The following is a 115343-nucleotide window of genomic DNA, read 5'->3' on the forward strand; positions in this document are numbered from 1 at the left end:
GTGCGGATCCGGGCGGTGCTGGGGGCGGAGGTCAATATCAGGGAGTTGTTCGGGGCGCCTACCGTCGCGGGGCTGGCTCGGCTGGTCGAAGGCGGTGGGGGCGGGGCGGTGCGGGCCGGGGTCGTGGTGCGTGAGAGGCCCGAGGTCTTGCCGCTGTCGTTCGGGCAGCGGCGGATGTGGTTCCTCAATCGGCTGGAGGAGCAGGGGGCGGGGGCGGCGTACAACGTCTCGTTCTCGGTGCGGCTGCGGGGGGAGCTGGACGTCGCCGCGCTGGAGGTCGCGCTGGGGGACGTCGCCGAGCGGCACGAGACGCTGCGGACCGTTTTCCCGGAGACCGGTGGGGTGCCGCGCCAGCACATTCTGCACGGGGCGGACGCCCGGCCCGCGCTGCGGGTGCGGACGGCGGGTGAGGCCGAGGTGCCCGCGCTGCTGGCCGCCGCCGGCGAGGAGGGGTTCGATCTGGGGGCCGACCTGCCGTGGCGGGTCCACCTGTTCGTCCTCTCCGGCACCGAGCACGTGCTGGCGCTGGTGGCGCATCACATCGCGGTGGACGGGTGGTCCATGGGGGTGCTCGCCCGCGACCTGTGGTCCGCCTACAAGGCCCGTCACCAGGGCGCCGTCCCGGGCTGGGCGCCGCTGCCGGTGCAGTACGCCGACTACGCGCTCTGGCAGCGGGACGTGCTGGGCGATCCGGGCGACCCGGGCAGCCTGATCGGCGGGCAGCTCGGCTACTGGCGCGACGCGCTCGCGGGGCTGCCCGAGGAGCTGGCGCTGCCGGTGGACCGGCCGCGTGCGGCGGTCGCCTCCCACCGGGGGCGTTCGGTGCCGGTCGAGCTGGACGCCGCCGCGCACGCCGCTCTCGCCGAGGTGGCCGAACGTGGCTCGGCCACGATGTTCATGGTGGTGCAGGCCGCGCTCGCGGTGCTGCTGAATCGGCTCGGCGCGGGTGCCGACATCCCGATCGGGACGGCCGTCGCGGGGCGCGGGGACAGCGCGCTGGACGACCTGGCCGGGTTCTTCATCAACACGCTGGTGCTGCGCACCGACACCGGCGGCGACCCGACGTTCACCGAGCTCCTGGCCCGGGTCAGGGAGACCGACCTCGCCGCGTACGCGCACCAGGACGTGCCGTTCGAGCGGCTGGTGGAGGAGCTCAACCCGGCGCGGTCGCTTTCCCGGCACCCGCTGTTCCAGACCATGCTGATCCTGCAGAACGTCCCGAGGGCGCAGACCCCCTGGGACGTGCCGGGCCTCGCCGTCGAGCCCATGCCGGTGGACGAGAACGTCGCCGCCCGGTTCGACCTGTCGGTGAACCTGTCGGAGTTCCGCGACGAGCACGGCGCCCCGGCGGGGCTCGCCGGGACCCTTCAGTACGCCACCGACCTGTTCGACGAGCCGTCCGCGCTGACCCTGGCCACCCGGCTGATCCGCGTGCTGGAGCAGGTCGCGGCCGATCCCGGCCTGCGGATCGCCCGGGTCGACGTGCTCGGGGACGCCGAACGCCTGCTGCTGGAGGAGGCGAGCGGCGCCCCCCGGGCGATCGCTCCCGCCACGCTGCCCGGCCTGTTCCGGGCCCAGGTGGCGCGGACCCCCGGCGAGATCGCGCTGGTCGGGGCCGAGACGCTCACCTACGCCGAGCTGGACCGGCGGACCGACCGGGTGGCGCGCTGGCTCGTCTCCCAGGGGGTCGGCCCCGAGGACCGGGTCGGGGTGCTGATGGAACGCGGCGCCGAGCTGGTCGTGGTGCTGCTCGGCATCCTCAAGGCCGGGGCCGCCTATGTGCCGGTCGACCCGAACTACCCCGCCGAGCGGATCGCCTTCGTCATGGGTGACGCCGCGCCCGCCCTGGTGGTGTGCACGAGCGCGACCGAGGACCTGCTCACCGGGGCCGCCGACAGGGTGGTGTGGGACGATCCGGCGGTCGCCGCCGGGGTCGCCCGCCAACCCGCCACCGGCCCCGCCGTGCCGCTGAGCCCGGCGCACCCCGCGTACGTCATCTACACCTCGGGCTCCACCGGCGTCCCCAAGGGTGTCGTCGTCTCGCACCGCGGTCTCGCCTCCCTCTCCGCCTGCCAGATCGACCGCTTCGGTCTCGGCGTCGGCTCCCGGGTCCTGCAGTTCGCCGCGCTGGGGTTCGACGCCTCCGTCTGGGAGCTGGTCATGGCCCTGACGTCCGGCGCCGCCCTGGTCGTGGCCCCCGCCGACCGCATGCCTCCCTTCGGCCGCGTCGAGGACCTGCTCGCCGACCACGCCGTCACCCACGTGACCCTGCCGCCCTCGGTCCTCGCGGGCGCGACCTGGCTTCCGTCCTGCGTCCGCACGGTCATCGTCGCCGGTGAGGCCTGCCCACCCGCCCTGGTCACCGAGTGGTCCGGCCGCGTCTCCCTGATCAACGCCTACGGCCCCACCGAGACGACGGTCTGCGCGACCATGACCGGCTCGTTGTCCCTCCTCCAGGGCTCGTCCACGGTGCCGATCGGCGGCCCCGTCTGGAACTCCCGCGTCCACGTCCTGGACGAGTACCTCCAGCCGGTCCCGCCCGGCGTGGTCGGCGAGCTGTACGTCGAGGGCGCGGGCCTGGCCCGCGGCTACGCCGGCCGCCCCGCCCTCACCGCCGAGCGCTTCGTCGCCTGCCCCGGCGGCCGGATGTACCGCACCGGCGACCTCGTGCGCCGGACACCCGGCGGCGACCTGGTCTTCGCCGGCCGCGCCGACGACCAGGTGAAGATCCGCGGCTTCCGCGTGGAGCCCGCCGAGATCGAGGCGGCGCTGGCCGCACACCCGTCCGTCGCCCAGGTCGCGGTACTCGCCCGCGAGGACCAGCCCGGCGTGAAACGCCTGGTGGCGTACGTGGTCCCGGTGGACCGCCGCGGGGTTGACGCGGCCGAGTTGCGGGAGTTCTCGGGGGAGAGCCTGCCGGACTACATGGTGCCGGCCTCGGTGGTGGTGCTGGACGCGTTGCCGATGACGGTCAACGGGAAGCTCGACAAAGCCGCGTTGCCGGTGCCGGACTTCGCGGGGAGCGGGGGCCGGGGGGCGGAGACCGCCGCCGAGGTGGCGTTGGCTGCGCTGTTCGGGGAGGTGCTGGGGCTTTCCGAGGTGGGGGTGGAGGAGTCGTTCTTCGACATCGGTGGGGATTCGTTGCTGGCCATGCGGCTGATCGCGCGGATTCGCGAGGAGCTGGGGGTCGAGGTCGGGATCAGGGAGCTCTTCGGCGCGCCGACCGTGGCGGGGCTGGCGCCGTCGGTGGGGGCGGAGGCGGCCGCGCTGGTGCGGCCGGGGGTGGTGGTCAGGAGGCGGCCGGATGAGGTGCCGTTGTCGTACGGGCAGCAGCGGATGTGGTTCCTCAACCGGCTGGAGGAGGCCGGGGGAGGGGCCGCCTACAACGTGCCGCTGGCGCTGCGGCTGACCGGGGAACTGGACGTGGCGGCGCTGGAGGCCGCGCTGGGGGACGTCGCGGAGCGGCACGAGGTGCTGCGGACGGTCTTCCCGCAGACCGGCGGGGTGCCCCGGCAGGTGACCCTGGAGGAGGAGCGGGGACGTCCCGGTCTGCCGGTGCGGGCCGTCACCGCCGCGGAGCTGTCCCCGGCCATGGCGGACATCGCCAACCGGGGGTTCGACCTGACGTGCGACCTGCCCTGGCGGGCCGAGCTGCTCGCGCTGTCCGCCACCGAGCATGTACTGATGATCGTCGCGCACCACATCGCCGTGGACGGCTGGTCGATGGGCGTGCTCGCCGGGGACCTGCGCGCCGCGTACGGCGCCCGGCTGCGCGGTGAGCCGGGCCAGGACGCCCTGCCGGTGCAGTACGCCGACTACGCGCTGTGGCAGCGCGAGGTGCTCGGCGAGCTGGACGACCCGGGCAGCCTCATCACCGAGCAGCTCGGCTACTGGCGCGACGCCCTCGCGGCCCTGCCGGAGGAGCTGACCCTCCCGGCGGACCGCACCCGCCCCGCCGTCGCGTCCTACCAGGGCGCGTCCGTCCCCGTCGAGGTCGGCCCGCAGGCACACGCCGCGCTGGTGGAGACCGCCCAGCACGGCTCGGCGACGATGTTCATGGTCGTGCAGGCCGCCCTCGCGATGCTGCTGGCCCGCCTCGGCGCGGGCACCGACATCCCCGTCGGCACCGTCGTCGCCGGGCGCGGAGACAGCGCCCTGGAGAACCTGGTCGGGTTCTTCGTCAACACGCTGGTGCTGCGCACCGACACGGCGGGCGACCCGACGTTCACCGAGCTGCTGGCCCGCGTGCGGGACACCGACCTGGCCGCGTACGCCCACCAGGACCTGCCGTTCGAACGCCTGGTGGACGACCTCAACCCCGAGCGTTCCCTGGCCAGGCACCCCCTGTTCCAGATCATGCTGGTCCTGCAGAACCTGCCCCGGACGGGCGCGGCCTGGGACCTGCCCGGCCTGGACGTGCGCCCCATGCCCGCCGACGAGAACCTCGCCGCCCGCTTCGACCTGTCCCTGACCCTCGCCGAGCACCGCGACGAGCGGGGAGAGCCCGCGGGGATCCACGGCGGCCTGCTCTACGCCACCGACCTGTTCGACGAGCCCACCGCCACCGCCCTCGCCGCCCGACTCGCCCGCGTGCTCACCCAGATCGCGGCCGACCCCCAGGTGCGCGTCAGCGGCCTGGACGTGCTCGACGACATGGAGCGGCGCCGGGTCGTGGAGACCTGGAACGCCACCGCGCGACCGCGGGCGGCCACGTCGCTGGCCGCGCTGTTCGAGGCGCAGGCGGACCGCACCCCGGACGCCGTCGCCGTGACCGGGGACGGGACGCGGCTCACCTACGCCGAGCTGGACGAGCGGGCCGACCGCGTGGCGAACTGGCTGGCCGGCCGGGGTGTCGGCCCGGAGAGCCGCGTCGGCGTGGTGATGGACCGCTCGGTGGACCTGGTGGTGCTGCTGCTCGGCGTGGTGAAGGCGGGCGCGGCGTACGTGCCGGTGGACCCGGCGTACCCGGCCGAGCGGATCGCCTACATCCTCGCCGACGCCGGCCCCGAGGTCGTCGTCTGCACCCGGGACACCGCGTCCCTGCTCACCGAGGTCGCCGTGGTCACGGCGGGTGCGCCCCGTGTGCTCGCGGGCGGCGGAGGGTTCGGGCTGGAATGGCTGCTGTGGGATGACCCGGCGGTGGTCGAAGAGGTGGCCGAGTCGCCCACCTGGCCGGTCGGCGCCGAGGTGCCGGCGCACTCCTCGGTGTACGTGATGTTCACCTCGGGCTCGACCGGCACGCCCAAGGGCATCGTGGCCACCCACGGCGGTGTCTGCGGCCTGGTGACCGACGGCGGCTGGTCGGTCGGCGCCGGGGACCGGGTGCTGATGCACGCGCCGCACGCCTTCGACGCCTCCACCTACGAGCTGTGGGTGCCGCTGGTGCACGGCGGCACGGTCGTGGTCGCGCCCGCCGGGGTGGTGGACGCGGCGGCCCTCGGCGAGCTGATCGAGGCGCACGAGCTGTCGGTGGTGCACGTCACGGCGGGCCTGTTCGGCGTGCTGGCCGAGCAGGCGCCCGGGTCGCTGCGGCGCCTCACCGAGGTGCTGACCGGCGGCGACGTCGTCCCGGCCGGGTCGGTGGGCCGGGTCCTCGATGCGTGCCCGGGGCTGCGGATCCGGCACCTGTACGGGCCGACCGAGTCGACGCTGTGCGCCACGACGTACGTGGTCCGGCCCGGCGAGGCGCCCCCGGCCGTGCTGCCGATCGGCGGGCCGCGGGAGAACACCCGCGCCTTCGTCCTGGACGAGTTCCTGCACCCGGTGCCGCCGGGGGTGACCGGCGAGCTGTACGTTGCCGGGTCCGGCCTCGCCCGGGGGTACGACGGGCGGGCCGGGCTGACCGCGGAACGGTTCGTCGCCTGCCCGTTCCCGCCGGCGTCCGGCGGCCGGATGTACCGCACCGGGGACCTGGCGCGGTGGACGTCCGAGGGGAACCTCGTGTTCGGCGGGCGGGCCGACGACCAGGTGAAGATCCGCGGCTTCCGCGTCGAGCCCGGCGAGATCGAGACGATCCTCGCCAGGCACGAACGGGTCGGCCAGGCGGCGGTGATCGCCCGCGAGGACCAGCCCGGCGTCAAGCGCCTGGTCGCCTACGTCGTGCCCGCCGAACCGGGCGGCGTCGTGGACGGCGCCGAGCTGCGCCGCTTCCTCGGCGAGTTGCTGCCGGACTACATGGTGCCCGCCGCCGTGGTGCCGCTGGCGGAGCTGCCGGTGACCGTGCACGGCAAGCTGGACCGGGCCGCGCTGCCCGCGCCGGAGTTCGGGGCCGGCGATGCCCGTGGCCCGGCGACCCCGATGGAGGAGGTGCTGGCCGGGCTGTTCGCCGAGGTGCTCGGCGCCGACCGGGTGGCCGCCGAGGTGTCGTTCTTCGAGCTCGGCGGGGACTCGCTGCTTGCGATGCGGCTGATCGCCCGGATCCGCGCCGTGCTGGACGCCGAGGTCAACATCCGTGAGGTGTTCGGCGCGCCGACCGTCGCGGGCCTCGCCCGGCTGGTCGAGGGCGAGCGGGGCGTCGCCCGCGCCGGGCTGGTCGCCAGGGAACGCCCCGACGTGGTGCCCTTGTCGTTCGGCCAGCAGCGCATGTGGTTCCTCAACCGCATGGAGGAGGCCGGCGCGGGCGCCGCGTACAACATGCCCCTCGCCCTCCGCCTCACCGGCACCCTGGACGTCACCGCCCTGGAGGCCGCCCTCGGCGACGTCGCCGACCGCCACGAGACCCTCCGCACGATCTTCCCCGAGACGGCGGGAGTCCCCCGGCAGGAGATCCTGACCGGCCCGGACAGCAGGCCCGCCCTGACCGTACGGAAGGTCACGCCCGGGGAACTGCCCGCCGCGCTGGCGGACACGGCGGGCCGCGGCTTCGACCTCGCCCGCGAACTGCCGTGGCGCACCGAACTACTGGTCCTGCCGTCCGGCTCCGGCATGGGGTCCGCGGACGACATCGAACCGGGCGGTACGTCCGGCACCGAGTCAGGCGGCGAGTACGTGCTGCTGATTGTGGCCCACCACATCGCGCTGGACGGCTGGTCGGTGGGGGTGCTCGCCCGGGACCTGCGGACCGCCTTCGCCGCACGCCAGGCAGGGGCCGTCCCGGACTGGCGGCCCCTGCCGGTGCAGTACGCCGACTACGCGCTCTGGCAGCGCGAGGTGCTCGGCGACCTGTCCGACTCGGACAGCCTGATCGGCGCTCAGCTCGACCATTGGCGCACCGCGCTGGACGGCCTGCCCGAGGAGCTCGTGCTGCCCGCCGACCGCGGCCGCCCGGCGGTGGCGTCCTTCCGGGGCGGCGCGGTCCCGGTGCGGCTGTCCCCGGAGGCGCACGCCGCGCTGGCCGAGGTGGCGCGGCGGGAGTCGGCCACGATGTTCATGGCCGTGCAGGCCGCCCTGGTCATGCTGCTGACCCGCCTCGGCGCGGGCACCGACATCCCCGTCGGCACCGCCGTCGCTGGCCGCGGGGACGCCGCCCTGGACGACCTGGCCGGGTTCTTCGTCAACACGCTGGTCCTGCGCACGGACGCGAGCGGCGACCCCACGTTCGCCGAACTGCTGGGCCGGGTCCGCGAGACCGACCTCGCCGCGTACGCCAACCAGGACGTTCCCTTCGAACGGCTCGTCGAGGAACTCAACCCCGCCCGCTCGCTCGCCCGGCACCCGCTGTTCCAGGTCATGCTGGCCCTGCACGGCGACGGCCCCGCCGAGGGCGGCTGGGACCTCCCCGGCCTGAGCGTGGAACCCGTCCGGGCCGACGACGCGGTGGCCGCCCGCTTCGACCTGTCGGTCACACTCGGCGAGCACCGCGACGCCGGCGGCGCGCCGGACGGCATCGGCGGCACCATCGAGTACGCCACCGACCTGTTCGACGAGGCGACGGCCCTCTCGCTGTCCGCCCGCCTGGTCCGCGTCCTCGAACAGGTCGGCGCCGACCCCGCCGTGCGCGTCGGCGGCCTCGACCTGCTGGACGCCGCCGAGCGACAGGCCGTCCTCACCGAGTCGAACGGCGAGGTGACGCCGCTCCCGGTCCGCACCCTGCCCGAGCTGTTCCGCCGCCAGGTCGACCGCACCCCGGACGCGGTGGCCGTCACCGCGCCCGGCGTCTCCCTGACCTACGCCCAGGCCGACGGCCTGGCCAACCGCGTCGCGCACTGGCTGATCGGCAGGGGCGTCGGGCCGGACGACCGGGTCGGCGTCGTCATGGACCGCTCGGCCGACCTGCTGGTGGTGCTGCTCGGCATCGTCAAGGCGGGCGCCGCTTACGTACCGGTGGACCCCGGCTACCCCGCCGACCGGATCGCGTTCATGCTGGCCGACGCCGCCCCCGCCCTGGTCGTGTGCGGCCGGGCCACCGCGGGCGTGCTGCCGCACGGCGTGGAAGGCGTGGTGTGGGAGGACTCCGTCACCGAGATGGCCCTGTGCCCGCCTTCCCCGCCCGAGCGGGTGGCCCTGCGGCCCGGCCACCTGGCGTACGTCATGTACACCTCCGGCTCCACCGGCACCCCCAAGGGCGTCGCGGTGACCCACGAGAACGTCGTGGGCTTCGTGCTGGACCGCAGCTGGAGCGGGGACGTGGTGGAACGGGTGCTGGTACAGGCCAACCACGCCTTCGACGCCTCCACGTACGAGATCTGGGTGCCGTTCGCGCACGGCGGCAGCCTGGTCGTGATGCCCGCGGGCCACGCCGGCGCCGCCGAGCGCGGCCGGCTGATCGCCGAGCACGGCGTGACCAACGTCCACATGACGGCCGGGCTGTTCGGCGTGCTCGCCGAGGAGTCCCCGCAGATCTTCGCCGGCGTCCGCGAGGTGTCCACCGGCGGCGACGTGGTCCCCGCGTCCGCGGTCCGCGCGCTGCTGGACGCGCACCCGGGGCTGGTGGTCCGCACCACGTACGGGCCGACCGAGACGACCGCGTTCACCACCCAGCTGCCCTTCACCGACGGCGGCGCGGTCCCGGCCAACGTGCCGCTCGGCCGCCCGATGGACAACAGCGCCACCTACGTGCTGGACGAGTACCTGCACCCGCTGCCGTCCGGCGTCATCGGCGAGCTGTACATCTCCGGCGCCGGGCTGGCCCGCGGCTACGCCGGCCGGGCGGGCCTCACGGCCGAGCGCTTCGTGGCGTGCCCGATGGCGCCGGGGGAGCGGATGTACCGCACCGGCGACCTGGCGCGCTGGTCGCCCGACGGCGAGCTGGTGTTCGCCGGGCGGGCCGACGGCCAGGTGAAGATCCGCGGCTTCCGCATCGAGCCGGGCGAGGTTGAGGCCGTACTGGCCGCGCACGAGAGCGTCGGCCAGGTCGCGGTGGTGGCCAGGGAGGACCGGCCGGGGGCCAGGCGGCTGGTCGCCTACGTCGTCCCCGCGCGCGACACGGTGGACGCCGGCGCGCTGCGCGAGTTCGCCGCCGCGCGGCTGCCCGACTACCTGGTGCCGTCCGCGGTGGTGCCGCTCGCGTCCCTGCCCATCACGGTGAACGGCAAGCTGGACCGCGCGGCGCTGCCCGCGCCCGACCAGCGGCGGCACAGCCGGGGCCCTGACAACGCGATCGAGGCCGTGCTGTGCGACCTGTTCGCCGAGGCGCTCGGCCTGGACCACGTGGGCGCGGAGGACTCGTTCTTCGAGCTCGGCGGGGACTCGCTGCTGGCGATGCGGCTGATCGAGCGCGTCAGGTCGGTGCTCGGCACCGGGGTCACCATCAGGCAGCTGTTCGCCGGGCCGACCGTCGCCGCCGTCGCCCTCGCGCTGGGCGACGCCGCCGACGCGGTGGAGGAGTACGCGAGGATCCTGCGGCTGCGTGACGGCGAGGACGCGCCGCTGTTCTGCATGCACTCCGGCGGCGGGCTGAGCTGGCACTACGCGGGCCTGGTGAACCACCTGCCGTCCGGGCGCGCCCTCTACGGCGTGCAGGCGGCCGGGCTCACGGGCGACGAGCCGCTGCCGGACAGCATCGAGCAGATGGCGGGCGAGTACCTGGAGCTGATCCGCTCGGTGCGGCCCGAGGGGCCGTACCACCTGGTCGGCTGGTCGCTCGGCGGGGTGATCGCCCATGCCGTCGCGACCCGGATCCGGCGCGAGGGCGGCACCGTCGCCATGCTCGCCGTCCTGGACGGCTACCCCACCCGGGAGATCACCAGGACCGAGGACGCGGCTCCCCAGGCCGGATCGGACGCGGGCGCCGAGGCGGCGTTCGGCGCGCTGACGCCGGGCGACGACATGGTGCTGCACATCCAGGGCGACGGCCCGGAACCCCCCGGCGCGGCCGGCGAGACCATGTCCGCCGTCCAGCGGGTGGTGGAGAACAACATGCGGCTGCTCCAGGACTACACACCCGACGTCTTCGACGGCGACCTGCTGCTGTTCGTGGCGCTGCGCGGACGCCCCGAGCTGCTGTCCGCGCAGGACGCGCCGCGGGCCTGGGAGCCGTACGTGCGAGGCGTCGTCGAGACCCACTCGGTCGACTGCGACCACCGCCGGATGATGACGGCCGAACCGCTCGCGCAGGTCGCGCACGTTATTTCGGAGAAGCTCGAAATCGCGGGTTGACGCGCTATTGGTGATACCTCTGCGAAACCCCCTGCGCCGTAGCTTCGTATCCAGCGGCCCGGCAGTGAGAAACAACCGCGGTCGTAATGAACCGAATAAAGAAGATCTCGATGAGAGGCGGCGAAGGACATGCACGGAATTTCTGGTCACGGCCGTGGCGGGGGAGGCGTCGCTCGGCTTTGGCGCACCCGGTCGCTGGCCAGTTCCCTGGTGGGGCTCGCCGCTGTGGTGATGCTGGCGAGTGGGTGTGGCGGGTCTCCGGACAGCGGCAAGAAGGTGGCCGCCGCGCCGAACAACGCGCCCGCCGCGTCCTCCGCGCCCCCCGCGGGCCCTCCTGGTGGCGGCAGCACGCTGGCCTATGCCAAGTGCATGCGTGAGAAGGGAATCACCAACTTCCCCGACCCGAACGCGCAGGGCAAGCTGGATCTCAACGGCAACGAGTTGAACAGCAACTCGGCGCAGTACAAGGCGGCGGACGACGCGTGCAAGCCGTTGCTGCCCCAGGGTGGCGCGCCGCCGCCCAACGCGGCCGCCGTCGGCGCCGCGCAGGTGAAGTACGCCAAGTGCATGCGGGAGAACGGCGTGCCGAAGTTCCCGGACCCCAACCCGGACGGCGGCATCGACATCAACGGCGACACCCTCGGCGTGGACCCGATGGGCCCGGTCTTCAAGGCCGCCGACCAGAAGTGCCAGCCCATCCTGGCCGAGGTCGCCGGTGGCCCGCGGATCGAGAAGCGCCCGTAGACCGCCTGCGCAGCGGAACGCCCGCCGTGCCCGGCCTCCCCAGGCCGGCACGGCGTTCGTTCGCTCCGGCGGCGGGTCGGGCAGACTGATGACGGACCCCTTTGTTCGATGAGCCATCGGACGTGGAGAGGAGCGGGGCGGTGCGGGTGCTGGTCGTCGAGGACGACGAGGAGATGGCACGGGCGGTCGGGGTCGGGCTGCGGCGGGCGCAGATGGCGGTCGACATCGCGCTGGACGGGCCGAGCGGGCTCGAACGGGCCCTGATCAACGACTACGACGTGATCGTCCTGGACCGGGACCTGCCCGGGATGCACGGTGACGACGTCTGCACCGAGCTGATCAAGGCCGGCTGCCGCAGCCGCGTGCTGATGCTCACCGCCGCCTCCACCACCGAGGACATGGTCGGCGGCCTCGGTCTGGGCGCCGACGACTACCTGGCCAAGCCGTTCGACTTCCCCGTCCTGGTGGCCCGCATCAGTGCCCTGGCCCGCCGCACCCAGCCCGCCCACCCTCCCGTGCTGCGCCGCGGCGACCTGGTGCTCGACGCCTCCCAGCGGGTGGTCCACCGCGCCGGCCGCAAGCTCCAGCTGGCCCACAAGGAGTTCGGCGTCCTCGAACTACTGCTCGCCGCCCAGGGCCGCGCCGTCTCCGCCGAAGAACTGCTCGAACGGGTGTGGGACGAGAACGCGGACCCCTTCACCAACGCCGTGAAAATCACCGTCAGCAGGTTGCGCACAAAACTGGGCGACCCCCCGCTGATCCAGACCGTCGCCAAGTCGGGCTACCGCATCTGAGGAGGCGTCATGACCGGCGCGACCGCCCCCAACGCCCCCGGCGACCAGAACCGCCCGACCGGCCCCGGCGCGACGGCCACCGGTGTCCCGCGGCGGCCGGCGAGCGGGTTACGCATGCCCCGCCGCACGGTGCGGCTCCGGCTGACGATGCTTTTCGGCGGCCTGTTCCTGATCTCCGGCGCCGGCCTGCTCACCCTGAACTACGCTCTGGTCAGCCACGCCACCCAGGGCGCCGTCTCCTACCAGGGCGCCAACGGCCTCAGCGGCAGCATCGACGGCCTCCCCCCGGGCCAGCGCCCCGAGCACCCCACGCAGGGCGGACCCCAGCTCTCCGCGTCCCAGCTGGACAAGCAGATCCAGCTCCTCCAGTCCCGCGCCCTCCAGCAACGCGCCGACAACATGAACGCACTGCTGGCCCAGTCCGGCATCGCCCTGGCCGTCATGGCCGTGGTCTCGGTCGCCCTCGGCTGGGTCATCGCCGGCCGCGTCCTCGGCCGCCTGCGCACCGTCACCTCCGCCGCCCGCGACATCTCCGCCACCGACCTCCACCGCCGCCTGGCCCTCCCCGGCCCCGACGACGAACTCAAGGAACTGGGCGACACCTTCGACGAACTCCTGGCCCGCCTCGAATCCTCCTTCCAGGCCCACCGCCAGTTCATCGCCAACGTCTCCCACGAACTCCGCACCCCCCTGGCCCGCCAGCGCGTCCTCTCCCAACTGGCCGTCTCCGACCCCGACGCCACCCTGGACTCCCTCCGCGAGGCCCACCACCGCGTCCTGGTCGCCGGCTCCCAGCAGGAACGCGTGATCGAGGCCCTCCTCACCCTGGCCCGCAGCCAAGGCGGCTTCGAAACCCGCGAACCCTTCGACCTCGCCGCCCTAACCGCCCAGGTCCTCACCACCCGCTCCCCCGAAGCCGAATCCCGAGGCCTGACCCTCCACACCCACCTGACCCCCGCCCCCACCTCCGGCGACCCCCGCCTGGCCGAACGCCTGATAACCAACCTCATAGACAACGCCCTCCGCCACAACACCCCCCAAGGCACCCTGGAAATAAGAACAACGATGAACGGCCCATGCCCCGTCATCAGTGTCGCGAACACCGGCCCCAAACTCCCCCCCGCCGCCCTGGAACGACTTTTCAAACCCTTCCAACGCCTGGAATCCGAACGTACCAGCCGCGAAGAAGGCCTAGGCCTCGGCCTTTCCATAGTCCAAGCGATAGCCGAAGCCCACCACGCCACCATAGAAGCCCGCACCCAACCAGCCGGTGGCCTCTTCATTCAGGTTATCTTCCCCGCCTGCGTTTCCCCCCGGATGCAACGCCTGCCAGTACACAGCGCCTGACCGGGCCGCGGGAGTCAGGAATTAATGGTTCCCAGAAATCAAGTCGGCGCAATGAAAGTCGTCACGCGTGGAAGGGAGTGCGGGTAGATGCGTTGGTCGGCGGCGCGCGGCGGCGCGGCGCCGATTGGTCGTTACTGTGACGTCTGTCCACTTATAGGGCATACATCGCCTTTTGACCGATAGGGACTGACGGCGACACGCCGACCAGTTCATCGGTGAGTGGCTCCATGGGCCATCCGCCTAGCTGGCCCTGGGCTGATCCCACCGATATCGGTAGTGAAAGCCAACCTCGCGGATGCTTCATCGAAAACCGCAGAACCGGTCAAACGGGCACATTTTATATTTGAAGGTCTGTTGCTAGAGGGGAGGTTGAGGCTGACCTCAAGAGAGCTGGTATGGCCTGCGCAATGAGGGGGGCATGGCACATCAAGCAGGGTGGTCATCCGGGTGGTCTATGCCCTACGCTAGGGTCTCGCATCGTAGTTGGTGGCGAAACGCGGCGCAAGCACCATTGACCGCAATCATTCGGCACCGACCGACTTCCTTTCTATCCAGCACTCCAGAACGGTTGACGTTTATGCCCATCGACCAGAATGTATTGACGCTAGTGGCGGATGAAATTCCGGAGCCGTTCGGGGGGGGCAAGCCGTCCGAGGTCTCCTTCAATTCGTCTATATGATGTGATCAATCCGCTATGAATGGCACCATTCGGCCGTTCCGTGAGTTCGTTATCAAGGTCGCGAGCAGATGTGATCTGGCCTGCGACCATTGTTACGTTTACGAGCACGCTGATCAAGGGTGGCGTAAGCAGCCCCGGTTCATGTCCGACCGGACGGTCGCCCACATAGCGGAGAGGATCGCGGACCACGCCAGAGAGCATCGCCTGGAAGTCGTTCATGTAATCATGCACGGAGGTGAACCTCTTCTGGCAGGTCCGTCCCGTCTGAAACGCTTCGCCGAGGAGCTCGAACTGGCTCTCGACGGAGTCTCGGTGCTGGACCTCCGGATTCACACCAACGGCGTTCTGCTCAGCGAAGAGTTCTGCGAGGTGTTCGACGCCGCGAACGTCAAGGTGGGCATTTCGCTGGACGGCGACCGAGTCGCCAACGATCGGCACCGGTTGTACGCGAACGGGCGCAGCAGCTATGACCACGTCCTCAAAGCGATCAATCTGCTACGTGAGCGGTATCCGCAGTTGTACGCCGGCGTGCTGTGTACGGTGGACATACTGAACGACCCGGTGGCGGTGTACACGGCGCTTCTCGCGCTCGAGCCGCCGCGCATCGATTTCCTGCTGCCCCACGCGACATGGGACCGGCCGCCACCGCACTGGGTGGCGGGTGGCACGGCCTACGCGGACTGGTTGATCAAAATTTATGACCAATGGGTCTCGGACGGCAGGCCCATCGCGATCAGGCTGTTCGACTCGATTGCCTCGGTGGCCATGGGGACCGGCAGCAAGACGGAGTCCTTAGGGCTGAAACCCAGCGATCTAGTGGTGATCGAGGCAGACGGCACCTACGAGCAAGCCGACTCGCTCAAGATTGCTTACGACGGCGCCCCCGCGATGGGGATGAATGTCTTCGACCAATCTCTGAACGAGGCCGCACGGTATCCGGGTGTGGGGGGCCGTCTGGGCGATGCGAGCATGCTGGCCCGGGAATGTCAGGAATGCCCGTTGGTTACCAGCTGCGGTGGCGGGTTGTACGCGCATCGGTATCGGACCGGAACGGACTTCGCCAATCCTTCCGTCTACTGCTCTGACCTGTTCAAACTGATTCCTCACGTGGAACAGGAGACGATCGGCCGTCCCCATATGTTCCCGCTCTCTGCCCTGCGTGTCCTCGCGGGTGCCGAGGGGGGCTCGCAGGAGGCCGAGAGACTTCGTGCCCCGCAACTCAGCCTGACCCGGCGTGCGGTGCACACCAAGGTCCAGGCGACCGGTGACAGCGCGTCCTGGGAGATCTTCGCTCGCTTGCGGCGTGAACACCAGAAGATCGCCGACGAGGTTCTGGAGCATCCCTACGTCCGGTCCTGGGCGTCGGCTTGGGCAGAGCTTGACCGGCCGCTCCATGCGGGACCCGGGCAACTCGCAGGCGTGGCCGCGGCTATAGCCATCCACGCCGGCGAACCGCTGACGATCGCGGTTCCGGTCTCCGGCGGCCTGGTGCATCTACCCACCCTCGGGCGGATGCGTGTGGGCGATGTGACCTCAGCCCTCGTCGAGACCGCGGACGGGGTCTTCGAAGTGGGCGCGGCCGGGCGCCGTCACAGTCAGGCGAGTGCGAACTGGGAGCCCCTGCGGGTGCTGGTCGCCGATGGGATCTCACTGCCTCTCGACGATGTCGACCCTCATCGGGCGTGCTACGAGGCCCCGGTCAGCGACCGGCTTACAGAAGACGAATTCGCCCGGTGGCAGTGGCTCTTCGGTGTGGCCTGGGAGTTGCTGCGCAACAAGTACCCTGATCAGGCCGCCGCCGTTCGCGCCGGGCTTCGCGTCATGACTCCGCTTGCCGACAAAGCGGTACGCGTCGTGACCAGCCGGGACGCCTACGGTGCGATCGCCGTGCCGGAGCCGCCGGACGCGGAAACCATGGCGATGCTCATGGTCGGCGGATTGAGATCCGGCCAGTTGAGGGCCCTGCAGGCGATGTTCGACCTCACAGGCCGGGACGCGCGTGTCACGGAAAGGCTCCAGCAGGCACATGGCCGCCTCGCGGTGGTGGACTTCCTGGGCCAATCGGTTGCGGACACTGCGCTCCGGGATGTGCAGGATACTTTGCGGGAACTCGCCGAGCAGCCATTGCCCGACATCGGCCGGGAATTCCTCCATGGCATGTGCGCCGCGGCAGCAGCCCGTTTGGAGAGGAACGGCCTGTCAGGCTCGGCGGCTCCGATACGCGAATCAGGCTGACCCGTGGTCCAGCGTGGTCCAACACCTCCAGCCACGCCGCCGGGCCGATACGGAGAGGCCCGTACGGCGCTTACCAGAGAGTCTCTGGTGGCCGAACTGCGCGCGATGGACATCCACAGTGGGGACGTCGTGCTCGTGCATGCGTCGCTGCGACGTCTCGGCCGGGTCGTAGATGGTGTGGGGACGGTTCTGGCGTCGTTGCGAGAGGTTATCGGACCCGAAGGCACGCTGGTCGTGCCTACCTTCACCTCGTCGAACTCGGACACCTCCAGGGTACATGCCAACCGTACCCGGGGGATGACACCGAGTGACCTGCTGGAGTATCGCGCGTGTCTTCCTCCCTTCGACGCGGAGACGACCCCGTCGATCGAATGCGGGTTGCTCACCGAGCGGGTGCGCAGTCAGCCGGGCGCCGTGCGGAGCAGACACCCACAGACATCCTTTGCCGCACTCGGGCCGGCGGCTCGGCTGCTGATGTCGGATCATGATCCAGCGGATCATTTAGGAGAGAGTTCGCCACTTGCCAAGCTTTATATGAAGAAGGCTCAAGTTTTGCTGCTGGGGGTCGCTTACGAGAGTTGTACGGCTTTTCACCTGGCCGAATACCGTTACAGTCCGTCACCTCCGCGTACTGTATATGGCTGTATGATCGAAACGCATAGTGGGCCTCGTTGGTGGCAGTACGAGGATGTCGTGCTTGATGATCGCGATTTCGGCGAGTGTGGCCTGGAGATGGAAGGTTCTGTACCCGTTGTCAAGGGAAGGGTCGGAGACGCCGACAGTCGCTGTTTCTCCCTTGTGGAGGCTGTGGACTTCGCCGAGTCGTGGCTTCGGCGGAACCGGCTCAACGTAGGTGCCTCGATATCATCATATGATGGGATACGGTGAGGCTGGTGTGATCTCATAGGGAAGACGGTTGCCCAGTGGTATGGGAGGTGCGGTGGGCGGTACCTCCGACAACGAGGAATACGCACCATATTTTTTTCTGAGCTATGCGCGTACGCCACGCAGTGATCAGCGCAGGGACCCGAACGACGGGGTGAAACGGTTCTACAAGGATCTTTGTCACGAGATTCTGCAGCGCACGTCTCTACCGCATGGTGTCCCGCCGGGATTCATGGATATCGACCTGCGGACCGGCGTTGAGTGGGACAGGCGGCTGGCCAAGGAGCTGGCGACGTGCAAGGTGTTCGTGCCGCTGTACTCCAGGCGATACTTCCGCAGCGTGCAGTGCGGGAAGGAGTGGGCCGCCTTCGACCTGCGGCGGCGGCAGCACACAGAAGGTAAGCGTAGCGATCCAGAGGTCATCATCCCCGCGTATTGGGTGCCTGTCCCGCTTTACGAATTGCCGGAAATGACCAGATCCATCCAGTTTGCTCATGCTGATTTAGGCCCCCACTATCTTGATCGGGGTCTATACAGCCTGATGCAGATAGGGCAATCTCGTGATCACTATCGGCGATCCGTTCAGGGCCTGGCGACGCGGATCATCGAAGTCGCCGAGCGAGTGAACTTGCCGGCGGGAGAGCCGTGCGACTACGAATCGATCAGGAGCGCGTTCACCGGCGATCCCGAGCGCCGATTCCAGATAACGGTGGTGGCAGCCACGTCCACCACCCTGCCCAACGGGCGCGACAAGCAGTACTACGGGAAGATGGCCGCCGACTGGAACCCCTATCACCCGCACGGCGTTCGCCCTATCGCGCAGGTCGCCGCGGACATCGTCCGTGAGATGGGGTTCGAGCCCGAGATCGGGTCATTACATGATCAACGCGAGGACCTGCTCAGCAGGAGAGCGCCTTCGTCGCCCGGCTTGATTCTCCTGGACCCGTGGGCCGTCGCCGATCCTCGATTTGAGGGATTGCTCCGTGAGCTGGATCGGGCCGACAACCCATGGATCGGCCTGTTGATTCCGTGGAGCCGCATCGACACGCAGATCGCCGATCACGCCGCTCATCTCCGCGAACACCTAAACGCCGTGCTGTCGGCGAAGATCGCGCAAGGTCGGCCCGCCACGCGGAACGCGGTGCAGGGCATCGCCTCGATCGAGGAATTCATGGCGACACTCCGGCCTGTGGTCCAGACACTCGGCAGTTCCTACCTGCGTAATGTGCAGACGTTTCCCCCGAAGGTACCCGGCACGGGACGGCCACGACTGTGGTCGTCCAACGACGAACCGCCACAAGAGGAAGGGATGTCATGAGTGAGTCGCGTGACGGCCAGATCATCACCTTCTACTCATTCAAGGGTGGAACCGGACGGACCATGGCCCTCGCGAACGTGGCCTGGATCCTAGCCGCCAACGGCTTCCGGGTCCTGGTGATCGACTGGGATCTCGAGTCGCCGGGCCTGCACAAGTTTTTCCGCCCTTTCCTGAACGGCGAAGTGATCGCGGAGACGCCGGGGGTGATCGACCTGCTCACGGAGTACTCCTGGGCGGCCACCCGGGACACCCCCCGGCCGGCGGATTGGCATCTGGAGTACGCCAAGGTGAAGCCGCATGCGATTCCGGTCAACTGGGATCACTTCCCCTCGGGAGGTGGTCTGGACTTTCTGTCGGCGGGACTGCAGAACCGTGATTACTCGTCCCTCGTGTCGAGCTTCGACTGGGACAATCTCTATGAGCGCCTCGGTGGTGGGCCGTTCTTCGACGCGCTGCGTGACGACATGCGCGCCAACTACGACTACGTGCTCATCGACAGCCGCACCGGGCTCAGCGACATCGCCGATATATGCACGGTGCACTTCCCCGACGTTCTCATCACCTGCTTCACTCTGAATGACCAGAGCATCGAAGGAGCCGCGTCCGTGGCGGGGCGCATCGCCGATCGCTATCCGGAGCGCATCAGGGTGCTCCCGGTGCCCATGCGTGTAGACGACGCCGAGAAGGAGAAGCTGGACGCCGGGCGGGTGTTCGCGCGAAGCCAGTTCGAGCGGTTCCCTCTGCGGCTGAGTCCCGACGAGACCGTCACCTACTGGGGGGCGGTGGAAGTTCCCTACAAGCCGTTCTACGCCTACGAGGAGACGCTGGCGACCTTCGGCGACGAGCCGGGATCCCCCACGTCTTTGCTGGCCGCCTACGAGCGACTGGTGGACGTGATAACCGCTGGGCGCGTTCGCTCGCTACCGGCGCTTCGCGAGGATCTGCGGCTGCGCTATCGGGAGCTCTTCATGCGCCGGCGGCCGGTCGCCGCGAGTGACGTCTACATCAACTACGTCGCCGAGGATCGTCTGTGGGTCGACTGGATCACCGCCCTGCTCACCCAGGCAGGACTCCGGGTCCATCCGCAGCGCATGACCAGTGAGGCGGATGTTACCGGGAACCAGCCCGTCGTGGAGCCCTTGGCACGTGCCGTCACGCTGCTGTCGTCGGCCTATCTCCGCTCCTCACGTGCGCGGGAAGCCTGGCGGCTGACGTCTTCGGGGGAGTTCGCCGGCCTGGGCGGCAGTCATATTCCTGTCCGCGTGGCCGAAGTGCAGGTTCCGCACCTTTATGCCGACTCTGCGCTGATCGATCTCGTGCAGATGAGTGAGACGCAGGCAGCCGCTGCGTTCTTCCGCGCGCTCGATCCTCCTATGAGGGTGTCCGAATCTGACTTACTCACCGCTCTCCCACGTTATCCGGGAATGCAGCCGGCCGTGCTCAACCTCCCGACCAGGAATGCCACGTTCACCGGCCGTATCGAGATCCTTGAGCGGCTGCGGGACCAGCTCGTCGGCGGAAGCCAGGCGGTGGTGACCCAGGAACTGCCACAGGCGGCGCTGTTCGGCCTGGGCGGTATCGGCAAGACCCAGCTCGCCCTTGAGTACGCTCACCGCTTCATGACCGACTACGACGTCGTCTGGTGGGTCTCCGCCGAACAGGCCGAGTTGCTCAACGTCGCCATGGCGGACCTGGCGGAGAAACTGGACATCCGCATGGGGGACAACGTCGCCGAGGCAGCACAGGCGGCGAAGGAGGCGTTGCGCAGGGGCCACCCGCACAGCCGCTGGCTACTGATCTTCGACAACGCCGACGATCCCAAGGAGCTGATGAACTACCTGCCCGGTGGATCCGGACATGTCGTGATCACTTCACGGAACCCGACATGGTCGGAGATCGCGACACCTCTTGAGATCACTGTCTTCACGCGGGAAGAGAGCAAGGAGCATCTACGACGCCGTGTTCCCAAGCTCACCGCCGTGGACGCCGATCGCGTGGCCGACCAGTTGGGGGACTTGCCACTGGCGATCGAACAGGCTGGCGCGTGGCTGCACGAGACAGGGATGGCGGTGGACGAGTACCTTGAGAGGCTCACCCATCAGCCGACCCAGACCCTGGCGCTGGGAGACACACCGCTCAGCTATCCCTGGCAGGTGGCGGCGGCCTGGAATGTCTCGTTCGAGCGGCTGAGCCAACGATCGAGAGCGGCGGCCCGCCTGCTGCAACTCCTGGCGTTCTTCGCGGCCGACCCGGTGTCCTTATCGATGCTTTACGGCGATGAGACCGTGCGCTGCCTGGTGTCCTACGACGAATCGCTGGCAGAGAAGATCATGATCGGTCGGCTCATCCGCGAACTGAATCGCTTCGCGCTCGCCAAGGTGGACCAGCGTGACAGGTCCGTGCAGGTGCATCGGCTGGTCCAGGCGGTGCTGCGCGATCAGATGAACGAGGACGAACGTGAAGACACCATGCATGACGTACACCGCATCCTTCTTGGCGCGCGTCCGCGGGAAGGGGACACCGACGACCCGGAGAACTGGGCCCGCTACGACGAGATCTGGCCGCACCTCCTCCCGTCTCAGGCCGAGACCTGCGACGAGGAGCCGACGCGGCAACTCCTCATCGACCGCGTCCGCTACTTCTGGAAGCGTGGCGAATTCGAACGCGCGCTGGAGTTCGGCCGCCGCCTCGAACGCATCTGGATCACGAAGCTCGGCGATTTCGACCGGCAGACGCTCTACCTCCGTTTCCAGATGGCCAACGTGCTGCGGTCGCAAGGCCGATATCAGGACGCATGTGATCTCGACCGGGCCGTCATGGCGGATCAACAGCGGGTGCTGGACGATTCGCACCCGCATACGTTGATGACGGCGGGCGGTCTCGCCGCGGATCTCCGAGCGCTGGGGGAGCTTGAAGAGTCCCTTCGCCTGGAGCAGGAGACCTATGCCCGCACCAAGGAGTTCTTCGGTGAAGGGCACCATCGCACCCTGATGGCCGGCAATAATCTCGCTGTCTCGCTCCGGCACATGGGTGGCTTCCCCGCCGCGCGGGATCTCGACCAGGAGACTCTGTATCTGCGCAGGGAAGTGCTCAGCAGCAACCATCCCTATACGCTCTTCTCGCAAAACAACCTGGCGCTTGACATGCGGGAGACCGGTGAGTACGCGCAGTCCGTGGAATTGCTCCGCAGCACGCTGGAGAGCTACGAGCGAGTCCTAGGTCCGGATCTGGTCGACACCTTGCGTACCGCACGCAGCCTCGCGGTCTCGCTCCGCAGGGCCGGCTGGCTCGCGGAGGCCAGGCAAATGACAGAAAAGGCCTACCAGCGCTATCTGGAGCGGTACGGCCCGGCGTCACCGGAGACCATCGCCTGCAAGCTGAATCTGGCAGGAGACAAGGCGGTGACCGGCGATGAGGCGGACGCGCTGGTGCTGATCTCCGAGGTCCTGCTCAGCTACGAACGTGACTTGGGGGAAAGCAACCCCTACACCTTGGTCGCGGCCAACAACAAGACGATCTATCTGCGTCTGAACCGTGATCCCGGGCGGGCCAGAGAACTCGGCGAGCGAACACTAAGCCTCTTCACCGGCAAGCTGGGTGTGGACCACCCCTTCACCCTGTGCTGTGCGGTCAATCTAGCGAACGTGCTGGGCGATCTCAGGGACCACGCCTCGGAAGAACGGCTGCTGCGTGAGACGCTGGAGCGCCTTACGAGGGTTCAGGGTCAGCGCCATCCGAACACCCTTGTGTGCAGAGCCAACCTCGCGGTAGCGGAGCGGGCTCTGGGACGCGAGGACAAGGCTCATGGTGCTCGCGAGGAGGTGCTGGACGAACTTCGGCACATCCTCGGGGAGAAGCATCCCGTGGTCACGGCGTTGCTGGAATGGCGGCGGGTCGACCGTGACCTCGAGCCGATGCCTTGGTGAGTTCTTATGGTTCTGTGGCGTCCTTCGCACCGATGAGCCATGGCAGGAGATCAGGGAGGAGACGTAGCGCGTGGAAGTGCGCGACTCCTCTCTGTATGGTCATCTTCGCCGTCGGAATGCGTTCTGCGAGCCAACGGGAGTGACTGACCGGGGAGAAGACATCGTCTTCGCCGTGCCACAGGTAGGTCGGCACCGTGATGTCCGCGGGGTCGAAGCCCCACGGGGAGCAGAACGCGACGGCGTCGTCGATCCAGCCACCCGGTGAGGTCCGCAACGCCTCGGCATAGTTGTTCACCAGCATCTTGCGGATTCCCGTGTCGGCCACCACGCGCCGGTCGTCGCTCGTCAGCGCGTCGTAGAGAGCTTCGACGAGGTGGTTTGGGTCGTCCTTGATCTTGTGGGCGGTCGGCTCCAGGTGCGCGGCCAGCCAGCTCCGCCCCTGCATCGCGATCATGTACTCCGCGATGTTGCTCTCGGTCATGCCGTCGAACCAGTTGAGCCCGTCGGCCTCGCACGGGGCCAGACCGACGAGGACCGCGGTCCTGGTCACCAGTTCGGGTAGCAGAGCCGCGCAGGCCAGGGCGTGGGGGCCTCCACCTGAACGGCCGACGACCGCGAATCTCTCCAGCTCGAGATGTTCGGCGATCGCCCGCACGTCCGCCGCGACGTCGCCGACACGGCGGCCGATGTGCCGGTCTGATCCGCCATAACCTGGACGGTCATAAGTGATGAGTCGTACGCCGAGCCGATAGAGCAGTCCCTGCCGGGGCAGGGGGCCGACCCGGCTTCCGGGAGTGCCGTGCAGCAGGAAAACAGGTTCGCCACCGTCGATCTTCCCCCACTGTGCGACCGTGAGCCATCGCCCACGATCGGTCGTCCGTATTTGATGCGTCAACCTTTGCCTCCCCTGGCGATACGTCAACGATCGAATCCAGCATCCCTGTAACCCGGACTGCAGGAAAGAGCGCAAGGCCCCCTGTTTCCCGGTCATCGACCATGATCAGGGCGGATGTTCGGGACGCGCCAGGAAAAGCAACCCTAGATCATGCATCTTTTTCGGGTTACTTTCAAGAGGACATCTTTCCAGCGACAGGGGCTGCCCAGCGAAGGAAGTGATGAATGCGGATTTCTGCGACATCTGGGATTCGTGTCGTATTCGGGATACTCGCTCTAGCGGCCTTGATCACGGGATACGTCGGCCTGGAAACCTATTCGCTGAGTCAGTCCGGGTCGGCGGCAAGGGCTACAAGCCTCGATCTGCTTTATTGGGATTTGCAGCTATTTGTCCTAGACTCGGTGATCGATGATCGGGGCCGGCTGCCGCTTACACTGGAGTTCGCGCGCTTCGCCGCGCCCGCCGCGACTGTCTTCACCCTGGTGGACGGCGCGCGTCTGCTTCTCGCGTCGGAACTACGCCGCATCCGAGCCCGTGAATCCAAAGAGCATGTGGTGGTCTGCGGATCCGGCGCGGTGACGATCGCTCTCGTGGAGCGGTTGCGGGAGAGGGCCCAGAGGATCGTGGTGATCAGCTCACGGCCTGACACGGCCTGGGACGACCATCGGGTGCTGTATGTGTCGGGAGACGCTCGCAATCCCGCGACCCTGCGGGCGGCGGGAGTGCAACGGGCGGCCGTGCTCTACGCGTGCGAGTCGGACAGCTCCACAAATACGGCGATCGCGCTGGCCGCGCACAACCTGGCGCGCCACGGCACCGGCAACACGCTGTCCGCGTACGCGTACATCCCGGATCCCGACTTCTGCGCGGCCCTTCGCGCTCGCAGGCTCAGTCTCCCGGGGTGGTCTCGATTGCGACTGGACTTCTTCAATCTGGACGAACTCGCCGCGCGCGTCCTCCTGGACCGTCATCCTGTCCTGAACGACCGGCCCATCGTGGTGATGGGACTCGACAGTTTCGGCAGCGCTCTCCTTGTGGAGATCGCCAAGCGGCGGCGTCTGGGTCCCCCCTCGGCGCATCGGCTTCCGATCACCGTCATCGACGCCAAGGCCACTCAGACGGGCGCGGCGTTGTGCCGTCGGTTCGAGTTCCTGTCCGATTCCTGTGAAGTCGATTTTCGGGATGCCGGTCCGGACGATCCTGCGCTGACGGATCTGCTTCCCGGCGGGACGCCGCAGAGGGTGTTCATCTGTTACGCCGACCAGGATCTCGCGTTGAAGACGGCACTAACCTCGCTTCGCCTGTGGTGTTGCGGCCCAGGCTCCTTGGTCGTGCGCGTCGAGCAGGCGGCGACCTTCGGCCAGGCGTTCCAGGATGTACGTCTGCTGGAGGGGATAGCCGGAGCCCTTCACATCTTTGCGATCAACGAGGAGGCGGGAGATCCTCACCTGATCGCTGAAGATCTGGTCGAGACACTTGCCCGCGCCATCCACGACCGTTATCTGTTCGACGCCGTGACACGTAATGAGACCGAGCACACCAACCCTTCGATGACTCCGTGGACGCGGCTTCCCGAACTGCTCAAGGCGGCCAATCGGCGGCAGGCCGAGGATATCGGCAGAAAGCTGGCCAGCATCGGCTGCGCGCTCGCACCACGCGTCGAACCTGAACTCGCGTTCACCTACAAGGAGTACGAAGTGGAGCGACTGGCGGTCATGGAACACGATCGGTGGCTCAGGGAGTTGGCCGGTCACGGGTGGTCGAGAGGGCCGGTACGCGACCCGGTGCACCGGAGACACCCCGATCTGGACAGCTGGGAGAACCTCTCCGAAGTGGCAAAGGAGAAGGATCGCGACACGGTTCGCAACCTGCCGTGTGTACTTTCCGACGCTGGATTCCAGATAGTCCGGATCACCTGATCAGGAAATATACGGCCTTTTTGCAAACCCACAATGGAGAGGATGTTCATGCCCAAGATCGCTGTCACCGGTCATCGCGATCTGACAGACGCGACGACGGAATCGGTACGGACGGCGATGCGTGAGGCGCTCACCACCCGGGGGGACAGGCTGATCGGCCTGTCGTGCCTTGCGGAGGGGGCTGACCAACTCTTCGCGCATGAGGTCGTCAGAGCTGGCGGGAAGCTCCATGCGGTCATTCCGGCCGCTGATTACCGCGATTTTCTGCCGGTCGGTGCGCGGGATGCTTATGATGATCTCAAGGACAGGGCCGCCCGCGTGCATAAAATGCCCGCACGGAGTTGCGCTCCGGAGTCCTTCATGGCCGCATCGGAATTCATGCTCCGGGGCGCGGACGAACTTTTCGCCGTATGGGACGGGCGTCCGGCTCTCGGTTTGGGGGGAACGGGGGACGTCGTCACCTATGCTCGGCGCAAGGGCATAAAAGTGCACGTGATCTGGCCTGACGGTGCGCGGCGGTCGTGATGTTCGGCCAGGCCGTGAGGAAACGGACACGACCGCGGACACGACTCTTGTTCTCGGGAGGATATGAGGGCTGGCGCCCCAGCGCTGTCGGTGACGACGGCTGGGAGCCTGGTGGTGCACCAAGGACTCCGGCCCGTGCGTACTCGAAGGCGTGGCCGCTGCCGTTCGACTGGCGGCTTATTCGAGGTGTTCTGTCGAGTTACGTCTTCGGGCCCTGTTGATCAGCCGCCGTCGGAGAGCCGATGAGCAGGGTCATGGCGCTTTTGTCTGGCTTGCCGGCGATGGTCAGGGGGATCCGGTCGAGGATGGTGATCGAGCGGGGGAGGTGGGCCAGGCTCAGCGAGGCGCGGACCAGTGTGAGCAGGGACGGGCGGTCGATCACCTGAGCGGGGGCGGGGACGACGAAGGCGTGGAAGGCTTCGCCGGTTTCCTCGTCGGGGGCGCCGACGACGTACACCTCGCTCACCGAGGGGTGGCCGGCCAGTACCAGTTCCACCGCGCCCGCGTGGCACACCTCGGCGTTCACCATGATGACGTCCCGGCTGCGGCCGGTCAGGTGCAGCAGGCCCGTCGGTCCCAGCCGTCCGAGGTCGCGGGTGTGCAGCCAACCGTCTCGCAGCACCTCGGCGGTACGCTCCGGCTCGTCCCAGTAGCCGGTCATCATGTGCGGACTCCGCACCCAGATCTCCCCGACCTCACCTGGCTCGACCTCGGCGCCGTCGCGGCGCACACTGACCTCGACGGCGGGTAACGGACGCCCCACCGAGGTGAACGCGTCGTCCTCGGCGGCGAGATGCTGCGGCGTGAGCATGGAGATCACGCCGGTCTCCGCCTGCCCGTATCCCTGCCAGACGATCGGGCCGAGCGTTCTCATCGCCTCGGCCAGCAGGCCCGGACCCGCCGGGGACCCCCCGAGCAGCAGTGCCCGCAGCGCGCTCAGATCCGCCGGTCGCTCCCGCAGCAGGGCCAGCATCCGGTGCAGTCGCGGGGGCGGCATCATCACCGCCGTGATCGCGTGCCGTTCCAGTGCGTACGGCAGTAACGGCTCCGGATCCCCGTCCGCCGGGAACACGACGGTCCCCCCGGCGATGAGGCACCGCCCGAGATAGGTCATCATCACCGGACTGGCCAGGCTCTGATGGATCAGGCACCGATCGAACGCCGCCATCAACGCCACCAACGGCTCCGGCCATCGCTCCACCCGATAAGCCATCGTGAACGCCCGATACGTCTGCGCGCACGCCTTGGGCATCCCCGTACTCCCGCTGGTGAACGTCAGCCGCGCCACCGCCTCCGGATCCCCCCGGGCGACAAGCTCCCCACCCCCCGCCCCCGCCAGAAGATCGACGGCCCCCACCCGAGGCCCGAGCGAGAACACCGGCACCCCCGGGTCCGCCGCCACCTCCGGCACCCCCGGCCCCACCCGAACCGACACATCACCCCCATCCACCACAATCGCCTCCACCCCGAACCCAAGCCCGTACCCCGTCTGCCGAGGACTCCACCCAGGCCGAAACGCCCCCACCCGGCACCCCAGCGCATGCACCGCCAAATGCACCGCATAAGCCTCCGCCGACAACCCGGTGACCACCGCGACACCACTCCCCGCCCCGATCCCCCCATCCCGCAACCCCTCCATCACCCGCCCCGCCAACGCGAGCAACTCTCCAGCGGACACAGTCCGCTCTCCCTGCACGAAGACGACCTGAGCAGGCGCCTCCCGCAACACACGAAGCACAGGCTCAGGAAATATGTCCATCGCGCTCCTCCTCGACAGGTCGCGGTCTCACTTCTTCATGATCGGATGCTCCGGAGAGTCCAGCCAGACGTAGTCCCCTTCCGGCGTCACCGTAAGCCCGAGACGCTCCCTACCCGGTGCCCCCCACGAGACCCACCGCAGATAAGCCCCCGCCATCTCATCCCACAGATCGCGCGAACCCCGTTGCAGGACCGCCACGCGCTTGTAGTCCGGTGCGTAGTGCACCTGGGCGTCGGATTCCTCCGACCACAGGGACAAATGGAATTCGCCCCCCGCCTGGTCGGCGTGTGCGCCGTACACATCCGGTACCAGGCCGGCGACGGCGATGTGCGCTCCGGAGGGGGAACGGACCACCCTGCGCGGATCGAGGTACGTCGACGACCTGCGGTAATCTCCTTCGAGTCGGGGAAGGTCTCGCCGCTGCGATCGCAGGAGCATGAAGTCGACGCCGCCGTGGAATCTCCCGGTGGCCGTGCCGTCACCTACCGCGATGAGCACGGTCAGGTGACCGCCCTGCCATCGAGGCGTCCAGGGAACGACGATCACCCCACCGGGACGGGTCTGCCGCACCCAGGAGTGCGGCATGTCACGGACACCACAGGTCACGTGCACCCGGTCGTACGGAGCGCCGTCCGCCCATCCCACGGCCCCGTCCCCCACGACCAGCCGAGGAGAGTGCCCGGCGCTCTTCAGGTTCGTCGCCGCCGCGGCGGACACGGCCGCATCGATCTCGACACTGGTCACGTTCTCGTCCCCGAGCCGATGCGCCAGCAACCCGGCCGTCCAACCTGTGCCCGTGCCGATCTCCAGAATCTCGTCCCCGTCATAGGGGTCGAGCAACCCCAACGCCTTCGCCACGACACCTGGCGCCGACGAGGAAGAGGTGAAGTCCCCTTTTCCCTCCGCGATATCGGTAGTCCCGTCGTCCAGTTGCGTGACGATGGCCGCATCGGAATACACGGCATCCAGCCACGCCTCAGGATCGGCCTCCCGATCGATCAAACGACCGGGCCCGTGGTCCGCGTCGCACCACGCCCTGTCGGGAATGAACAGGTGACGCGGCACGGCGTGCCAGGCATCCCGCCACCTGTCGGCCAGGCCCACCAGTTGATCAGCAAGGGCGGTGATGCGCTGATCAGCACTCACTTCTTCCCTGGCTTCTCATGCTTGCCAGGATCATCGGGCCGTGCTCCGTCAGAGCTGGGCTTTGGTTTGTCCACCGGCTTGTCCGATGGCTTGTCGCCCGTCGTGCTTTCCCATTTCCCCTCCCCGATCTTGGTCGCCTTTATGCTAACCCGATTAACCCGAGGCGGCGAGACCTAAAACAATTAAGTGGTGCCAAAGTCGGGAAAAATGCGATTAGTTCGGCAAATAATGTATCAATACAACAGTAGGCCAAAGGTTCAGTAGTACTCCGGGAGTTCGCCGACCAGGTCGGGCTCGGTGTCCTCGGCCGGGTGGCTGAGGCCGGTGATGAGTTGGGCGAGTTCGTGGGCTTTGTCCAGGTCGCTTTCCTCTTCCATTTGGAGGGTGCGCATCTGGGGGAGGAGGGCGTCCCCGTCGGAGCCGGAGCGGTCTTCGGGCTGGTCGGGCTCGAACTGGGTGATGATGGTGCCGTCGGCGGCGTAGAGGAACTGCTGGTCCAGGTTGACGTTGAAGAAGACGGTCGCGACTACGGTGCCTTTGGAGAGTTTGGTGATGATGTCGTCGAGGGTGGTGGCGAAGCCGTTGGGTTCGGCGAGGACCACGCCGCCGGGGACGGTGAAGGCGGCGATGGTGTACTCGTCGAGGTTCTCGTCGTCGGTGGGGGTGGCGTTCAGGCGCTGGAAGGCCTCCTCGGGGGTCAGGTCGCGGACGTAGGTGACGCATACGGCGGTGTCGTCGAACCAATAGCTCATGGCGGATGCCTTTCTTGGGGGAGCGCGTCCGATCATGGCAGGGGGAACCGACAAACGAGGTCCTGGGACGCACAAGGAGGAGTACGGGGATACCTCGGTGTGCCCTCACCTTTGACCTTTGTCAGGAACCTCACACAATCGCTGTATGGAGTCAGCGTGAACGCCAGACGGAGCCGCCATGCGGAGCTGCTGATCGAGTTGGTGATCTCGCTGGTCAGCGGGATCATTCTGGCGGTGGGCGCACAGGTGCTCGCTGCGGCGGCTCTGCCGGGGCTGGGCAGGTCGCCGCTGGCTTGGGTGCTCGTGGGCGCCACGCCCGCTGTGGCGTTGCTGGCCTTCTTTGTGGCCCGTCGCTTCTACCGCAGGCCGGCACAGGCGTTTGTGATGATCTCCGCGTACACACATACACGCTGGCTCGCTGATCTGCTGGAGAACTTGGCGCGGTCACTGGACCATCAGGGCATCGACTTGGTGGTGAAACTTCCCCCTTACGACGGCAGTGCCCGAGGGCAGCTTCTGCAATTGGAGTCGATACTCAGGAAGCGGCGCTCCTACGCGGGAGGTTTCTTCGTCGTCGCGCATCCGGAGCGGATAAGGCCTGAGCTGGCGGATTTCTGCGCGTCTATCGGCCTGCCGGTGGTGTTCGTGGACGTGCCCCCTTTCCGTGCGTCGGAGGAGTATCCCGAGCGGGTGGTGTTCGTCGGTTGCGACGCGGACGAGATCGGGGAGCGGGCAGCGCGATGGGTAGCCGGTGAGCTGCTCGACCGCGCGGACGGGACGCCGGTCGTGCTGGCTGTCGGGGGCGACGCACAGGCGGCACGGCACGAGCGGTTCGCCGAGGTGCTGCGGGAGAAGGTGCCCTCAGTGGCACTGGAGGTCAATCCGCGCGGTCAGTTCGCCCGGGATCGGGCAAGGCGGATCGTCGACTGGTACCTGACCGACCGGCAACGACACGGGGACCGCGTCGACGCCATCTTCTGCACGAACGACGAGATGGCGCTTGGCGCGGTGGACGCGGTCCAGATGCACACGGCGGCAGGGAAGCGGCATGACGACCTGGTGATTATCGGCGTGGACGGCATCAGCGAGGCTGTCGCGGCCATCGATGCCGGTGCCACCCCTCTGCGGGCGACGATCGTGCAGAGCCCCCGGCGCATCGCGGAGGAGGCCGTCGACGCGCTGCTCCGTATGCGTGCCGGTGAGCGTGTCGCCACCGAGATCCTCGTTCCCACGACGATTCACCCGCTCCAGTGACCCGCGCTACGGCATTGGTCCCCCGCGCGCGGGACGGGGGAGCCGACGGGGGACGCCGAGGGGGGCCCGCGGGAGGGGACGTAGTGCCGGGTGGGGTGGGTCAGCGGGGGAGGGGGCCGCGGTCTTCGGAGCGGGGGACTATCAGGCCGGATTCGTAGGCGGTTACCACTGCTTGGACGCGGTCGCGTAGGCCTAGTTTGCGGAGGACGCGGCTTACGTGGGTTTTTACGGTTTCTTCGCTTACTACCAGGCGGGGGGCGATTTCGGCGTTTGTGAGGCCTTCGGCTACTAGGCGTAGGACGTCGATTTCTCGGGGGGTGAGTTCGGCCAGGAGGGGGGAGGCCATGCGGGGGCGTAGGCGGGCGAACTCGCTGATGAGGCGGCGGGTCACGCCGGGGGCCAGTAACGCGCCGCCGGAGGCCACTACGCGGACGGCGTCGAAGAGGTGTTCGGCGGTCACGTCCTTGAGGAGGAAGCCGCTGGCGCCGGCCACCAGGGCGTCGTAGACGTGTTCGTCGAGGTCGAAGGTGGTGAGGATGAGGATGCGGGGGGGTTCGCCTCGGGTGGTGTCGGAGGTGATGCGGCGGGTGGCCTCGATGCCGTCCATGGTGGGCATGCGGACGTCCATCAGGACCACGTCGGGGTGGTGTTCGCGGCACAGGGCCACGGCTTCGGCGCCGTCGGCGGCGGTGCCGACCACGGTGAGGTCGGGCTGGATGTTGAGCAGGGCGGCGAAGCCGGCGCGGACCACCTCCTGGTCGTCGGCCACCACCACGCGTACCGATCGTTGGGTGGTCACGGGCACGCTCCGCTGGGTCGCGTGCGCGGTGCCATGTTCACTAGGTGTCCCCCTGGGTGGTTCATTCGTGGCCGCCCACCGGGCGGGTCGCGGGCAGGGCGGCTTCGACGAGGAAGCCGGAGCCGGGCGCGGGGCCGGTGCGCAACCGGCCGCCGACGGCGGCGACGCGTTCGCGCATGCCGAGCAGGCCGTAGCCGCCGTTCTTGGTCCTGCCCACCGGGCCGGGGCCGAGGTCGCGGACGCGTACGTGGAGCCAGTCGTCGGTGTAGCGGATCTCCACGTCGATGGCGGCGCCGGGGGCGTGTTTGCGCGCGTTGGTCAGGGCCTCCTGGACGATGCGGTACGCGGTGAGTTCCACACCCGGATCCAGCAGGACGATCTCGCCGCGCACGATCAGGCGGGTGCTCACCTTGGTGGACGCGCGGGTCTCGTCGATGAGGTCCAGCAACTGCTGAAGGCCGGGCTGGGGCTGCCGGGTGGGGGGCTCGGTCTCGGTGTCCTCGCGCAGGACGCCGAGGAGCCGGCGCATCTCGGTGAGCGCGGTGCGGGCGGTGTCGCCGATGGCGCGCAGGCGCATCGCGCCCTCTTCGGGCATGCCGGGAGAGGTGAGCCGCGCGGCCTCGGCCTGTACCGAGATCATCGAGATGTGGTGGGCCACCACGTCGTGCAGCTCGCGGGCGATGCGGGCCCGTTCGCTGCGCGCGGTCAGCTCCAGCAGCCGGTGTTCCATCTCCTCCCGGGCGGTGTCCCGTTCCGCGGCCTCGGCGCGGCGGCGCCTGGCCCGCTGGTGCACGAGGGGGAGCCACAGCGCGAGCAGCGCCACCACGCCCGTCACGGTCGGGCCCCAGCGGTAGACCAGGGCGGTCAGGAACGTCGCCGTGGTGATGGTGGCCGCCGCGGGCACGACGAAACGGGTGGCGAAGGCCAGCGGCAGGGTGGCGGCCAGGCCGAGCACCATGGCGATCGGCCGGATCACCATTGAGCCGTCCGTGCGGATGACGGTCTCGATGGTCGAGAGCAGGCCGAGCGCGATGCCGGCCACCAGCGGCCGGTCCGACTCGTCGGCGAGACCGCGGCCGATCAGGTAGAGCCGCCTGGGACCGGCCGTGAGGATACGGCTGGTCGGCTTCACGCGACCCATTCTCACCACTACGGCGGCGGCTTGGCATCCCCCGCGCGAAGACGGCGGGAATCCCCCGCCAGGGGGACGCGCCGCGCCGAGGTCCCCTGAGGCCGGGACGCGGAAGACGGTCACCGGGCGGGACGACGTGGACACCCCCGGCTCCGTAGCCTTCGGCAGCATGGAGGCAACCATCGAGATCAACGGGCTGCGGAAGCGCTACGGTGGCACCGTGGCCGTAGACGGCCTGTCATTCACCGTGCGGCCGGGTCAGGTCACCGGGTTCGTCGGGCCGAACGGCGCCGGCAAGTCCACCACCATCCGCCTGCTCCTCGGCCTCGACCACCCCGACGAGGGCACGGCGCTGGTCGGCGGCAAGAACTACCGCGAGCTGCGCACCCCGCTGTGCCAGGTCGGCGCCCTGCTCGACGCGTCCGCCCTGCACCCGGGCCGCAACGCCCGCGACCACCTGCTGTGGCAGGCGCACTCCAACGGCCTGCCCGCGCGCCGGGTGGACGAGGTGCTCGAACTGGTCGGGCTGGCGGCGGTCGCCAAGCGGCCGGCCGGCGGCTTCTCGCTCGGCATGCGCCAGCGGCTCGGCATCGCGGGCGCCCTGCTCGGCGACCCGCCCGTGCTCATCTTCGACGAGCCGGTCAACGGCCTGGACCCCGAAGGGGTCATCTGGATCCGCAACCTGCTGCGCAAGCTGGGTGAGCAGGGCCGGGCCGTGCTGGTGTCCAGCCATCTGATGGGCGAGCTGGAGGGCAGCGCCGACCACCTGGTGGTCATCGGCCGGGGACGGCTCATCGCCGACACCAGCGTGCGGGAGCTGCTCGCCAAGGCCTCCGACGGCCGGGTGACGCTGCGCACCGGCCAGGTCCGCGAGGCGATCACCGTGCTGAACGGCGCGGGCGCGACGGTCGCGGCCACCGAGCACGACGAGGTCACCGTCACCGGGATGCCGGTCGGGAAGATCGTGACCATGCTCACCGAGAACGGTGTGTCCTTCTCCGGGATCGCCGAGCGCAGGGCGACGCTGGAGGAGGCGTACCTGGAGCTCACCCACGGTTCGGTCGAGTTCCAGGCCACTCCGGCCGGCCAGGGGGTGCCGTCGTGGTGACGATGACGCCGTACCGCAGCACGGTGCAGAGCTCGCGGGACGGCTTCCCGCAGTTGCTGCGCGCGGAGTGGACCAAACTGCGGTCGGTGCCCCGCTGGGGCCTGACGATGCTGGCCGCGGCGGCGGCGACCATCCTGGTCGGCATGCTGCTCGCGGCCGGGGCGGGGGCGCAGAGCGCGGGCGGCGACGGCTCGACCGCGGGCATCTCACCGCAGTTCCGTGACGCGGGCAGCTACGTGCACCGCCCGCTGACCGGCGACGGCAGCCTCGTCGCGCGGGTGACCACGCAGGAGCGCAACGACCCGTGGGCCAAGGCGGGCCTGATGATGCGGGTCAGCGCGCAGCCGGGCGCCGCGTACGCCGCGCTGATGATCACGCCGGGCAACGGCGTGCGGTTGCAGTCCAACTTCGTCACCGACCTGCCGGGCAGCATGAGCGGTGCCCCGCGCTGGCTCAAGCTCACCCGTACGGGGGACTCGGTCACCGGGTTCGAGTCGGCGGACGGCAGGTCCTGGAGCAAGGTGGGCACCGTCCGGCTCGAAGGCATGGGCCCGACCGTCGAGACCGGTGTGTTCGTCGCGTCGCCCGACGCGCTGAAGCTGTTCCGGCAGTTCGGCGGCGAGGACATCAGCGAGACCACCAACCTCGGCAAGGCGTCTTTCGACAACGTGAAGGTGGAGCCGGCCCGGCCGCAGCAGCTGGCGCCGTGGAAGAGCAACAGCGAGAACGCGACGGTCGCGCCGGACGCCACGTCGTTCTCCCTGGTCGGCGCGGGTGACATCGGCTTCTACCAGTTCGCCACCGACCAGACCAAGACGATCCTGTCCGGCGCGATGATCGGCATCATGGCGCTGGTGGCGCTCGGCGTGCTGTTCATCACCACCGAGTACCAGCAGGGCCTGATCTGGACGACGTTCACCGCGAGCCCGCGGCGCGGCCGGGTGCTCGCCGCCCGGGCGGTCGTGCTCGGCGGGGCCACGTTCGTGGTCGGGCTGGTCGCCTCGTTCGTCGTGTTCGTGGTGGGTTCGCCGATGATCGCCAAGGGCAAGGCGGCGCCCGCGACGCTGTCCGACCCGCAGGTGCTGCGCGCGGTCATCGGCACCGCCGCGCTGATGGCGGTCGTCGCGGTGTTCAGCCTGGCGGTGGCCGCCATCGTGCGCCGCAGCACGGCCGCGATCACCACCGTCCTGCTGCTCCTGCTGGTGCCGCTTGTGGCGAGCACCGCGCTGCCGCTGACCGTGGCCAAGTGGCTGGAGGCCGTCACCCCGGCCGCCGGCTTCGCGATCCAGCAGACCCTGACGCGGTACGACACCGCGATCGGCCCGTGGCCCGGGTTCGCGGTGCTGTGCGCGTACGCGGCGGTGGCGCTGGGCGTGGCGATCTGGCGGGTCCAGCGGCAGGAAGCATGAGAAACGCTCTGCGCGCCGAGTGGACGAAGGCCCGCACGCTGCGCGGCAACACGTGGCTGGCCGTCGCGATCGCCGTGGGTACGGTGGTCGCGACGGCGGGCGCGACGGCCGCCGTCACCACCGCCCAGTGCCCGACGGTCACCACGTGCTTCGAGGACACCGCTCGGCTGAGCCTGCGCGGCGTGTGGCTGAGCCAGGCGGTGGTGGTGGTGCTCGCCGTGCTCCTCATGAGCAACGAGTACGGCAACGGCATGATCCGCACGACGCTCGCGGCGATGCCGCGGCGGGTCATGGTGCTGTTCACCAAGGCGGCCGTGGTGGTGGGGATCGTGTTCGCGACCGGCGTGGCCGGTGTCGCGGGGTCGTTGCTGGTCGGCGGGGTGATCATGCCTCGTAACGGGTTCACCCCCGAGAACGGGTACCCGCCGCTGTCGCTGGCGGACGGCCCGACGCTGCGCGCCGTCGTGGGCTCGGTGCTCTACCTGGCGCTGATCGCGCTGCTCTCGCTCGGCGTGTCGACCGTGCTCCGGGACACGGCGGTGAGCATCACCGCCGTGCTGACCCTGTTGTACGTGATCCCGGTGATCAGCACGTTCGTGACCGACCCGCAGTGGCTGGGTGTGTTGCAGCGGCTCTCGCCGATGACGGCGGGCCTGGCGATCCAGGCCACCCGGAATCTGGACCTCCTGCCCATCGGGCCGTGGCCCGGTCTCGGGGTACTCGCCGCCTACGCGGCCGTGGCGATGCTCGTGGGCGGGGTCCTGTTCGTGAGGCGGGAGGCATGAGCTGAGGGCGGTGGGGCTGGGGAGCCACCGCCCGAGGGCATGACCAGTGAATCTTCACAAATTGTCAGGAGACTATTACAGCTTGTAACTAGTTGGTGCAAATCCTATATGTCCTATTCGGACCGCCATAACAACGCAGAGTGAACATCCCAGGTCGGAGGCGGTTGTCAAGCTCCCGGTCATTCCCGCCGGGGACAGAACATGAATCAAGCTCGTAGAGTGGCCGCCACCTCGCATGAGCTGGGCAGGGGTTCCCCCTACGAGGTTTCGGGTCAACTGTCCTTTTCGTTACGTTGGTCGGTCGAGCAGCGCGTCGCCCGACAGCGGTTTCCACAGGCCGGAGGGGGTGTGGCCGTCGCGTGGGCGGCCTTGAACTGGCTTTGATGGATATGTGAAGATGGCCCAGTACTCTCCCAAGATCAACGGTACGTCCCGTGATCAACGCTGCTGGGAAGGGGACTGATGCCAGCTATTCGGGCGATTCGTGAGATTCCTATTAAAAGCTTGGTACTCAGTGAGGGCCAAGCCCGTGTACGGGGGGCGGATAAGGGGATAGAGGAATTAGCGGAAAGTATCCGACGGCATGGCATGCTAGAGCCGATCGTTGTATGTCCGCACGCGCAGGATCCACAGAAACTGGAAGTACTCATGGGGCAGCGGCGCGTACACGCGCATCGCATCCTCGGCCGGAGCCGCATTCTCGCGGCGATCATCGACGAGGCGGTCGATCTCACGACCGCCAGAGTTCTGTCGCTCACCGAGAACCTCGTACGGGTCGATCTCGACAGCAGGGACATCATCGACGGGTGCACCGCTTTGTACCGTAGGTACGGAAGCGCGCGGATGGTGGCTGAAGAGACGGGGTTGCCGTACAACGAGGTCCGGAAGCACATCAAATACGACCGGCTGACGCCGGTCCTGCAGAACATGGTCGATTCCGGAGAGGCGAGCCTCGATGTCGCGCTGAAAGTCCAGGACCTCACCGACTCGTCGGTGGAGATGGCCCAGGACGAAGTGAAGGCGCTGGCAGCGGGGCTGTCCAACATGACCGCGGTCCAGCGCCGCAGCGTGCTGAAGTCCAAACAACAGAATCCGGAGACGCCGGTCACGGTGTTGCTCAAAGAGGCGTCCACGGAGAAGAAGCCCCGACAGATCATCGTAACACTGAGCCCGGAGGAACACAGAACCCTGCAACTGTACGCGAAGCAGGAAAGAATGACCCAGGATGTAGCCGCGCAACGCTTACTCAGCGATGCCCTGAGGCATCTGGTGGGTTCCGAGCTGTCACATCGGTAAAAGAGACGCCTTTTCGGCGGCGTAGCGACCCTGGCGATATGCACGGCGACCGGATTCGACGGACGTCGGCCCCGCCCGGGTCAATTGATTGTGACAGTGCGGCCTAAAACGGACGGCCACCGCAAGGCCGGACATAAGGCTGCCCCTCTCTGGATGAAACGAAGTAATTCGTGAAACAGGGAAACCCCGGTAAGCACGTCAGGAGCATCGGTCAAATACTGTGCTGTCCGAAACGACTTTCAGTGAAGTGAAAGGGACCGGGCGTTTGTTTCGCCCGGTCCCCGGTCTTCCCTGTCTTGTCTCAGAACGCCGGCCGTCCTTGGCGGACCGGTCGTCGCCGCCTGCCGGTCAGGCGGCAGGTGGTCCGGCATCGGCCCCGGATCCGGCATGGCGCCCGGCGGCGCAGAACCGCCGGGCGGCTTTCGCCCCGTTCGCTCCGGGGCGCCCTGTGCCGGCCTCGCCGGCGGGGGCGGGCGCCTCCATGAGCAGGTGGGAGGCCCGGTGCGACGACCGGGCCGTAATTTTAAGACAACTGCGCCGACCCCTCGGCGAAACGATCGCGACCCCTGGCCACGCCGTCCCGAGTGAATTTAAAAACACTCCCGGACTCCTGCGACGGCCTCGTGTGCATCGGTCGCGCTTCCCCGTCTCCCCGTCTTCCCCGTTGTGCGGAACCGGTGCCATGGGCGCCGGGTCCGGGTGTTCACCTGCTCAGCAGTGCGTGCCCGCACTCACCGCCGGAGATCGGAAAACCCCTGTTCGCCGCGTCCGCCAGCACTGCGGGATCGTCCTCGTCCAGCGCGCGTTCCCGGCCGAAGGCCAGGATCAGGTCGTGGCAGTAGTAAAGACTACGTTCCCCGTCCAGTTCCGCGCGGAGCAGATGGGCGTCGGTCAATTCGTCGAGCCTGCGCATGGCCTCGGCTTCGGACACGTCCTCCACCTCTGCGGCCATCCACACGTCGATCACTCTGGCCCCCAGGTAACCGACTTTCCGCAGCAGCGAGCGCGCCGCGGAGCTCAGTGTCTCGTAGTCCCCCGCGAGGACCGGTCGCATCGCCCGGTCGTCGTGGCTGAGCGTGTCCAGCATCGTGGTGTGGTCGCACAGCAGGTCGGCCAGCTGCTTCATCGTCCAGTGCGGTTTGGCGGCCAGCTTGGCGGCGGCGATGTCCATCGCCAGGGGGATCCCGGCGCAGTACTCCACCACCCGTCCGGCCGCCTCGTGCTCCTGCCACGGATCCCCGTGCCTGGCGCCCCTGGTGAGCAGGCCGCGTGCGGCCTCCGCCGGGAGCGGGCCGAGCGTGGTGCGGCAGGACCGCAGCGACGTGAGCGGTGAACGGCTGGTGACGATGACCGCGCTCCCGGGATCTCCGGGCATGATCGGCCGTACCTGCTGCACTCCGGTCACGTTGTCCATGACGATGAGCACCCGGCGTCCGGTCAGCATGGACCGGAACAGGGCGCTGCGCTCGCTGATCCCCACGGGGATGTCCGCCGCCCCCATCGCGCGGAGGAACCTCGTGAGAACCGTCGCCGGATCCTCCGGCTCGTCGGTGAACAGCACCCCGCCGGAGAACTCCCCGGAGATCTGGTGCGCCGCCTCCAACGCGAGGGTCGTCTTGCCGATGCCCCCGGGCCCGCTGATGACGACGAGCGGCTCTCGCTGCTCCAGCGCCACGCGGATCTCCTTCAGCTCGGTATGTCGGCCCACGATGGCGCGCGGACGCGCCGGCAGCTGCCGGGGCATCTGCGCCGCCGGGGTGATCACCCCGAGTGACGGCGCCTGGCGCAGGATCTGCTCGTGCAGCCCCTGCAACGCCGGGCTCGGATCCGTGCCGAGCTTGTCCACCAGTTCCTCACGCAGGTCGGCGAACACCTGGAGGGCCTCGCCGCTGTACCCGGCGCGATGGCGCGCGAGCATCAGTTGCCCGTAAAACCGCTCGTTGAGCGGGTGGTCCCTGATGAGCTCGTGCAGCTCCTCGGTGACCTGGGCGTGGTTCCCGAGGGCCAGGGCCGCCTCGATGCGGTCCGCGATGGTGTCCACCCGGAGTTGTTCCAGGTGGTCGGCTTCGGCCTGAAAGTAACGGCCGGTGAGGCCGGTCAGCGCGGAGCCCCGCCAGGTCTGGTCGGCGATCTTGAGCAGCTTGGCGGTCTCGTGGTGCCGGCCGCCCTGTAACGCCGCCCTTCCCTGGCGCGCGAGGCGCTTGAACTCGGTCACGTCGACGACGGTGTCCGGCGGCAGGCGCAGCACGTACCCTCCGTCGACCGAAGTGATCGACACTTTGCACGGTTCCAGCGTCGCGCGTAGCCGGGATATGTGAATACGCACCCGGTTGAGCAGTCTCCCTTCATTTATGTCGGTCATTTCCGAGTCGAAGAGCGAGTCGATAATCCGCGTCGTCGATAACACGGTGTCGGGCTTCAGCAGTAGGAGCGCGAGCACCGCTTTCGGGCCCCGGCCTGGAATCGGGACGACCTTGTTGTCGAGCTTGACAGTGAACGGTCCGAGTAGACCGAACTCCAGCATGCCACCTCCTGAGAGATGCCGGTTTTGATAGCTGACACATCTGCCATGTCTCCCATAGTGTGCGAATGTGTCGAGGGCCCGCTTACTCTAACGCCGAGCCCGGGTGTCGCAACAGACATCACACTGAAATCAAGTTGAAATATGAACGACGTAATTTATCGTCGCGGTACGTGAGCCGTGGTGTGCGAGACGGGGTCGCCGCGACAGGCGCCGCCGTTCACTCGCCGCGTAGTCGCTGGCATCTCAACAATGGCGGTCAGGCAAAGTCAGAAATCACTGTCAGGTTAATAATCAAGATTTTGATTACCGGCCTGGGCACCCGCCGCCGATCTCGCCACCGCTCGTCCGATCTAGCCCGGGGAAGAACATCGTGTCTGAGAATTCCTATCCTGTGACGCCGGTGCAGCAGGCGATGTCGGCCGCCCTGGAGCGCACCCCGGCGGGGGCCAGGGGCGCGTTCTGGGCGCAGGGGGTCCGCGAGTTCACCGGCGGCCCGGACGAGGCGGCGTTCCGGCGCGCGTTCGAGATCGTGACCGGGCGGCACGCGGCGCTGCGGGCGGGTTTCAGCGCGGGCGGGCCGATCCAGGTGGTCGAGGACCGCGTCGAGGTGCCCCTGGAGATGCTCGACTGGCGGGACCTGGCCGGCGGGGACGACGGCGCGCGGGAGGAACGGCTGGCGGAACTGCTGCGCGCCGACCGGGAGCGCGGGTTCGACCCGGCGCGCCCGCCGCTGCTGCGCGCGTACCTGATCGACCTCGGGGAGCGCTCCCAGTTGGTCTGCGGGGTGTACCGGGGCGTGTGCGACGGCCCGAGCCTGCGCGTCGTGCTGGACGAGGTGGCGCTGACGTACGCGGCGCTGCGCCGGGGCGCGATCTCCGCGCTGTCCCCGGTGTGGCCCTATCACGACGTGGTCGCCTGGCAGGTGGGGCGCAACCGGAGCGAGTCCGAGCCGTTCTGGCGGGAGTACCTGGCGGGCCTCGACGCGCCGACCTCGCTGCCGGCCGACCGGCAGGCCGAGGACCACGGCACGCGGGACCGCCGCAGGATCGAGCTGTCGCCGCGGGTCACCGCCGCCCTGGCCGAGCTGGCCCGCCGGGCGGACGTCACGCTCGCGACCGTGGCGCACGCGGCGTGGGCGCTGCTGCTGTCCCGGCACAGCGGCGAGAGCGACGTCGTGTTCGGCCTGTCGCTCCCGTGCCGCCCCGCCGGGATGGAACCGCTGGTGGGGAGCTTCGTCACCACCGCGCCGCTGCGGGTGCGCGTCCCGTCCGACGTGCCGTTCACCACGTGGCTGCGTCAGGTGCACGAAATCCACAAGGCGGTGCGGCGCCACGGGTTCACCCCGCCGGACGACATCCAGGCCGTCTCCGAGATCGACCCGGGCACGCCGCTGTTCGGCAGCGCCGTCATCGATGTGCCCGACGACGCGTACGGCCTCGGCGTGCTCCCGTACGCCGACCCGGAGTACCGGCCGATGAACGTGACGGTGTCCGGCGGGCGGTGCCTGGCGTTCGAGGTGACGTTCTCGGCCGCCGCCTTCGACGCGGCGACGGTGGAGGGCCTGCTGGAGCGCCTGGCCGGGGTGCTCGGCGTGGTGGCGGCCGACGGCGGCGCCGCGGTGGGCTCGGTGGGCCTGGTCGGGGCCGCCGAGGTGGACGGCGTGACCGCCCTCGGTGTCTCCGGCGTCGGAGTGGAGGAGACGTCCCTGGCCGCGATGTTCGCCCGCCGGGTGGCCGCGGGCCGCGACGTGCTCGCGGTGCGCGGCGGCGGGGTGGAGCTGACGTACGGCGAACTGGACGTCCGCGCGGGCGGGGTGGCGGCGCTGCTGCGCGGGGCCGGCGCGCGTGCGGGCGTGCGCGTGGGGTTGTTCGTGGAGCGCGGCGTCGACTTCGTCACCGCGATCCTCGGGGCCGCCGGGATCGGGGCGTCCTACGTCCCGCTGGACCCGTCGTGGCCGCTGTCCCGGCTGCGTTTCGTGATCGAGGACTCCGGCGTGGACGTCGTGGTGACCGGCGCGCAGCCGCTGCCCGAGGGCGTGCTCCCCGGCGGGGCGCGCGCGGTGGACCTGCGCGACGCGGGCACCGGCGGATCCATTTCCGCGGACGCGGTGAACGCCGCGGGGGACGACGCTCTTTATGTGATGTACACGTCGGGTTCCACCGGAGTTCCCAAAGGTGTGGAAGTGACGCACGGGGGTGTCGTGCGCCTGTGCGTGGACCCGGTGCTCGGAATCGGCCCCGGCGATGTGGTGGCGCAATTGGCGCCGGTGTCATTCGACGCGTCGACCTTTGAGATCTGGGGCGCGCTGCTGAATGGCGCGTCGCTGGTGGTGGCGACCGGCGGCCGGGTCGAGGGTGTGGACGTCGGCGCGTTCCTGCGCGAGCACGAGGTGTCCGTGGCGCACGTGACGGCTGGTTTGTTCCATCAGGTGGTGGAGTCGGCGCCGGAGTCCTTCGACGGTTTGCGCTTGTTGCTGACCGGCGGTGACGCGTTGTCGGCCGGGCATTGCGAGCGGGTGCGCAGGAGACTGCCGAATCTGCGGTTCGTCGCCTGTTACGGCCCCACCGAATGCACCACGTTCAGCTCGATATTCGATTTCGGCTCGGGTTTTCCGGTCGGCGACGGCGTGGTGCCGATCGGCCGCCCCGTCGTGTCCACCTCGTTGTTCGTGGTGGACCAGTGGATGAACCTCGTTCCCGCCGGGGTGCCGGGCGAATTGCTGGTCGGCGGTATCGGTGTGGGCCGTGGATATGTGGGCCGCGCGGGTCTGACCGCCGAGCGGTTCATCGCCGACCACTTGAGCGGGCGCCCGGGGGAGCGGCTGTACCGGACGGGTGACCGGGTGCGGTGGCGGGCGGACGGGGTGCTGGAGTTCCTGGGCCGTACCGACGCGCAGGTGAAGATCCGGGGCTTCCGCATCGAGCCGGGTGAGGTGGAGGCCGTGCTGGCCGAGCACCCCGCCGTGAGCGACGCCGTCGTGGTCGCGAGGGCCGACGGGCCGTCGGGCAAGTGGCTGGTCGGCTACGTCGTCGCCGAGGAGCCCGGCGGGGTCGAGATCGCGGACCTGCGCGCGTACATGCACGGGCGGCTGCCGGAGTACATGGTCCCGTCGGTGTTCATGGTGGTGGAGGGCTTCGCGCTGACCGCCAACGACAAGATCGACCGCCGCGCCCTGCCCGATCCGGACATCCGCCTGGCCGTGGAGACCACCTACGTGGCGCCCTCCACCGACGCCGAGACCACCCTGGCGGGCATCTGGTCGCAGGTGCTCGGCGTGGACAGGGTCGGCCTGCACGACAACTTCTTCGAGCTCGGCGGCGACTCCATCCTCAGCCTCCAGATCGTGGCGAGGGCCCGCGCGGCGGGCCTCCAGCTGGACGTGGCCGACGTGTTCGCGCGGCAGAGCGTCGGCGAGCTGGCGCTGGCCGTCCGGGACGCCCCCGCGACCGTGCTGGCCGAGCAGGGCACCGTCACCGGACCCGTGCCGCTCACCCCGATCCAGCACCGTTTCGCCGCCGAGGAGCTCGCGGACCGCGACCACTGGAACTGGTCCGGCGTGTTCGAGCTGACCCCCGGCGTCGACGCCGCCACGCTGGCCCGCGCCGTGGACGCCGTGGTCGCGCACCACGACGCGCTGCGCCTCCGCTTCCGGTACGACCAGGCCGCCGGGGAGTGGACGCAGGAGAACGCCGCCGGCGAGCCCGCCGGGCTGTTCTCGGTGACGGACGCCGCCGGGCTGGACGAGCCGCGCCTCGCCGAACTGGTCACCGGGCGCATGACCGAGGCGCAGGGCTCGCTGTCGCTGGCCGACGGCCCCCTGCTGCGCGCCGTGTACTTCGAGCGCGGCGACCGGCCGGGCGTCCTCGGCCTCACCGCGCACCACCTGGTCATGGACGCGGTCTCGTGGAACGTCCTGCTGGACGACCTCGGCACCGCCTACCGGGCGATCGCCGCCGACGGGACCGCCGAAGGCGCGCTGCCGCGCAAGACGACGTCGTTCCAGCAGTGGGCCGGGCGGCTCCAGGAGTACGCCGCGTCGGCCGAGGCCCTCGCCGAGGCCGATCACTGGCTGGCGCAGGTGGAGCACGAGTTCCGCCCGCCGCTGGACGGCCCCGGCACCGCGGCCGGGGACGACGGCGCTGTGGTGCGGGCCTGGCTGGACGCCGAGACGACCTCGGCGCTGCTCACCCGGGCGCACAAGGCCTACCGCACCCAGATCAACGACGTCCTGCTCGCCGCCCTGCTCCAGACCGTCGGCCGCTGGGCGGGCACCGGCGCGGTCACCATCAACCTGGAGAGCCACGGCCGCGAGGCCGTCGCCGCCGACATCGACGTGTCCAGGACCGTCGGCTGGTTCACCTCCATCTTCCCCGTCGCGCTGTCCGCACCGGACCTCGACGACCCGGCCGGCGTGCTGAAGGCCGTCAAGGAGCAGCTGCGGCGCAGCCCGCGGCGCGGCGTCGGCTTCGGCGCGCTGCGCTACCTCGGCGACACCGCCGACCCCCGGGTGCGGCGCCTCGCCGAGTCGGCCGAGCCGTACGTCGGCTTCAACTACCTCGGCGGCCTGGACAGCTCGTCCGGCGGCATCGTGGCCCGCCGCCTGCCGTCCGCCTGGGCCGGTCCCGACGGCCAGACCCGGGCGCACGGCCTCCAGATCGAGGTGTTCCAGGACGACGACGGCCGCCTCGCCTTCGAGTGGCACTACGGCTCGGGCACGCACCGCGCCGAGACCGTCCAGCGCGTGGCCGCCGAGTACGCCCGCGCCCTGCGCGAGCTGGTCGAGCACTGCCTGTCCCCGCAGGCCGGCGGCCACACCCCGTCGGACTTCCCGCTGGCCGCCCTGGAGCAGGGCGCCCTGGACACGCTGGCCGCCGCGGCCCGCGCGGCCGGGTCCGAGCTGGCCGACGTGTACCCGCTGACCCCCGTCCAGCAGGGCATCCTGTTCCACGCGTTGCAGGCCCCGGAGGGGTCGGGCGTCTACCTGGCCCAGGGTCTGTACGAGCTGACCGGCCGGCGGGTGGACGCCGTGCTGTTCCAGCGGGCCTGGGACGTCGTCGTCGACCGCCACCCCGCGCTGCGCACCGCGTTCGTCTGGGAGGGTGTCGCCGAGCCGGTGCAGGTCGTGCACGAGCACGTCATCGTGCCGTTCGAGGCGCTCGACTGGTCCGCGCTCCCCGAGGACGCCCAGCGGGAGCGGTTCGACGAGCTGCTCGCCGCCGACCGGGCCCGCGGCTTCGACGTGGCCGTGCCCCCGCTGATGCGCGTGCACCTGATCGACCGGGGCGAGGGCCGCTCCTGGCTCGTCTGGACCATGCACCACATCTCCACCGACGGCTGGAGCCTGCCCATCCTGCTGGCCGAGGTGGCCCGCGTGTACGAGGGCCTCTCCGAGGGCGAGCACGTCACCCTGCCCCAGGTGCGGCCGTACCGCGACTTCATCGCCTGGCTCGCCGAGCGGGACCTCGGCGAGGCCGAGCGGTTCTGGCGCGGCTACCTGGCCGGGTTCGAGGCCCCGACGCCGCTGCCGGTGGACCGGCAGGTCACCGAGCACTGGGCGCAGGACCGCCGACGCATGGAGCTGTCCCCGCAGGTCACCGCCGGGCTGACCGACCTCGCCCGCCGGGCCAGGGTGACGGTCGGCACGGTCGTGCAGGCGGCGTGGTCGCTGCTGCTGTCCCGCTTCGGCGGCGAGCCCGACGTGGTGTTCGGCGTGACCGTGTCCGGCCGCCCCGCCGACCTGGCCGGGATGGAGTCGATCGTCGGCCTGTTCATCAACACCCTGCCGATGCGGGTCGAGGTCCCCGCCGGCGTGCCGTTCGTCGACTGGCTGCGGACCCTCCAGGACAACCAGGTCGCCGCCCAGCGCTACGAGTACACCCCGCTGGTCGACATCCAGCGCTCCTCGGCCGTGCAGGGCGGGGTGTCGCTGTTCGACAGCATCGTCGTGGTGCAGATGACCGACGGCCTGTCCGTGGCGGGCGGCGGCGGCGCGCCCGGCATGGAGCTGCTGGACTACGTGGAGCTCGGCAACTACCCGCTGAACGTCGCGGTGTTCGGCGGCGGCGAACGGCTGGGCTTCGAGATGACGTTCTCCACCGGCGCCTTCGACGCGGCCACGGTCGAGGGACTGCTGGAGCGCCTCGGCGGCGTGCTGAGCACGGTCGCGGCCGACGCCGAGGCCCCGGTCGGCGGGATCGGCCTGGTCGGCGCCGCCGAGCTTTCCGGCGTGAAGGCCCTCGGCGTCTCCGGGGTCGGCGTGGACGAGGTGTCCCTGGCCGGGATGTTCGCCCGCCGGGTCGCCGCCGGACGCGACGTGCTCGCGGTGCGCGGCGGCGGCACCGACCTCACGTACGGTGAGCTGGACGCACTGGCCGGCGGCGTCGCGCGGTCGCTGCGCGCGGCCGGCGCCGGAGCGCGGGTCGGCGTGTTCGTCGAGCGCGGCGCCGAATTCGTCGCCGCGATCCTCGGGGCGGCGGGGATCGGGGCGAGCTATGTCCCGCTGGACCCGTCGTGGCCGCTGACCCGGCTGCGTTTCGTGATCGAGGACTCCGGCATCGAGGTGGTGCTGACCGCCGGGCAGCCGCTCCCCGGCGAGCTGGCCGGGCTGGCCGGGCTGCGGACGATCGACGTGCGCGACGTGGAGCCCGTGCCCGAGGGCCTCGGCGCCGGGGCGGCGGACCCCGGCGACGCGCTGTACGTGATGTACACCTCCGGCTCGACGGGCGTGCCGAAGGGCGTCGAGGTGACGCACGGCGGCGTGGTGCGGCTGTGCGTGGACCCCGTGCTGGCGATCGGCCCCGGCGACGTGGTGGCGCAGCTGGCGCCGGTGACGTTCGACGCGTCGACGTTCGAGATCTGGGGCGCGCTGCTCAACGGCGCGTCGCTGGTGATGGCCACCGGCGGCCGGGTCGAGGGTGTGGACGTCGGCGCCTTCCTGCGTGAGCACGAGGTGTCGGTGGCCCACGTGACGGCCGGGCTCTTCCACCAGGTCGTGGAGTCGGCGCCGGAGTCGTTCGACGGCCTGCGGCTGCTGCTGACCGGCGGTGACGCCCTGTCGGTGGCGCACTGCGAGCGCGTGCGGGGACGGCTGCCCGACCTGCGGTTCGTCGCCTGCTACGGCCCCACCGAATGCACCACGTTCAGCTCGATCTTCGACTTCGGGTCGGGGCACGGCACCGGCGACGGCGTGGTGCCGATCGGCCGCCCCGTCGTGTCCACCTCGTTGTTCGTGGTGGACCAGTGGATGAACCTGGTCCCCGCCGGGGTGCCGGGTGAGCTGCTGGTCGGCGGGGTCGGTGTGGGCCGCGGGTACGTGGGCCGCGCGGACCTGACGGCCGAGCGGTTCGTCGCCGACCATCTGAGCGGGCGGCCGGGGGAGCGGCTGTACCGCACCGGGGACCGCGTGCGGTGGCGGGCGGACGGGGTGCTGGAGTTCCTGGGCCGTACCGACGCGCAGGTGAAGATCCGGGGCTTCCGCATCGAGCCGGGTGAGGTGGAGGCCGTGCTGGCCGAGCACCCCGGCGTGCGCGACGCCGTCGTGGTCGCCCGCGCCGACGGGCCCTCGGGCAAGCGGCTCGTCGGGTACGTCACCGCCGAGGAGGCCGGCGGGGTCGAGATCGCGGACCTGCGGGCGTACATGCAGGCGCGGCTGCCGGAGTACATGGTGCCGTCGGTGTTCATGGTGGTGGACGCGTTCGCGCTGACCGCCAACGACAAGATCGACCGTCGCGCCCTGCCCGAGCCGGACGTCGCCGCGTCCAGCGGCGCCGAGTACGTGCCGCCGCGCACCGAGGCCGAGGTGATCCTCGCCGGGATCTGGTCGGGGGTGCTCGGCGTCGAGCGGGTCGGCGTCATGGACAACTTCTTCGAGCTCGGCGGCGACTCCATCCTGAGCCTCCAGATCGTGGCGAGGGCCCGCGCGGCGGGCCTCCAGCTGGACGTGGCCGACGTGTTCGCCAAGCAGAGCGTCCGCGAGCTGGCCACGGCCGTCCGGGACACCCCCGTGGTGGTGCTGGCCGAGCAGGGCACCGTCACCGGGCCCGTGCCGCTGACCCCGGTGCAGCGCTGGTTCACCAGGCAGCCGATCGCCGACCGGGACCGCTGGAACTGGTCCGGCGTGTTCGAGCTGGCCGCCCCGGTGGACGCCGGGACGCTGGCCGCCGCCGTGGACGCGCTGGTCGCGCACCACGACGCGCTGCGCATGCGCCTCGCCTACGACTCCGCGCGCGGCGCGTGGGCGCAGGAGAACGCCGCCGACGAGCCCGCCGAGCTGTTCTCCGTGGTCGACGCCGTCGGCATGGACGAGCGGCGGCTCGCCGAGCTGGTCACCGAGCGCATGAGCCTGCTCCAGCGGTCGCTGTCGCTGACCGACGGCCCGCTGCTGCGCATGGCCTACTTCGAGCGCGGCGACCGGCCCGGGTGGCTCGGCGTCACCGTGCACCACCTGGTGATGGACGGCGTGTCCTGGAGCATCCTGCTGGAGGACCTCCACCGGCTGTACGAGTCCGGCGGCGACCCCGCGGCCCTGCCCGCCAAGACCACGTCGTTCCGGCAGTGGGCCGAGCAGCTGCGCGAGTTCGCCGTCTCACCGGAGGCCCGCGCCGAGACCGGCTACTGGCTGGAGCAGCTGGAGTCCCCGTTCAGCGTGCCGATGGACGGCCCCGGCTCCTCCGGCAAGGGCGACGAGATGGTCGTGCGCACCTGGCTGGACGCCGAGACGACCTCCGCGCTGCTCACCCGCGTGCACCGCGCGTACCGCACCCAGATCAACGACGTCCTGCTCGCCGGCCTGCTCCAGGCCCTCGGCCGGTGGGCCGCGACCGGGTCGGTGACGATCGACCTGGAGAGCCACGGCCGCGAGGCCGTCACCGAGGGCGTGGACCTCTCCCGCACCGTCGGCTGGTTCACCTCCGTGTTCCCCGTCGCGCTGTCGGCCCCCGACCTGGACGACCCGGCCGGGGTGCTGAAGGCCGTCAAGGAGCAGCTGCGGCGCAGCCCGCGACGCGGCGTCGGCTTCGGCGCGCTGCGCTACCTCGGGGACGCGCGGCGGCTCGGCGAGCTGCCCGAGCCGTACATCGGGTTCAACTACATCGGCGCGGCGGACGCCGCCGCGCCCGGCGGGCTGGTCGGGCGGCGGCTCCCCGCGTCGCTCTGCGGGTCCGACGGGCAGACCCGCGCGCACGGCCTCCAGATCGAGGTGTACCAGGACGGCGACGGGCGGATGGCCGTCGAGTGGCAGTTCAGCGCGGGCCTGCACCGCCCCGGGACCATCGAGCGGGTCGCGCAGGGGTACATCGACGCGCTGCGCGAGCTGGTCGGCCACTGCCTGTCCCCCCGGGCCGGTGGCCACACCCCGTCGGACTTCCCGCTGGCCGCCCTGGAACAGGGCACGCTGGACACCCTGGCCGCCGCGGCCCGCGAGGCCGGGGCCGAGCTGGCCGACGTGTACCCGCTGAGCCCCGTCCAGCAGGGCATCCTGTTCCACGCCCTGCAGGCACCCTCCGGGTCCGGCGTCTACCTCGCCCAGGGCCTTTACGAGTACACCGGCGCGCTGGACGCGGACGCGTTCCGCCAGGCGTGGGACGCCGTCGTGGCCCGCCACCCCGCGCTGCGCACCGGGCTGCTGTGGGAGGGCGTCGCCGAGCCGGTGCAGGTGGTGCACGACCGGGCCGCGGTGCCGTTCGAGGCGCTCGACTGGTCGCACGAGGGCGACGAGGCGGCCCAGCGGGTCCGGCTGCGTGAGCTGCTGGAGGCCGACCGGGACCGCGGCTTCGACCTGGCGCGCCCGCCGCTGATGCGGGTCACGCTGGTCGGCCGGGGCGGCGACCGGCACTGGCTGGTGCTGACGTTCCACCACATCTGCACCGACGGCTGGAGCCTGCCCATCCTGGTGGACGAGGCCACGCACATCTACGAGGCGGCCCGGCGCGGCGCGCGGGCCGAGCTGCCCGCGGTGCGGCCGTACCGGGACTTCATCGCGTGGCTGGACGGGCGCTCCGGGTCGGACGAGGAGTTCTGGCGGGAGTACCTGGCCGGGTTCGAGGCCCCGACGCCGCTGCCGGTGGACCGGCAGGTCACCGACCACTGGGCGCAGGACCGCCGCAGGATCGAGCTGCCCGCCGAGGCGACGGCCGGGCTGGTCGAGCTCGCCCGCCGGGCCAGGGTCACCCTGGGCACGGTCGTGCAGGCCGCGTGGGCGCTGCTGCTGTCCAGGTCCAGCGGCGAGCGGGACGTGATGTTCGGCCTCACGGTGTCCGGGCGCCCCGCCGAGCTGGCCGGGATGGAGTCGATCGTCGGCCTGTTCATCAACACCCTGCCGATGCGGGTGGACGTCCCGGCGGACGTGCCGTTCGCCGAGTGGCTGCCCCGGCTCCAGGACAACCAGGTCGCGGTGCAGCGCTACGAGTACACGCCGCTGGTGGACATCCAGCGGTACTCCTCGGTGCCGCGCGGCAGCGCGCTGTTCGACAGCATCATGGTGTTCGGCAACTACCCGCAGAACGCGCTCGCCGAGCACGGCGTCTTCACCTACGCGGACTCGTTCGAGCAGGGCAACTCCCCGCTGATGCTCGCGGTCAACCTGCGCGACAGCCTTGAGGTCGAGGTGGAGTACTCCACCGCGGCGTTCGACGAGCTGTCGGTGGACCGGCTGCTCGACCGCTTCGCCCGGGTGCTCGTCGCGGTCGCGGCCGACGCCGGGCTCCTGGTGCGCGACGTGCCGGTGACGCTCCCCGGCGAACGCGAACTGCTCGCCGGGCCCTGGGCGCGGTCGGCCCCGGTGCCGGACGACGCGCTGGTGCCCGCGCACGAACTGGTCGCGGACTGGGCGCGCAGCTCTCCCGGGGAGACCGCGGTGGTGTGCGGCGACGACCGGCTGACGTTCGCCGAGCTGGACGCGCGGGCCGAGTCGCTCGCGGGGTGGTTGCGGTCGTCGGGGGTGGGTCCCGAGGTGGCGGTGGGTGTGGTGCTGGGTCGTGGGGTGGACCTGGTGGTGGCGTTCATGGCGGTGTTGAAGTGCGGTGGTGTGTACGTGCCGTTGAACGTGGGGCAGCCGGTGGAGCGGCTCGGTTTCATGCTGGAGGACTGCGGGGCGTCGGTGCTGGTGAGCAGCACGGACCTCGCCGGGGACCTGCCGCCGTTCGCCGGGCCGGTGCTGATGGCCGACCGGTTCGAGCCCGCCGCGTCCGGCGGCGTGCTGGAAGGTCGCGTCGTCGGCAAGGACGTCCCGCTGGACGGGCTGGCGTACATGGCGTTCACCTCCGGCTCGACCGGCCGTCCCAAGGGCGTCGGCGTGACGCACCGGGGCCTGGCCGGGTACGTGGCCGGATGGGGGGACGTCTTCGGGCGCCTCGGCGGCCCGGGGGCGATGTTGTCGATGGCGGGCGCCGGGTTCGACGTCTCGGTGGGGGACATCGTGCGGGCCCTGTGCTTCGGGCGTGCGGTGGTCTTCACGCCGCAGAGCGACTTCGTGTCGGTGGCCGAGCTGCACCAGGTGCTCGACGAGCACGAGATCGAGATCGCCGAGATCGTGCCCGGCACGCTGCTGCGCGAGCTGGCCGGGTACTGCCGTGAGGCGGGTGGCCTGGAGAAGCTGCGGCTGGTGATCTCCGGCACCGACATCTGGCGGCACGAGGCCCTGGTGGCGGCCGTGGCCGACGTCGCGCCGGCCGCGATCCCCGCGAACGTCTACGGCGTCACCGAGGCCGCGATCGACTCGCTGCTCATGCCGCTGACCCCCGGCGGCCTGCCCGCCGCCGAGCCCGCGCCGGGCGGCTTCCCGGCGGTGCCGGTCGACGGCGCCGGGCTGATGGTGCCGGTCGGCCGTCCGCTGGCCGGGGTCCGGGTCTACGTGGTCGACCAGTGGCTGAACCTCGTCCCGGTCGGGGTCGCCGGTGAGCTGCTGGTCGGCGGCGTCGGCGTCGCCCGGGGCTACGTGGGACGGGCCGGTCTGACGTCCGAGCGGTTCATCGCCGACCATCTGAGCGGGCTTCCCGGGGAGCGGCTGTACCGCACCGGGGACCGGGTCCGCTGGAGGGCGGACGGCGCTCTGGAGTTCCTGGGCCGTACCGACGAGCAGGTCAAGATCCGCGGGTTCCGCATCGAGCCGGGCGAGATCGAGAACGTGCTGGCCGAGCACGCCGCCGTGCAGGACGCGGTGGTGGTGGCCAGGGACGACGGCCCGAACGGCAAGCGCCTCATCGGGTACGTCGTCGCCGAACCCGGCGCCGTGGTCGAGGTGGCCGACCTGCGGGTGTTCCTGCGGGCCCGCCTCCCCGAGTACATGGTCCCGGCCGTGCTGATGGTGGTGGAGGCCTTCGCCCTGACCGCCAACGGGAAGGTCGACCGGCGGGCACTGCCCGAGCCGGAGCTCGGCACGACGATCGGCGCGACCTACGTGCCGCCGAGCACCGAGGCGGAGATGGTGCTCGCCGAGATCTGGTCCCAGGTGCTCGGCGTCGAGCGCGTCGGCCTCCAGGACAACTTCTTCGAGCTCGGCGGCGACTCCATCCTGAGCCTCCAGATCGTGGCCCGCGCCCGCGCGGCCGGGCTCCAGCTGGACGTGGCCGACGTGTTCGCGCGGCAGAGCGTCGGCGAGCTGGCGATGGCCGTCCGCGACGCCTCCGCCGCCGTGCTCGCCGAACAGGGCCTCGTCACCGGGCCGGTGCCGCTCACCCCGATCCAGCACTGGTTCACCCGGCAGGACATCGCCGACCGCGACCACTGGAACTGGTCCGGCGTGCTCGAACTGTCCGCGGGGGCGGACCTGAAGGTGCTCGGCCAGGCCGTCGACACCCTGATCGCCCACCACGACGCGCTGCGCACGAGGTTCGCCCACGACGCCGGCCGTGGCGGGTGGGTGCAGGAGAACGCCGCCGAGGAGACCGCCGAGGTGTTCTCGGTGATCGACGCGGTGGGCCTCTCCCGGCCGCGCCTCGCGGAACTGGTCACCGAGCGGATGACGGTGCTCCAGCGGTCGTTGTCCCTGGCCGACGGCCCGCTGCTGCGGGTGGCGTACTTCGAGCGCGGCGACGAGCCCGGGTGGCTCGGCGTCACCGTCCACCACCTGGTGATGGACGGCGTGTCCTGGACCATCCTGCTGGACGACCTCGGCCAGGCGTACCAGGCGATCCTCGCCAAGGGCACCGCCAAGGGCGCGCTCCCCGCCAAGACGACCTCGGTCAAGCAGTGGGCCGAGCAGCTGCGGTCCTTCGCCGGGACGGCCGAGGTGCGGGCCGAGCTCGGCTACTGGCTGGAGCAGCTGGACTCCGGCTTCCGGGTCCCGGTGGACGGCACGGGGGACAACAGCGAGGCGTCCCGCCGCACCGTGCGGGTCACCCTGGACGCCGAGGCGACCTCGGCGCTGCTGACCCGGGCGCACAAGGCGTACCGCACGCGGAGCAACGACCTGCTGCTCGCGGCGCTGCTGCGGGCGCTCGGCCGGTGGGCCGGGACCGGCGCGGTGACCGTCGACCTGGAGAGCCACGGCCGCGAGCCCGTCAACGACCAGGTCGACCTGTCCCGCACCGTCGGCTGGTTCACCTCGATCTACCCGGTCACCCTGTCCAGCACCGACCTGGACGACCCGGCCGGCGTGGTCAAGTCCGTGAAGGAGCAGCTGCGCCGCACCCCGCGCCGCGGCGTCGGCTACGGCGCCCTGCGCCACCTCACCGACGACTCCGCCGACCCGAGGCTCGACCGGCTGCGCGGCCTGCCCGAGCCGGGGATCCTCTTCAACTACATGGGCGGCGCCGACGCGGGCGGCACCGGGACCGGGCTGGTGGCCCGTGCCCTGCCGGTGGAGCTGTGCGGGCCCACCGAGGGCGCGGACGCGACCCGCTCGCACGTGTTGCAGATCGAGGCCGCCCAGGGGGCCGACGGGCAGATGGTGTTCGACTGGTACTACAGCGCCGGTCTGCACCGCGCCGAGACCGTCGAGCGGATCGCGAACGACTACGTGCGGGAGCTCAAGGAGCTGGTCGAGCACTGCCTGGACCCGCAGGCCGGCGGCTTCACGCCGTCGGACTTCCCGCTGGCGAACCTCAACGACGCCACCCTCGCCGCGATCATGAAGCAGATGGGCGGCGGCAAGGGCTGAGCACCGTTTAAAAGGCGGCCACGAACAATTGGCCGCCTTTTAACGGTTCGTTTTCGAGTGGCGTTTCATGGGTGGGGACAGCGCACTGAAAACACCTTGAAATGCGATCACCGTAACCTGTTCGCCGGGGTCGAATAGACGGCAGGGCGCGCGCGGGCATTTACATCTCTCCATGTGAGACGCCTTGCGACGACGATATTTGGGGCGAGCCGTGATCGAAGACGTTTATCCGTTGGCGCCGATGCAGCAGGGCATGCTGTTTCACGTGATCGAGGCTCCGGCGAACATCGGGGCCTATTGGGCCCAGGGCCTGTACGAGTTCGCGGGCGGCCTGGATGTGGCGTCGTTCCGCATGGCGTGGGACCTGGTGGTCAGGCGGCACGCCGCGCTGCGCACGGGATTCGTCTGGCAGGGCGTCGACGAGCCGCTGCAGGTCGTGATGGCCGGGGTGACGCTGCCGTTCGAGGTGCTGGACTGGTCCGGCACGCCGGGCGAGGACGAGCAGCGCGCCCGGCTGGAGAAGCTGATCCAGGCCGACCGGGACCGGGGCCTGGACCTCACCGCGCCGCCCCTGATGCGGTTGTACCTGATCAGCAGGGGCGGGGGCCGCCACTGGCTGCTGTGGGGCATGTACCAGGGCCTGTGCGACGGGTGGAGCCTGCCCATCGTGATGGACGAGGTGTCGCTGGCCTACGCGGCGGTGCGTCAGGGCAAGGAGCCCGCGCTGCCCGCGGTCCGGCCGTACCGGGAGTTCATCGCCTGGCTCGGCCGCCGCGACCTCGGCGACATGGAGGAGTTCTGGCGCGGGTACCTGGACGGCTTCGAGGCGCCGACGCCGCTGCCGGTGGACCGCCAGGCGACCGGCCACTGGGACCAGGACCGCCGCAGGGTGGAGCTGTCCCGCGAGGCCACCGCCGGGCTGGAGCGGCTGGCGCGGCAGGCCCGGGTGACGCTCGGCACCGTCGTGCAGGCGGGGTGGGCGCTGCTGCTGTCCAGGGTCAGCGGCGAGTCCGACGTGATGTTCGGCCGCACCGTGTCCGGCCGTCCCGCCGACCTGGCCGGGATGGAGTCGATCGTCGGCCTGTTCATCAACACCCTTCCCATGCGCGTCACGGTGCCGTGGGACGAGACGTTCACCGCGTGGCTGCGGCGCCTTCAGGACGACGTGGTCCGGCTGCAGAAATACGAGCACACACCGCTGCTCGACATTCAGCGTTGTTCCGCGATTCCGCGGGGCACGGCGCTGTTCAACAGCCTCGTCAGCTTCCAGAACTATCCGGGGCTGGCCGGCGCGGAGGAAACCGGCGCCGAGCTTTTCCAGTCGTCCGAACTGCTGGACTCCATCGAGCTGGGCAATTTCCCGATCAGCGTCGCCTGCCTTCCCGGCGAGCGGATGGCCTTCGAGGTGGAATACTCCACGGCGGCCTTCGACGGCGTCTCGGTGGACCGGCTGATGGACCGCTTCACCGCCGTGCTCACCGCCGTGGCGGCCGACGGCGGCGTGCTGGTGCGGGACGTGGAGGTGACGCTTCCCGGCGAGCGCGAGCTGCTGGTCCGGGAGTGGGCCGAGGCGGACGTCCCGGTGGCGGGTGACGTCGTGGGCGAACGGGCCCTGATCCCCGCGCACCGGCAGGTGGCCGAGTGGGCGCGGCGTACCCCCGACGAGCTGGCGGTGGTGTGTGGGACGGCCCGGCTGAGCTTCGCCGAGCTGGACGCGCGGGCCGAATTACTCGCGGGGTGGTTGCGGTCGTCGGGGGTGGGTCCCGAGGTGGCGGTGGGTGTGGTCCTGGGTCGTGGGGTGGACCTGGTGGTGGCGTTCATGGCGGTGTTGAAGTGCGGTGGTGTGTACGTGCCGTTGAACGTGGGGCAGCCGGTGGAGCGCCTCGGTTTCATGCTGGAGGATTGCGGGGCGTCGGTGCTGGTGAGCAGCACGGACCTCGCCGGAGGGCTGCCGCCGTTCGCCGGGCCGGTGCTGATGGCCGACGCGCTCGGCGACGAGGCGCCCGCGGACGCCGCCGCGCCGGTCGCCGACGTCTCGCTGGACGGGCTGGCGTACATGGCGTTCACCTCCGGCTCCACGGGCCGTCCGAAGGGCGTCGGGGTGACGCACCGGGGCCTGGCCGGGTACGTGGCCGGGTGGGGCGAGGTCTTCGACCGCCTCGGCGGCCCGGGGGCGATGTTGTCGATGGCGGGCGCCGGGTTCGACGTGTCCGTAGGGGACATCGTCCGGGCCGTGGCCTTCGGCCGCGCGGTGGTGTTCACGCCGCAGAGCGACTTCGTGTCGGTGTCCGAGCTGCACCAGGTCCTCGACGAGCACCAGGTGGAGATCGCCGAGATCGTCCCCGGGTCGCTGCTGCGCGAACTGGCCGGGTACTGCCGGGACACGGGCGGGCTCAAGCATCTGCGGCTGGTCATCTCCGGCACCGACATCTGGCGGCACGAGGCGCTGGTGGCGAGCGTGGCGGACGTCGCCCCGGTCGCCATCCCGGCCAACGTGTACGGCGTCACCGAGGCCGCCATCGACTCGCTGCTCATGCCGCTCGTCCCCGACCAGGGACCGCGGGTCCCGCCGGGCGACGGCTTCGGCGCGGTGGCGGTGGACGGCACCGGTCTGATGGTCCCGGTGGGCCGTCCCCTCGCCGGGGTGCGGGTCTACGTGGTCGACGAGTGGCTGAACGTCGTCCCGGTCGGGGTGACCGGCGAGCTGCTGGTCGGCGGTGTGGGTGTCGCCCGCGGCTACGTGGGCCGTGCGGGCCTGACCTCCGAGCGGTTCGTCGCCGACCACCTCAGCGGGCTTCCCGGGCAGCGGCTCTACCGCACGGGAGACCGGGTGCGGTGGCGGGCGGACGGGATGCTGGAGTTCCTGGGCCGCACCGACGAGCAGGTCAAGATTCGCGGGTTCCGCATCGAGCCCGGTGAGATCGAGAACGTGCTGGCCGAGCACCCGTCCGTGCAGGACGCGGTGGTGGTGGCCCGGGAAGACGGCCCGACCGGCAAGCGCCTCGTCGGCTACGTGGTGCCCGAGCCCGGGGCCACGGCCGAGGTGCCCGAGCTGCGGGCGTTCCTGCGGGCCCGCCTCCCCGACTACATGGTCCCCGCCGTGATGATGGTCGTGGAGTCCTTCACCCTGACCGCCAACGGCAAGGTCGACCGCAGGGCGCTGCCCGAGCCGGACGTGGACGTGGTGGCGGCCGGGGTCGAGTACGTGCCCCCGCGCAGCGAGGCCGAGATCGCGCTGGCCGGGATCTGGTCCGACGTCCTCGGCGTCGAGCGGGTCGGTGTGCAGGACAACTTCTTCGAGCTCGGCGGCGACTCCATCCTGAGCCTCCAGATCATCGCCCGCGCCCGCGCGGCGGGGCTCCAGCTGGACGTGGCCGACGTGTTCGCCCGGCAGAGCGTCGGCGAGCTGGCACTGGCCGTCCGGGAAGTGCCGGTCGTGGTGCTGGCCGAGCAGGGCACGGTCGCCGGGCCGGTGCCGCTGACCCCCATCCAGCACTGGTTCACCGAGCAGCAGGTCCCCGACCGGGACCACTGGAACTGGTCGGGCATGTTCGAGCTGGCCCCCGGCATCGACGCCGGGCGGCTGGCCCGCGCCGTCGACGGGCTCGTCGCGCACCACGACGCGCTGCGCATCCGGTTCACCCGCGACGGCGACACCTGGGTGCAGGAGAACGCGGCCGAGGAGACCGCCGAGGTGTTCTCGGTGGTCGACGCGGTCGGGCTGCCGCGCGAGCGGCTCGAATACATCGTGACCGAGCGGATGACGGCGGTTCAGCGGTCGTTGTCGCTGTCGGACGGCCCGCTGCTGCGGGTGACCTACTTCGAGCGGGGCCACCGTCCGGGCTGGCTGGGCATCGCCGTGCACCACCTGGTGATGGACGGTGTGGCGTGGAACGTCCTGCTGGAGGACCTGCACCGGCTGTACGAGTCCGGCGGCGACCGCGCGGCGCTGCCGCGGAAGACGACCTCGTTCCGGCAGTGGGCCGACACCCTGGTGGAGTTCGCGGGCTCCGCCGAGGCGCGCGGCGAGGCGGACCACTGGCTGGGCCAGCTCACCCCGGGCTTCGCCGTGCCGGTGGACAAGGACGGCCGGTTCAGCGACGCGACCGTGCGCTCGGTCCGGGTGGAGCTGGACGCCGAGGCCACCTCGGCGCTGCTCACCCGCGTGCACCGGGCGTACCGCACCCAGATCAACGACGTGCTGCTCGCGGGCCTGCTCCAGGCCCTCGGCCGCTGGGCCGGCACGGACGCGGTGACCATCGACCTGGAGAGCCACGGCCGCGAGGCCGTCGCCGACGGCGTGGACCTTTCCCGCACCGTCGGCTGGTTCACCTCGATCTTCCCGGTGGCCCTGTCCGGCGCCGACCTCGACGACCCCGCCGGCGTCCTGAAGTCCGTCAAGGAACAGCTCAGGAGCACCCCGCGCCGGGGTGTCGGCTACGGCGCCCTGCGCTACCTGACCGACCCCGGTGACGACACGGGCTTCGCCGCCACGCTGGAGCGGCTGCGCGGCGCCGCCGGGCCGCAGGTGCTGTTCAACTACACCGGTGGTGCGGACGCCGCCGGGGACGACTCCGTCGGCCTGGTCGCCAAAGAGCTGCCGGTCGACCTGTGCGGCCCCACCGGGGAGACCGGCTCGCACGCACTGCACATCGAGGCGTACCAGACCCCGGACGGCCGGATGGCCTTCGACTGGTACCACAGCACCGACCTGCACCACACCGAGACCGTCCAGCGCGTCGCGGACGCCTACGTCCGGGCGCTGCGCGGCCTCATCGAGCACTGCCTGTCCCCGGGGGCCGGCGGCTACACCCCGTCGGACTTCCCGCTGGCCCGCCTGGACCAGCCCGCCGTGGACATGCTGGCCGAGACCGGCTCGCCGACGCCTATCCAGGACGTGTACCCGCTGGCCCCGGTGCAGCAGGGCATGTTGTTCCACGTGCTGGAGGCCCCCGCCGACGGCGCCGGGGTCTACTGGGCGCAGGGCCTCTACGAGCTGGGCGGCCACCGCGTCGACCCCGACGTGATGCGCGCCGCCTGGGACACGGTGGTCGAGCGGCACGCCGCGCTGCGCACCGGCTTCGTCTGGCAGGGCGTCGCCGAACCCGTCCAGGTCGTGCACGAGGGCATCGAGGTGCCCTTCCGGTTCCTCGACTGGTCCGGCCTGGACGACGACGAGGCCCGCCAAGCCCGGCTGGACGACCTGCTCCGCGAGGACCGCGAACAGGGCTTCGACCTGGCCCGCCCGCCGCTGACCCGGGTGTACCTGATCGACAGGGGCGACGAGCGGTACTGGCTGATCTGGGCGCTGTTCCAGGGCGTGTGCGACGGCTGGAGCCTGCCCGTCGTGGTGGAGGAGGTCTCCCGGATCTACGAGGGCCTGCGCGCGGAACGCCGGGCCGCCCTGCCCGCCGTGCGGCCGTACCGGGACTTCATCGCCTGGCTCCAGGGCCGCGACGCCACCGAGGTGGAGAACTTCTGGCGCACCTACCTGGCCGGGTTCGAGGCCCCGACGCCTCTGCCGCTGGACCGGCAGGCCGACGAGCACTGGGCGCAGGACCACCACCGCGTACGGCTGTCGGAAGAGGTCACCCGGGGACTGGTCGAGCTGTCCCGCCGGGCCAGGGTCACCCTCGGCACGGTCGTGCAGGCCGCCTGGGCGCTGCTGCTGTCCCGCTACAGCGGCGACCGCGACGTGATGTTCGGCCTCACCGTGTCCGGCCGCCCGGCCGAGCTGACCGGGATGGAGTCCATCGTCGGCCTGTTCATCAACACCCTGCCCATGCGCATCGAGGTGCCCGGCGACGTGCCGTTCGTGGAGTGGCTGCAACGCCTCCAGGACAACCAGGTCGCCATCCAGCGCTACGAGTACACCCCGCTGATCGACATCCAGCGCGAATCTCTCATCCCGCGCGGCACCGCGCTGTTCAACAGCATCGTGGTGTTCGGCAACTACCCGCAGGAGGAACTCCCCGAGGAGGGCGTCCCCACCGGCGAGCGGCTGCTGTTCACCCCCGTGGAGAACGTCGAGCAGGGCCACTACCCGATGACGGTGATGGTCGACCTGGAGGACCGCCTCGGCGTGGAGGTCGCGTACTCCACCGCGGTGTTCGACGCCGCCACGGTCGAGCGGGTGCTCGGCCACCTCACGCGGGTGCTCGGCGCGGTGGCCGCCGATCCGGTGCTCACCCCCGACGCCGTCGAGATCCTCGACCCCGCCGAGCACGCCACGCTCACCGCGCCCGTCGCGGTGCCCGAGCCCGCCGGGGCCGGGGAGTCGATCGTGACGGTGTTCGAGGGCTGGGTGCGCGACGCCCCGGACGCGGTGGCGGTCACCGGCGACGGCGGCACACTGACCTACGCCGAGCTGGACCGGCGGGCCAACCGGCTCGCCCACCTGCTGATCGAGCGCGGCGCCGCCCCCGGCAGGCTGGTCGCGGTCGCGCTTCCCCGGACCGTGGACCTGGTGGTCGCGCTGCTCGGCGTCGTCAAGTCCGGCGCCGGCTACCTGCCCATCGACCCGGACTACCCGGCCGACCGGGTGGCCTTCATGCTGGAGGACGCCCAGCCGGTGACCATGGTCACCGCCGAGCTGCTGGCCGGGTCCGCCTCCTACCCGTCGCACGCGCCCGGCGTGGCGATCGGCGACCGGGACGTGGCGTACGTCATCTACACCTCCGGCTCCACCGGCCGTCCCAAGGGCGTGATGATCGAGCACGCCAACGTGATCCGGCTGCTCACCTCCACCCAGAAATGGTTCGATTTCGGCCCCGACGACGTGTGGTCGATGTTCCACTCGGCGGCGTTCGACTTCTCGGTCTGGGAGCTGTGGGGCGCGCTGTTGTGGGGCGGCAAGGTCGTGGTCGTCTCCTTCGAGACCTCCCGGTCCCCGGCGGCCATGCTCCGGCTGCTCGCCGACGAGGGGGTCACGGTGTTGTGCCAGACCCCGTCGGCGTTCTACCAGCTCACCGCGGCCGAGGCCGAGCAGCCCGTCCAGGAGCTGCCGCTGCGGTACGTGATCTTCGGTGGTGAGGCGCTGGAGGTGGCGCGGCTGGCCACCTGGCGCGAGCGGCACCCGCGGGTCGACCTGGTCAACATGTACGGCATCACCGAGACCACCGTGCACGTGTCCTACCTGGTGGTGGACGACACCGTGGTGGAGGGCGACTGGCGTGGCTCACCCGTGGGGGTGCCGATCGAGGACCTCGCGGTGTACGTCCTGGACGAGCGGCTCAGCCCCGCCCCCATCGGGGTGCCGGGGGAGATGTACGTCGCCGGCGCCGGCCTGGCCCGGGGCTACCTCGGCCGGGCCGGGCTCAGCGCGACCCGTTTCATCGCCGACCACGTCAGCGGCCGTCCCGGGCAGCGGCTCTACCGCACCGGCGACCGCGCGCGGTGGCGGGCGGACGGGAACCTGGAGTACCTGGGCCGCACCGACGACCAGGTGAAGATCCGCGGCTTCCGCATCGAGCCCGGCGAGATCGAGAACGTCCTCGCCGAGCACCCCGGCGTCCAGCACGCCGTGGTGGTGGCCCGCGACGAGGGCAACCTCGGCAAGCGCCTCATCGGCTACGCCGTCCCGAGGCCCGGCGCCGCGCTGGAGGTCGCGGACCTGCGGGAGTTCGTGCGCGACAGGCTGCCCGACTACATGGTCCCCGCCGTCTTCATGATCGTGGAGTCCTTCTCGCTCACCACCAACGGCAAGATCGACCGCCGCGCCCTGCCCGAGCCCGACGCCCGCCCGGCCGTCGGCGCGCCGTTCGTGGCGCCGGCCACCGAGGCCGAGACGATCCTCGCCGGGATCTGGTCCGAGGTGCTCGGCGTGGAGCGGGTCGGCGTCCGGGACAACTTCTTCGAGCTCGGCGGCGACTCCATCCTCAGCCTCCAGATCGTGGCCCGCGCCCGCGCGGCCGGGCTGCGGCTGGACGTCGCCGACGTGTTCGCGCGGCAGAGCGTGGCCGAGCTGGCGATGGTGGTGCGCGACGCGCAGGGCACCCCGGCGGCCGAGCAGGGCACGGTCTCCGGGCCGGTGCCGCTGACCCCGATCCAGCACTGGTTCACCCGCCTGGACCTCGCCGACCGCGACCACTGGAACTGGTCGGACGTGCTGGAGCTCGCCCCCGGCACCGACCCCGCCGCCCTGTCCCGGGCGTTCGGCGCGGTGATCGCGCACCACGACGCGCTGCGTATGCGCCTCAAGAACGACGACGGCACCTGGGTCCAGGTGAACAGCCCGGACGAGCGGGCCGAGGTCTTCGAGGTGGTCGACGCCGCCGGGCTCGACCAGCGGGCCCTGGAGCAGCTGGTCACCGAGCGGATGACCGCCCTGCAGACGTCGCTGTCGCTGGCCGGCGGCCCGCTGCTGCGGGTGCTGTGCTTCGACCGCGGCGACCGGCCCGCGTGGCTCGGCGTCACCGTGCACCACCTGGTGATGGACGAGGTCTCCTGGAACGTCCTGCTCCAGGACCTCGAACAGGCCTACCGGGCCGTCGCCGGCAAGGGATCGGCCGAGGGCGCGCTGCCCGACAAGACCACCTCGTTCAAGCGGTGGGCCGAGGGGCTGCGCGAGTTCGCCGGGGCCGACGAGACGAGGGCCGAGCTGCCGTACTGGCTGGGCCAGCTGGACAACCCGTTCAGCCTCCCCGTGGACACCCCCGGCGCCGCCGCCACCGGCGCCTCCACCGGCGTCGTCAGGGTCTGGCTGGACGCCGGCCGCACGTCGTCCCTGCTGACCGGCGCGCACAAGGCGTACCGCACGCAGATCAACGACCTGCTGCTCGCGGCGCTGCTGCGGGCGCTCGGCCAGTGGGCGGGGACCGGCGCGGTCACGATCGACCTGGAGAGCCACGGCCGCGAGGCCGTCGCCGAGGGCATGGACCTGTCCCGCACCGTCGGCTGGTTCACCTCCATCTTCCCCGTGGCCCTGTCCAGCCCCGACCTGGACGACCTCGCCGCGCTGATCCCGGCGGTGAAGGAACAGCTCAGGTCCAGCCCCCGCCGCGGCGTCGGCTACGGCGCGCTGCGCTACCTGGCCGACCCCGCCGACCGCGAGATCCGCCGCCTCCAGTCGCTCCCCGCCCCGGCCGTCAGCTTCAACTACCTCGGCGGTACGGACGCGACCCAGGCCGCCGGCACGGGCCTGGTGGCCCGCACCCTGCCCCCCGCCCTGGCCGGCCGCAACGTCAGCGAGGAACGAACCCGCCCCCACCTGCTGGGCGTGGAAGCGGCCCAGACCACCGACGGCCGCATGGTCTTCGAGTGGTACTACAGCGCCGACGTCCACCGCCAGGAGACCGTCGAACGCCTAGCCGCCCGCTACCTGGAGGCCCTGGAGCGCATCATCGAGCACTGCCTGAACCCCCAGGCCGGCACGTTCACCCCGTCGGACTTCCCACTGGCCGGCCTGGACGCCGACAGCCTGGCAGCCATCATGCGCCAGTCGGAAATCCCCCGAGGCTGACCAACCGCCCCACCCACCACCCGCCCCGGACCGGCTGCTCGTCCCGCCACGTCGCCCGCTCTCACAGCGCCGACGCGGCGGGACGCGGTACGGCGAACTCGGCGCCTTATCCCGGACGCCAACTGGTGACGGAGGTCGCTCGCACCCATGGTCCGCGCCTCCAGGCGCCGGGGCGCCTTCCGGCTCGGGCTGTGTTCTCCCAGGGGGCTCCGCCCCCTTCGACCCCCGAAAACCCGACTTCGGTTGCTGTGGTCATGAGTCCACCTGTGCGTCGCACGCGCGGGATGGCTGTTGGCCGCACCAGCTCATGAGCTGTTAGGGCCTGCGATGCCCAGGGAGCGGAGCTCCTCGTCAAGGGTGCGGACGTGCTTGTTGGCCGCCCACGGCTGGAGGTGGACGCGAGCCTGCCGCACGGAGTCCACGAGCCGGCCGGAGCTGTGCCTGATGGTGATCTGCGCCGCGTCACGGATCCTGTCGACGGCGCCGGGGATCTCACGTTTCCGGGTGAGCGCCTCGGCGTAGTGGAGTAGGGCATGCCCTCGCGCGAGGTTGAGGGTCGTCGGCGCAGCCAGCGTGCGCGCGACGGAACCGATCGCTTCATCGGGCCGCCCCCAGTAGAGCTGGCAATCCGCGGCGCTGGCCTGCACTTGGCCGATCGTCCACCAGTACAGGTACGCGGGGTCGCCTCCGGTTCTCGGCTGCTCGGCCGTTCTGGCCGCATAGGCAAGCGCTCGTTCGCTATCGATCGTCTCGTTACGGCGAGCCAGCACTCGGGCGAGTTCCATGGCGTGAACTGAGCGGATCAGGTTGCTGGGGCTTTGCCGTGCCCAACCTTGGGCGGCGTAGACGTGATCGAGTGCCTGCCCTACCTGTCCTCGGTACACAGCCACGTAACTGAGGCAGGTGTGAAGGTAGGCGATCATGGTGGGATCGCCGATGTGGTGAGCGGCAGTGAGCCCTTCCTGATAGCGCAGACGTGCTCCTTCGTGATCCATCAGGTCGTAGTGCAACCAGCCGGCGAGTTGGCTGAGTTCGGCGTAGGCGCGGGTGAGCCGGTCGCGCAGGCCCGGCAGCAGGGTCTCGCGGTGGAGGAGGTCGGTGACGAGGCGCCGCTGGCCGTCCACGATGGGGAGCACGGTCTCGGGGCCGAAGTCGTCGTCCAGGCGGCGGCACCGGGCGGTCAGCTTCTCGATCACCTCCACGGTTCCGGAGTCCACCCGGGTGGAGGCGCGGACCGCTGACGCCAGCCGGTCCTTCTCCGGTGGGGACAGGTGCCGGAGCAGGGTCAAAGCGGGGGCTCCGCCGAGCGCCAGGGCCAGCTCGAACAGCAGATCGCGGCGCTTCACATCGGCCTCCTCGGCTCCGAGAGCACGCAGCAACGAGGCGCAGTCCCGCGGTGTGGGGGCAGGAGCCGTGTCGCGTGCCGCTTCCAGATTCATGGTGCCATGGCCGGGAATCGGGCTCGGGACGCGAGAAGGCCGCTGTGCGGGGAGGTGCCGGTGATCCGTGCGGTCGATGAGCTGCCGGTCGCGCGTGCTGTAGGAGGCGTACACCTCGTCGGAGGTCAGACGCCGGGCGGCGGTCCGGTAGACCTGCGCGAACAGCGCCACCGTGCGCGCGGTGGGCCGGTTGCCGCGCCTGGGCCAGTGCTCGAAGTCGTACAGCCGGGACTCCCGAAGCGCGGCGGTCCCGGCCGGATCGAGATCGTTGTACAGCGCCACGGCCTCGGCGGCGGTACGGCCGTAGGCGTAGCGGTACAGGCGAAGCGGGCTCACATCGTGGTACACGGCGAACAGGTCGGCGATCTGCTCGAAGGTGTAGCCCTTGGCACGCAACGCCTCGCTGCGCCGCCGGCATTCGAGCAGGACGTGGACTCAAGCAGTGAGGCTGAAACTGATCTGTGGACGGTAATTCGAGCGATAATGCCGACGTCTTCCCGGTGGCTCATGTTTTTCTCGCCGGTCCTGCGCGTGGTGTGCGGACAACGGACTGAAAACCGGCTGAAAGATCATTATCGTAGCCTGTCGCTGCAGCCAGATTGGACAGTCGTGTGTGAGCGGGGGCGTCGTTGACTTATCGTCGGCCGGCGTTTCTCGTTGTGATGGCGTGTGGGGTGGTTCCCACGTCCGGCTCTGTGGAGCGTCTGGCGTTCGAAGGCTCTGGGAAATACTGGCGAGGGTGCTTTCCTTTTTGAGTCCGGGGCCTCAGTGGATAAAACGGGGAGCTAGCCGTGATTGAAGACGTTTATCCTTTGGCGCCGATGCAGCAGGGAATGCTGTTTCACACGCTGGAGGCTCCGGACGGCGCCGGGATGTACCTGGCGCAAGAGGTATATGAGTTCACCGGTGGGGTGGACGTCGCGGCGATGCGGCGTGCGTGGGATGTGGTCGTCGGGCGGCATCCCGCGTTGCGCACCGGGTTCATCTGGGAGGGCGTCGCCAAGCCTGTGCAGGTTGTGCACGGTGACATCCCGATTCCCTTTGAGGTCCTCGACTGGTCCGCGGACGCGGGCACGGGGGAGGAGCGCCGGGCCCGGCTGGACGACTTCCTGCGCGCGGAGCGTGAGCGCGGCTTCAACATCGCGGTGCCGCCGCTTATGCGGCTGCACCTCATCGACCTCGGTGCGGGGCACTTCTGGCTGGTCTGGACGCTGCACCACATCTGCGCGGACGGCTGGAGCGTGCCCGTGGTGATCGGCGAGGTCGCCGAGGCCTACGAGGCGCTGCGCCGGGGGGCGCAGCCCGATCTGCCGCCGGTGCGGCCGTACCGCGACTTCATCGCGTGGCTCCAGGGCCGCCGGCCGGGGGAGGCCGAGGAGTTCTGGCGCCGGTACCTGGCCGGGTTCGAGGCCCCGACGCCGCTGCCGGTGGACCGGCAGGTCACCGAGCACTGGTCGCAGGCCAGGCGGCGGCTGGAGCTGCCGGTCGACGTGACGCGCGGGCTGGTCGGGCTCGCCCGCCGGTCCCGGGTGACGCTCGGCACGGTGGTGCAGGCCGCGTGGTCGCTGCTGCTCTCCCGTTACAGCGGCGAGCGGGACGTGATGTTCGGCCTGACCGTGTCCGGCCGCCCGGCGGAGCTGGCCGGGATGGAGTCGATCGTCGGCCTGTTCATCAACACCCTGCCGATGCGGGTCGAGGTCCCGGCGGACGTGCCGTTCGACGAGTGGCTGCGGCGCATGCAGCAGACCCAGCTCGAGGTCCGGCGGCACGAGCAGACCCCGCTGATGGACGTTCAGCGCTTCTCGCGGATCCCCCGGGGCACCGCGATGTTCGACAGCATCATGGTCTTCGGCAACTTCCCCGACGACGAGACCCCCGAGGACGAGGCCGCGCTCGGCGCGCCCGGCGGCGGCTTCACCACGATGGAGTCGGTCGAGGTCGGCAACACCCCGCTGACGTTCGCGGTGGACATGCGCGAGCGCCTGGAGATGGAGGTCGAGTTCTCCACCGCGGCGTTCGACGAGCCGACCGTGGAGCGCCTGCTCGACCGCCTCGCCGCGGTGCTCACCGCCGTGGCGGCCGACGGCGCCGTGCTGGTGCGGGACATCGAGGTGACCCTCCCGGGCGAGCGCGAGCTGCTCGTCCAGGGCTGGGCGCGCTCCGGCGACCCCGTGCCCGACGACGTCCTCACCCCGGCGCACGAGCTGGTGGCGGAGTGGGCGCGGCGCACCCCGGGCGAGCTCGCGGTGGCCTGCGGGGACGAGCGGCTGACGTTCGCCGAGCTGGACGCGCGGGCCGAGACGCTGGCCGCGTGGTTACGGCTCTCCGGCGTCACGGCCGAGGTGCCCGTCGGCGTCGTGCTCGGCCGCAGTGCCGACCTGGTCGCGACGTTCATGGCGGTGCTGAAGTGCGGCGGCGTGTACGTGCCGCTGAACGTGGGCCAGCCGGTGGAGCGCCTCGGCTTCATGCTGGAGGACTGCGGCGCGGCGGTGCTGGTCAGCAGCACCGACCTGGCCGAGGGCCTGCCGGAGTTCACCGGCCGCGTGCTGATGGTCGACGAGATCGGCCCGCACGCCAAGATCGTCGACAGGTCGTCCGCGGACGCCGTCGCGCCGCACGCCGGGGCCTCGCTGGACGGGCTGGCGTACATGGCGTTCACCTCCGGCTCGACCGGCCGTCCCAAGGGCGTCGGCGTGACGCACCGGGGCCTGGCCGGGTACGTGACCGGGTGGGGTGAGGTCTTCGAGCGTCTCGACGGCCCGGGGTCGATGTTGTCGATGGCCGGTGCCGGGTTCGACGTGTCGGTGGGTGACATCGTCCGTGCGCTGTGCTTCGGCCGTGCGGTGATCTTCACCCCGCAGAGCGACTTCGTCTCCGTGGCCGAGCTGCACCAGGTGCTGGCCGAGCACGAGGTGGAGGTCGCGGAGATCGTCCCGGGCTCACTGCTGCGTGAGCTGGCCGGGTACTGCCGCGAGGCCGGTGGCCTGGACAAGCTGCGGCTGGTGATCTCCGGTACCGACATCTGGCGCTACGAGGCCCTGGTGGCCGCCGTGGCCGATGTCGCGCCGGCGGCGATTCCCGCGAACGTGTACGGCGTCACCGAGGCGGCGATCGACTCGCTGCTCATGCCGCTGGTGCCGACCGGGCGGTTCGCCGACGCCGCCGTCATCGACGGCGCGGCCGTGGTGGACGGCACGGGCCTGATGGTGCCGGTCGGCCGTCCCCTGGCCGGGGTGCGGGTCTATGTGGTGGACGAGTGGCTGAACGTCGTCCCGCCCGGGGTGACCGGTGAGCTGCTGGTCGGCGGTGTGGGTGTCGCGCGCGGCTACGTGGGCCGCGCGGGCCTGACCTCCGAGCGTTTCGTGGCCGACCATCTGAGCGGGCTTGCCGGGGAGCGGCTGTACCGCACCGGGGACCGGGTGCGGTGGCGGACGGACGGGATGCTCGAATTCCTGGGCCGCACCGACGAGCAGGTCAAGATCCGCGGGTTCCGCATCGAGCCCGGCGAGATCGAGAACGTGCTGGCCGAGCACCCGACCGTGCAGGACGCGGCCGTGGTCGCCCGGGACGACGGGCCGAACGGCAAGCGCCTCATCGGGTACGTGGTGGGCGAGCCGGGTGCCTCCGTGGAGGTCGCCGAGCTGCGGGCGTTCCTGCGGGCCCGGCTGCCGGAGTACATGGTCCCCGCCGTGCTGATGGTGCTGGACTCCTTCACCCTCACCGCCAACGGCAAGGTCGACCGCCGCGCGCTGCCCGAGCCGGACGTCGCCCTGGTCACGGCCGGGGTCGAGTACGTGCCGCCGCGCACCGAGGCCGAGATCGCGCTGGCCGGGATCTGGTCGCAGGTCCTCGGCGTGGAGCGCGTCGGCGTGCAGGACAACTTCTTCGAGCTCGGCGGCGACTCCATCCTGAGCCTCCAGATCGTGTCCCGGGCCCGCGCGGCCGGGCTGCGGCTGAACGTCGCCGACGTGTTCGCCAAGCAGAGCGTCGGCGAGCTGGCGCTCGCCGTGCGCCACGCGCCCGCCGCCGTGCTGGCCGAGCAGGGCACGGTCACCGGCCCGGTGCCGCTGACCCCGATCCAGCAGTGGTTCACCCGGCAGGACATCGCCGACCGCGACCACTGGAACTGGTCCGGCATGTTCGAGCTGACCCCCGGCGTGGACGCCGGGGCGCTGGCCCGCGCGGTGGACGCGCTGGTCGCGCACCACGACGCGCTGCGGCTGCGGTTCGCCTACGACGCCGACCAGGACGCCTGGGTGCAGCACAACGCGGACGGCGAGCCCGGCGAGGTGTTCTCCGTCGTGGACGCCGTGGGCCTCGCCGGCACCCGGCTGGAGGAGTCCGTCACCGAGCGCATGACGGCCCTGCAACGGTCGCTGAGCCTGGCCGACGGGCCCCTGCTGCGGGTGGCGTACTTCGAGCGCGGCGCCGAACCCGGCTGGCTCGGCGTCACGGCGCACCACCTGGTCATGGACGGCGTGTCGTGGACCATCCTGCTGGAGGACCTCGACCGCGCCTACCACGCCATCGTCGCCAAGGACTCCGTCAAGGGAGCCCTGCCGCAGAAGACCACCTCGTTCCAGCAGTGGGCCGGGGAGCTGCGCGCCTTCGCCGCCTCCGCCGAGGCCCGCGAGGAGACCGGCCACTGGCTGGAGCAGCTGGACACCGGCTTCCGCCTGCCCGTCGACGGCACCGGGATCAACAGCGAGGCCTCCAGCCGTTCCGTCCGCGTCGAGCTGGACGCCGAGACGACCTCCGCGCTGCTCACCCGCGCGCACCGCGCGTACCGCACCCAGATCAACGACCTCCTGCTCGCCGCCCTGCTCCAGGCCCTCGGCCGCTGGGCCAGGACCGGCACGGTGGCCGTCGACCTGGAGAGCCACGGCCGCGAGGCCATCACCGAGCGCGTCGACCTGTCCCGCACCGTGGGATGGTTCACCTCGATCTTCCCGGTCGCGTTGTCCGGCCCCGACCTGGACGACACGGCCGGGTTGCTGAAGTCCGTCAAGGAACAGCTGCGCCGCACCCCGCGCCGCGGCGTCGGCTACGGCGCCCTGCGCTACCTCGCCGACGCCGACGACGACACCGGCGCGGACGGCGCGCTGCGGCGGCTGCGCGACCTCCCCGGGCCGCAGGTGCTGTTCAACTACACCGGCGGCGCGGACGCCGCCGGGGACGGCCCCGCCGGGCTGCTCGCGCGCGAGCTGTCCGGCGAGCTGCACGGCCCGACCGAGGGCGTGGAGCAGACCCGGTCGCACCTGCTGCAGATCGAGGCGTCCCAGACCGCCGACGGCGGGATGGCCTTCGAGTGGTACTACAGCGCCAACCTGCACCACGCCGAGACCGTCGAGCGGGTCGCCGCCCAGTACGTCCAGGCGCTGCGCGGCCTCGTCGAGCACTGCCTGTCCCCGCGGGCGGGCGGCTACACCCCCTCGGACTTCCCGCTGGCCAAGCTGGACCAGAGCGCGGTGGACCTGCTCGCGGCGTCCGCCGCGCCGGCCCGCGTCGAGGACGTGTACCCGCTGGCCCCCGTGCAGCAGGGCATGCTGTTCCACGTCCTGGAGGCCCCCACCGGGGGCGCGGGCGTGTACTGGGCGCAGGGCCTCTACGAGCTGGGCGGCCACCGCGTCGACCCCGGGAAGCTGCGCCAGGCCTGGGACACGATGCTGGACAGGCACGCCGCGCTGCGCACCGGCTTCGTCTGGCAGGGCGTCGCCGAGCCCGTGCAGGTCGTGCACGACGGCGTCGGCGTGCCGTTCGAGGCGCTCGACTGGTCGGGCCTGGACGACGACGAGGCACGGCAGGCCCGGCTGGAGGAACTGCTCCGGCAGGACCGCGAGCGCGGCTTCGACCTGGCCCGCCCGCCGCTGACGCGCGTCTACCTGATCGACCGGGGCGACGAGCGCTACTGGATGATCTGGTCGCTGTACCAGGGCCTGTGCGACGGGTGGAGCCTGCCCGTCGTGGTGGAGGAGGTCTCCAAGGTCTACGAGGGCCTGCGCGCCGACCGGCACGTCGCCCTGCCCGCCGTGCGGCCGTACCGGGACTTCATCGCCTGGCTGGCCGAGCAGGACCTCGGCGCGGGCGAGGGCTTCTGGCGGGAGTACCTCGCCGGGTTCGAGGCCCCGACGCCGCTGCCGGTGGACCGGCAGGCCACCGACCACTGGGCACAGGACCGCCGCAGGGTGGAGCTGTCCACCGAGGTGACCGCCGCCCTGGTCGAGCTGTCCCGCCGGGCCCGCGTCACCCTCGGCACCGTCGTGCAGGCCGCGTGGGCGCTGATGTTGTCGCGGTACAGCGGCGAGCGGGACGTCATGTTCGGCCTGACCGTGTCGGGCCGTCCCGCCGAGCTGGCCGGGATGGAGTCGATCGTCGGCCTGTTCATCAACACCCTGCCGATCCGCGTCGAGGTCCCGGCGGACCTGCCGTTCGCCGAGTGGCTGCCGCGCCTGCAGGACAACCAGGTCGCGGTGCAGCGCCACGAGTTCACCCCGCTGGTGGACGTGCAGCGCTACTCGTCGGTCCCGCGCGGCTCGTCGCTGTTCCACAGCCTCATGGTGTTCGGCAACTACCCGCAGGAGGAGCTGCCGCAGGGCGCGGACACCGCCGCCGGCGACCCCGGCTTCATGCCGATGGACTCGCTGGAGCAGGGCAACTACCCGCTGACCTTCGCGGTGGACCTGGTGGAGCGGCTGTCGCTGGAGGTCGAGTTCTCCACGGCGGCCTTCGACGGCGCGTCCGTGGACCGGCTGCTCGACCGGTTCGCCGGGGTGCTCGGCGCGGTCGCGGCCGACGCCTCGGTGCCGGTACGCGACGTCGAGATGACCCTGCCAGGCGAGCGCGAGCTGCTGGTCGAGCACTGGGCTCGCTCCGGCCCGCCCGTCGTCGCGGACGTGCTGGACGGCCGCAGGCTCGTCCCGGTGCACGAGCTGGTGGCGGAGTGGGCCCGGCGGATGCCCGACGAGATCGCGGTCGTCTGCGGCCCGTCCCGCCTGACCTTCGCCGAGCTGGACTCCCGCGCCGAGGTGCTGGCCGGATGGCTGCGCGCCTCCGGCGCCGGCCCCGAGGTGCCGGTCGGCGTGGTGCTGGGCCGTGGCGTGGACCTGGTGGTCGCGTTCATGGCGGTGCTGCGTTGCGGCGGCGTGTACGTGCCGATGAACGCCGGCCAGCCGGTGGACCGCCTGGGCTTCATGCTGGAGGACTGCGGCGCGTCGGTGCTGGTGAGCAACACCGCCCTCGGCGGGGGTCTGCCGCCGTTCGACGGCCCGGTCCTGATGATCGACCGGCTGGACGACTACGACTTCGCCCAGCGGGTCGCGACCACCGGCGGGCAGCTGTCCAACGGCACGAGCGTGCTCGAAGGCCGCGTGACCGGCCCCGGGGTCTCGCTGGACGGTCTGGCGTACGTGGCCTTCACCTCCGGCTCCACGGGCCGCCCCAAGGGCGTCGCGGTGTCGCACCGGGGCCTCGCCGGGTACGTCGCCGGGTGGGCCGAGGTCTTCGAGCGTCTCGGCGGCGCCGGGGTCATGTTGTCCATGGCCGGTGCCGGGTTCGACGTCTCGGTGGGCGACATCGTCCGCGCGCTGTGCTTCGGCCGCGCGGTCGTCTTCACCCCGCAGAGCGACTTCGTCTCCGTCGCCGACCTCCACCAGGTTCTTGAGGAGAACCAGGTGGAGATCGCCGAGATCGTCCCCGGCTCGCTGCTGCGCGAGCTGGCCGGGCACTGCCGCGACGCGGGCGGCCTCAAGCACCTGCGGCTGGTGATCTCCGGCACCGACATCTGGCGCTACGACGCCCTGGTGGCGAGCGTCGCCGACGTCGCCCCCGCCGGCATCCCCGCCAACGTGTACGGCGTCACCGAGGCCGCGATCGACTCGCTGCTCATGCCCCTGCTGGCCGGCGAGACGGCCGAGCTGCCCTCGGGCGCGGTCGCCGTGGACGGCTCGGGGATGATGGTCCCGGTCGGCCGTCCCCTCGCCGGGGTGCGGGTCTACGTGGTCGACGAGTGGCTGAACGTCGTCCCGGTCGGGGTGACCGGCGAGCTGCTGATCGGCGGCGTCGGGCTCGCCCGCGGGTACGTGGGCCGCGCGGCGCTGACCTCCGAGCGGTTCGTCGCCGACCACCTCGGCGGCGAGCCCGGGCAGCGGTTGTACCGCACCGGGGACCGGGTCCGCTGGCGGGCGGACGGCATGCTGGAGTTCCTGGGCCGTACCGACGAGCAGGTCAAGATCCGCGGGTTCCGCATCGAGCCCGGTGAGATCGAGAACGTCCTGGCCGAGCACCTCGCCGTCCAGGAGTCGGCCGTGGTGGCCCGGGACGACGGCCCGAACGGCAAGCGCCTCGTCGGCTACGTCGTGCCCGAGCCGGACGCGACGGTCGAGGTCTCCGAGCTGCGCGCGTTCCTGCGGGCCCGCCTGCCCGAGTACATGGTCCCCGCCGTGCTGATGGTGGTGGAGGCGTTCACGCTCACCGCCAACGGCAAGGTCGACCGCCGCGCGCTGCCCGAGCCGGACGTCGCCCTGGTCACGGCCGGGGTCGAGTACGTGCCGCCGCGCACCGAGGCCGAGTCCGTCCTGGCCGGGATCTGGTCCCAGGTCCTCGGGGTGGACCGCGTCGGCGTGCAGGACAACTTCTTCGAGCTCGGCGGCGACTCGATCCTGAGCCTCCAGATCGTGGCCCGCGCCCGCGCGGCCGGGCTTCAGCTGGACGTGGCGGACGTGTTCGCCAAGCAGAGCGTCGGCGAGCTGGCCGCCGCCGTGCGCCAGGCACCTGCCGTGGTGCTGGCCGAGCAGGGCATCGTCACCGGACCCGTCCCGCTGACGCCGATCCAGCACTGGTTCACCCGGCAGGACGTGGCAGACCGGGACCACTGGAACTGGTCCGGCGTCTTCGAGCTGTCTCCCGGCGTGGACGCCGGGGTGCTGGCCCGCGCGCTGGACACCCTGGTCGAGCACCACGACGCGCTGCGCATCCGGTTCGCCCGCGAGGCCGGCGTCTGGGTGCAGGAGAACGCGGCCGAGGAGACCGCCGAGGTGTTCTCGGTGGCCGACGCGGCCGGGCTGCCGCGGGAGCGGCTGGAACAGCTGGTCACCGAGCGCATGACGGCCGTGCAGCGGTCGTTGTCCCTGTCGGACGGCCCGCTGCTGCGGGCGGCGTACTTCGAGCGCGGGGACGAACCGGGCTGGCTCGGCCTCACCGTCCACCACCTGGTGATGGACGGGGTGTCGTGGAACATCCTGCTCGAAGACCTGGACCTGGCCTACCGGGCGCTGCTCACCAGGGGCACGACCAAGGGCGCCCTCGCCCCCAAGACCACCTCGTACCGGCAGTGGGCCGGGGAGCTCCAGACCTTCGCCGCGTCCCCCGCCGCGCGCGGCGAGCTGAGCTACTGGCTGAACCAGCTCGACTCCGGCTTCCAGGTCCCGGTGGACCGGGCCGGTGAGTTCGACGGCGACTCCGTCCAGGTCGTCCGGGTGGAGCTGGACGCCGAGGCCACCTCGGCGCTGCTCACCCGCGTGCACAAGGCCTACCGCACCCAGATCAACGACGTCCTGCTCGCGGGCCTGCTCCAGGCCCTCGGCCGCTGGGCCGGCACGGACGCGGTGACCATCGACCTGGAGAGCCACGGCCGCGAGGCCGTCACCGACGGCGTCGACCTTTCGCGCACCGTCGGCTGGTTCACCTCGATCTTCCCGGTCGCCCTGTCCGGCGCCGACCTCGACGATCCCGCCGGGGTGCTCAAGTCCGTCAAGGAGCAGCTGCGGAGCACTCCGCGCCGCGGTGTCGGCTACGGCGCGTTGCGCCACCTGACCGACGCGGGCGCCGACGCCGTCCTCGCGGGCGGGCTGCGCCGCCTGCGCGGCCTCGCGGGCCCGCAGGTGCTGTTCAACTACATCGGCGGCGCCGACGTCGCCGGGGACGACTCGGTGGGCCTCGTCGCCAGGGAACTGCCCGGCGAGCTGGCCGGGCCCACCGGCGAGACCGGCTCGCACCTGCTGCAGATCGAGGCGTTCCAGACCGCCGAGGGCCGGATGGCCTTCGAGTGGTACTACAGCCCCGAGCTGCACCACGCCGAGACCGTCGAGCGGGTCGCCCGGGGCCACGTGGACGCGCTGCGCGAGCTGATCGAGCACTGCCTGTCCCCGCAGGCCGGCGGCCACACCCCGTCCGACTTCCCGCTGGCCACGCTGGACCAGGCCGCGGTGGACATGCTGACCGCCGGGGCGCGGGCCCTCCCGGGCGACGGCGCCACCGTCGGCGACGTGTACCCGCTGGCCCCCGTGCAGCAGGGCATGCTGTTCCACGTCCTGGAGGCCCCCGCCGGGGGCGCGGGCGTGTACTGGGCGCAGGGCATCTACGAGGTCGGCGGCCACCGGGTGGACCCCGAGGTGATGCGCGCCGCCTGGGACACCGTCGTCGAGCGGCACACCGCGCTGCGCACCGGGTTCGTCTGGCAGGGGGTGCCCGAGCCCGTGCAGGTCGTGCACGACGGAGTCCGGATCCCGTTCCAGGCACTGGACTGGTCGGACGCCGCGGGCGACGCCGAGCGGCAGGACCGGCTGGACGACCTGCTGCGCCGCGACCGGGAGCAGGGCTTCGACCTGGCCCGGCCGCCGCTGACGCGGGTCTACCTGATCGACCGGGGTGACGAGCGGTACTGGATGATCTGGGCGTTGTACCAGGGCATCTGCGACGGGTGGAGTCTGCCCGTCGTCATGGACGAGGTCTCCGAGGTGTACGAGGGCCTGCGGCACGGCACGCGGGCCGAGCTCGCCGCGGTGCGGCCGTACCGCGACTTCATCGAGTGGTTGCGCGGGAGCGACGCCGGCGAGGTGGAGCGCTTCTGGCGGGAGTACCTCGCCGGGTTCCAGGCCCCGACGCCGCTGCCGGTGGACCGGCAGGCCACCGACCACTGGGCGCAGGACAAGCGTCAGGTCGTGCTGTCGCCCGAGGCGACGGCCGCGCTGACCGACCTGTCGCGCCGGGCCCGGGTCACCCTCGGCACCGTCGTGCAGGCCACCTGGGCGCTGATGTTGTCGCGCTTCAGCGGCGAGCGGGACGTCATGTTCGGCCTGACCGTTTCGGGCCGTCCCGCCGAGCTGGCCGGGATGGAGTCCATCGTCGGCCTGTTCATCAACACCCTGCCGATGCGCATGGACGTCCCGGCGGACGTGCCGTTCATCGAGTGGCTGCGCCGCCTCCAGGACAACCAGGTCGCGGTGCAGCGGTACGAGTACACGCCGCTGTCGGACATCCAGCGGTACTCCTCGGTGGCCCGGGGCTCCTCGCTGTTCAACAGCATCATGGTCTTCGGCAACTACCCGCAGGAGGAGCTGCCCGACACCCTGGACGACGCCCCCGGCGACGTGGGCTTCGTCCCCACCGAGTCACTGGAGCAGGGCAACTACCCGCTGACCTTCGCGGTGGACCTGGTCGACCGGCTGTCGCTGGAGGTCGAGTTCTCCACGGCCGCCTTCGACGGCGCGACCGTTGACCGGCTGCTCGACCGCTTCGCCGCCGTGCTCCGCCTGGTGGCGGCCGACGCCACGGTCCTGCTGCGCGAGATCGACATCGTGCTCCCCGGCGAGCGCGAACTGCTGGCCGGCCGGTGGGCGCAGTCGTCCCCCGTCACGGACGACGCGCTGGTGCCGGTGCACGAGCTGGTGCGGAGCTGGGCTCGGCGCTCCCCCGACGAGGTCGCGGTGGTGTGCGGCGAGGCGCGGCTGACGTTCGCCGAGCTGGACGCCCGCGCCGAGGCCCTGGCCGGATGGCTGCGCGCCTCCGGCGTCACGGCCGAGGTGCCCGTCGGCGTCGTGCTCGGCCGCAGCGCCGACCTGGTCGTGGCGTTCATGGCGGTGCTGAAGTGCGGCGGCGTGTACGTGCCGCTGAACGTGGGCCAGCCGGTGGACCGCCTGGCGTTCATGCTGGAGGACTGCGGCGCGTCCGTGCTGGTCGCCAGCACAGACCTGGCCGAGGGGCTGCCGCCGTTCGACGGCCCGGTCCTGATGGCCGACCGCCTCGACGAGCTCACCACGGTCGTCACGGGCGACGTGCTCGAAGACCGCGTTCCCGGCGGGGTGTCGCTGGACGGGCTGGCGTATGTGGCCTTCACCTCGGGCTCGACCGGCCGTCCCAAGGGTGTGGGGGTGTCGCACCGGGGCCTGGCCGGGTACGTGGCCGGGTGGGGTGAGGTGTTCGAGCGTCTGGACGGCCCGGGGTCGATGTTGTCGATGGCCGGTGCGGGGTTCGATGTGTCGGTGGGCGATATCGTGCGTGCGCTGTGCTTCGGGCGTGCGGTGATCTTCACTCCGCAGAGTGACTTCGTCTCCGTCGCCGAGCTGCACCAGGTGCTTCAGGCGCATGACGTGGAGATCGCGGAGATCGTGCCTGGTTCGTTGCTGCGTGAGCTTGCCGGGTACTGCCGTGAGGCGGGTGGCCTGGAGAAGCTGCGGCTGGTGATCTCCGGTACCGACATCTGGCGCTACGAGGCCCTGGTGGCCGCCGTCGCCGACGTCGCGCCGGCGGCGATCCCGGCCAACGTGTACGGCGTCACCGAGGCGGCGATCGACTCGCTGCTCATGCCGCTGGTGTCCGGCGACCGCCTCGGCCTGCCTGTCGGCGCGGTGGCGGTGGACGCCGACGGGCTGATGGTCCCGGTCGGCCGCCCGCTGGCCGGGGTCCGGGTCTACGTCGTCGACGAGTGGCTGAACGTCGTCCCCGTGGGGGTGACCGGCGAGCTGCTGGTCGGCGGGGTCGGCATCGCCCGCGGCTACGTGGGCCGCGCCGGCCTGACCTCCGAGCGGTTCATCGCCGACCACCTCAGCGGACGGCCGGGGGAGCGGCTCTACCGCACCGGCGACCGGGTCCGCTGGCGGGCGGACGGCATGCTCGAATTCCTGGGCCGCACCGACGAGCAGGTCAAGATCCGCGGGTTCCGCATCGAGCCCGGCGAGATCGAGAACGTGCTGGCCGAGCACCCCGCCGTCCAGGAGGCCGCCGTGGTGGCCCGGGACGACGGCCCGAACGGCAAGCGCCTCATCGGCTACGTGGTCGCCGAGCCCGGCTTCACGGCCGACGTCTCCGAGCTGCGCGTGTTCCTGCGGGCCCGGCTGCCCGAGTACATGGTCCCCGCCGTGCTCATGGTGGTGGACTCCTTCACCCTGACCGCCAACGGCAAGGTCGACCGCCGCGCGCTGCCCGAGCCCGACGTCGCCACGGTGACCGCCGGGGTCGAGTACGTCCCGCCGCGCACCGAGGCCGAGACGATCCTCGCCGGGATCTGGTCCCAGGTCCTCGGCGTCGAGCGCGTCGGCGTCATGGACAACTTCTTCGAGCTTGGCGGCGACTCCATCCTCAGCCTCCAGATCATCGCCCGCGCCCGGGTCGCCGGGCTCCAGCTGGACGTGGCCGACGTGTTCGCCCGGCAGAACGTGGCCGAGCTGGCGCTGGCCGTCCGGGAAGTGGCCGGCGTGGTGCTGGCCGAGCAGGGCACGGTCACCGGCCCGGTGCCGCTCACCCCGATCCAGCACTGGTTCACCCAGCAGGACATCGCCGACCGCGACCACTGGAACTGGTCCGGCATGTTCGAGCTGGCCCCCGGCGCCGACGCCGGGGCGCTGGCCCGCGCCGTGGACGCGCTCGTCGCGCACCACGACGCGCTGCGCCTCCGCTTCGCCTACGACGCCGCGCGCGACGAGTGGGCGCAGCACAACGCCGCCGCCGAACCCGGCGGGGTGTTCCACGTCGTGCCGGCCGCCGGGCTGGACCAGGAGCCGCTCGAACAACTGGTCACCGAGCGCATGACGGCATTGCAGACGTCGCTGAGCCTCGCCGACGGGCCGCTGCTGCGGGTCGCGTACTTCGACCGGGGCGACCAGCCCGGCTGGCTCGGCATCATGGTCCACCACCTGGTGATGGACGGGGTGTCGTGGAACATCCTGCTGGAGGACCTGCACCGGGTGTACGAGGTGCTGGCCCGCGGCGGGTCGCCGGAGGACGCGCTGGCGCCGAAGACCACCTCGTTCCAGCAGTGGGCCGGGGAGCTGCGCACCTTCGCGACCTCCCCGGGCGTGCGGGCCGAGGTCGGTTACTGGCTGGAGCAGCTGGAGTCCGGCTTCCAGGAGCCGCTGGACGGCGCCGGGGTCAACAGCGAGGCCTCGGGCCGCACGGTCAGGGTCGAGCTGGACGCCGAGACGACCTCCGCGCTGCTCACCCGCGTGCACAAGGCGTACCGCACCCAGATCAACGACGTGCTGCTCGCGGGCCTGCTGCGGGCGCTCGGACGGTGGGCCGGGACCGGCGCGGTGGCCATCGACCTGGAGAGCCACGGCCGCGAGGCGATCAGCGAGGGCGTGGACCTGTCCCGCACCGTCGGCTGGTTCACCTCGATCTTCCCGGTGGAGCTGTCCAGCCCCGACCTCGACGACCTCGGCGGCGTGCTGAAGTCCGTCAAGGAGCAGCTGCGCCGCACCCCGCGCCGCGGCGTCGGCTACGGCGCGCTGCGCCACCTCACCGACGCCGGGGACGACGCCGCCTTCGCCGGGACGCTGCGGCGGCTGCGGAGCCTGCCCGGCCCGCAGGTGCTGTTCAACTACACCGGCGGCGCCGACGTCGCGGGCGACGACTCGATCGGTCTGCTCACCCGTGAGCTGTCCGGCGACCTCTGCGGCCCCACCGAGGGCGAGGACCAGTCGCGCTCGCACGTGCTCCAGATCGAGGCGTTCCAGACCCCCGAGGGCGGGATGGCCTTCGAGTGGTACTACAGCGCCAACCTGCACAACGCCGAGACCATCGAGCGGGTCGCGCGGGACTACGTGGACGCACTGCGCGAGCTGATCGAGCACTGCCTGTCCCCGCAGGCCGGCGGCTACACCCCGTCCGACTTCCCGCTGGCCGCGCTGGACCAGTCCGCCGTGGACATGCTCGCCGCCACGGCCGCCGACGCCGAGGCGCTCACCGGCCAGGTGGTGCGGATCGGCGACGTGTACCCGCTGGCCCCCGTGCAGCAGGGCATGCTGTTCCACGTCCTGGAGGGCTCCGACGACGGCGTCGGCGTCTACTGGGCGCAGGGCCTGTACGAGCTGGCCGGCCACCGGGTGGACCCCGCCGTGCTGCGGCGCGCCTGGGACACCGTGCTGGAGCGGCACGACGCGCTGCGCACCGGCTTCGTCTGGCAGGGCGTGCCCGAGCCCGTGCAGGTCGTGCACGACGGGGTGGGCGTGCCGTTCGAGGTGGCCGACTGGTCGGACACCGCCGACGAGCAGGAGCAGCAGGCCCGCCTGGAGCGGCTGCTCCAGGCCGACCGGGACCGCGGCTTCGACCTGGCCCGGCCGCCGCTGACGCGGGTCTACCTGATCGACCGGGGTGACGAGCGGTACTGGATGGTCTGGGCGCTGTACCAGGGCATCTGCGACGGGTGGAGTCTGCCCGTCGTCATGGACGAGGTCTTCCTCGTCTACGAGGGCCTGCGGGCCGGCGAGCGGGCGGACCTGCCCGCGGTGCGGCCGTACCGCGACTTCATCGAGTGGCTCAAGGACCGGCGGCCGAGCGAGGCCGAGGAGTTCTGGCGCCGCTACCTGGCCGGGTTCGAGGCGCCGACGGCGCTGCCGGTGGACCGGCAGGCCGCCGACCACTGGGCGCAGGACCGCCGCAGGGTGGAGCTGCCGGTCGAGGTGACCGCCGGTCTGGTCGAGCTGTCCCGCCGGGCCCGGGTCACCCTGGGCACCGTCGTGCAGGCCGCGTGGGCGCTCATGTTGTCGCGCTTCAGCGGCGAGTCCGACGTGACGTTCGGCCTCACCGTGTCCGGCCGTCCCGCCGAGCTGGCCGGGATGGAGTCCATCGTCGGCCTGTTCATCAACACGCTGCCCATGCGCATGGACGTCCCGGACGACGTGCCGTTCGCCGAGTGGCTCCAGCGGCTCCAGGACAACCAGGTCGAGCTCCAGCGCTACGAGTACACGCCGCTGGTGGACATCCAGCGGTACTCCTCGGTGCCGCGCGGCTCGTCGCTGTTCAACAGCATCATGGTGTTCGGCAACTACCCCGAGGAGGCGGTCTCCGACGGCGTCGAGGCCCCCGACGGCGACGCCGACGCGTTCGCGTCCATCGAGTCGTTCGAGCAGGGCAACTACCCGCTGACCTTCGCGGTGGACCTGCGCGAGCGCCTGGAGATGGAGGTCGAGTTCTCCACCGCCGCCTTCGACGGCGCGACCGTCGACCGCCTGCTCGACCGGTTCGCCCAGGTGCTCGGCACCGTGGCGGCCGACGGCGGGGTGCTGGTGCGCGACGTCGACCTCGTGCTCCCCGGCGAGCGGGAGCTGCTGGCCGGCGACTGGTCGCAGTCGGTGCCCGTCCCCGACGATGCGCTGGTGCCCGCGCACGAGCTGGTGCGCGGCTGGGCGCGTGCGACCCCTCGCGGGCTCGCGGTGGCGTGCGGCGAGGCGCGGCTGACATTCGCCGAGCTGGAGGCCCGCGCCGAGTCCCTGGCCGGGTGGCTGCGCGCCTCCGGCGTCACGGCCGAGACGCCCGTCGGGGTCGTGCTGGGCCGTGGCGTGGACCTGGTGGTCGCGTTCATGGCGGTGCTCAGGTGCGGCGGCGTGTACGTGCCGCTGAACGTGGGCCAGCCGGTGGACCGCCTGGGCTTCATGCTGGAGGACTGCGGCGCGGCCGTGCTGCTCAGCAGCACGGACCTGGCCGAGGGCCTGCCGCCGTTCGGCGGGCAGGTGCTCATGGTCGACCGCCTCGGCGAGTACGACGGGCCGTCCGCTCCCGCCGCGGCGATCTCGCTGGACGGGCTGGCGTATGTGGCCTTCACCTCGGGCTCGACCGGTCGTCCCAAGGGTGTGGGGGTCTCGCACCGGGGGCTGGCCGGGTACGTGGCCGGGTGGGGTGAGGTCTTCGAGCGTCTGGACGGCCCGGGGTCGATGTTGTCGATGGCCGGTGCCGGGTTCGACGTGTCGGTGGGTGACATCGTCCGTGCGCTGTGCTTCGGCCGTGCAGTGGTGTTCACGCCGCAGAGTGACTTCGTCTCGGTGGCCGAGTTGCACCAGGTGCTTCAGGCGCATGATGTGGAGATCGCGGAGATCGTGCCTGGTTCGTTGTTGCGTGAGCTGGCTGGGTACTGCCGTGAGGCGGGTGGCTTGGAGAAGCTGCGGCTGGTGATCTCCGGTACCGACATCTGGCGCTACGAGGCCCTGGTGGCCGCCGTGGCCGACGTCGCACCGGCCGCGATTCCCGCGAACGTGTACGGCGTCACCGAGGCGGCGATCGACTCGCTGCTCATGCCGCTGGTGTCCGCCGAGCGCGCGGCCCTGCCGACCGGCGAGGCCGGCGGGTTCGGACCGGTGGCGGTGGACGGCGCGGGGCTGATGGTCCCGGTCGGCCGCCCGCTGGCCGGCGCGCGGGTCTACGTCGTCGACCGGTGGCTCAAGGTCGTTCCCGTCGGGGTGACCGGCGAACTGCTGGTCGGCGGGGTCGGTGTCGCCCGCGGCTACGTCGGGCGGGCCGGTCTGACGGCCGAGCGGTTCATCGCCGACCACCTCGGCGGCCTTCCCGGGCAGCGGCTCTACCGCACCGGGGACCGGGTCCGCTGGAGGGCCGACGGTGTGCTCGAATTCCTGGGCCGCACCGACGAGCAGGTCAAGATCCGCGGCTTCCGCATCGAGCCCGGCGAGATCGAGAACGTCCTCGCCGAGCACCAGAACGTGCAGGACGCGGCCGTGGTGGCCCGCGACGACGGGCCGAACGGCAAGCGCCTCATCGGCTACGTGGTCGCCGAGCCCGGCGCCACGGCCGACGTCTCCGAGCTACGGGCGTTCCTGCGGGCCCGGCTGCCCGAGTACATGGTCCCCGCCGTGCTGATGGTGGTGGAGGCGTTCACGCTCACCGCCAACGGCAAGGTCGACCGGCGCGCGCTGCCCGAGCCCGACGTCGCCACGGTGACCGCCGGGGTCGAGTACGTCCCGCCGCGCACCGAGCCGGAGCTGATCCTCGCCGGGATCTGGTCGCAGGTCCTCGGCGTCGAGCGGGTCGGCGTGCAGGACAACTTCTTCGAGCTCGGCGGCGACTCCATCCTCAGCCTCCAGATCGTCTCCCGCGCCCGCGCGGCGGGGCTCCAGCTGGACGTGGCGGACGTGTTCGCCAAGCAGAGCGTCGGCGAGCTGGCCGCCGCCGTGCGCCAGGCGCCCACCGTGGTGCTGGCCGAGCAGGGCACGGTCACCGGCCCGGTGCCGCTCACCCCGATCCAGCACTGGTTCACCCGGCAGGACATCGCCGACCGCGACCACTGGAACTGGTCCGGCATGTTCGAGCTGGCCCCCGGCGTGGACCCCGCCGTCCTGAGCCGCGCCGTCGACGCGCTGATCGCGCACCACGACGCGCTGCGCATCCGCTTCGCCTACGACGCCGACGAGAACGCCTGGACGCAGTACAACGCGGCCGGCGAGCCCGCCGACGTGTTCTCGGTGATCGAGGCGGCCGGGCTGGCGCAGCGGCGGCTCGAGGACCTCGTCACCGACTGGATGGGCTTGTTCCAGCAGTCCATGAGCCTGGCCGACGGCCCGCTGCTGCGGGTCGCGTACTTCGACCGAGGCGACGAGCCCGGCTGGCTCGGCCTCACCGTCCACCACCTGGTGATGGACGGGGTGTCGTGGAACATCCTGCTCGAAGACCTCAACCAGATGTACGAGGTCCTGGCCCGCGGCGGCACGCCGGAAGGCGCGCTGGCGCCGAAGACGACCTCGTTCCAGCAGTGGGCCGGGGAACTCCAGACCTTCGCCGCGTCCCCGAAGGTGCGGGGCGAGCTGGACTACTGGATGGACCAGCTCGACTCCGGCTTCCAGGTCCCGCTGGACGGCGCCGGCGTCAACAGCGAGGCCTCCGGCCGCACCGTCCAGGTCGAACTGGACGCCGAGGCCACCTCGGCGCTGCTCACCCGCGTGCACAAGGCCTACCGCACCCAGATCAACGACGTCCTGCTCGCGGGTCTCCTCCAGGCCCTCGGCCGCTGGGCCGGGACCGGCGCGGTGACCATCGACCTGGAGAGCCACGGCCGTGAGGCCATCAGCGAGGGCGTGGACCTGTCCCGCACCGTCGGCTGGTTCACCTCGATCTTCCCCGTCGCCCTGTCCAGCGCCGACATCAACGACCCCGCCGGGGTGCTCAAGTCCGTCAAGGAGCAGCTGCGCCGCATCCCGCGCCGCGGTGTCGGCTACGGCGCCCTGCGCCACCTCACCGAGCCGGAGGACGGGGACGCCGCCGCGCTGCGGCGCCTGCGCGGCCTGCCCGTGCCGAGGGTGCTGTTCAACTACACCGGCGGCGCCGACGTCGCCGGGGACGACTCGGTGGGCCTGCTCGCCCGCGAGCTGTCCGGCGACCTGTCCGGCCCCACCGAGGGCGAGGACCAGACCCGGTCGCACGTCCTGCAGATCGAGGTGTCCCAGTCCGCCGAGGGCCGCATGGTCTTCGAGTGGTACTACAGCGCCAACCTGCACGACGCCGCGACCATCGAGCGCGTCGCCCACGGGTACCTCCAGGCGCTGCGCGAGCTGATCGGCCACTGCGTGGCCCCGCAGGCCGGCGGCTACACCCCGTCCGACTTCCCGCTGGCCAGGCTGGACCAGGCCTCGGTCGACCTGCTGGCCGCCGGGACGTCCGCCGGGCAGCCGGAGCCGTCGCGCATCCAGGACGTCTACCCGCTGGCCCCCGTGCAGCAGGGCATGCTGTTCCACGTCCTGGAGGCCCCCGCCGACGGCGCGGGCGTGTACTGGGCGCAGGGCGTGTACGAGCTCGGCGGGCACCGGGTGGACCCGGAGGTCATGCGCCGGGCCTGGGACATCGTGGTGGAGCGGCACGACGCGCTGCGCACCGGCTTCGTCTGGCAGGGCGTCGCCGAGCCCGTGCAGGTCGTGCACGAAGGACTCAGGGCGCCGTTCGAGTTCCTGGACTGGTCGGCGACCGGCGACGACGAGGCCGGCCGCGAGGCCCGGCTGGAGCGGCTGCTCCAGGTCGACCGGGACCGCGGCTTCGACCTGGCCCGCCCGCCGCTGATGCGGGTGTACCTGGTGGACCGGGGCGCCGGTCACTACTGGCTGATCTGGTCGCTGTACCAGGGCGTGTGCGACGGGTGGAGCCTGCCCATCGTCATGGACGAGCTGTCCTCGGTGTACGAGGGCCTGCGCCGGGGCGAGCGGGTGGACCTGCCCGCGGTGCGGCCGTACCGGGACTTCATCGAGTGGCTGGGCGGCCACGACGCCGCCGAGGTCGAGCGGTTCTGGCGCGGCTACCTCGCCGGGTTCGAGGCCCCGACCGCGCTGCCGCTGGACCGGCAGGCCGGTGAGCACTGGGCGCAGGACCGCCGCAAGATGGACCTGACGCCGGAGGTGACCGCGGCCCTGGTCGAGGTCTCCCGCCGGGCCCGCGTCACCCTCGGCACGGTCGTGCAGGCCGCCTGGGCGCTGCTGCTGTCCCGCTACAGCGGCGACCCGGGCGTCATGTTCGGCCTCACGGTCTCCGGCCGTCCCGCCGAGCTGTCCGGGATGGAGTCCATCGTCGGCCTGTTCATCAACACCCTGCCCATGCGGGTGGAGGTGCCGGACGACGTGCCGTTCATCGAGTGGCTGCGGCGCATCCAGGACGACCAGGTCGGGCTGCGGCGCTACGAGTTCACCCCCCTGGTGGACATCCAGCGGTACTCCTCGGTGCCGCGCGGCACCGCGCTGTTCGACAGCATCCTGGTCTTCGGCAACTACCCCGAAGAGGCCTTCGACGAGGGCACCGACCCCGCGGGCGAGGAGGGCGGCCTGCTCGCGCCCGTGGAGAACGTCGAGCAGGGCCACTACCCGATGACGGTGATGGTCGACCTGGAGGACCGCCTCGGCGTGGAGGTCGCGTTCTCGACCGCGGTGTTCGACGCGAGCACCGTGGAGCGGATCCTCGGCCACCTGGCGCGGGTCCTCGGCGAGGTCGCCGCCGACCCGTCCGTGCGGCCCGCCGCCGTGGGGGTCCTCGACCCCGCCGAGCACGCCACGCTCACCGCGCCCGTCGCGGTGCCCGACCCCGCCGGGGCCGGGGAGTCGATCGTGTCGGTGTTCGAGCGCCGGGTGCGCGAGAACCCCGAAGCGGCGGCCGTCAGCGGCGACGGCGGCACGCTCACCTACGCCGAGCTGGACGAGCAGGCGAACCGGCTCGCGCACCTGCTCATCGAGCAGGGCGCCGCCCCGGGCCGCCTGGTGGCGGTGACCCTGCCCCGCACGGTGGACCTGGTGGTCGCGCTGCTCGGCGTCGTCAAGTCCGGCGCCGGCTACCTGCCGATCCCGCCGGACTACCCGGCCGACCGGGTCGCCTTCATGCTGGAGGACGCCCAGCCGGTGACCACGGTCACCGAGGACCTGCTCCGGCGGTCCGAGGAGCACCCGTCGCACGCGCCCGGCGTGGCGATCGGCGACCGGGACGTGGCGTACGTCATCTACACCTCCGGCTCCACCGGCCGTCCCAAGGGTGTGATGATCGAGCACGCCAACGTGATCCGGCTGCTCACCTCCACCCAGAAGTGGTTCGGCTTCGGCGCGGACGACGTGTGGACGATGTTCCACTCCGCCGCGTTCGACTTCTCGGTCTGGGAGCTGTGGGGCGCGCTGCTGTGGGGCGGCAAGGTCGTGGTCGTCTCCTTCGAGACCTCCCGCTCTCCCGCCGCCATGCTCCGGCTGCTCGCCGACGAGCGCGTCACCGTCCTCGACCAGACGCCGTCGGCGTTCTACCAGCTCACCGCCGCCGACGCCGAGCAGCAGGCCGTCCCCGACCTGGCGCTCCGGTACGTGATCTTCGGTGGTGAGGCGCTGGAGGTCGCGCGCCTGGCCACCTGGCGCGAGCGGCACCCGGACGTGGCGCTCGTCAACATGTACGGCATCACCGAGACCACCGTGCACGTGTCCTACCTGGTGGTGGACGACGGCGTCGTGGAGGGCGACTGGCGCGGCTCCCCGATCGGCGTCCCCATCGAGGACCTCGCGGTGTACGTCCTGGACGAGCACCTGCGGCCCGCGCCGATCGGCGTCCCCGGCGAGATGTACGTCGCCGGCGCCGGCCTGGCCCGGGGCTACCTCGGCAGGGCCGGACTCAGCGCCACCCGGTTCGTCGCCGACCACGTCAGCGGCCGTCCCGGGCAGCGGCTCTACCGCACCGGCGACCGGGCCCGCTGGCGCGCCGACGGAAGCCTCGAATACCTGGGCCGCACCGACGACCAGGTGAAGATCCGCGGCTTCCGCATCGAGCCCGGCGAGATCGAGAACGTGCTGGCCGAGCACCCCGGCGTCCAGCACGCCGTGGTGGTGGCCCGCGACGAGGGCAACCTCGGCAAGCGCCTCATCGGCTACGCCGTCCCGAGGCCCGGCGTCACGCTGGAGGTCGCGGACCTGCGGAGCTTCGTGCGCGGCAGGCTGCCCGAGTACATGGTCCCCGCGGTCTTCATGATCGTGGAGTCCTTCTCCCTCACCTCCAACGGCAAGGTCGACCGCCGCGCCCTGCCCGTGCCCGACGCGGCCCTGGTGGGCACGATCGTCGAGTACGTGCCTCCGCGCACCGAGGCCGAGATGACGCTGGCCGCCATCTGGTCCGAGGTGCTCGGCGTGGAGCGCGTCGGCGCGCTGGACAACTTCTTCGAGCTCGGCGGCGACTCCATCCTCAGCCTCCAGATCGTGGCCCGCGCCCGCGCGGCCGGTCTCCAGCTGGAGGTGGCCGACGTCTTCGCCAACCAGACCGTCGGCGAGCTCGCCGCGGCGGTGCGCGACGCCCCGGCGGCCGTGCTGGCCGAGCAGGGCACCGTCACCGGACCCATCCCGGCGACCCCGGCCCAGCGCTGGTTCGTGGCCCAGCAGTTCGCCGACCGCGACCACTGGAACCGCTCCGGCGTGCTGGAACTGGCCCCCGGCACCGACCCGCGCCTCGTGGGCCGCGCCGTGGACGCGCTGGTCGCGCACCACGACGGCCTGCGGATCAGGTTCGCCTACGACCCGGCGCAGGGGGAGTGGACGCAGCACAACGCCGCGGACGAGCCCTCCGAGGTGTTCACCCTCGTGGACGCCGCCGGGCTGGACCGGCCGGCGCTGGAGGAACTGGTCACCCGGACCATGACGGGCCTCCAGCGGTCGCTCGGCCTGACCGGCGGCCCGCTGCTGCGCATGGCCTGCTTCGACCGCGGCGACCAGCCCGCGTGGCTCGGCGTCACCGTGCACCGCCTGGTGGCCGACGAGACCTCCTTCGCGATCCTGCTCGAAGACCTCGACCGGGCCTACCAGGGCATCCTCGCCGTCGGCACCGCCGAGGGCGCGCTGCCCGCCAAGACCACCTCGGTCAAGCAGTGGGCCGAGCACCTGCGTGGCCTCCCGGTGCCGCAGGGCCCGGACCAGGTCAGCACCGGGTTCACCGTCCCGCTGGACTCCACCGGGACCGCCACCGAGGACTCGGCCCGCACGGTCCGCGTCTGGCTGGACGCCGGGATCGCCGCCGCGCTGCGCACCCACGCGCACCGCGCGTACCGGACCAGGGACGACGACCTGCTGATCACCGCACTCGTCCAGGCCCTCGGCGAGTGGACCGGCACCCCGAACGTGACGGTCGACGTCGCCGGCCACGGCAGGGACGCCGCGGCGGACGGCATCGACCTGAGCCGCACGGTCGGCTGGTTCGCCTCGGCCTTCCCGGTGAGGGCGTCCGCGGGCGACCCGCGCGCCGTGCTGAAGTCGGTGAAGGAGCAGATGCGCGCCGCCGCGCCGTGGCGCGTCGTCACCGGCGACCGCCAGGTCCTGTTCACCAGGGCCGCCGGGTACGAGCCGTCCGGCATCGTGGCCCGCGAGCTGCCCGGCACGCTGGCCGGGCCGGACACCGCCGACGGGCAGCTGCGCTCGCACGTCCTGCACGTGGAGGCCGTGGAGGCCGCCGACGGCCGGATCGCGTTCGACTGGCACTACTCCGGCAACCTGCACCACGCCGAGACCGTGCGGCGCCTCGCCGACCGGTACACCGAGGCGGTGGAGCGGCTCGTCGAGCACTGCCTGTCGCCCGGGGCCGGCGGCTACACCCCGTCGGACTTCCCGCTCGCCGGGCTCGGCCAGGACGAGCTGGACGCGGTGGCCGCGGGCTCCGCGCCCATCGCCGACATGTACCCGCTGACCCCGGTCCAGCAGGGCATGCTGTTCCACACCCTGGAGGCCCCCGAGGACGCCTCCGGTGTCTACTGGGCGCAGGAGCTGCGCGAGTACAGCGGCGTCCGGATGGACGTGGACGCCATGCGGCGCGCCTGGGACACCGTGGTCGAGCGGCACTCCGTGCTGCGCACCCGGTTCGTCTGGGAGGGCGTCGCCGAGCCGCTCCAGGTCGTGCATCCCTCGATGGACGTGCCCTTCGACCTGCTCGACTGGACCGACACGGCCGACGCCGAGGTGCACCAGCGACGGCTGGAGGACCTGCTGCGCGCCGACCGCGACCGCGGCTTCGACGTCACCGCCGCGCCGCTGATGCGGGTGTACGTCATGGACCTCGGCGACGAGCGGTACTGGATGGTGTGGACGTTCCACCACGTCGTCATGGACGGCTGGAGCGTGTCCATCGTCATGGACGAGGTCTCCCAGGCGTACGAGGCCCTGCGCCAGGGCGAGCCCGCCGCGCTGCCCGCGGTGCGGCCGTACCGCGACTTCATCGCCTGGCTGCGCGACCGGGACCCCGCCGAGGCCGAGCGGTTCTGGCGCGGCTACCTCGCCGGCTTCGAGGCCCCGACCCCGCTGCCGGTGGACCGCCAGGTCGCCGAGCACTGGGGGACCGACTACCACATCGTGGACATGTCCGCCGAGACCAGCGCGGCGCTGGCGCGGCTGGCCCGGCGGGCCCGGGTCACCGTCGGCACCGTCGTGCAGGCCGGCTGGGCGCTGCTGCTGTCCCGCTACAGCGGCGAGTCCGACGTGATGTTCGGCCTCACCGTCTCTGGCCGTCCCGCCGACCTGGCCGGGATGGAGTCCATCGTCGGCCTGTTCATCAACACGCTGCCGCTGCGCGCGACCGTCCCCTCGGACGTGCCGTTCATCGAGTGGCTGCGCCGCCTCCAGGACAACCAGCTCGCGGTGCAGCGGTTCGAGTACAGCCCGCTGCTGGACATCCAGCGGTACTCGCCGATCCCGCGCGGCGCGTCGCTGTTCGACAGCATCCTCGCCTTCCAGAACCTCCCGGTGGAGGGCTCGGAGATCGAGGGCCAGCAGGACATGTCCGCGGCGGACGCCGAGGGCTTCGACGCGCTGCTGATGTTCGAGCAGGGCCGCTACCCGCTGATGTTCTCGGTCGACATGGAGGAGCAGCTCGCGTTCGCGGTGGAGTTCTCCACCTCGGCGTTCGACAAGGCGACCATCGTGCGGCTGTTCGACCAGTACCTGCGGGTGCTGTCGGTGGTCGCCGACGACCCGGAGATCCTGGTCAGGGACGTCCCGCTGCAGTCCCGCGAGGAGCAGCGGCGGATGCTGGTCGGGTGGAACGAGACCGCGACCGCCAAGGTGCCGCGGGCCACGCTGCCGGAGATGTTCCAGGAGCAGGTCCGCCTCTACCCGGACAAGGTCGCGGTGGTCTCCGCGGGCCGCCAGATCACCTACACCGAGCTGGACCGCCGGGCCGCCGAGGTCGCGGGCATGCTGCGCCGCAACGGCGTGGCCGCGCTGGACAAGGTCGGCCTGCACTTCGAGCGGGGCATCGAGTACATCGTCGCCATGATGGGCGTCACCCAGGCTGGGGCGGTCTACGTCCCGCTGGACCCGTCACAGCCCGACTCGCGTCTTGAGTACATGGTGGGCAACTCCGCCATCGGCACCGTGATCAGCAACGTCGGCTGGCCCGAGGCGCTGACCGGCGCCGTGCGCCGCGTGCTCACCCTGGACGACGTCGCCGAGGGTGACGCCGACACGGCCACCACCCGGTGGTTCGCCGAGCCGGACGACCTGCTGTACGCGATGTACACCTCGGGATCCTCGGGCCTGCCCAAGGGCGTCGAGGTCACCCACGAAGCCGTCGCCCGGATCTGCCGCGACCCGATCGTGGTGGTCCAGCCGGACGACGTGCTGTCCCACATCGTGCCGATCTCGTTCGACGCCTCGACGTTCGAGATCTGGGGCGCGCTGGTGAACGGCGCGACGCTGGCCATCGCCTCGGCGGACCAGATGGCGCGGCTCGACCTGGTCGGCATCCTGTGGGAGAACAAGGTCACCGTCTCGGTGGTCACCTCGGGCCTGTTCCACCAGGTCGCCGAGACGGCACCCGAGGTGCTGTCCGGCCTGCGGATGGTGCTGTGCGGCGGCGACGCGCTGTCCATCGGGCACTGCCGCAAGGTCAAGTCGCTGCTCCCCGACCTGAAGATCATTAACGCGTACGGCCCGACCGAGACCACGATCGCCTGCACGATGTACGACATCAACGCGGGCCTGCCCGACGGCGAGGGCGTCGTGTCCATCGGCGGCCCGCTGTCCGGCCGCCGGGTCTACGTGCTCGACGAGTGGATGAACGTCGTGCCGGTGGGCGTCGCGGGCGAGCTGTTCGTCGGCGGCGCCGGCGTGGCCCGCGGCTACGTGGGCCGTCCCGACCTCACCGCCGAGCGCTTCGTCGCCGACGTGGTGTCCGGCGTGCCGGGCGACCGGCTGTACCGCACGGGCGACCGGGTGCGCTGGAGGGCCGACGGCATGCTGGAGTTCCTCGGCCGCGTCGACGACCAGGTCAAGATCCGCGGGTTCCGCATCGAGCTCGCCGAGGTCGAGGCCGCGCTGAACTCCCACCCCCGGGTCCGCGACTCGGTGGTCGTCGCCCGCGAGGACGGCGCGGCCGGCAAGCGGCTCGTCGGCTACGTGGTCTACGAGTCCGAGGACGGCGAGGCAGGCGACGTGCTCGGCTACATGCGGCGCAAGCTGCCGGACTACATGGTGCCCGCGCTGGTCATGCCGCTCGCCGCCATCCCGGTCACCGCCAACGGCAAGGTCGACCGGCGGGCGCTGCCCGAGCCGGACTGGACCATGGAGCAGGCCGCCGAGTACGTCCCGCCGGTCACCGAGGTCGAGGTGGCGCTCGCCGAGGTCTGGGCGCAGGTGCTCGGGCTGGAGCGGATCGGCCTCACCGACAACTTCTTCGAGATGGGCGGCGACTCGATCCTCAGCCTCCAGATCGTGGCCAAGGCCAAGGCGGCCGGGCTGAAGCTGAAGGTCGCCGACATCTTCACCCACCAGACCATCGGCGAACTGGCGCCCGTGGTGGAACAGGGCGCGACGGCCGTCGAGGCCGAGCAGGGCCAGATCTCCGGCTCGGTGCCGCTCACCCCGATCCAGCACTGGTGGGCCGGGCACGACATCGCCGACCGCGACCACTGGAACTGGTCCGGCCTGTTCGAACTGGCCCCCGGCGCCGACCCGCGGACCCTCGCCGCGGCGTTCGCCGCGATGCTGGACCACCACGACGCGCTGCGGATGCGTTTCGTCCGCGACGCCGGGACCGGGGTCTGGTCGCAGCACAACGCCCCGCGCGAGGACGCCCAGGTGTTCTCCGAGTACGACGCGACCGGCGTGGACCGGGCACGTCTGGAGGAACTGGTCACCGAGCGGATGACCGCCGCGCAGGCCGCGCTGAGCCTGGCCGACGGACCGGTCGTCCAGGCCGTGTACTTCGACCGGGGCGACGAGCCCGCGTGGTTCGGCATCATCGCGCATCACCTGGTGATGGACATGGTGTCGTGGAACGTCCTGCTGGAGGACCTGGACCTGGCGTACCAGGCCATCGCCGCCACCGGCACGGCCGAGGGCGCCCTGGCACCCAAGACCACCTCGTTCCAGCGCTGGGGCGAAGTGCTCGCCGAGTACGCCGAGTCGCCCGAGGTCAAGGCCGAACTCCCGTACTGGACCGAGGAGCTGGCCTCCGGCTTCGACCTTCCGGTCGACGTCCCCGGCGGCGGCAACACCGAGGCGACCACCGACGTCGTCGAGGTCACCCTTCCCCCGGAGGCCACGGCGGCCCTGCTCACCCGCGCCAACCGGGCGTACGGCACGCAGACCGTCGAGCTCCTGCTCGCCGCCTTCGTCCGGACCCTCGGCGAATGGGCGGGCACCGGCAAGGTCACCATCGACCTGGAGAACCACGGCCGCGAGGACATCGCCGACGACCTCGACCTCACCCGCACCGTGGGCTGGTTCACCTCGGTCTACCCGGTGGCCCTGACCACCGGCACCCCCGGCGATCCCGCCCACCTGATCACCTCGGTCCGCGACCACCTGCGCGCCGTCCCCCGCCACGGAGTGGGCTACGGCGCCCTCCGCCACCTCGCGGACCCCGCGGACGACCGCGTCCAGGCCCTGCGCGACCTCCCCGGCGCCGTGGTCAGCTACAACTACCTCGGCGGTTTCGACGCCGTGGAGGACGACGCCGTCGGCCTGCTGGCCGACGAACTCCCCGGCGACCTCTGCGGCCCCAGCCTGGCCGGCGACCAGTCCAGGGCCCACATGCTCCAGATCGAGGCGTCCCAGGACGGCGACGGCGGCATGGTCTTCGAATGGAACCACAGCACCGCCCTCCACCACTCCGACACCATCACCCGCGTGGCCACCCGCTACCTCGAGATCCTCACCGAACTCATCACCCACTGCCTCAACGAACCCACCGACTGACAGCCCGCCCCCCATCCTTCGGACGGCACCCACCCACCGTCCGAAGGATGGGCTCCACTGACTCCCACTCCCGCCAACCCTCACCGCAACCATTGCCACCTCCGTCGTGGCTGTGGTCTTCAGGGACATGGGCGTCACGAGACGTCGAAACCTATGGGGGTCGGCGTGGTAGTGGCCCACCCGTTGTCGGTCATCGGGGTTGTCGAGCATTGCCCGCCCCGCGTCGTGGCTGGGGTCTGTGGGGAGCGTGGAGTGTTCCCGGTGTCGAAGCCCTATGGGGGTCGGCGTGGTAGTGGCCCACCCGTTGTCGGTCATCGGGGTTGTCGGGCATTGCCCGCCCCGCGTCACCGGTTTCCTGTGCGCAGGTGAGCGCGGGTAAGTGGCTGGGGTTCCGCAACCCGCATCGAGTTGGTGAACCACACCGTGGTGGTGAGTCCTCTTGGTGTTTGCGTGGCTGTGGAGTTTGGCGTGAGGTGGGGGCTTTGGGGCCGTCGTGGCTGGGGTCTGCGGGGAGCGTGGAGTGTTCCCGGTGTCGAAGCCCTGTGGGGGTCGGCGTGGTAGTGGCCCACCCGTTGTCGGTCATCGGGGTTGTCGGGCATTGCCCGCCCCGCGTCACCGGTTTCCTGTGCGCAGGTGAGCGAGGGTAAGTGGCCGGGGTCTCAGGGAGTGGAACGTGAGTCCGGGGCCGTGCGCCGTGGTCCTGGCCTCATATGAGGGCGGTGGGAACCGGCTGGTCAGGAGTCGAGCGGGGACTTGAACCGCGGCCACAGTACGCTCCAGGGGTACCGCTGGCCTCGGCAGATCCACACCGGGCGGCCCTGGGCGCGGTTGTTCAGGCCGACGCCGTTGTCCAGGGTGGCGGCGTGGGTGGTCCGGGTCCAGACCCAGTCGATGTCGTCCTTGTCGAAACCGACGGCGATGGTGGTGCCGCCGTCGGTGGCCGGGCGGCCGAAGTACCAGAAACCGGTGTGGGCACTGTGGACGGTGGGCAGGCCGAGGGGGCGGCCGTACAGGTCCAGTGCGCCGGCCAGGCTGTAGTCGGCGGCGAGGATCGTCGTGCGGGCCCGCTCGGCGGGGGGAAGGCTCCGGTAGACGCGGGCCACCTGGGCGGTCAGGCGGGGCCAGCCGACCGTCTCGGCGCCTTCGGGGTTGAGCAACGGCTGCGGGGTGCGGGCCAGCGTGTCCACCGGGTAGACCGGCAGGGTCATCAGCACGGAGACGGTCGCGGTGACCAGGAACACCGGCGCCGACGTCACCCAGCCCCACCGTGACCGGCCCTGGCGCCGCTCGGCCCACACCGCGCCGGCCGCCCACATCGCCGCCCACAGCCCGGCGAGATAGTACGGTTTGCCGCCGGTGGCCATGAAGAACACGGTCAGCAGGAGGAACGCCAACGCGAGGAACCGGAAGGGGCGTAACTCCGGCGAGCGCAGCAGCCCCCACACTCCCCATACGGCCAGAACCGACAGCACGATCCCCGTCATCAGGAACTCGTTCACCAGGAAGCCGGCGGGCCCACCGTAGACGTCGTCGGCGGCGATCGCCCGCGCCATCGCCAGCTGCGGCCACCCGTTCGAGTACTGCCAGACGAACCCGGGCACGGCCGCGGCCACCGCGACCGCCGTCCCGGCGTAGAGCACCGGGCGGCGGAACACCTCACGCGGGCCGCTGATCACGATCCCGGCCACGATGGCGAGCAGGACGATCACCACCAGGTACTTGACCTGCGACGCCACGCCCGCGATCGCCCCGGCGGCCAGGAGCAGCCGGTGGTCGCGGGTGCGCACCCAGCGGATCACCACCCACACCAGCGTCGTGGTGACGAACAGGTCGACGGAGGAGGTGTACAGGGTGTGCCCGTTCGCGACCGTGAAGGGGCAGACCGCGTACGCCCCGGCGGTCAGCACCTGTGCCCGCCGCGTGCCGCCCATCTCCCGGGCGGTCAGCGCGGCGACCACCACCCCGGCCGCCGCGACCGCCGCCGCCACGACCCGCACCGCCACGATCGACGGACCGAACACCTCGGTGACCCCGCGCATGATCAGCGGAACCAGCGGCGGCTGGTCGGGATACCCCCAGTCCAGGTGCCGCCCGGCGACCAGGAAGTACAGCTCGTCCCCGTGGAAGCCGTACCGCGCGCTGACGGCCACCAGCACCGCGCCCAGCGCCCCCGCGATGCCCAGCACCACCCGCCAGGGCACCGGCGCGACCGCGTCGCCCGCCGTGTCCGCCGCCTCGGCGGGCACCGTGGAGGTACCCATGCACAAAAGCTACATCCGCCGCTGGGCATGCTCGGCGGACTCGACGAGCGCACCGACGCGGTGCTGTTCGCCGGTTACCACACCCGCCTGCGCCGAGCTGGCGGCGCGCGACCGGTCGTGGCCTAGCCGGGTTTGATGGTGGCGAGCTGCACGAGCAGCAGGACGAGGCCATAGGCGTCGGCGAAGTCGGTGGCGGTGAAGGTGACCGTACGGCTGCCTTCGGCCCGTGAGACACCCGGGATGAGGGTCGCCAGATCGACCGTGACCGGGCTGTAGATGTCGACCTCGACGTCGAGCGGCCCGGTGATGGTCAGTGGCGAAACCTGTGCGCGCCGCCTGACGGCGTCGGCCGCCGCCTGGCGGAGCCGCTCCCGGGCCACCTCCGGATGCAGGGCGACGGCGGCGGCCTGGCCGAGGGCCTGCTTGACCGCGACGGTGGTGGCCGAGGGCACCAGGTCCCGCAGTTCGGCGCAGGCGTTGTCGTCGCCGCTGAGCAGCACGACCGGGACGCCCAGATGGCCGGCCATGGCGGCGTTGAGACCGATCTCGCCGAAGGAACGGCCGGCCACGCGCACGTCGAGGATGGCGTCGCTCATGGTGTGCGCCAGTACGGCGGGCCCGCCACCGGCACGAGTGTGGTAGCCGATGAGCAGGACCGCGTCGGTGCGCTCGTCGAGTCCTCCGAGCATGCCGAGTGGACGCGGCTTGCCGCGCACCAGGTGAGCGCGCCGGTCCAGCTCCTCCGGAAGCATGTTGCGGAACGGCCCGTGCGCGTCCGCGACCCAGACCGTCGCGGTGGGTTCGGCGTCCAGGACACCCGCGACCACGGCGTTCGCCTCGGCCGTCATCAGGGCCCGGCCGCGTTCGTAGTCGTATCGATCCGGGTTCGTCTCGCTGGGATGCACGATCCCCGAGACGCCTTCCATGTCGACCGAAATCAGAACCTTCATGTTTCAGGGAGCCTACGCGCTTCCATCGGCGAGAAGGCCTGGTCGTGGCGGTGCCGTTGACGGCGACCGTCCACGGACTCTTACCCGAACTTGTCCGGATACGGCATCCGAGTCATGATCAGTTCAGCCTTCAACTACTTGTGTTGGAGGGGCACTTCACGGATGAGGAGAGGTATGAACCGCACCATCCCCGTTCTCGCCGTCGTCGCCGGCGTCCTCGGCGCCACGCTCACCGGCATCGGTCCCGCGTCCGCGGCCACCTCCGCGGTCGACTGCTCCACGGGTGGGTACACCCGGACTCTGACCAGCTATGTCCCCACCAACGTCCAGCGGCCGGGGGTGGACGGTCGCAGCTACAACATCTCCGGCCCGTCGGCGTCCACGTGGGAGGTCTGCCTTGATATCCCGGACACCTCGACGTTCACGATCGAGGCACGGATCAGGCACTCCGACGGGTCCACGAGCGTGTTCGTGGACGACCGGCCCGGGGACAAGGTCTTCCGCTACTCGCCGGGCGCCATCAGCTTCTGGCAGGTCTACGGCACGATGACCGGCCCCGGCAGCACCTACATCTACTACACCTGGAACGAGAAGCAGATCCCGGCCTGACGCGGAACGGGCCGGCCGCCTCGCTCGGCGAGGTGGCCGGCCCTGCCTGCGCGGTCAGCGGCGCATCGCCGGGGGGCGGCCGTAGGTGGCGAAGCGGAGGAGCCATTCCAGGGGGCCGTAGCGGTAGTGGCTCACCCACCACTTGCTGTAGGCGACCTGGGCGGCGCAGATGACGATCGTGATGCCCAGCAGGCCGAGGGGGGAGACCTGGCCGGCCAGGGCCAGGCCGTAGGCGGTGAAGATCAGGCACATCAGGACGGACTGCACGATGTAGTTGGTCAGGGACATCATGCCGGCGGGGGCCAGGACGCGGAGGACGCCGCTGCCGCGGCGGGACATGCGCATCAGGGTGGCGGCCATGCCGGCGATCAGGAACGGTACGCCGATCTGGCCCAGCAGGCCGGGGATCGTGGTGAAGTCGCCGCCCTGGGCCTCGGCGTAGCCGAGGGCCACGCCGGTGGGGATGCCCACCGCCAGGCCGATGAGCTGGATCTTCGGGAGCCACTGGTCCAGCAGGGTGTCGTTCTCCAGCCAGTGCACCCGTCCCGCGGCGTAGCCGAGCAGGAAGACGGCGAGCATCGAGGGGACCTGGAGGGGCGACATGTAGAGGTCTTCCAGGGAGAACGTGCCGAGGTTGAACGACACGTAGTCCCCGATGCCGTTCCGGGTGGCGTCCAGGGCGGCCTGGCCGTCGGCGTGGAGCAGGCCGGGGGCCAGCTCCTCGGGCTCGGCGGTGAGCACGTTGAAGCCCTGGTAGAGGACACCGAGGACGGTCACGCCTATCGAGACGAACAGCGCGGTCTTCGGGCGCAGGCCGCTCAGGGCGAGGAGCACCAGGCCCAGCAGGCCCCAGAGCATCAGGATGTCGCCGCGCCACAGGAACACCATGTGCAGCGCGCCGATGGCGATGAGCGCCACCAGGCGCCGGATCGTGCGCGGGACCACGCTGCTGTTCTCCGCCTCGGCGCCGGCCTTCTGCAGGGTGAAGGAGTAGCCGAACAGGAAGGCGAAGAGCGTCAGGAAGGTCAACTGCCCGGCGCCGATCACAAACGCACGAACGCCCACGTCGAGTGAGCTTGTGAACGCGGTCGCGCCTTCCATCCGGCCGGGGTCGGCCAGATCCAGCATATTGACCGCGAGGATGCCGAGCACCGCGAATCCTCGCAGCCCGTCGACATCGGTGATTCGTTTAACCGTCGACGACGTCGTTCCGCCGGTCCGTATAGTGCTGTCCATCCGCCATCCCTTGCGTTACCGGCCGAAATCCGATAGTACGAAACGTACTATGCGCGCCGGGCCCGCGGAAAGAGAGAAAACCCGCGCCGGCGAAGCTTTTCTCTCTTCTGCCGCCACGGCTTTTCTGCGACCATCGAAAGGTGTCCTAGGCGGGTCGTGAAGCATGCCGGCCCGAAAGGCATTGATATCAGAGCCGCATAGGAACTCTGTCGTGCTGGCTCACGAAATGACGGTGGGAGGGAAGCCGGCGCATGAGGTACGAATCCGCCGCACTCGAGGACTGGATGCGGCGCTATTACTTCTCCGTGGACTTCGACATCGGCAGCAGCGGTGTCCAGGACTACTCGGTCGCCGATGTGCGGGAACTGCTGGGGATCCCGCTCGCGTCCTTCGACGAGATCTTGCTGTGCGACAGCACGACCCTCGGGGGAGACGACGTGCGGGCCGCCATCGCGGACCAATGGGGAAACGGGGATCCCGAGCGGGTGATGGTCACCCACGGGGCGAGCGAGGCCATCTACCTGATGATGAGCACCCTGCTGGAGCCGGGTGACGAGATCGTCGTGGTGGAGCCCGCGTATCACACGCACTACTCGATCGCCCGCAGCCTCGGCTGCGACGTGGTCTCGTGGCCGCTGAGCCCGGACGACGGGTACGTGCCCGACCTGACGTTGCTGCGCAAGAAGCTCAGCGATCGCACCAAGGCGATCGTGGTGAACTTCCCGCACAACCCGACGGGGGCGTCGCTCACGGCGGACCAGCGTGACGAGCTGGTCGGCATCGCCGCGGACGCGGGGGTGTACCTGGTGTGGGACCAGGCGTTCCGCGAGCTGACGTACGGGACCGAGCCGCTGCGCGACCCGGTGCACGACTACCCGTCGCACTCGATCTCGATCGGCACGTTGTCCAAGGGCTACGGCCTGCCGGGCCTGCGGGTGGGCTGGGTCATCGCGCCGCCGGAGCTGCTGCGCGCGACCTTCGACCTGCGGGACCGCATGACGCTGCACCTGTCGCCGCTGGTCGAGTTCCTCGCGGGGCACGTCGCCCGGGGCGCCGAGACGCTGATCGCCGGCCGCCGGGAGCAGGCGCGGCGCAACCTCGGGGTGCTGCGCGAGTGGGCCAAGGCCAACGACGACCTGATCGATCTGCCCGACCCGCACGGCGGGGTGACGACGTTCCCCCGCCTGATCGGCATCGAGGACACGACCGACTTCTGTCACGAGCTCGCGCGGCGCGACCGCGTGCTGCTGGTGCCGGGCGTCTGCTTCGGGGATCCCGAGCGGGTGCGCCTCGGCTTCGGCGGCCCGTCGGAGGGCTTCGCGCGGGGGCTCGACACACTGGCCCGCGCGTTGCGGGAGAACGGCCAACGGGGTGGAAAGCATGTTTAAAGTCAATTTGTCCGCCGAGGACGTCGAGGCGATCCGGGGGCTCACCGACCAGCTCATCGCCGAGTACCAGACGGTGGAGGACCCGCAGTTCGTCAGGAACGCGAACGCCTACGCGCACGAGCTGCCCCGTGACCTGCGGCTCCAGCTCAACCACTTCCGGCTGACCGAGCCGGACGCGGTGTGCGTCATCAGCGGGTACCCGATCGACGACGCGGGGATCGGCCCCACGCCGCCGCACTGGCGCGACTGCATCGGCGCCAAGAGCACGCTGGCGGAGGAGTTCTTCTTCTACCTGTGCGCCTGCCTGCTCGGCGACCCCATCGCGTGGGCCACCCAGCAGGCCGGCCGGCTCATGCACGACGTGATGCCGATCGAGGAGCACAAGCACGAGCAGCTCGGGTCGGGCAGCGAGGAGCTGCTGACCTGGCACACCGAGGACGCCTTCCACCCGCTACGCACCGACTACGTCGGCCTGATGTGCATGCGCAACCACGAGGGCATCGAGACGACCTGCGCGTCGGTGGACGACATCGAGATCGACGCCGAGCTGGCCGAGGTGATGCGCCAGGAGCGGTTCCCCATCCGGCCCGACCGCTCCCACCTGCCGCACAACCGGTCCGGGGGACAGGCCCCCGACCACGAGACGCAGAAGCTGCTGGACCGCAGCTACGAGTGGATCTTGAGCCTGGAGGAGAACCCCCAGCCGATCGCCATGCTGTTCGGGCACCCCGACAAGCCGTACCTGCGGCTGGACCCGTACTTCATGGAGGTGCCGGAGGACGACCCCGAGGCCGCCGCCGCGCTCCAGGCGATCATCAAGGAGATCGACGCCTCCATCGGCGGGGTCGTGCTGGAGGCGGGGGACATCCTGTTCCTGGACAACCACCGCGCCGTGCACGGCCGCAAGGCGTTCAAGGCGCGGTTCGACGGCACCGACAGGTGGCTGAAGCGGCTCAACGTCGCCCGTGACCTGCGCAAGTCGCGGGCCGCCCGGCGTACGGCCGACTCCCGGACCATCTACTAGGACGGACACGACGAAGGGGGCCCGCCGACCGGCGGGCCCCCTTCGTCGTGCTGGAACCGGGAAAACCCGGAAAACTACGCCTCGACCTTGGCGTTCATCCGCTCGACCAGGCTCTTCGGACGCATGTCGGTCCAGTTCTGGTTGACGTAGTCGAGGCACGCCTCGCGGGTGTCCTCGGGGTGGGCGACGCTCCACCCGGCGGGCACCTTCACGAAGGACGGCCACAGCGAGTGCTGGCCCTCGTCGTTGACGAGCACCAGGAAGCGGCCGTCGGGGTCGTCGAACGCGTTCATTTTCTCTCCTGCTCTGACGTATCGGTGTAAAAGGTATGCGGGATATATAGATCAACTGGGCGGTTCAGCGATATGCGCGGGACTGGAGTTCGTACAGCTCGGCGTACAGGTCGCCGCGGTCGATGAGCTGCTGGTGGTCGCCGATCTCGCGGATGCGGCCGTTCTCCAGCACGATGATCAGGTCGGCCATCCGCACGGTGGAGAAGCGGTGCGAGACCAGCAGGGTGACCGTGCCCTGGTCGTGGCCCGCGCGGGCCGCCGCGGCGAACCGCTCGAACAGGGCGTGCTCGGTCTGAGGGTCCAGCGCGGCCGTCGGCTCGTCGAAGACGACGAGCAGCGGGTCCTCGCGCAGCAGCCCCCGGGCCAGGGCCAGCTTCTGCCACTGGCCGCCGGACAGGTCGACGCCCTCGCTCCAGGTGGTGCCGAGCTGGGAGTCGAGCCCCTGCGGCAGCGCCTCGACGATGGACGTGGCGTCCGCCCTGGCCAGCGCGCCGTTCAGCGCGCCGTCGTCGTCGATCTTCGCGGTGACGGCGACGCCGACGGTCTCCCTGGCCTGGAACTCGAACTGCGCGTAGTCCTGGAAGGCGGTGCTGACCCGCTGGTGCCACTGCCGGGTGGGGATGCGCGCGAGGTCCTCGCCGTCGACCAGGATCTGCCCGCCGTCCGGCTGGTAGAAGTCGCACAGCAGCTTGACCAGCGTGGTCTTGCCCGCGCCGTTCTCGCCGACCAGCGCGACCACCGCGCCCGCCGGCAGGTGCGCCGACACGTTCTCCAGAATGGGACGCTCGGTGCCGGGGTAGTGGAACGTCACGGCGTCCAGGTCGATGCCGTGCCCGAGCCGCTTCGGCGCCGGCATCGGGTCGGCCGTGGCCTTCACCGCCGACTTGGCGTACTGCTCCAGCCAGATGAACCGGCGCGCCTGCTTCAGCGTCCACAGGAAGTCGCCGCCGTAGCCCACGGTGCCGGCCACGACCATGCCCATCTCCACGGCCAGCGTCACGACCAGGCCGACGTCGCCGATGGTGGCCCGGCCGCTCAGCGCGAGCATCAGGACCAGGGCGATCGCGCCGACGAACGCGGCGGCGTTGATCAGTGCGTCGATCGACTTCAGCCGGGCCGCCCGCCAGTCGGCCTCGTTGCGGGCCGAGAGCACCAGGTCGGAGGTCTCGTGGTGGCGGCGGACGATCTCCTTGGTCAGGCCGAAGATCCGCAGCTCCTTGCCGGCCCCGGCCGTGGTGCCGATGTCGTACATGTGGCGCCGCAGCCGCTCGGGCTCGCTGGTCTCCTCCTGGGCCTCGACCCGGATGTCGTTGGCCTTGCTGCTGATCCACATCGAGATGCCGGCCACCAGCGCCAGCGACAGCAGCGCCGGGTGCACCTGGGCGAGCAGCACCGAGGTCGCGGCGAAGCTGACCAGCGCCGCGACGAAGCCCGCCGAGGCGTTGGTCATCTCGGCCAGGCTCTCGCGCTCCTCGCGCAGCCGGTAGATCTGGTCGAGGTACTCGGGACGCTCGTGGTGCGCGAGGCTGTCGATGCCGCCGATGAGGGTCATCAGCTTGCGGTCGGCCAGCGCCTGCGTGCGCTCGATCACCGTGAAGATGCAGTGGGCGTTGTAGTACATCGCGACCAGCAGCACCGCGATGGTGACGCTGAGCACGGTGCCGCCGACGAGCGCGAGGTCGAGGTCCTTGGCCTGCACCGCGTCGAGCAGCAGCTTCATGCTGTAGCCGGTGAACGGCCCCACCAGGCCGAGGGCGATCTCGGTGACGATCTGGAACGCGGCGTGCCACGGCGCGGCCCGGAACCCGAAGCCGATCGTCGTGGCGAACGCGCGGAACGTGTCACGCATCTGCTGCTCCTTCGCCGGATACCACGGAACCGGTGTGGAAGCGGCCGGCCTGCAGGTTGAACATGTGGGCGTACCTGCCGCCGAGCGCCAGCAGCTCCTCGTGGGTGCCGTCCTCGGCCACCAGGCCGTCGCGGACCACGATGATGCGCTCGGCGCGGCGGACCGTGGAGAACCGGTGCGAGATCAGGATGGTCGTCAGGCCCTCGGTGAGGTCGATGAAGCGCTCGTACAGGTCGGCCTCGGCCCGCACGTCCAGCGCCGCCGTGGGCTCGTCCAGCACCAGCACGCGGGCACCCGCCTCCACCGCGAACAGCGCGCGGGCCAGCGCGATGCGCTGCCACTGGCCGCCGGACAGGTCGACGCCGTTCTCGTACTCGCGCGACAGCACGGTGTCCCAGCCGTGGGGGAGCGCCTCGATGACGTCGAGCACGCCGACCTTCTCGGCGGCGGCCCGCATCATGTCCAGGTCGCCGGCGTGCTCGGGCGCGCCGAGCCCGATGTTGTCGCGCACCGGCAGGTGGTAGCGGGAGAAGTCCTGGAACAGCACGGCGACCCGGCGCCGCCACTGCTGGGGGTCCAGGGTCGCGAGGTCGGCGCCGTCCACGGTGATGCGGCCGCCGCTCGGCTCGTACAGGCCGCTCAGCAGCTTGACCAGGGTGGTCTTGCCGGCGCCGTTCTCACCGACGATGGCCAGCGAACGGCCCGCGGTGATCTCCAGGTCGAAGTTCGAGAGCACGGCCCGCTCGGTGCGCGGGTAGTGGAACGACACCCCCTCGAACCGGATCGCCTTCTCCGGCACCTCGGGCGAGACCGCGGCGGACAGCGCCTTCGGCTCGCGTTCCCCGGCTGTGGCCTCCGCCGACAGGCGCTCCTCCAGGGTGAGGAGCTTCGGCACGGTGACCGAGGCGTACGACAGGTAGAAGTGCTCGTCGCCCACGGCGTAGGAGTTGGCGCCGAGCAGGGCCTGGATGAACACCGCGAGGGCGCCGATCTCCAGGTTCCCGCGGATGGCGCCGTACGACAGCAGGGCGAACGACGCGACGTTCAGCGCCAGGATGGTGCCGCTGGAGGCGAGCACCACGAGGGGGCGGGGGCGCCGGGCGTCGCGCACCGGCGCGATGGCGCTGCGCCAGGTGCGGTCGAACCGGTCGACCAGCCAGTTGTTGATGCCCCAGACCCGGATCTCCTTGGCGGCGGGGCCGGTGAGCGCGAGGTCGCGGGTGTACTCCACGCCGCGCAGCTCGGTGCTCTGCTTGTAGCCCTCCTCGCCGATCCGCGCGTAGTCGCTCTGCATGCGGTACACCACGAGCGGCCAGGCGATGAGCCACAGCAGCCCGAGCCACCACTCGAACGCGAACAGCACCACGACCGAGCCGAGGGCGCCCAGCCAGTTCGCCAGGACGGTCGGCAGGGCCTCCACGGTCTGGCTCGGCCGGTAGGCGCTCATGCCGAGGCCCCGCACGATCCGGATCTCGTCCTGGATCGCCGGGTCCTCGAGATGGGCGATGCCGCCGGGCCTGTTGACCGCGGCCAGCACACGTTCCTGCAGGTAGCGGTCCAGGTCTCGCCCGAGGGTGGAGGCCGAGGCCGCCATGATGGGCATGACGGCCCGCTCGACCACCACCATCGCGCCGATGGCGACGAGCAGGCCGACGGCCGTGCCCGCCGCGGGCGAGTCGGGACCGGCCTTGACGGCGTCGACGATGGCCCCGATGAGCAGACCGGTCGTCACCGCGATGGCGATGGGAAGGGCGGCCGCCAGCACGACGCAGACCGCCAGCGCCCAGGTGCGTGTCCTGCCCACCTGGGGCAGGACACGCAGGACGATCAGAATGCTTCGCGCCGTATCCGGCAGCCGCCAGGGGGAGCGGAGCCCGCCCCCCTGGCCGGCGCTCGCTTTCGCGGCGCCCTCAGTAGTTTCCACGGTTTCACGCACTTTCAGATGGGGAATCTGCTTGTTCCGCCAGGCGTCAGATCAATCGTGCGGTCGCCGCGCCGCGCTGCGCGCGGGACTTCCTGAAGTCGGTGGTCACGCTGACCCGCTTCAGCCACCGGTCCCGGCCATCGTACGACGCGATGAACGCCCGCCGGCCGTGCGCGAGACGGTGGTTGTTGATGATGAGAATGTCGCCTGGTTCGAGCACGACGTCCTCGACACTGCGCTCCAGCATCTCCTCGGCGGCGACGAAGGCGGCCTTCGCCTCCGGGTCGTCCTCGGGGACCTCCATGAAGTACGGGTCGATCCTGATGTAGGGCTTGTTGCGGTCGCCCCACAGCACGGCGACCCGGACGTCGTCCTTCTTGAGCCGGTCGATCTCGCTGAACTTCGCGCCGTCGGAGACGGTCGTCAGGTTGTTCTCGGCCAGGTGGGAGTCGTCGGGACGGATGATGAACCTGTTCTGCATCAGGATGTCGATGTGCTCCTCGGAGAGCTCGTCGACCCGGATGTCGGCCACGATGGACGCGATCCCCTGGAGGTTGCGCAGGCAGCCGAGCAGGAGGAAGTCCGCCCGGTAGGGGTGGAAGGCGTCCTCGGTGTGCAGCGTCAGCAGCTCGGTGCTGCCGATGCCCATCTGCTCGGTCTCGTAGCCCTTGATGGGGAAGATGTCGTGCACGAGCCGGCCGTCCTGCTGGGTGCGCCAGGCGAACGGCTCACCGAGGAGCGCCCCGTGCAGCAGCATGAGGATCTCTTCGGCGAACTCGGGGGAGGGCGTCGGCCGCCCGCGCCAGTGGCCGGGGGTGTCGCCGACGCGCTCGTCGTCTATCTTGTGCCCCCGGATGACGCAGTATCCGAGGTGGTCGTCCAGGGCGAAGTTGCGGATGTACCTGCGCTGGGCCACCGGCAGGTCCGCGGCGATGACGGGGAGCTCACGCAGTAATTCCTCGTCCTCGGGGCCGCTGTACTGCTGGGCAAGCTTCAGCGTCAGGTTCTCGATCGCGTCCGCCTCGTCGGGGGAAATCACATGGATCGGGTTGTCCGCAGGCATCATGATGGTCTCCGATATCGAGTGCTGCCGGTAATTTGAAAGAGCAGGCTCTCGACCGCCGGGAGATTAACCTGCCCGGCCCCGTTTATGGCCAGAATGGCACTTGATTGGGGCACTCAGTTATTAATACCGCTTTGCTGGTAAAAGGCTAGCATCGGCACCTGACCCGCGCCAGCGGATAACCCTCCCGTTCGATCGATTTCCATAATGTTTCCGCACCGGACACCGCACTCATCCGTCGTCACCCCCGGCGATCTTAAATAGCGACTGACAGCCCGGCCGTGCAGGTCGGCGGCCGGGACCCGGAATGGCGTTGCCCGTGGGAAGTCAATTCATTGAATCGGCCACGAAGTCGGCGAAACGGTCGAGTCCCTCGTCGATCTGCCCGGCGCTCAGCGCGCTGCATGAAAGCCGGAGCTGATTCGTCGAGGAACGCCCGTCGTAGAAATGGTGCATGGGGACCCACAGCACGCCGTATTCCCGCGCGCAGTGTTCGAGGAGGTCGTCGGTCACGGTGAACGGCACGTCGAGCACGACGAAGAACCCGCCACCCGGGGTGTTCCACGTCACCTTGTACGGGCCGTCCGGCGGGAAGCGGCGCGCCAGCCCGTCCAGCAGCCGCCGCAGGTTGTTCCTGTACACCTGGCGCAGGTCCTCGTTGGCGGAGGAGAGGCTGTAGCCCGATTCGAGGAGCTTGCCGGCCACCAGCGCCTGGGCGAACGCGGGGGTGTTCACGGTCAGCATGCTCTTGATCTTGGAGAGCTGGTCGGCGAACAGCTCGGCGCGCTCGCTCCGGCCGTCCCACACGTACTGGTCGGCGACCGCGAACCCGACGCGGGCGCCGGGGAAGCAGGTCTTGGCGAACGATCCGAGGTACACGACCCGGCGACCGGTGTCCAGGGACTTGAGCGTCGGCATCCGCTCGTCCTCCAGCGAGAACAGGCCGTAGGGGTTGTCCTCCAGCAGCAGCAGGTCCTCGCGCTCGGCGATCTCCAGCAGGCGGTGCCGGGTGGCCACCGAGAGGGTGTGGCCGGAGGGGTTGGAGAAGTCGGGGACCAGGTACAGCGCGCGGGGCCGCAGTCCCTCGGCCCTGGCCCGGTCGACGACGGCCTGGAGGTCGGACAGCTCCTCGCCGTCCTCCACCCCGAGCACCGGCATGTCGACGAGCTTCGCCGCGCCGGTGATGCCGACGTACATCGGCGACACCGCGAGCAGCACGTCCCGCTCGTCGGTGCGCAGGGCCCGCAGCACCAGGTACATGGCCTCCTGGCAGCCCACCGTGACCACGATGGAGTCAGGGTCGGCCTTGATGCCCTCGTCGACGGCCAGGTTGCGCGCGATCAGCTCGTGGATGACGCCTTTGGTCCTGCCGTACTGGAACAGGGTCCGCACCACCTGCTCGGAGGTGTACCCGAGCTCCTTCTCCAGGTGGTCGCAGTAGGTGCGCAGGTACCGGTGCAGGTCCTCGACGCGGAAGAATCCCTCGAAGGGACGCCCCGCGGAGAAGGAGATGGCGTCGGGGAAGCGCATCACCAGCTCGTTGAGGAGGTTCATTCCCTCAAGCGCCGGGTCGGTCAGCGACGCGTGCAGCCCCGCGGTCAGCAGGTCCGCCATCGGCGGGCGGGACCCGGGCTCGCCCTCGAAGCCTTCGATCACCATTGACGGTCCTCCTGCGCGAGCGTGACCCGGAGGTCGCGGGCCGCCGCCGGGACGGGGCAGCCGGTGAGCGCGAGGGCGTTCGTGAACTCCTCGCGGACGATCGTGATGGCGGTCTCCACGCCACGTTCCCCGTCGGCGGCGAGACCCCACATCACGGGCCGGCCCACCAGCACGCCGTCGGCGCCGAGGGCGATGGCCTTGAGCACGTCGGTGCCGCGCCGTACGCCGCCGTCCACGAGGATCTCGCAGCGGCCGGCGACGGCCTCCGCGACATCGGGCAGCGCGGTGACGCCGGGCGGGGCGCCGTCGAACTGCCGGCCGCCGTGGTTGGACACCACGACGGCGTCGGCCCCGTGCTCCACCGCCAGCACCGCGTCCCTCGGGTCGAGCACGCCCTTGAGCACCAGCGGGAGCCGGGTGTTCTCCCGCACCCACGCGACGTCGCTCCAGCTGAGCGCCGGATGCATGATCGCGTCGGTGTGGGAGGCGATGGCGGACGCGGCGCCGGGCTCGCCCGCCCGCGCGACGTGCCGGTGCGGGTCGGCGAGGTTGGCGGCCACCACGTCGTGCGGCAGCCGGAAGCCGTTGCGCACGTCCCGCAGCCGCCTGCCGTACGGCGGGCAGTCGACGGTGAGCATGACGCAGCGGTAGTCCAGCGTCTCGGCGCGGCGCAGCAGGTCCAGGATCTGGCCGCGGTCGCGCAGCCAGTACAGCTGGAACCACAGCGGGCCGCCGACGGCCGCGACGTCCTCCAGCCGGTGGCTGCTGAGGGTCGCCACCGTCAGCGGGACGCCGAGCGTCTTGGCGGCGCGGGCCACGGCCAGCTCGCCGTCCGGGTGGTACAGCCTGTGGTACGCGATCGGCGCGACCGCCATCGGCAGGGTCGTGTCGGTGCCGAGCAGCCGGGCCGACGTGTCCGGGGCCGCGACACCGGTCAGCACCCGCGGGGTGAGCTGGATCCGGTCGAACGCGGCCCGGTTGGCGCGCAGGGTCACCTCGGCCTCGCTGCCGCCGGAGACGAAGTCCCACGTCTCCGGCGGGAGCACGGCCTCGGCGGCCTGCTCGACCTCACCGATGGTCAAAGGGCGCACCGACATGGTCAGGACTTCTGCCGCGACTGCTCGAGTTCGACGGCCTCGTAGAGCGCCTTGATGTTGCCGCTGCCGAAGGTCGTGGCGCCCGCGCGCTCGATCACCTCGAAGAAGTACGTGCGCCGCGGTGTGGCCGAGCGGGTGAAGCTCTGGAACAGCAGGCCGTCGTGGTCCTGGTCGGCCAGGATGTTGAGCCGCTCCAGCTCCTCCAGGGTGTGCTCGCGCAGCACCGGCACCCGGCCGCTGACCATCTCGTAGTAGCTGTCCGGCGGGTTGAGGAACTCGACGCCCCGCTCCTGCAGCGTGCCGGCGGTGCGCACGATGTCCTCGCAGGAGAAGGCGATGTGCTGCACGCCGGGGCCGGAGTTCGCCTTGACGAACTCGTCGATCTGGCCGGGCTCGCCGCCGATGTGGCCGGGCTCCAGCAGCACGAGGGTGATGTCCCCGGCGGCGTTCTGCACCACCTTGGAGTCCATCACCTGCTCTCCGGCGACGGTGCGCTCCTTGAAGATCATCGTGAAGCCGAGGACCTTCTCGAAGAACCGGACGTGCGGGTCGACCCCGCCGGGCGGCAGGCAGACCGCGAAGTGGTCGAGCACCTGGAGGCCCGTGCTCGGGTCCTCGGCGTCGGCCACGGGCGGCAGCCACGGCACCGGGTTGTCGCCGGCGCCGGAAGGCAGCTGCACGAACCGCAGCGCCACGTCGCCGAACGCCTGGATCGAGGCGGCGACGCCGCCGTCGCCGAGGGGCGCGGGCGCCGAGACCGGGCGGGCGCCGCGCGTCACGGCGCGGTCGAACGCCTGCCGGGCGTCGTCCACCCGCAACGCTATGGACGCCACGCCGTCGCCGTGCGTTTCCACGTATTCGGACACGAGATGCCCGGCGGACGCGGCGGAGGTCACGACCAGCGTGATTCCGCCCTGCCTCAGGGCGATGGAGCGGACGCTTTCGCCGGGCCCGCTGCGGGCCACCGGCCGGAAGCCGTATTGGGTCGTCAGCCCGCCGGCGACCGCGTCGGCGTCACTGACATAGAACTCGACATGGTTCAATTCGACGGTATCGACCACGTCACCGCGCGGCGTTTCTCTCATCGCGACTCTACGCCCCCATCCTGTGGTCCACCTGGCTCTGCGATCGTCAGACTATGAAGATCACTTTTCAATTTATTTTCAGTGTGATGTCCGGCGCGTCGGCCGGCACGCGAACTCCTTGTGCGAAGTGGTTTTAAAATCACTCTTCCGGGTACCCATAGGTGCATCTCCGCTGGTCAGCGGATCGTGTGTTGATCAGGTGACACGCGAGGACGCCGGGAGATGTGATTGTCGCTAACGTCGTCGCCGTTATCTGGAGCCCCCGTTCGACGTCGTTGGCGCAGGGTAATGGATACGCCTTTCAAAGGGATTTCATTACGCTGTCCGGCGCGTTGTGATTCATATCACATTCCCTACCGCAAACCGGCTTGACCGGTGGCGCTCCGCTATGGAACTCTGTGCCTGAATTGCTTCTCTATGCGAGGAAGTCGGGACATGACCGAGGCACAGGCAATCGATCTCGTTTCGAAGCTGATTAGCCGAGGGCGTTCCATCGCGCTCAAGGACATTTCCCCCTACACCCATCTGGTCAACGATCTCGGGCTGGATTCGTTGGACGCCGCCGAACTACTGGCCGCGCTTCACATGGAGACGGGGAAGCAGCTGGATTTCAATTCGATGGAGGACTTCCAGACGGTGGGAAGCGTCGCGAAGGTCCTGGTCGGTGCCATGGAGGGGAGTGACGCGTGATCACGGACGAGTACGAGAACACAACACCGGGGGCGTACGCGGCACCGGATGAGCACGAGCCCATGTGGCTGCTCAACCAGTACCGCGCGGCGGAGGTGCACGGCGCGGGGGTCATCCTGCGCCTGAGCCGTCTGGCCGACAATCTGCAGCTCAAGAACGACCTGACCCGTCACCTGCGTGACGAGGCGGTGCACGCCTGGCTGTGGACCAAGGCGATCCACGACCTCGGCGGCGACATCATGCCGGTGGACGAGCCGTATCAGACCCGTCTGGGCCACCACTTCGGCATCCCGCGCACGCTCGACGAGATGCTGGCGCTGACCTGGGTGTCGGAGCGGCGCGGCTGCGCGCAGTACGTGGAGCACCTGGACATCCAGGAGATCCCGTCCATCATCCGGCGGACGCTGCGCGGCATCGTCAAGGACGAGACCTGGCACGTGTCCTACATCCGGGAAGAGCTGGAGCGCAGGGCGCTCGCCGACCCCAAGGTGGAGACCATCATGGACCGCGCGCTGCTCGCCGACCAGCGGGCCATGGAGGAGATGACCGCCGAGGAGGCGACGGTGGGCGCCCAGGCCGGTGGCCGGTCGACATGACGGCATCGGCAGTTAGCGCCGACGATCGGCAGACGGCCGGTGAGGATCTGTTCCTGGAGAGCGCGGAGCCGCCGCGCGGCCACCTCTCCCTGGAGGAGATCGTCCGGCCGTTCTCCATCGAGGGCCGCGGGCTGACCGTCGTCGACCGCCAGTCGGAGACGCGTCTGAGCTACACCGACCTTGCCACGAGGGCCGCCGCCGCTTCCGAGCGGTTGCGCAAGGCAGGGGTCGGGCCGGGCACACCCGTCGCCATGACCATCGGCAACACGCTGGAATCCATCCTGTCGGTGCTGGGCGTCTGGATGGCGGGCGGCTGCGTCGTCTCCGTGCCGCCTCCGCCGCGGGCGGCGGCGCTGCAGTGGTACCGGAGCAACTTCATCCCGGTGCTGGAGACCATGGACTGCCGGTTCTTCGTCTCCGCGGACGACCCCGCCGAGCTCCCGCTGCCGGCGAAGGCCGTCGCGCTGCACCCGGCCGCGCTCGCCGAGGCCGACCACGAGCGGCGCAGGGTCCCGGACATCTCGATACCCGACCGGGCCCTGGTCCAGTTCACCTCCGGCAGCATCGGCGCCCCCAAGGGCGTCGTCATCAGAGGCGACCAGCTCGCCGGTCACCTCTCGATGATCGAGCAGGGCATGGGCATCCCGGACATCGACCACGAGGTCCTGGTGTCGTGGCTGCCGCTGTACCACGACATGGGCCTGATCGCGATGTTCATGACCGGGCTGTGCGCCCGGGTGAACATGGTGATCGCCGCGCCGAGCACGTTCGCGGGCAAGCCGTCCAACTGGCTGACCATGTTGTCGCAGTACAAGGCCACCATGACGGCCGCACCCAACTTCGCCTACCGGCTCGCCGCGTCGGTGCCCTACGACGACGGGCTCGACCTGTCGCGCATGCGCATGGCGCTCAGCGGCGGGGAGCGGCTGCACTGGCAGACGCTGCTCGACTTCCAGGACACCGCGGGCCCGCTCGGCTGGCGGTGGGAGGTCACCCGCCCGAGCTACGGCCTGGCCGAGGGCATCGTCGGCGCCAGCAGCACACCGTTGCTGCGCGGCGCGGTGCGCGGCCCCGGCGGGCACGTCTCCGTCGGCCCGCTGCTGCCCGGCAACCGCGTGCGGGTCAAGGCGGGCCTGGAGCCGAGTCCCATCCATCTCGGCGGCGAGTGGCTGCTGGCCGGTTACCAGACCGCCGAGGGCTTCGAGGCCCGGCAGGGGGACTGGTGGGACACCGGTGACGCGGGCTTCGTGCACGACGGCGAGCTGTACGTGCTCGGCCGCCGCAACGAGGTCATCTCGCTGGCCGGCCGCAACATCTTCGCCGAGGACGTCGAGGCCATCGGCCACGACGTCGGCGCGAGCCACGTCTCGGCGTGCGCGGCGTTCCGCGACTCGGCGGGGGACCACAGGTTCTCCGTGGTGGTCGAGGGCGACCGGTCGCTGACCGGTTCACCCGAGGACGCGGCGGAACTCGCCCGCAGGCTCCGCGCGACCGTGACCGAGATCCTCGGCACGCGCCTGACGTCGGTCCGGGTCGTCCGCAAGGGCTCGATCCCGGTCACCACGTCCGGCAAGGTGCAGCGGGCTCGCTGCCGCGCACTCCACGACAGCGGGGAACTCGACCGGCGGACGCTGGCCGAACTGAGGTAAGTCGACTTCGACACGGGAGAAGGGAGGCGCGTCCTCATGAGCGGCAAGATCTGGTTCGACGGCGAAATGAAAGCATGGGAAGACGCGACCGTCCACGTCAGCACCCTGGGCCTGCACTACGGCATCGGGTTCTTCGAGGGCATCCGCAGTCACGCCACCGACCGGGGCACGGTGGTCTTCCGGCTGACCGATCATCTTGAACGGCTGCGGCGCTCTGCAGCGATCTACGGCGTGCCGGCCCCGTACACGGTCGACCAGCTCCGGCAGGCCTGCTTCGACGTCATCACGGCCAACAACCTCGACGACTGCTACCTGCGGCCGATCATGTTCCTCGGCCAGGGCGCGGACCCGCTGCGGGCGCCGTTCCACACCGCGGTGATCGCGTCCCAGCACGGCCCGCTGGTCGGGGCACCGCCCACCGGGGGCGTCAAGGCCAAGATCTCCAGCTTCCACCGCTTCACGGCCAACTCGATGCCGCCCGCGGCCAAGGCCACCGGCCAGTACCTCAACGCGATGCTGGCGCAGACCGAGGCCAAGATGGCGGGGTGCGACGAGGCGCTCCTGCTCAACAAGGACGGCTTCGTCGCCGACGGCTGGGCGCACAACGTGTTCATCGTGCGGAACGGCACGGTGATCACCCCGCCGACGACCAGCGGCGCACTCCCCGGCATCACCCGGGAGTCGGTGCTCACCCTGGCCGCCGAGCGCGGCATCCCGGCCCGCGAGGCCGACCTGGTGCGCAGCGACCTGTACCTCGCCGACGAGTGCTTCCTCACCGGCACGGCCGCCGGGCTGGTCCCGGTGGCCTCGGTGGACGGCCGTCCCATCGGCGGCGGCGACCGCGGTGACGTCACCGCCACCCTGATCAAGGATCTGCACGACGCCGTGCACGGCACGAGCCACCAGGAATGGCTGGAGCCCGTGGCATGAGCCTTCATCGGGGGTACGCGGGGACGGAGAGCGACGAGGTGGCCGGCTTTCGCGAGCAGGTCCGCGGCATGCTCTCCGCCTTCGACGAGAAAGACTTCGAGAGCTGGGAACAGGACCGCCACATCCCCAAGGAGGTCATCGCCTCCCTGGGCGAGGCGGGCCTGTTCCGCCGCCGCTGGGAACGGGGTGCCGAGCGGGGCGTGCCGCGGCTCGTGGCCATGTGCCAGGAGATCTGCGACGTCAGCAGCGGCCTGGCGCTGGTCGCCATGGGCCAGAGCGAGGTCTTCATCGGCGCGCTGCAGTGGCTCGGCAAGGGCGAGCGGCAGAAGGCCCTGCTGGAGGATGCGCTGGACGGCCGCACGGTGGGCTGCTTCGGCGCCACCGAGCCCCGCGGCGGCTCCAGCCTCGCCGGCATGCGGACCACCGCGGTGGCCGTGGAGGGCGGGTGGCGGCTGACCGGCTGCAAGCGGTACATCTCCAACGTCGGGCGGGCCGACCAGATCCTGGTGCTCGCCAAGATGGAGAACCCGGCCCACGTCGGCGACCTCAGCCTGTTCCTGCTTCCGCTGGACCACCCCGGCGTCACCATCGACGGGTTCTTCGACACGATGGGCCTGCACGGCTGCGACGTCGGCCAGGTCACCTTCGACGCCGAACTTCCCGCCGACGCGCTGCTCGGCAACCACGGGGTCGGCCTGCTGTACGCGACGCACCTGCTGCAGTTCGAACGGCTGGCCATCTGCGCGCAGCTGATCGCCTCGGCGGCCACCGCCCTGCGTCTCGCCGTGGCGTACGCGCGGCGGCGCAGCATCGGCAACGACCGCATCATGGACAAGCAGGCGATCCGGCACCGCCTCGCGGCCTGTCAGGCCGAGTTGTGGAACCTGGAGGCCCGCCTGGCCCAGCTGGTCGACATCGCTCAGCGCGACGGGCGCATGCCCTCGCACGGGATCGCCGCGCTCAAGCTCACCGCGGGTGAGAGCGCCTGCCGCATCATCGACACGGCGATGCAGGTCTTCGGCGCCCGGGGTTACTCTAAGAATTTCCCACTCGAACGATTCTGGCGGGACGCCAGGCTCTCCCGCCTCGGCGGCGGGACCGATGAGGTGCTGGCCGACATGGTCGCCTCGGGGATCGATCGGCAGGATCCCCCCTTCGAGGACCTCATCAGTCGCCTGAGCATGAGCGATCTGCCACGTATGGACGATCGGTGACATGACTTCTCAAGCCAGCCCCCCAGCACCGACCCGGATCAGACCTCTCGGACGCCTCCTCGGCCTCGACGTGGTCCGGGCACTCGCCATCCTCGCCATGATCTACATCCATGTCCTCCCCACCGGCTGGCTGGCGCCGATCCTGCCGCCCGCCTCGCCGGTGCCGGTCCTCGGCTGGCTGCAGGAGAACCTGCCCAGCCGGCCGATGAGCCTGTTCGTCCTCTGCGCCGGCCTCTCCGCGGCGCTGATGACCGGCGGCACGAAGGCACCGACCGGGCATGCCATGACGATCACCCGGCGCAGGCTCGCCATGCGTTCGTTCGCCCTGCTGCCGTTCTCGCTGTACATGGACGGCATCGGCGAGCCGATCCTCATGTGGTACTTCGTGTGGTTCC

General features: G+C 70.8%; 45 protein-coding genes (1 of these 45 running past the window's edge). 27 read left to right on the forward strand and 18 right to left on the reverse strand.

Translation table 11 applies throughout. The annotated features are described in order from the left end of the window. Positions 1-15: 15 nt before the first annotated feature. The 8 genes from ACFP1K_RS16280 (at position 16) to fxsT (ending at position 22464) form a co-directional block, all read left to right on the forward strand. On the forward strand, positions 16-10536 hold the full coding sequence (locus tag ACFP1K_RS16280; RefSeq protein WP_380753418.1) for a non-ribosomal peptide synthetase: 10521 nt from the start codon (positions 16-18) through the stop codon (positions 10534-10536). A gap of 210 nt (positions 10537-10746) precedes the next feature. Continuing rightward, positions 10747-11280: a hypothetical protein gene (locus ACFP1K_RS16285; RefSeq protein ID WP_380753421.1), complete on the forward strand. Its 534-nt coding sequence runs from the start codon at positions 10747-10749 to the stop codon at positions 11278-11280. 140 nt (positions 11281-11420) lie between these two features. Continuing rightward, complete coding sequence (locus tag ACFP1K_RS16290) at positions 11421-12074, forward strand: response regulator transcription factor (protein WP_380753424.1); 654 nt, start codon at positions 11421-11423, stop codon at positions 12072-12074. A gap of 9 nt (positions 12075-12083) precedes the next feature. Next, positions 12084-13421: a sensor histidine kinase gene (locus tag ACFP1K_RS16295; RefSeq protein ID WP_380753427.1), complete on the forward strand. Its 1338-nt coding sequence runs from the start codon at positions 12084-12086 to the stop codon at positions 13419-13421. Between the two features lie 694 nt (positions 13422-14115). Further along, on the forward strand, positions 14116-16335 hold the full coding sequence (locus ACFP1K_RS16300) for an FxsB family cyclophane-forming radical SAM/SPASM peptide maturase (RefSeq protein ID WP_380753430.1): 2220 nt from the start codon (positions 14116-14118) through the stop codon (positions 16333-16335). An 87-nt stretch (positions 16336-16422) separates the two neighbouring features. Continuing rightward, on the forward strand, positions 16423-17223 hold the full coding sequence (locus ACFP1K_RS16305) for an aminoglycoside N(3)-acetyltransferase (RefSeq protein WP_380753433.1): 801 nt from the start codon (positions 16423-16425) through the stop codon (positions 17221-17223). Positions 17224-17275: 52 nt separating this feature from the next. Continuing rightward, entirely contained in the window at positions 17276-18538 is a 1263-nt protein-coding gene (locus tag ACFP1K_RS16310) for a TIR-like protein FxsC (RefSeq protein WP_380753436.1), read from the forward strand. Beyond that, on the forward strand, positions 18535-22464 hold the full coding sequence (gene fxsT / locus ACFP1K_RS16315; protein ID WP_380753439.1) for an FxSxx-COOH system tetratricopeptide repeat protein: 3930 nt from the start codon (positions 18535-18537) through the stop codon (positions 22462-22464). The genes ACFP1K_RS16310 and fxsT overlap by 4 nt, the downstream gene beginning before the upstream one ends. 4 nt (positions 22465-22468) lie before the next feature. Here the strand turns inward: fxsT and ACFP1K_RS16320 are convergent, their stop codons facing one another. Continuing rightward, positions 22469-23359 carry an alpha/beta fold hydrolase gene (locus ACFP1K_RS16320; RefSeq protein WP_380753442.1) on the reverse strand — a complete coding sequence of 297 codons (891 nt, stop codon included), beginning with the start codon at positions 23357-23359 and terminating at the stop codon, positions 22469-22471. 284 nt (positions 23360-23643) lie between these two features. Here ACFP1K_RS16320 and ACFP1K_RS16325 point away from each other — a divergent pair, with 284 nt between their 5' ends. Together ACFP1K_RS16325 and ACFP1K_RS16330 are read left to right on the forward strand one after the other, a co-directional pair. Further along, the gene (locus ACFP1K_RS16325) at positions 23644-25278 is read left to right on the forward strand and encodes a RyR domain-containing protein (protein WP_380753445.1); all 1635 of its coding nucleotides are present in this window, start codon (positions 23644-23646) and stop codon (positions 25276-25278) included. Positions 25279-25326: 48 nt separating this feature from the next. After that, positions 25327-25803, forward strand: a complete 477-nt coding sequence (locus tag ACFP1K_RS16330) for a hypothetical protein (RefSeq protein WP_380753448.1) — start codon at positions 25327-25329, stop codon at positions 25801-25803. 199 nt (positions 25804-26002) lie between these two features. Here ACFP1K_RS16330 and ACFP1K_RS16335 read toward each other — a convergent pair whose 3' ends face one another. The 3 genes from ACFP1K_RS16335 to ACFP1K_RS16345 all read right to left on the reverse strand — a co-directional run bounded on the left by ACFP1K_RS16335 (position 26003) and on the right by ACFP1K_RS16345 (position 29460). Next, the gene (locus ACFP1K_RS16335) at positions 26003-27562 is read right to left on the reverse strand and encodes a class I adenylate-forming enzyme family protein (RefSeq protein ID WP_380753451.1); all 1560 of its coding nucleotides are present in this window, start codon (positions 27560-27562) and stop codon (positions 26003-26005) included. 27 nt (positions 27563-27589) lie between these two features. Next, positions 27590-28708: a methyltransferase domain-containing protein gene (locus ACFP1K_RS16340; protein WP_380753454.1), complete on the reverse strand. Its 1119-nt coding sequence runs from the start codon at positions 28706-28708 to the stop codon at positions 27590-27592. 257 nt (positions 28709-28965) lie between these two features. Continuing rightward, complete coding sequence (locus tag ACFP1K_RS16345) at positions 28966-29460, reverse strand: DUF6461 domain-containing protein (RefSeq protein WP_380753457.1); 495 nt, start codon at positions 29458-29460, stop codon at positions 28966-28968. Positions 29461-29616: 156 nt separating this feature from the next. On the opposite strand from ACFP1K_RS16345, the gene ACFP1K_RS16350 reads away from it, so the two are divergent. Beyond that, positions 29617-30714, forward strand: coding sequence for a sugar ABC transporter substrate-binding protein (locus tag ACFP1K_RS16350; RefSeq protein WP_380753460.1), 1098 nt, complete (start codon positions 29617-29619; stop codon positions 30712-30714). Positions 30715-30814: 100 nt separating this feature from the next. Here ACFP1K_RS16350 and ACFP1K_RS16355 read toward each other — a convergent pair whose 3' ends face one another. After that, a complete protein-coding gene (locus ACFP1K_RS16355; protein ID WP_380753463.1) occupies positions 30815-31513 on the reverse strand; it encodes a response regulator in 699 nt (232 codons plus the stop codon). Between the two features lie 61 nt (positions 31514-31574). Continuing rightward, positions 31575-32645 carry a sensor histidine kinase gene (locus ACFP1K_RS16360; RefSeq protein ID WP_380753466.1) on the reverse strand — a complete coding sequence of 357 codons (1071 nt, stop codon included), beginning with the start codon at positions 32643-32645 and terminating at the stop codon, positions 31575-31577. 169 nt (positions 32646-32814) lie between these two features. On the opposite strand from ACFP1K_RS16360, the gene ACFP1K_RS16365 reads away from it, so the two are divergent. The 4 genes from ACFP1K_RS16365 (at position 32815) to ACFP1K_RS16380 (ending at position 37243) form a co-directional block, all read left to right on the forward strand. Then, complete coding sequence (locus ACFP1K_RS16365) at positions 32815-33753, forward strand: ABC transporter ATP-binding protein (RefSeq protein ID WP_380753469.1); 939 nt, start codon at positions 32815-32817, stop codon at positions 33751-33753. Continuing rightward, complete coding sequence (locus ACFP1K_RS16370) at positions 33747-35162, forward strand: hypothetical protein (RefSeq protein WP_380753472.1); 1416 nt, start codon at positions 33747-33749, stop codon at positions 35160-35162. Before ACFP1K_RS16365 ends, ACFP1K_RS16370 begins: the two co-directional genes overlap by 7 nt. Then, positions 35159-35947: an ABC transporter permease gene (locus tag ACFP1K_RS16375; RefSeq protein ID WP_380753475.1), complete on the forward strand. Its 789-nt coding sequence runs from the start codon at positions 35159-35161 to the stop codon at positions 35945-35947. Before ACFP1K_RS16370 ends, ACFP1K_RS16375 begins: the two co-directional genes overlap by 4 nt. 462 nt (positions 35948-36409) lie before the next feature. Then, complete coding sequence (locus ACFP1K_RS16380) at positions 36410-37243, forward strand: ParB/RepB/Spo0J family partition protein (protein ID WP_380753478.1); 834 nt, start codon at positions 36410-36412, stop codon at positions 37241-37243. A 703-nt stretch (positions 37244-37946) separates the two neighbouring features. Here ACFP1K_RS16380 and ACFP1K_RS16385 read toward each other — a convergent pair. Further along, on the reverse strand, positions 37947-39521 hold the full coding sequence (locus ACFP1K_RS16385; RefSeq protein WP_380753481.1) for an AfsR/SARP family transcriptional regulator: 1575 nt from the start codon (positions 39519-39521) through the stop codon (positions 37947-37949). Between the two features lie 616 nt (positions 39522-40137). Here ACFP1K_RS16385 and ACFP1K_RS16390 point away from each other — a divergent pair. Beyond that, positions 40138-53862 carry an amino acid adenylation domain-containing protein gene (locus ACFP1K_RS16390; RefSeq protein WP_380753483.1) on the forward strand — a complete coding sequence of 4575 codons (13725 nt, stop codon included), beginning with the start codon at positions 40138-40140 and terminating at the stop codon, positions 53860-53862. A gap of 211 nt (positions 53863-54073) precedes the next feature. Continuing rightward, positions 54074-63322 carry an amino acid adenylation domain-containing protein gene (locus ACFP1K_RS16395; protein WP_380753486.1) on the forward strand — a complete coding sequence of 3083 codons (9249 nt, stop codon included), beginning with the start codon at positions 54074-54076 and terminating at the stop codon, positions 63320-63322. Positions 63323-63627: 305 nt separating this feature from the next. Here ACFP1K_RS16395 and ACFP1K_RS16400 read toward each other — a convergent pair whose 3' ends face one another. Beyond that, a complete protein-coding gene (locus ACFP1K_RS16400) occupies positions 63628-65157 on the reverse strand; it encodes a hypothetical protein (RefSeq protein WP_380753489.1) in 1530 nt (509 codons plus the stop codon). Between the two features lie 395 nt (positions 65158-65552). Between ACFP1K_RS16400 and ACFP1K_RS16405 the strand changes: the two genes are divergently transcribed. After that, positions 65553-93431, forward strand: coding sequence for a non-ribosomal peptide synthase/polyketide synthase (locus ACFP1K_RS16405; RefSeq protein ID WP_380753491.1), 27879 nt, complete (start codon positions 65553-65555; stop codon positions 93429-93431). Positions 93432-94165: 734 nt separating this feature from the next. Here the strand turns inward: ACFP1K_RS16405 and ACFP1K_RS16410 are convergent. Then, on the reverse strand, positions 94166-95692 hold the full coding sequence (locus tag ACFP1K_RS16410; protein ID WP_380753494.1) for an ArnT family glycosyltransferase: 1527 nt from the start codon (positions 95690-95692) through the stop codon (positions 94166-94168). A gap of 122 nt (positions 95693-95814) precedes the next feature. Continuing rightward, complete coding sequence (locus ACFP1K_RS16415) at positions 95815-96642, reverse strand: M55 family metallopeptidase (RefSeq protein ID WP_380753497.1); 828 nt, start codon at positions 96640-96642, stop codon at positions 95815-95817. Positions 96643-96816: 174 nt separating this feature from the next. On the opposite strand from ACFP1K_RS16415, the gene ACFP1K_RS16420 reads away from it, so the two are divergent. Continuing rightward, entirely contained in the window at positions 96817-97251 is a 435-nt protein-coding gene (locus ACFP1K_RS16420; RefSeq protein WP_380753499.1) for a hypothetical protein, read from the forward strand. A gap of 54 nt (positions 97252-97305) precedes the next feature. Here ACFP1K_RS16420 and ACFP1K_RS16425 read toward each other — a convergent pair whose 3' ends face one another. Continuing rightward, on the reverse strand, positions 97306-98487 hold the full coding sequence (locus tag ACFP1K_RS16425) for a DUF418 domain-containing protein (protein ID WP_380753502.1): 1182 nt from the start codon (positions 98485-98487) through the stop codon (positions 97306-97308). A gap of 251 nt (positions 98488-98738) precedes the next feature. Between ACFP1K_RS16425 and vioD the strand changes: the two genes are divergently transcribed. Continuing rightward, positions 98739-99875, forward strand: a complete 1137-nt coding sequence (gene vioD, locus ACFP1K_RS16430; RefSeq protein ID WP_380753505.1) for a capreomycidine synthase — start codon at positions 98739-98741, stop codon at positions 99873-99875. After that, complete coding sequence (gntD, locus tag ACFP1K_RS16435) at positions 99868-100899, forward strand: guanitoxin biosynthesis L-enduracididine beta-hydroxylase GntD (RefSeq protein WP_380753508.1); 1032 nt, start codon at positions 99868-99870, stop codon at positions 100897-100899. The genes vioD and gntD (ACFP1K_RS16435) overlap by 8 nt, the downstream gene beginning before the upstream one ends. 74 nt (positions 100900-100973) lie before the next feature. Here the strand turns inward: gntD (ACFP1K_RS16435) and ACFP1K_RS16440 are convergent, their stop codons facing one another. The 7 genes from ACFP1K_RS16440 to hppD form a co-directional block, all read right to left on the reverse strand. After that, positions 100974-101192 carry an MbtH family protein gene (locus ACFP1K_RS16440; RefSeq protein WP_380753511.1) on the reverse strand — a complete coding sequence of 73 codons (219 nt, stop codon included), beginning with the start codon at positions 101190-101192 and terminating at the stop codon, positions 100974-100976. 64 nt (positions 101193-101256) lie between these two features. Further along, a complete protein-coding gene (locus ACFP1K_RS16445) occupies positions 101257-103041 on the reverse strand; it encodes an ABC transporter ATP-binding protein (protein WP_380753513.1) in 1785 nt (594 codons plus the stop codon). Further along, positions 103034-104845 (reverse strand): ABC transporter ATP-binding protein, encoded by a 1812-nt coding sequence (locus ACFP1K_RS16450; protein WP_380753516.1) that lies wholly within the window; start codon positions 104843-104845, stop codon positions 103034-103036. The genes ACFP1K_RS16445 and ACFP1K_RS16450 overlap by 8 nt, the downstream gene beginning before the upstream one ends. 166 nt (positions 104846-105011) lie before the next feature. Then, a complete protein-coding gene (gene gntD / locus ACFP1K_RS16455) occupies positions 105012-106031 on the reverse strand; it encodes a guanitoxin biosynthesis L-enduracididine beta-hydroxylase GntD (protein WP_380753519.1) in 1020 nt (339 codons plus the stop codon). A gap of 324 nt (positions 106032-106355) precedes the next feature. After that, positions 106356-107687: an aminotransferase-like domain-containing protein gene (locus ACFP1K_RS16460; RefSeq protein WP_380753522.1), complete on the reverse strand. Its 1332-nt coding sequence runs from the start codon at positions 107685-107687 to the stop codon at positions 106356-106358. Beyond that, positions 107681-108769, reverse strand: coding sequence for an alpha-hydroxy acid oxidase (locus ACFP1K_RS16465; RefSeq protein WP_380753525.1), 1089 nt, complete (start codon positions 108767-108769; stop codon positions 107681-107683). The genes ACFP1K_RS16460 and ACFP1K_RS16465 overlap by 7 nt, the downstream gene beginning before the upstream one ends. Before the next feature lie 17 nt (positions 108770-108786). Next, entirely contained in the window at positions 108787-109827 is a 1041-nt protein-coding gene (gene hppD, locus ACFP1K_RS16470) for a 4-hydroxyphenylpyruvate dioxygenase (RefSeq protein WP_380753528.1), read from the reverse strand. 477 nt (positions 109828-110304) lie between these two features. On the opposite strand from hppD, the gene ACFP1K_RS16475 reads away from it, so the two are divergent. The 6 genes in view from ACFP1K_RS16475 to ACFP1K_RS16500 are tightly spaced (at most 36 nt apart) and all read left to right on the forward strand, a layout consistent with a single transcriptional unit that may run on beyond the window. Next, on the forward strand, positions 110305-110559 hold the full coding sequence (locus ACFP1K_RS16475; RefSeq protein ID WP_380753531.1) for an acyl carrier protein: 255 nt from the start codon (positions 110305-110307) through the stop codon (positions 110557-110559). Further along, complete coding sequence (locus ACFP1K_RS16480) at positions 110556-111155, forward strand: ferritin-like domain-containing protein (RefSeq protein WP_380753534.1); 600 nt, start codon at positions 110556-110558, stop codon at positions 111153-111155. Before ACFP1K_RS16475 ends, ACFP1K_RS16480 begins: the two co-directional genes overlap by 4 nt. Further along, positions 111152-112804, forward strand: a complete 1653-nt coding sequence (locus ACFP1K_RS16485) for an AMP-binding protein (RefSeq protein ID WP_380753537.1) — start codon at positions 111152-111154, stop codon at positions 112802-112804. Before ACFP1K_RS16480 ends, ACFP1K_RS16485 begins: the two co-directional genes overlap by 4 nt. Before the next feature lie 36 nt (positions 112805-112840). Further along, positions 112841-113734 carry a branched-chain amino acid transaminase gene (locus ACFP1K_RS16490; protein WP_380753540.1) on the forward strand — a complete coding sequence of 298 codons (894 nt, stop codon included), beginning with the start codon at positions 112841-112843 and terminating at the stop codon, positions 113732-113734. Further along, positions 113731-114948, forward strand: coding sequence for an acyl-CoA dehydrogenase family protein (locus tag ACFP1K_RS16495; RefSeq protein ID WP_380753543.1), 1218 nt, complete (start codon positions 113731-113733; stop codon positions 114946-114948). The genes ACFP1K_RS16490 and ACFP1K_RS16495 overlap by 4 nt, the downstream gene beginning before the upstream one ends. Position 114949: 1 nt before the next feature. Then, positions 114950-115343 carry the 5' portion of a DUF418 domain-containing protein gene (locus ACFP1K_RS16500; protein WP_380753546.1) on the forward strand. The gene runs 911 nt beyond the window's last position, so 394 of the gene's 1305 nt are visible here — the first part of the coding sequence; its start codon is at positions 114950-114952; its stop codon lies beyond the right edge, outside the window.

Origin of the sequence: Sphaerisporangium aureirubrum, assembly GCF_042658925.1 — a bacterium.
Lineage (GTDB): Bacteria > Actinomycetota > Actinomycetes > Streptosporangiales > Streptosporangiaceae > Sphaerisporangium > Sphaerisporangium aureirubrum.

Coding starts and splice junctions, on each gene's coding strand:
- ACFP1K_RS16300 (WP_380753430.1), top strand. CDS start 14,116: ATGAATGGCACCATTCGGCCGTTCCGTGAGTTCGTTATCAAGGTCGCG.
- vioD (WP_380753505.1), top strand. CDS start 98,739: ATGAGGTACGAATCCGCCGCACTCGAGGACTGGATGCGGCGCTATTAC.
- ACFP1K_RS16295 (WP_380753427.1), top strand. CDS start 12,084: ATGACCGGCGCGACCGCCCCCAACGCCCCCGGCGACCAGAACCGCCCG.
- ACFP1K_RS16475 (WP_380753531.1), top strand. CDS start 110,305: ATGACCGAGGCACAGGCAATCGATCTCGTTTCGAAGCTGATTAGCCGA.
- gntD (WP_380753519.1), bottom strand. CDS start 106,031: ATGATGCCTGCGGACAACCCGATCCATGTGATTTCCCCCGACGAGGCG.
- ACFP1K_RS16380 (WP_380753478.1), top strand. CDS start 36,410: ATGCCAGCTATTCGGGCGATTCGTGAGATTCCTATTAAAAGCTTGGTA.
- ACFP1K_RS16445 (WP_380753513.1), bottom strand. CDS start 103,041: ATGCGTGACACGTTCCGCGCGTTCGCCACGACGATCGGCTTCGGGTTC.
- ACFP1K_RS16330 (WP_380753448.1), top strand. CDS start 25,327: ATGCCCAAGATCGCTGTCACCGGTCATCGCGATCTGACAGACGCGACG.
- ACFP1K_RS16415 (WP_380753497.1), bottom strand. CDS start 96,642: ATGAAGGTTCTGATTTCGGTCGACATGGAAGGCGTCTCGGGGATCGTG.
- ACFP1K_RS16440 (WP_380753511.1), bottom strand. CDS start 101,192: ATGAACGCGTTCGACGACCCCGACGGCCGCTTCCTGGTGCTCGTCAAC.
- ACFP1K_RS16375 (WP_380753475.1), top strand. CDS start 35,159: ATGAGAAACGCTCTGCGCGCCGAGTGGACGAAGGCCCGCACGCTGCGC.
- fxsT (WP_380753439.1), top strand. CDS start 18,535: ATGAGTGAGTCGCGTGACGGCCAGATCATCACCTTCTACTCATTCAAG.
- ACFP1K_RS16460 (WP_380753522.1), bottom strand. CDS start 107,687: ATGGTGATCGAAGGCTTCGAGGGCGAGCCCGGGTCCCGCCCGCCGATG.
- gntD (WP_380753508.1), top strand. CDS start 99,868: ATGTTTAAAGTCAATTTGTCCGCCGAGGACGTCGAGGCGATCCGGGGG.
- ACFP1K_RS16335 (WP_380753451.1), bottom strand. CDS start 27,562: ATGGACATATTTCCTGAGCCTGTGCTTCGTGTGTTGCGGGAGGCGCCT.
- ACFP1K_RS16420 (WP_380753499.1), top strand. CDS start 96,817: ATGAACCGCACCATCCCCGTTCTCGCCGTCGTCGCCGGCGTCCTCGGC.
- ACFP1K_RS16495 (WP_380753543.1), top strand. CDS start 113,731: ATGAGCCTTCATCGGGGGTACGCGGGGACGGAGAGCGACGAGGTGGCC.
- ACFP1K_RS16490 (WP_380753540.1), top strand. CDS start 112,841: ATGAGCGGCAAGATCTGGTTCGACGGCGAAATGAAAGCATGGGAAGAC.
- ACFP1K_RS16345 (WP_380753457.1), bottom strand. CDS start 29,460: ATGAGCTATTGGTTCGACGACACCGCCGTATGCGTCACCTACGTCCGC.
- ACFP1K_RS16425 (WP_380753502.1), bottom strand. CDS start 98,487: ATGGACAGCACTATACGGACCGGCGGAACGACGTCGTCGACGGTTAAA.
- ACFP1K_RS16410 (WP_380753494.1), bottom strand. CDS start 95,692: ATGGGTACCTCCACGGTGCCCGCCGAGGCGGCGGACACGGCGGGCGAC.
- ACFP1K_RS16485 (WP_380753537.1), top strand. CDS start 111,152: ATGACGGCATCGGCAGTTAGCGCCGACGATCGGCAGACGGCCGGTGAG.
- ACFP1K_RS16365 (WP_380753469.1), top strand. CDS start 32,815: ATGGAGGCAACCATCGAGATCAACGGGCTGCGGAAGCGCTACGGTGGC.